We start from the raw sequence: 114,406 nt of genomic DNA, 5'->3' as shown, positions 1-114,406 counted from the left end.
AGCTCGTTGATGCGGTTGTGCAGCGTGACCATGTTCTGCTTGAGCGCCTGCTCCTGCACCAGGCGCGCCGCCTCGGGTTTGATACGGGCAACCAGCCTGAACTCGCTACCGTCTGGCGACTCAGTGGGCAGCAAGTCGGGAAACTGATCCTGGAAAACACCTTTGGCGGCCTCCAGCGTCGCCGTATCGCGCAGCCTGATCTCGATGGTCTGTCCAGCCCGGCTGATGCCGCTGTGTCTCACGTTTTTCTCGCGCAGGGCCAGACGGAGGTCACCTGCCAGCGACTCTGCTTTTTTGGTCAGAGCCGCCTGCATGTCCACCTGAAGCATGAAATGCACGCCGCCGCGCAAATCAAGCCCAAGGTACATGGGACGCGCATTCAGTGCCGTCAACCAGGCCGGGGAGCGCGACAGCAAGTTGAGCGCCACAATGTACGAAGGCGCAGCCGGATCAGTGATCAACACCTTTTCGATGGCGTCCTTGGCTTTGAGCTGGGTGTCGGTGTCACCAAATCTCGCCTTCACCGAGCTGCCTTCGAAGCTGACCAGCTCCGCCTTGATATTCGCGTCCTTGAGCGTCTGCTCAATGCGGGCGGCTGTTGCAGCATCAATCTTGACACTTGCCTTTGCGCTGGATACCTGCACTGCGGGCGACTCGCCGAAAAGATTGGGCAAGGTGTAAAGAGCCGCGACCAAGAGGGCGACAAGGATGACCGCGTACTTCCAGGCCGGGTAACGATTCATGAGCGTGCTGTTCCTGGGAAAGGGGGAAGGAGAGAAAGAAAATACCGGCCTGCGCCGGTCAGCAAAAAACGCCTGTGTGCCTGCTTATTTGATGCTGCCCTTGGGCAAAACCTGGACAATGGCACTGCGCTGCAACTGCACCTCGGTTCCGGTGGCGACTTCAAGGCTCAGGTAGGCGTCGCCCATCTTGGTCACTTTGCCCAGCAGGCCACCAGCGGTCACCACTTCGTCGCCCTTGGCGAGCGCATCAATCATCGCGCGGTGCTCTTTCTGCTTTTTCATTTGTGGGCGAATCATCACAAAGTACAACACGACAAACATCAGCACCAGCGGAAGCATGCTGGTCAGCGAAGACATCATGCCGCCTTCAGCGGCAGCGGCAGGGGCGGTTTGGGCAAACGCAGTAGAAATAAACACGGCAGACTCCACAATAAGAAATGGGCACCCCCTATCAGTTCCGGGGCACGGAGCCTTTGATTGTATGCGGGCACTGGCTCTGCGGGCTGGCCAGTTCCACGGACTGGCACACTCCCGACCCGGGCACGCCATCTGTGCCCATGCAACCAATGTGAGCAGGCACTCCGAAAGCGGTTTTACACGAAAATGGCGCCTGGAGAACCGTCACTCATGCCGCGATCTGCTGCACGGCAGAAACCGGCTGCCGAAAGGCCGTCAGCGCCTCAGACCATTGCTGCTGCGCCTGCTCAACATGGCGCGCCTTGACGTGGCCGTAACCCCTGATGAGTTCGGGGATGCGGGCGACTTCAACCGCAGCCGCGTGGTTGTCCGCGTCCAGCGTTTGCAATAACTCCTCAATGCTGGCCTGGTATTGCGTGATCAGCGCACGCTCCATGCGACGCTCTTCGGTCCGGCCAAACGGGTCCAATGCGGTTCCCCGCAAACCCTTGAGCCTGGCCAGCACCCTGAAGGCCGCAAGCATCCACGGACCGAATTTCTGCTTTTGCAGTTCGCCCTTGTCGTTGGTTTTGGCAATCATGGGCGGCGCGAGATGGTAGTTGAGCTTGAAATCTCCCTCAAACATCGCGCCCAGCTTCTCATGGAAGCCGCGGTCGGTGTGCAGGCGGGCGACCTCGTACTCGTCCTTGTAGGCCATCAACTTGAACAAATAGCGGGCCACGGCCTGGGTGAGCTGCGTCTTGCCCAGGGCCGCCTCGGCCTGCTGCACCCGGCCCACGAAAGTTTCGTAGCGCTTTGCATACGCCGCGTTCTGGTAATCCGTGAGAAAGGCCACGCGGCGCGCCACCAGTTCCGGCAAGCCCTGGCGCGGAGCTGGCATGGCGATCACCTGCGCGGAGCCCAGCAAGCGCTCCACCGACGCAGGGTCGTGGGCGGCGCGGCGCCCCCATTCGAAAGCCGTCTTGTTGTTATCCACCGCCACCGCGTTGAGTTCGATGGCGCGCATCAGCGAAGCGTATTCCAGCGGGATCCAGCCTTTTTGCCAGGCGTAACCCAGCATCATGGGGTTGGTGTAGATGCTGTCGCCCATCAGTTTGGTGGACGCCGCGTCGGCATTGAAGGCGCCGACACTGTCCACGCCCACCGCCTTGACAATTTCCGCAGCGCAGGCATCGGCCGGGTTCTGCCAGTTGGCGTTGTGCACAAACGCGGCGGTCGGCGTGCTGTAGGAGTTGAGCGCCACATGGGTACGGCCCTCGCGCATGCGCAGCACGGTCTCCTTGCCGGCGGCCACGATAGGGTCGCAGCCGATGATCAGGTCGGCCCCTGCCATGCCGACGCGGGTGGTGCGGATGTCGTCCTGCGTCGCACCGATGAGCACGTGGCTCCAGGTCGCACCGCCCTTTTGCGCCAGGCCGCCGGCGTCCTGCGTGACGATGCCCTTGCCCTCGATATGGCCGGCCATGCCCAGCAGCTGGCCGATGGTGATGACACCGGTGCCGCCGACGCCAGCCACCACAATGCCCCAGACCTTGCCGTCGACGCTTTCGGTGGCGGGAATGCGCGGCTCGGGCAGTGCGCCCATCTCAAAGGGCGAAGTTGCCTTGCCTTTGGCCTTTTTCTTGAGCTGGCCGCCTTCGACCGTCACAAAACTCGGGCAAAAGCCCTTGAGACAGGACATGTCCTTGTTGCAGGTGGACTGGTTGATCTGGCGTTTGCGGCCAAATTCGGTTTCCAGCGGCTCCACGCTCAGGCAGTTGGACTGCACGCCGCAGTCGCCGCAGCCTTCGCAGACCAACTCGTTGATGACCACGCGGCGCGCAGGGTCCACCATGGTGCCGCGCTTGCGGCGGCGGCGTTTTTCAGTCGCACAGGTCTGGTCGTAAATAATGACCGTCGTACCCCTGATCTCGCGGAATTGCCGCTGGATGGCATCGAGTTCGTCACGATGCTGCACGGCCACGCCGTCCACCAGCGCTACGCCCTCGTATTTCTCCGGCTCGTCGGTCACCACCACAATTTTTACGGCGCCTTCGGCGCGCATGGACTGGGCAATCTGCACCACCGAATGGCCTTCGGGGCGCTCGCCAACCTGCTGGCCACCTGTCATGGCTACCGCGTCGTTGTAGAGGATCTTGTAGGTGATGTTGACACCGGCGGCAATCGCCTGGCGCACCGCCAGCGAACCGCTGTGGAAATAGGTGCCGTCACCGAGGTTGGCAAAAATATGCTGGTCGGTGGTGAAAGGCTGCTGACCGACCCAGGGCACTCCCTCACCACCCATCTGGGTGAAGCCGGAGGTGCTGCGGTCCATCCACAGCGCCATGAAGTGGCAGCCGATACCGGCCATGGCGCGCGAGCCTTCGGGGACTTTGGTGCTGGTGTTGTGCGGGCAACCCGAGCAGAACCAGGGTTGGCGGTCCGCCTTGATTTCGAGCACCTGCAGCGAACGCTCCTTGGCTTCCAGGATCGCCAGCTGGGCTTCAATACGCGCCGTCATGTCGCTGTCCAGCCCCAGTTTGCGCACCCGCTGGGCGATCGCTTTGGCGATCAGTGAAGGTGAGAGGTCGGCATTGGCCCGCAGCAAGGTGTTGGCAGCCGGGTTCGGCATCGACCATTCGCCACCGCTGAAATCACCCTCAACCTCGTTGAACTTGCCGTAGATGTTGGGGCGCACGTCTGGCCGCCAGTTGTAGAGCTCTTCCTTGAGCTGGTATTCGATGACCTGACGCTTCTCCTCGACCACCAGGATCTCACGCAGGCCGGTCGCGAACTCGCGTGTGCCTTGCGCTTCCAGCGGCCAGACCACGCCGACCTTGTGCAGGCGGATGCCGAGCTGGCGGCAGGTGGCGTCGTCCAGCCCCAGATCGATCAGGGCCTGGCGCGTATCGTTGTAGGCCTTGCCACTGGCGATGATGCCGAAGCGGTCGTTCGCGCCTTCGATCACGTTGTAGTTGAGCCGGTTGGCGCGGATATAGGCCAGCGCGGCATACCATTTGTAGTCGAACAGACGCGCCTCCTGCTCCAGCGCGGCGTCCGGCCAGCGGATGTGCACACCGCCGGGTGGCATCTGGAAATCGGTCGGAAGTTTGATCTGTACGCGCTCCGGATCGATCATCGCGGTGGCACTGGACTCGACAATCTCCTGGATGGTCTTCATGCCGGCCCAGACGCCGGAGAAGCGGCTCATGGCAAACGCGTGCACGCCCAGGTCCAGGATCTCCTGCACATTCGCCGGAAAAAACACCGGCAGGCCGCATGCCTTGAAAATGTGGTCGCTCTGGTGCGCGGCGGTCGAGCTTTTGGCCACGTGGTCGTCGCCAGCCACCGCAATCACGCCGCCCCAAGGGGTGGTGCCTGCCATGTTGGCGTGTTTGAACACGTCCGAGCATCGGTCCACGCCCGGCCCCTTGCCGTACCAGATGCCGAACACGCCATCAAATTTGTTGGTACCGGGCGGCGAAAAGCCCAATTGCTGGGTGCCCCACAGTGCCGTAGCGGCCAGTTCCTCATTGACACCGGGCTGAAACACGATGTTCTGGGCCTTCAGATAGCTGGACGCCTTCCACAGTGCCTGGTCGTAACCGCCCAGCGGCGAGCCACGGTAGCCGCTGATAAATCCGGCGGTGTTTTTGCCCTGCAGGGCGTCGCGCTGCCGCTGCAGCATGGGCAGCTTGACGAGGGCCTGGACTCCGCTCATAAACGCCTGCCCAAAATCAAGCGAGTATTTGTCGTCCAAGGTCACCGTTTCGAGGGCCTTGCGGATGTGTTCAGGCAGGGGGGCGTTCATCTTGTCTCCAGTCGTGGGGCTGAAACCGCCCTGTGGGCGGGAAAAGAAGCTGGTCGCCCGGATAGGGAGCCGCCTCTATATATTGCCAAAGTGTAGGCGCGATGACCGGATAAGTCTTTGCTTTTTATGCCTTGTTTCTCTGTCTAAAAGAAAGATTCTTGCTCATAATAGCCAATTATGGAAACACTCGACAAGTTTGATATCGCCATTCTGAATGAATTGCAAACGGATGGGCGCCTCAGCAATGCCGAACTCAGCACCCGTGTCGGCCTGAGCGCCGCGCCCTGCTGGCGGCGCGTGCGGGCGCTGGAGGAAAGTGGCTTCATCAAAGGTTACCGGGCCGAGATAGACCGGCACAAGATCGGCCTGGGTGTGCTGGCTTTTGTGCGGCTGGACGCTGACCGCAACACCGGCGACGCGACCGGCGCGATGGAAGAAGCCATCCGCAAGCTGCCGGAAATCATTGCCTGTCACTACATCAGTGGCACTGGCACCTTTGAGCTGCAGGTGGTGGCGCGCGACCTGGACAGCTTCTCGCGTTTTGCGTTGAAAAGCCTGCTAAACCTGCCCAATGTGAAAGACATGCACACGAGTTTTTCACTCGGGGAAGTCAAGGCAAGCAGTGCGTTGCCACTGGGCCATCTCAAGAACCCAGCGAGTTGATGGGTCCATCTGCATCCAAAGCGGCCCTTTGCGTGTTTTTAGCAGCGTTTTAAGGCCTCAGCCCTTATGGGGTGGGCGCAGTTAGCTCCTGATTTAATAGCAATCCAGTCGGTAACAGGACGGCAACGATGCGAACCGAGCGCCCTCACCGGGGCCACAACACCCACAGCCGCAGCGGCTGATTCACGCGGCTGGCCAGCAGGCCGGCATCAAAGCCGGTGCCGGCAAAATAGTCGGCACGCACGGCCCCGACAATGGCGCTCCCCGTGTCCTGCGCGATCACCAGTTTCTGCAGGTCGGCCGCCGGCCCGCGCGACGCGAGCCAGACCGGCGTGCCGTAAGGAATACTCTGCCGGTCCACCGCGATCGAGCGGCCCGGCGTCAGAGGCACCCCCTGCGCACCGCGCGGTCCATAGGCAGCATCCCGGTCGCTAAGCGCTTCTTCGCGAAAGAAGATGTAGCGCGGATTGCTCCAGAGCAGCTGCGGCACCCGCTGCGGATTTTGCGCAGCCCAGGCCTTGGTCGATTCTGTCCACGGCGCATTAATGCGCCCCTGCCCCTGCTCGGCCAGCCACTGCACGATGCTGCGAAAGGGCTGCTCATTGGAGCCGGCAAAAGCCACCCTGACCGTGCGCTGGGCACCGTCGGCCTCGCTGATCGCCAGGCGGCCCGAGCCCTGGATGTGCAGCGACATCGCGTCAATCGGGTCGGCCAGCCAGGCGATCTCGCGGCCACGCAGCGCGGCCATGGCCTCGGGCAGGGTGTCGATCTCCTGGCGGGTGAACCACGGTTTGCGACTGGCCAGCCCGGCTGGCGGCTGGTACAGCGGTACCGCGTAGCCAGGCGCAGCCTGTCGGCTGGCCTTGAGCACGGGTTCGTAATAGCTGGTCAGCAAGCCTTCAGCCGCACCCTGCAACGACTCCACCCGGTAGGGCTGCAGGCGCGACACCATCCAGGCGCGTTGCTCGGGGGCCGACGCGATGCTCAAACGGCGCACATCGGTGCACAAAGGCGCAAACACCGGCCCTGGCCGCTCACAACTTTTGAGCCAGGCGTTCCACGCCTCAAAAAGGCTATCGCTCTCAAAGCCTGGCAAATCCGCCCACGACACAGGCACCCAGCGACTTTTACCCTGAAGCAGCACGCCCGGCAAACCCCCGCTGTCGCTGGACGCCGGCCGGGTGGACGCGGTGGACGGTGCGGTGGAGGGTAGAGGTGCTGACCCGGCTGGCGGGGGGGGCAAACGCGGTGCGGCGCAAGACACCAGGCCCAGCACACCGACAAACATCGCGGCACGGCAAAATACGGCCATGCTTTTACTTTTGCTTGAAGCCCTGGCGGCTTTACTCATACTGGTTTTCATTGTGTGGTGGACGATGTTCTCGGGCCGGAAAAACGGCGAGCTCAAAACGGATACCAAGCCCGGCGCTGAATCTTTCACGCCTGCCAAACCAGACGATTCTCCATAACGCTACAAATTACGTAGCAGGTTCGCCAGTTCCACCGCCGACTTTACCCGCATTTTGTCAAATACCCGGGCGCGGTGAACCTCCACCGTGCGGACGCTGATATCGAGCTGATCGGCAACCAGCTTGTTCGGCAAGCCCTCTACCACCAGCTTCATCACATCGCGCTCGCGCTCGGTCAGGCCGTCCAGGCGCGCCTGCAGGCCGGTGTGCTCGCTGCGCTGGGCCAGCGCCGAAGCCGACTGGGTCAGCGCCTGCTCGATGCGATCCACCAGCGCGTTGTCGGAAAAGGGCTTTTCACAAAAATCAAAAGCGCCGCGCTTGACCGCATCCACCGCCGTAGGCACGTCGGCATGGCCGGTCAGGAAAATAACCGGCAAGGTCGGCAGCAAGCCGCAGCTTATCAACTTCTCGAACATCACCAGGCCACTCATGCCGCCCATACGCACATCGAGCAGTGCGCAGGACGGCGACTCCACCCTGAACGCCCCGGAGATACGCGCATCGAAGGCTTCTGCGCTGTCAAAGGTCTCGCTGGTCAGCCGCCGCGAGCGCAGCAGCCAGGCCAGTGCATCGCGCACACTCGCATCGTCATCAACGATATAAACCGTGGCATTCTGGATCGGTTCCATCAAATCTCCTGGGCCGCAGGCGGCTGGTCTGTGGACCTTACCGACACCGGCAATGTGAATGTGAAAATCGTACCGTGCGGCTGCACCGCCTCAAACCCGAGAAACCCGCCGTGTTGCTCGATGACCGTACGGCACAAACTCAGGCCCAGGCCCATGCCTTCGGCCTTGGTGGTAAAAAATGGCGTGAAGAGCTGGCGCGCGACCTCCTCGGGAATCCCGTCTCCGTGGTCAATCACCGCAAACTCCACCCAACGGCTCACTGCATTGGAGGCGGCGGGACGTACGCGCAGAACAAGGAGTTTTTCGCCGCGCCGCGCCTTGTCCATCAGTTGCATCGCCTGCATGCCGTTACGCGCCAGGTTCAGCAACACCTGCTCGACCATGGTCCTGTCGCACAGCACCGGCTCGCAGTTGTCGTCGATCTCCATCTGCACCCGCACGGCAAGCTTGCGTGCCTGCAGGCTGACCAGTGGCATCACGGCGTCGAGCAAGGCGCGCGGCGCAATCGGCTCACGTACCTGATCGCGCCGGCGCACAAAGTCATGCACGCTTTTGATCACCTTGCCGGCACGTTCTGCCTGCTCGGCAATGCGGCGCATGGCCAGCTGCAGGTCTGCGCTGTGCCCGGGCGGCTGCGCGATGGCGTCAGCGCTTTGCAGCAAATTGAGCGAACCGGTGGCATAACTCGAAATAGCGGCCAACGGCTGGTTCAGCTCATGGCTGAGCAGCGAAGCCATCTCGCCCACGGTGGCGAGCCTGGCCGTGGCCTGCAATCGGTCCTGACTGGCGCGCGACAATTCCTCGATGCGGCGTTGTTCGCTGACATCGAGAATCGCGCTCATCCAGCCGGTCTGCTTGCCCACAGCGTTGATCAGCGGCGCCTCAATGATCAGCACCGGAAAGCGCGAGCCGTCGCGCCGCATGAACACCGATTCGAACCCCTCACGCGGCAAGTTCGCGCCTATCTCCAGCCGCCGTGACTGGCGCTGTTGGTATTCGGTGGCCTGTTCCGGCGGCCAGTAGGGCGGCAGTGCAGCGGGCTTGAGCAACTCGCTGGCGTCCAGCCCCACCATCTGGCAGAACGCCGGATTGACATAGGTCACCCGCCCCTGCAGATCCCGCGCCCGCATACCCGTCACCAGCGAGTCTTCCATCGCCTTGCGAAACGCCAGCGCATCGGCCAGGTCATGCTCGACTTTGAGCCGGCGCCGCATGTCGCGGCCCAGCAGCGCCAGCACCGCCGCCAGCGCCACCGTCATCGCAGTGACCAGCGCCGTCAGCAGGTTGGGAAACAGGGCCGGGGTGCCCAGCCGGCTCTCCAGCCGCAGCACCATGGTGTTGCCGGGCAAATCCAGCAGTTGCTGGGCAATGTAGGTGCGGCTGCCGCGTGCCGGGTTTCCAAACATGGCCAGCCGCGTGCCGTCGGCCTCGGTGAGCGCCAGGCCACGACCGCCGGCCAATTGCTTGCCAACCATCTCGGATAACACATCCGGCAGCGAATAAGTGGCCACCAGATAACCTGCCAACCGCCCGCCAACCTGCACCGGCAGACACATGTCCATGACCTCCAGCCCGAGACCGTCCGACTGTGGCAGAAAATAACTGATGGAATAGGCTGGCCCGCTGAATCGGCGTGCCGTGGCACAGGCAAAACTGATGTCGGTCTGCGCACTGTCCCGGCCCAGGCGCTCAAACACCGAACTGCGGTAAGGCGTTTCAGCCAGCGAGACGATCGCCAGAGCTGCATCACGCCACTCCACTCGTGCGATTTCCCGGTTTTCCCGAAGCAGCTCTGCGGCCGGGAAACGCCAGCCCTCCGGGCTCGGGCTGCCGGCCTGCAAGGCCTGCAGGCTCTGGACGTTGCGTGTCAGGCCAGTGCGAATGTCGGTTGCCATCTGGGTTGCGTCTTCTTCCAGCAGGCTTTGCACCAGACCCGCCTCGTAACGCCCGGCCAGCCAGACCAATGTGGAAAGGATTCCCAGCAACAGCGCCACCAGCAAGCCCCAGAGCACCCAGCGGCGGCTCCAGCGCCGGGGGGACGCCAAAAATGGCGCACCGCTTGTCGCCATTCGGTGCAGGCTCACAACACCCCGTGGTTCAAAGCCGGCAGTTGCCTGCGCCAGGCATTCAGGCGTCCACGCTCGACATCCGCCAGCACCAGCGCAGGCCCCTGGGCGTGTTGTGCCAGAACCTCGCCCCAGGGGTCCAGCACCAGGCTCTGCCCCCATGTACGGCGCCCGTTCTCATGGGTACCGCCCTGCGCTGCGGCCAGCACATAGGCCAGGTTTTCTATCGCTCGCGCGCGCAGCAAAACCTCCCAATGCGCCTGACCGGTGGTCCAGGTGAAGGCGCTGGGCACCAGCAGCAGGTCGGCTTTCATGCCCCGGTAAAGCTCGGGGAAACGCAGGTCGTAACAGACACTCAGGCCGACCCGGTACACCTGGCCATCGCTGGACGGCAGATCAAACGTCACTGGCGCGGCGCCGGCTTCAATCACGCGCGATTCGTCGTAGTGCTCCACGCCGTTGGCAAACCTGAAAAGGTGAATCTTGTCGTAACGCGCCACACATTGCCCTGACGGCGCATACACCAGCGCGCTGTTGTACACATGGCGGTCGTCGCTGGCGCGCAGCGGCACGGTGCCGCCCACAATCCACAACTGGAGCTGACGCGCACACTGCGCCAGAAAATCCTGCACCGGCCCGTTGCCAGGCACTTCTGCGATGTCCAGCTTGTCGGTATCCTTGTGGCCCATCTGGCAAAAATACTCCGGCAATACGGCCAGCTCGGCACCCGCCGCACTGGCCTGCTCCAGCAGCTTCCGGGCAGCATCCCGGTTGGCCTGCCACTGGGTACCCGAGATCATTTGCACGGCGGCGACTCGCATGTTGACCCTTATCTTCTGGCTTCTGCGCTGCTGCTGGCAGGGCTGTTGGGGGTGCCAGGGGCCGCTGGAAGCGCCCTGCGGTCCACCTTGGTGATTTTAGGGTTGGTCCAGGTGCCGTCAATGTGAAACTCCTGGGTCGCCGCCTGCGTCAGCGGCTGGCGCAAAAAGTACTGCGCCAGGAAAGTACCCAGGCCGATGGCCGGATTGATGACGGTGGCAATCAGCGAAGCCGTGCCGGCATTGATCTCTGGCACCACCACCACTTTGAGGTCCTGCGTTTCTTTGGCGATGTCGGCCGTGCCTTCCATCAGCACCGCCGCATTGACACCCTTCATCTGCAGGTTGTTGGTGAAGGCCAGCCCCTGCGTGATGTTGACATCGCCGCGCACAAAATCAAAAGAAAACCCTTCCGAAAACACGTCCCGAAAGTCAAGCGTGAGGCGCCTTGGCAGGGCCTGCAGGCTGAGCACGCCGAGTAGCTTGGCAATACCCGGGTCGGCCTTGAGAAACTGGCCCGAGGCCACATTGACGTTGAACTGGCCATTCAGGCTGGGGTAATCCAGACTCAAGGGCGAACCTATCCAGGCAATCTGGCCTTCAAGCTTGCCTTTGCCGCGCCGGATGACATCGCTCATGCCAAAACGCTTGAGAAGTTCGCCCGAATCGGCAATGTCCAGCTTGAAGTTCATCACCGTGCGCCTGCGCTCGGCCTGCCCTCTGGCGCCGCCAGCCACTGGCCCCTGTTGCGCATTCACCGCCACCCAGTTCCCTGTCGCGGTCAAGGTGGCCTCCGGCACGATGACGTTGAGCTTGTTGAGCCGCCATTCGCGCACGCCGCCGTCACGCGCCACGGTGGCGGCATTGCGGTTGATGGCCTCGATCTCCACCCGGCCGAGTTTTTTGCCGCGCAACTCGACATCCTCGACCACAATGTCCAGCGCCGGGATATTGGCCGGTTGTTCGTTGAGAATGGCCTCCACTTCGTTGGCACTGCTCTGCCCCAGGCTGAGGCGGGACAGGCGTGCATAGACCCGCCCCGCACTCGCGCCAGCGGGCTGGCCAAACTCAAGGTAGCCATTGAGCTCAGCGGCATCAATGTTTGCGCGCCAGTTCAGGCCATCGCGCGATCCGCCAACCACCACGCTGTTCAGCTTGCGCCCTCCGACCAGCAGCTCGCGCGCGCGGATGGCCATGATGGTGGGTAAATAGCTGAGCAGCGCGCTGGCCTGGCCCGGGCGCACAGCCGTGGTCGCCACGGGTGGCGCTGCGCTGCTGCTGTCGAGCACTTTTTCCCAGGCGTCGATATCGACCGTCGCCAGGTTGATGTTGGCAGCCACGCCGACGGCCGGCATGGGCGCAGTTTCTCCCGCTTCCAGGCCAATGGCCATGCTGCCCCGCAGGACCCGGGGCTCGGGCCCGGTGATATCGCGCACATAGGCCACAGACGCGAGGCGGCCCACCGTCAGCGACAACTGGTCCTGGGTGGGGGAGGCGCCCGCCACGGTCTCGCGTACCGCGATGTTGTCAAAACGCACCGGCAACACAGTGTCTGCGCTTTTGGTCAGCGGGGCTGGCAGGCTCAGGGCCATGCCTTGCAGGTTGCTGGCCAGACTCAGCTCGGTCGCGCCTCGGCGAAAGCCCAACGTGGCCGTGTAAGCCGCCGAGCCGTTGGCGTACGTGCCCAGCCGGGAGAGCATGCCCAATTCTTTGGCCTGGCGCAAACCTTCTCCAGTGAGGGTGCCCTGTGCCCGTATGACGACACTGGCATCGGGAAACTCCACGACGCCTGAGGCTGCGCGTGCCGGCCCCTGCGCAAGCGGGCGCATGCCGCCCTCCAGCCGGACATCGCCGCCCAGCATGCGCGCCTGACCGCCGGCAATCGCAAAACCGTTCTCGGTGAAGTTCACCACGCCTTTGAGCCGCGAAAGCTGCGGCGTGTCCGGCGTAAATTGCACGTCGTTGCCGGACAAAGTGACCGCCCCCTGGACCCGCGTTTTGTCCATGTCGCCCAAGGGCAAGGTCAGTTGCAGCTTGTAGTCGGCCACGCCGTTGGCCACTGCTTTGGCCAGCGCCTGACCCGTCAGGCCAGCCAGCGGCGATGAGTTGACAAAACCCAGCGCCTCCCCGAGGGAGCCCTTGATGTCCGCGCCGACCTGCACGGTGGCGCCATGCATCAAGTCCGGTACGCGCGCGTCTGCCTTGGTCAGGCGCAGCCCCGGAAACCCGGCCACCCGGCCGCTGGCCCCATTGACCTGTAACGACGCGCGGTCAAACACCAGCTCGCCGTCAAGTTCCGCCAGCGCTGGCCAGGCATTGCTTTCGCGCGGCTGCACCAGCTTGGGCACATAGGTAAAACCGACCTTGCTCACTTTCGCGGATACCCGAAACTCGCCTTTGGATGGATCGGAAAACGGCATGTCAAGCAGGTTTCCCTTGAGCTTGAACTTCACGTCGCTGAGCGAGCCCTGCGTCACCGCATCACGCACGTAATGCCGAACCCGGTCTGGCAGGATCAGCGGCAGGTAGCGGTGCACCCTGCTGCCATCGCCGCGGCTCAGCGTGCCCTGCAAGTCCAGAACACCAGGAAAACGTGTATCACGCGCTCCAGCGGCGGCCCCGCTGCCAGCCGCGGGCCCCGGATCGGCGGTGCGCCAGCTGGCCTGTGCGTTGCCCTGCGCGTCTGCATTGGCAAAGACCATGTTGCGTAGCTGCAAATCGATTTTGGGGCCAGCCAGCTTCCACTGCGCATCTGCCGAGAATTGGTCCAGCAGCAGGCGGGGGTCTTCAAAAATGCCGGGCAAGGCAATCTCCCCGTTGGCGATCTTCACCTTGGCCTGACCGCCCTGCTGGGTGAAGTCAAAGTCCAGCGTGGCGCCGCGCAGGCCGGGTCGGTCGCGGTGAGCGGGACTGGCCGATTGCGACGCCACTTCAAGCTGCGACACGCGGCCCCTGGCGGCATACGCCGAGGGTGCGTCCAGCGCGCCTTGCCACCTCGCATCGACCACTTCCACCATTCCTTTGGGCGCAACCCCGGCAATGATGGCATGTGCCGCGCCCCCCAGTGGCAGACGATCAGCGATCAGCGCGAGCGCCGCCAGGTCCAGCTTGTCGGCCTTGATCTCCCCCCGCGCCGGCAATTTTCCTTCTGCACCGACATACACCAAAGAAGCATTGCCGCCTGGCCAGTGCAGCCCGTCGCGCGTGCGAAATTGCAGGCCTTCTGTCGCCACATCAAAGCCGTTGGCAAACTGCCGCCCGGCCAGACGCCCGCTCAGCGCCTGCAGCGCCAGCGGCTGCAGGGCCTTGCCCAGTTGCGCATCCACCTGGTGTAGCGCCACGTCCGCCGTGCCACCCGTGACCAGTCCACCTTTCACATCTGCCCATGCGCGCAGCGCGCCGTTGCCGCTCGCCAGGCGAATGCCCAGGTGTTGCAGGCTGGCGTGGCGCTGAACCTCCAGCAGGTCTACCTGCGCGAACTCGGCATACAGCTGCCCGGCCCAGCTTTTCCAGTCCCCCGCGCTGCCGGACCACAAAGGCTCACGAAATACCCCGCGCAGGCTGAAACGTTCCCCCCAGCTCGCCGGCGGTGTGGCGTCCAGACGCAGCAGATGGCGGCGCCCCGGATTACGCATCGTGAAGTCCACGCCGGTCAGGGCCAGTGGCGGCATCTGGCGAAAATCGTCGGTCCAGCGCAGCGCGCCGCCTCGAATGACAAACTCGGTTTGCGAGAAGAACCAGTCGGCAAAAGCACTGTGGCCGTCGCTGTGCACCTGCGATACATCCAGTCCGGCGACAAGAATTTTCCCGTCCAGCGTGCGCCGGATATCGAGCTCGGGCCGGTCGATGTAAAGCTGCTCAAAGCCAAGACTCCACAAGGAAGACGGAGACACCGCCGCCAGCAGACGCGGCAGGCGCAAGGCTTCACGTCCCTGGCCATCCAGCAGGATCACATCGCTGAGTTCAAAGGAAGGAATCAGGCCGCCGGAGCGGGCCGCAATCGCGCCAATACGCACTGGTACCCCCAGCGCCTGACTGGCCAGAGTTTCCAGGCGCGGGCGAAACTCGCTGATTCGCGGCACAATCCAGCCGTGGAGCAGGCCCCAGGCCAGACCAAACAGCAGCCAGAATGCAAGCACCAGACCCAGCAGCCAGCGCGCAGCCAGCGCGGCAATTTTGAGGCGTGGGGAGGCAGGCGCAGGCAGGGGCAGTATCGATTGATCCATTGGCATGAGAATTATGACTGTCGGCGCCTTCGTCCGTTCAACGCAACACAGGGAAGTTTTTGTTAACTAATGTGCTTCCTGCCGTGGGCGCTGCACCGGCTTCCCCCGATTATTCGCGCTTTGTCCGGCGGATACGCCGGCGCTATGCCGCAGAGCTTGCGCTTTTGCCGACCGGTGCGCCTGTGCGCTCCTCCATGCAGACGTGTTTCGCCGCGTTGCAGGCGCAAGGGCTGGACACCGGCGCCGCGCTGCGTGTGCTGCGCCAGCTGGTGCTGGAGCGCCTGGTCGAGCTCGATTGCGGTCCGCCAACACAAGCGGCCACAACACCGGCTGCGTCCGACGCAAACACCGCACTGCGCATGATCACCTGCGCCATGACCGATCTGGCAGAGCTGTCGCTGGACATCGCGGTGCACGAATCCCGCAAGTCGCTGGATGCCCTGCACGGGGCGCCGCAGGCTTGCGAGCCGCCAGCCTTGCCGGGCCAGCGCGCGCAGCTGTGGGTCATCGGCATGGGCAAACTGGGTGCCAGGGAACTCAATGTATCCAGCGACATTGACCTGATTTACGTTTATGACCAGGACGGCCAGACCTGTGGCCGCAGCGATGGGCGGGGCGCGATTTCAAACCATGAATACTTCGCCCAACAGGTCAAGGCCATCTACAACCTGATCGGCGAAACCACCGAACACGGTTTTGTCTTCCGGGTCGACCTTGCGCTGCGTCCAAATGGCAACTCCGGGCCGGCGGCGGTCTCGCTGGGTGCGCTGGAGGACTATTTTCAGGTGCAAGGCCGCGAGTGGGAACGTTTTGCCTGGCTCAAAAGCCGGGTGGTGGCGCCGCGCGAGTGTATTGACAGCGGCTCGGCCCAGGACTTGCGCGCTTCGGTCCTGCCCTTTGTGTTCCGGCGTTACCTGGACTATGGCGTTTTCGATGCGCTGCGTGTGTTGCAGCGGCAGATCCGCGAACACGCGGCGAAACGTGCGGCAGGCCACCCCGAGCGGGCCAACGACGTGAAAATGTCGCGCGGCGGCATTCGCGAAATTGAGTTCACCGTGCAATTGCTGCAGGTGGTGCGCGGCGGGCAATTTCCGGAGCTGCGCACCCGCTCCACGCTGGCGGCACTGCAGCGTATCGCCAGCGCCGGCCTGATGGCACAGGACACTGCCCACGCCTTGGCCCGCGCCTACGTTTTCCTGCGCCACGTCGAACACCGCATCCAGTACCTGGACGACCAGCAAACCCATGTGCTGCCGACGCGCGACGACGACCTTGCCTGGGTGGCGCAAACCATGGGGTACAGCAGTTGCTGCCCGTTTCTGGGCGAGCTTGACACGCACCGCGAACTGGTAGCCCAGGAGTTTGACACCCTGCTGGGGAAAAAGTCCGATTGCAAGGGCTGCGGCAAAGGTGCGGTCACCGCTCCGCAGGAGATTGACGAACTGCTTGAAAAACTGTCTGACCGCTGGCCCGAGGGGTTTCGCGCCCGCATCGAGCTCTGGCGTGAGCACCCGCGCGTGCTTGGCCTGCGCGACGAAGCCCGCGCCCGGCTGACCCAGCTGGTGCAACGCACTGCGCAGTGGCTGCTGGAAGGCAAGGTGGGCGAAGAAGCGGCGCTGCGTGTGGTGGACTGGATCGAGCCGCTGCTGCGCCGCGAAAGTTACCTTGCGCTGCTGATCGAGCGCCCGGCTGTGCATGAACGCCTGCTGCGGCTGCTGGGCGCAGCCCGATGGCCGGCGCGTTACCTGTTGCAGCACCCCGGCGTCATCGATGAGCTGGCCAGCGATGCGATGCTGCATGAACGTTTTGATGCCCGCGCCTTCATGGAAGAGTTGCAGCAACGCCTGGCCGCACTGCGCCGCACCGGCGAAGACGACGAGGAAAGCTGCCTGAACCTGTTGCGCCGCGCGCACCATGCCGAAGTGTTCCGCACGCTGGCCCGCGATGTTGAAGGTGCGCTGACGGTCGAACAGGTCGCCGACGACCTCAGCGCCCTGGCCGAAGCGGTGCTTGCCGTGACCACAGACTGGTGCTGGCAGCACCTGAAAAACCGGCATCGCGAAATCCCGCTGTTTGCCATCATTGCGTACGGCAAGCTGGGCGGCAAGGAGCTCGGCTACGGCAGCGACCTGGACATTGTGTTTGTTTATGAAGACGAGGACGAGCGCGCGCCCGAAGTGTATGCCGGCTTCGTGCGCAAGCTGATCAACTGGCTGACCATCAAAACCGCCGAGGGGGACCTGTTCGAAATCGACACCGCCCTGCGGCCCAACGGAAACTCCGGGCTTCTGGTCACGCGTTTTGAAGCCTATGCCAACTACCAGCAACAGCGCGGCAGCAACACCGCCTGGACCTGGGAACACCAGGCCATCACCCGCGCGCGTTTTGTCCAGGGAAACCCGTCGCTTCGTGCGCGTTTCGACGCAGTCCGCCTGGCCGTGATCAGCGCAACGCGCGACATCCCCGCCCTGCGCCAGGAAATCGGCGCCATGCGCGAAAAAGTGCGTGCTGCCCACCCCGTCAAAGGGGAAAAGTCAGCTGGAAAGTTTGACGTCAAGCACAGCCCGGGTGGCATGGTGGACGCCGAATTTGCGGTTCAATTTCTCGTGCTGTCGCAAGCGCGCAACCACGCAGGGCTGGCCGCCAACGTTGGCAACATCGCCCTGCTGCAACACGCCGAAGCGGCCGGTTTGCTGCCCGCAGGCATGGGCCAGGCCGCCGCCGCCGCTTACCGCGAGCTGCGGCGGGTACAGCACCAGGCGCGTCTGAACGAGGAACCGACGCAGGTCACGCTGCCAGCGTTACAGCCCGAGCGCGACGCCATCCTGGCCCTGTGGCGTGCAGTGTTCGGCGCCTGAGCCCGCGAACCCTGACCGGTAGCAGCGCTGTGGCGCACCCGGTGATGCATCCGGCTTTTTGAAACACTTGTTTTAATTAAATCAATCGTTTGATTTATGTGCTCTAATGCGGCGCATGCCCGCCACCCCCTCTTTGCCCATCCCCCCTGCGCCCGGCGACCTGCGCAAGCAGCGCTCCGACGGCGTCGAAGCCAGGGGCCAACTGCTTCGCACCGCCCTGCGCCTGTTTTCCGAAAAAGGGTTTGCCAAGACTTCCACCCGTGAAATAGCCCTGGCAGCCGGGGCCAACATCGCGGCCATCAGCTACTACTTTGGCGACAAGGCCGGGCTTTATCGCGCCGTCTTCAACGAGTCACTGGGCCAGCCGTGTGACGACATTTCGCGCTACCAGCCGCTTCACCTGAGTCTGCGCGAAGCGCTGGCGGGTTTTCTGGGAGGCTTTGTGCAGCCGCTCAAACAGGGCGACCTGGCGCAGCAGTTCACCCGGCTGCATTTTCGCGAAATGCTGGAGCCAACCGGCCTGTGGGCCGGGCAGATTGAAAGCAGCATCAAACCCGCCCATGCCGCGCTGGTCGAGGTGTTGTGCCGCCATCTGGGTGTCACCAAAGCGGACGACGATGTGCAGCGGCTGGCTTTTTCAATCACCGGGCTGGCCATGCAGATGTTTGTCAGCCATGAAGTGATTGACGCGGTGCGGCCTCAGCTGATCGCCACGCCTAAAGCCATCGATTTGTGGACCAGCCGGCTGGTGGACTTTGCCGAGGCCATGGTGGCGGTGGAGCGCAACCGGCGGGAGTCTCTTGCCAATTTGAAAAAGACCAAGCCATGAAAGCTGTACGACTCATAGCCTGCGCCGCGCTGCCGCTGCTGCTGCCAGCCTGTGCACTGCAAACGCCACCCGCATGGGTGACTGCCACAAGCCCGTCCCAGTGGTTTGCGCCCTTGCCCGCGCCACAGCCGGTGGAAGGGCTGCCGCACAAGGGGACGCTGACCGACCTGACGCGCTGGTGGCAGCAGCAGGGCGACCCGCTGCTGGTGGAGTTGATCGCAGCGGCGCAGGCAGTCAGCCCGACGGTGGCCAGCGCGCGCGCGCGCATTGAGCAGGCGCGCGCCACCCGGGTGGCAGCTGGCGCCGCCCTGCTGCCCGCGCTCGATGCCTCGGCCAGCGTCAGCCGGGGCCGTTCGCAACAAAGCTTCGGACCGGGACCTGTGCCCATCAGCACCAGCAGCCAGGCGGGCCTGCAGGCCAGCTGGGAAATCGACCTGTTCGGCGGCAAGCTGGCGGGCCGCGATGCCGCCAGCGAACGCCTGGCCGGCGCCCAGGCCTTATGGCATGACGCGCGTGTTTCAGTCGCTGCCGAGGTGGCCACCCAGTACCAGAGCCTGCGCACCTGCCGCCAGCTGGAAGCCGTCACTGCGGCCGACGCCACCTCGCGCGGCGAGACCGCCCGCCTGTCGGGCCTGAGCACCGGCGCCGGTTTCACCGCACCGGCCACCGATGCGCTGGCACGCGCCAGCGCCGCAGAAGCCAGCAGCCGCGCCACGCAACAACGCGCGCTGTGCGAGCTCGATATCAAGGCGCTGGTCGCCCTGACCGGCCTGGCCGAGCCGGATATAAGGCAAAAAGTGGCTCTAGCCCATGCCCCACCTGCGCAAGTAGCTATGATTTATATAGCGTCTTTGCCTGCCGATACGCTGGCGCAACGCCCCGACGTGTTCAACGCCGCACGCGAGGTAGCCGCTGCCAGTGCCGAGGTCGGCAGCGCGCAGGCCGAACGTTACCCGCGCCTGAGCCTGAGCGGCTCGATAGGCAACACGCGGGTGCGCAGCGGCGGCGTCAGCAGCACGCTGGACACCTGGTCGATTGGCCCGCTGGCCTTGACGCTGCCGCTGTTTGACGGCGACCGCCGCGCCGCCCATGTGGACGCCGCCGTGGCACGTTATGAAGAAGCAGCGGCGCTGTACCGCGCCCGCGTGCGCCAGGCCGTGCGCGAGGTCGAGGAAGCGCTGGTCAACCTGCAAAGCACCGAAGCGCGCAGTGAGGATGCGCGCCTGGCCGCCGAAGGTTACCGCGCGGCCTTCACCGGCACCGAAGCGCGCTACAAAAGCGGTCTGGGCAGCCTGTTTGAACTCGAGGACGCACGCCGCACCCTGCTGGCCGCAGAAACCGGGCTGCTGTCGCTGCAGCGCGAACGCGCCAACGCCTGGGTAGCGCTTTACCGGGCCACGGGTGGCGGCTGGAGCGCCGCAGACAGCGGCCCCGCGTCAGCCACAGCCGCCCGCCCCTGAAACACGCCAGCCCTTGACCAGATCTGACTGACCACACCACCATCATGACCACCAGCAAGCCCAAACCCATCGTCCTCGTTTTGATCGCCGTTGCCGCAGCTGTGGCCGTGGCCATAGGCGTCATTTCAATGGGAAACGGCGACAAAACCCCGGCCACCAGCGCAGCCCCCAAACCGGCGCTGACGGTGGCAGTGGCGCAACCGACCCAGACCAGCCTGCCGGTCACACTCAATGCCAATGGCAACATCACCCCCTGGCAAGAGGCGGTGATTGGCTCCGAGTCCAACGGATTGCGCCTGACGCAGGTGCTGGTCAATGTCGGTGACACGGTCAAGGCCGGGCAGCTGCTGGCGCGCTTCTCCGGCGACCGCGTGTTGGCCGATGTGGCGCAGGCCAGAGCCAGCCTGGTCGAGGCGCAGGCCACCGCCCTCGACGCCGCCAGCAACGCGGCGCGCGCCCGCACCCTGCAAAACTCCGGCGCCTTGAGCACACAGCAGATCAACCAGTACACCACCGCCGAGCAGACCGCCCAGGCCCGCGTGGCCGCCGCGCAGGCGGTGCTTGATGCGCAGCAACTGCGCGGCAACAACACGCGGGTAGTCGCGCCCGACAGTGGCGTAATCTCCTCGCGCAGTGCCACGGTGGGCGCGGTGGTCGGCAGCGGGACCGAGCTGTTTCGGCTGATCCGCGGCGGCCGGCTGGAGTGGCGCGCCGAAGTCACCAGCAGTGAAATCACCCGCATCAAGCCAGGCGCCACCGTGCTGGTGACCGCCGCCAGCGGCGAAAAAGTCCGGGGCAGCGTGCGCATGGTGGCCCCTACAGTGGATCCGCTGACGCGCAACGCACTGGTCTATGTCGATCTTCCACGCAATACGGGGGTCAAGGCCGGCATGTATGCGCAGGGCGAGTTTGCGCTGGGCTCCATCAATGCGCTGACACTGCCGCAGCAGGCGCTGGTGCTGCGTGACGGCTTTACCTACGCCATGCGGATTGAGCCCGGCAACAAGGTGGTGCAGGTGAAACTGCAAACAGGCCGCCGTCTGGGTGACGCGGTGGAGATTGTTCAGGGCGCCAAACCGGGCGAACGTTATGTGGCGGTTGGCGCAGCCTTTCTGGCGGATGGCGACACCGTGCAGCTGGCGCCAGCCGTTGCGGCCACTGCGACATCTACAGAGGCAAATCCGGGACCAGCCCCTATCAGTCCTGCGCAAGCAGCTACTAAATAAATAGCAGATTGCCGGAGAAAAGCATGAACGTTTCCGCCTGGTGCATCCGCAACCCGATTCCCGCCATCATGTTTTTTGTCATGCTGTGTTTTGCCGGCGTGCTGAGCTACCAGGCGATGAAGGTGCAGAACTTTCCCGATCTGGATGTGCCGAACATCGTGATATCCGCAAGCCTGCCCGGCGCATCGCCGGCCCAGCTGGAAACCGATGTGGCGCGCAAGTTGGAGAACGCCATCGCCTCGCTGCAGGGTCTGAAAAACATCTACACCAAGGTGCAGGACGGTGCAGCCACCATCACGGCCGAGTTCCGCCTGGAAAAATCAACCCAGGAAGCGCTCGACGAAGTGCGCTCGGCGGTGCAGCAGGTGCGCGCCGACCTGCCCGCAGACGTGCGCGACCCCATCGTCAGCAAGATCAACCTGGCAGCGTCTCCGGTGCTGGCTTACACCATACGCAGCAAGGCGATGGACGATGAAGCCATGTCCTGGTTTGTCGATGACACCCTGACGCGCCGCCTGCTGGCCGTGCCCGGTGTGGGCGCGGTCACCCGCGTGGGCGGTGTCAGCCGTGAGGTGCGTATCGCGCTGGACCCGGCCAAAATGGCGGCGCTCGGCGTCAGCGCCGCGACCGTCTCGCGCCAGCTCAACCAGGTGCAACTCGACACCGCCGGTGGCCGCGCCGACGTCGGCACCGGCGAACAACCGGTGCGCACCCTGGCCACGGTGCAGTCTGCGACCGAGCTGGGGCTGATTGAGCTGGCTGTTGGCGATGGCCGCAAGGTGCGCCTGAACCAGGTGGCCGATGTGCAGGACACCGTGGCCGAACAGCGCTCTGCCGCGCTGCTCAATGGCGTGCCGGTGGTGGGTTTTGAAGTCGCGCGCAGCAAGGGCGCCAGTGAGGTCGAAGCCGGCCGGGGCGTGCGCGCCGCCTTGCAGGAGCTCAAGCTGAGCCGCCCCGATATCGAGCTGACCGAGGCCTTTGACTTTGTGACGCCGGTGGAAGACGAATACAGCGCCTCACTGACCCTGCTGATTGAAGGCGGCCTGCTGGCGGTGCTGGTGGTCTGGCTGTTTCTGCGCGACTGGCGCGCCACCTTTGTCTCTGCCGTGGCCTTGCCGCTGTCGGTGATTCCGGCGTTTATCGGCATGAATTACCTGGGCTTTTCCATCAATGTGGTGACCCTGCTGGCGCTCAGCCTGGTGATAGGCATTTTGGTGGACGATGCGATTGTCGAAGTGGAAAACATCGTGCGGCACCTTCGCATGGGCAAAACGCCCTACCAGGCGGCGATGGAAGCCGCCGATGAAATTGGCCTGGCGGTGATTGCCACCACCTTCACACTGATCGCGGTGTTTTTGCCCACCGCCTTCATGAGCGGCATTGCCGGCAAGTTTTTCAAACAGTTTGGCTGGACGGCGGCACTGGCGGTTTTTGCATCGCTGGTGGTGGCGCGCATGCTCACGCCGATGATGGCGGCCTACATCCTCAAGCCCATCGTCAACTACGTCGAGAAGGATGGTGCGGTGATGCGCTGGTACATGCGCGCCAGCCGCTGGTGCATCAAACACCGGTTTGTCACCGGGCTGGCGGCCGGCGCGTTTTTTGTCGGCTCCTTGATGCTGATTCCGCTGCTGCCCACCGGATTTATTCCGCCCGACGACAACTCCCAGACGCAGGTGTATCTGGAGCTGCCGCCCGGCACCCGGCTGGCCGAAACCACAGCCGCTGCCGAAATGGCGCGTGGCCTGATTGCGAAAGTGCCGAATGTGAAAAGTGTGTACACCACCATAGGCGGTGGCGCCGCCGGCAGTGACCCATTTGCGCCCGGCGGCGCGGCTGAAACCCGCAAGGCCACACTGACCATTTTGCTGACCGATCGTGGCGAACGCCCGCGCAAGCAGGGCATTGAAAACGACATCCGCAAGGCGATGGAAAGCCTGCCGGGGGTGCGCAGCAAAGTCGGCCTGGGCGGCTCTGGCGAAAAATACATTCTGGCACTGACCGGGGAAGACCCGTTGGCGCTGGCCGGTGCAGCCGCTGCCCTGGAAAAAGATCTGCGCACCATCCCCGGCCTGGGCTCGGTCGCCTCCAGCGCGTCGCTGGTACGACCCGAAGTGACGGTCAAGCCCGACTTTGCCCGCATGGCCGACCTCGGCGTCACCAGCGCCTCGATTGGCGAAACCCTGCGCATTGCCACGGTCGGTGACTACAACGCCGCCCTGCCCAAGATGAACCTGTCGCAGCGCCAGATACCCATCGTGGTGCGGCTGGCCGACAACGCCAAAACAGACCTGGCGACGCTGGAACGTTTGATGGTGCCCAGCACCCGGCCGGGCGGCCCGGTCATGCTGGGCCAGGTGGCCAGCATCACCATGGCCGGCGGCCCGGCGGTGATTGACCGCTTCAACCGCTCGCGCAACGTGCAGTTTGAAGTCGAGCTGTCGGGCCAGGCCCTCGGTGATGTGACGGCTGCGGTGCAGAAGTTGCCGGCCATCGTGAATCTGCCCGCAGGCGTGAAGCAGGTCGTGATTGGTGACGCCGAGGTGATGGGCGAGCTGTTTGCCAGCTTTGGCCTGGCCATGCTGACCGGCGTGTTGTGCATCTACATTGTGCTGGTGCTGCTGTTCAAGAACTTCCTGCACCCGGTGACCATCCTGGCCGCTTTACCCTTGTCTTTGGGCGGCGCCTTTGTCGGGCTGCTGATCGCGCAGAAGAGTTTTTCCATGCCCTCGCTGATTGGCCTGATCATGCTGATGGGTGTGGCCACCAAAAACTCCATCCTGTTGGTGGAATATGCGATTGAAGCGCGGCGCGGCCGCGCCGCCACCGACGGCCAGCCGGCCCAGCCACCGATGTCGCGGCTCGAGGCCCTGCTGGACGCTTGCCACAAACGCGCGCGGCCGATTGTCATGACCACCATTGCGATGGGCGCAGGCATGTTGCCGATTGCCCTGGGTTGGGGTTCGGCGGACAGCAGCTTTCGCTCACCGATGGCGGTGGCGGTGATTGGCGGGCTGATCACCTCCACCTTCCTGAGCCTGCTGGTCATTCCGGCGGTGTTCACCTATGTCGATGATTTTGAGCAGGGCTTCAAACGCATGGTGAACCGGCTGCGCGGGCGGCGCCTTGAAAATACAACTCAAATCAGCTCTTAGCCCTTATTTGGCGGGCGCAATGAGCTATTACTTTCATAGCAGAAGACCCTGTCCGCTTCAAGTGTCGTGGCGAATTTTCCTGACCAGGGCGCTTGTCGAGTAGCCATCGACAAAGGCAAGCGCCAGCGCCCTGCCGCCATAACTTTCCACCAGCGCGGTCTCGGCCAGTTTGCGCATGTCGTAGTCGCCGCCCTTGACCAGGATGTCGGGCCTGAGCTCGCTGATCAGGCCCAAGGGCGTGTCCTCGTCAAACCAGGTGACCAGACTGACCGACTCCAGTGCGGCCAGCAGCACGGCGCGGTCCTGTTCGTTGTTCAAGGGCCGGTCCGGCCCCTTTCCCAGGCGCCGGGCCGAGGCGTCTGTGTTCAGGCCGACCACCAGGCTGGCGCCCAGCGCGCGCGCAGCGGCCAGGTAGCTCACATGGCCGCGGTGCAACACGTCGAACACGCCGTTGGTAAACACCAGCGGGCGCGGCAAGGCGGCCAGGCGCTCGGCGACTTGCGCGCGGGCAGTGATTTTTTCAGTGAAATGCAAAAGAAGTGGCGCGCTGGACATCACGCCACTTTAACGGAACGAGGCAACCACCACCGCAGGGTGCCCGGCCAGCAGGCGGGTCGCGTCAAATGGAGGCAGGTACCGCCTTGGCCGCGATTGATGCCGCAATTTCCCGGCTCAACTCCTTGCGGTAGCGGTTGAGCTCCTGCACGGTCTTGAAGCTCTGGTTCATCAGCAGGCTCATGTTGTGCAAAATGCGTTCGACCACCTTGCCCTCCCAGACGGCGTCAAAGTTGATCTGCTTGTCCAGCCAGTGCTCCAGCCACTCAGGGTCGGGCAGGCGCGACTGGATGGTGTCGCGCGGAAACAAGCCCTTGTTCACATGCAGGTTGGTCGGGTGCAGCGCCTGCGCGGTGCGGCGCGCGCTGGCCATCAGCACACCCACTTTGGTGAATGCGGCCTTGGCATCGTTGCCAAAGTTGTTGATCGCGCGTTTCATGTAGCGCAGGTAGGCGCCGCCGTGGCGCGCCTCGTCCTGGCTGAGCTGGGTATAGATCTGCTTGATGACCGGCTCGGTGTGCCATTCGCTGGCGCGCCGGTACCAGTGGTTCAGACGGATCTCGCCGCAGAAGTGCAACATCAGTGTCTCCAGCGCTGGCGCAGGCTCAAACTCAAAGCGCACCTCGTGCAACTCCTTTTCAGTGGGTGCCAGCTCGGGGCGGAAGCGCCGCAGGTACTCCATCAGCACCAGCGAATGTTTTTGCTCTTCAAAAAACCAGATCGACATGAAGGCGGAAAAATCGCTGTCGTCCTTGTTGTCGCGCAAAAACATTTCGGTGGCTGGCAGGGCAGACCACTCGGTGATGGCATTCATCTTGATGGTCTGGGCCTGCTCATCGGTCAGCTTGGCCGCGTCGAAGCTGGCCCAGGGAATGTCCTTGTCCATATCCCATCGGACCGACTCCAGCTGTTTGAAAAGTTCTGGGTAAAGCATATGCATTCCTTACGCGGTACATACCGGATTAGATTCAGCGCGATTTTAGGGGCTGAATGTGACAGCCGTTGGATCGGCGATGTTTGGCCCCACTTCGGGACATTTCAAGCGCGTTCCCTCGGAGTTCACCGTCTTTGTGACTCTTCACAACTTGTACACCGTTCCAGCCGGCTTGAACAGCAGCCAAAGTCGGCACCTTGTGTGCGCTCACGCCTGCGCCAGACGCCACTGCTGCACTTGCTCCCGAATGGCGGCAAAGCCCGCCAACACACGCACGCCCGGCAAGACCCGCCGGCGCAGTACCGGGCAGGCGCCACCGACCCAGATCTCTGTGTCGGTCGGCAGCTGACGGCGCAAATCGGCAAGGCCCTGCGTCACGTCCTTGGCATGCAGGCTGGCGCTGAAACTCAGCGCCACGATCTGCCCGCCGTGCGCCCGTGCCGCGTTGGCGATCTCGGGTATCGGCGTCTGTACGCCCAGGGACAGGCAGTGGCAGCCTTCAAGCGCAAAAGTAGCTTCAGCCATCAACAGGCCCAGCCCGTGCGACTCCTGCGGAAAGGTGGTCAGCAGCACGCGCGGCGCGGCCGCGTCCGCCATGCCCAGGGCGCTGATGCCGTTGCGCAGCACTGTGGTCACCGCCTCGGTATAAAAATGCTCTTCAAATATTTCAATGCGGCCTTGTAGCCAGGCGTCGCCAATCAGGGTATTGAGCGGTGCCACCAGTGAGCCGACAAAATCCGCCAGGCCCAGTGCCTGCGCGGCGGCCGACAGGTTTTGTCGCAGGCCGGGCGCGTCGTGGCGTTTGACCAGGTCAAAACACTGCTGAACCTGCATGGACCAGTGGTCGGCCAGCGGCTCGCCGCTGCCTCGGCTCAGGGCCAGCAGTTCCGCATGCGCCAGCCCCACCACCTGCCCCGCGCGGTAGCCGCCGTCCAGCAGTCGTTTGAGAAGCCGCAGCCGCGCGACCTGCTCGGGTGGAAACAGGCGCTCACCATGGGCATCGCGCCCGGGCTGCGGGAAGTTGTAGCGCCGCTCCCAGACGCGCAGGGTGTCTTTGGACAGCCCGGTATCGCGCTCGACCGCCGCAATGGAAAACCCTTGCGCCGTGTCGGCAGACGTGGCACTCACTGCCGATCTCCGCAAGCCGTGTTTGATCTGGGGGAAATGAACATGTTTGAATTGAATCTGCCCAGCGCGGGACCGCGTATTCTGACGGGGGCAAGGCCTATTCAGCCACTTGTCGCCGCCTGGCGGAGTCTTGACATTATTGAACAGGGAGAAAAACCATGCCTCACACCACCGCATTCCGCGCCTGCCTGGCCTTCCTGTTGTCCCAGCTGGCGGGCGCCGGCTTGGCGCCCGCCTACGCGGCCACCGGCGCTGCCAGAACGGTTTCCGCCTGCGCGCCGCTGCTGCAACACAGCTTTTTGCGCCTGCAGGATGAAAAGCCGCAATCACTTTGCCAATACAGCGGCAAGGTAGTTGTGGTGGTGAATACCGCGAGTTTTTGCGGCTTCACGCCGCAATATGCCGGGCTGGAAGCGCTGCATGCCCGCTACAAGGACAGGGGGCTGGTAGTGCTCGGCTTTCCTTCCAACGACTTTGCGCAGGAGTCCGGCAGCAACCAGGACATCGCCGCTTTTTGCGAGAACACCTTTGGCGTGAAATTTCCGATGTTTGCCAAATCAAGTGTCGCGGGTAAAACCGCGAATCCGCTTTTCAAACAGCTGGCCGACCAGACCGGCAGCCCGCCGCGCTGGAACTTTCACAAGTATGTGGTGGCGCGCGACGGCCAGAGTGCCAGCAGCTTCAACACCGCTGTGGACCCCAAAGACCCCGCATTTTTGAGGGAGATTGAAAAGCAGCTGTTGGGCAAATAAATACTAATCGGTAATAATTTGACCACTAAGTAATTTTTAGAACACCTTCGACGTTCACCTGATCTACCCCGCCCGACAACCCCGCACTCCTCGAATGCCCGCCTTGCTTCTAACAAATCTTTACTGGCAGTCCCCTCGAAATAGCGGGAACTGCCTGGCACGGCGCGGGCTCCTACAGACGTTGGTGCCATACCCGGTTACGTTATCGATAACAGGCATCCACAACCACAGTTTTTTGTTGCGAAGACTTCCCGGCCCTTGCGGTCAGGATGCAATCCCGGGGCGGTTCTCCTCCTCCCTCCCTCCCTTGTTCGCTTCGGGGCGCTTCGCAGCATTTTTGTATTCGGGCCACTGAAATGGCCCAGCCTGAACGCCGTCCGCGTGTCGCCATCATTGGCTCAGGCATCTCGGGTCTGGCCGCCGCCCATGCGCTGCGCGGTCACGCCGAGATCACCCTGTTTGAAGCGGGTAGCTATTTTGGCGGCCACACCCACACGGTGGACATCACGCTGCCGACGCCGCAAGGCCCGCTGACCCATGGTGTTGACACCGGTTTTCTGGTCTTCAACGAACGCACCTACCCCGGCTTGATTGCACTGTTTGCAGAGCTGGGTGTAGCAACCGCGCGCTCGGACATGTCGTTTTCAGTCAAGATCCCCGGCGTGCGCCGGGGCGCTGCGCTGGAATGGAGTGGCTCCAGCCTGAACACTGTTTTTGCCCAGCGCAGCAACCTCCTGAGCTGGAAGTTTTTGCGCATGCTGCGCGACGTCGTGCGCTTCAACCGCGAGGCCACGGCCCTGGCCGAAAACGGCGCCGAGGCCGCGATGCTGCAGCCGCTGGGCGACTTTTTGCGCGCCGGCAGCTACAGCGCGGAGTTTCGGGACTGGTATTTCCTGCCCATGCTGGGCTGCATCTGGTCTTGCCCCACCGACCAGATGCTGGCGTTCCCGGTGGCAACGATGATCCGCTTTTGCCACAACCACGGCCTGATCCAGGTGGCCAACCGGCCTCAATGGTGGACAGTCACTGGCGGAGCCAGGCACTACGTCGAAAAAATTGTGGCCGGTATCGCCGACAAACGCCTGAACACAGCGGTCAAAAGCATACGCCGTGACGGCCTTGCGGCCAGCGGTGGCGTGACTGTGGTCACCGAAGGCCGCGAGGAACGCTTCGACAAGGTGGTGCTGGCAGCCCACTCCGACCAGTCGCTGGCCTTGCTGGAGCAAACCACTTTGGCCGAAAGCGCGGTGCTGGGCGCGATCAGTTACCAGCCCAACCGCGCGGTTTTACACACCGACACCTCGGTACTGCCCGCCAACAAGCTGGCCTGGGCCGCCTGGAACTACGAACGTGCGCTGGACCCGCAGCGGGAGTCCAGCCGGGTCTGCCTGCATTACCTGCTGAACATGTTGCAGCCCCTGCCTTTTGCCCAGCCGGTGCTGGTGTCGCTGAACCCGGCGCAGGAGATTGCGCCGCAGCACATCATGGGTGAGTTCGACTACGCCCACCCGGTGTTTGACGGCGCCGCCATCCGTGCGCAAAAAGAAGTCCCCGGCTTGCAAGGCCAGCAGCACAGCTATTTTTGCGGCGCCTGGACCGGTTACGGCTTTCATGAAGACGGCCTGAAGTCGGGCCTGGGCGTAGCCCGTCAACTGCTGCAGGATTTGGCCGGAGCCAAGACGTGAGCGCGCAAGCCATGCAAGCTTTGATCGGCTTCGGTGAAGTAAGGCATACACGGCTGAAGCCTGCGCTCAATGCTTTCAACTACCCCACCTATTTCCTCATGCTGCCGCTGCGCAGCATGCGCCAGCATGGCAGCGGCGCGCTGGCGCACAACCGCCGCGGCGCACTGAGCTTTTTTGATAGCGACCACGGCGATGGCGGCAACGATTGTCTGGTCTGGCTGGACACGCTGCTGGCGCGTGAAGGTATTACCGACGCGGGCGGTGAAGTCTGGCTGCACACCTATCCGCGGGTGCTGGGCTACACCTTCAAGCCGGTGAGCTTCTGGTATTGCCATACCGCGGCGGGCGCCCTGCGCGCGATTGTGGTCGAGGTCAACAACACCTTCGGCGAGCGCCATTGCTACTTGCTCGATGCGCCGCACTACGGTCAAGAGCTGCAGGCCGCCAAGGTGTTTCATGTCTCGCCTTTTTGCACCCTGGAAGGAAGCTACCGCTTTCGCTTCATGCGCAGCCAGCACGATGGTGTGGAGAAAACCGTGGCCCGTATTGACTACGACGATGCAACCGGCCCGTTGCTGCAAACCAGTGTCAGCGGCACCTTGCTGCCCTTGAGCCAGGCCACGCTGCGCAAAGCCCTGTGGCACTACCCGGCGATGACGCTGGGTGTGGTCGCCCGCATCCACTGGCAGGCCTTCAAGCTCTGGCGCAAACGCGTGCCTTTTGTCAGCAAACCCCAGCCACCCGAAATTTTTGTGAGCCGATGAACACTGCCACCAACTCCTCCGCTACCAGCGCCTCTTCCGCCACCGGTATGCCGTTGGCATTGCCACATGGCGCCCCGGCCGCAGCGCGCACAGCCTTCAAACTGCTGTCGCGCCTCAAATACGGCACACTGACCCTGCAACTGCCCGACGGCAGCATGCAGCGTTTTGGCTCGGGCGACGGCCCCACCGCCAGCATGCGACTGGTGAACTGGAACGTCTGCAGCGCCTCGTTGCGCTCGGGCGACATCGGTTTTGCCGAGAGTTTTATTGCTGGCGACTGGACCACGCCGCACCTGACCGAGCTGCTGCGCGTGCTGATCGTGAACCGCAAGGAAGTCGAAGACGTGATCTACGGCACCTGGCTGGGGCGCCTGGCGTACCGCGTCAAACACCTGCTGAACCGCAACACCAAGGCCAACAGCCAGAAAAACATCCACGCCCATTACGACCTGGGCAATGCTTTTTACGAGTTGTGGCTGGACGGCACGATGAACTATTCATCGGCGATTTTCGAAACGCCCCAAACCAGCATGAAAGACGCGCAAAACGCCAAGGTGCGCCGCGCCCTGCGCATGGCCGGCGTGCAGCCCGGCGACCGCGTGTTGGAGATCGGCTGCGGCTGGGGCGCGCTGGCCGAGATGGCGGCCAGCGAATTTGATGCATCCCTGGTGGGCGTCACGCTCAGCACCGAACAACTGGCCTGGGCGCAAAAGCGCATGGAACGGGTTGGCGCCGCAGACAAAGCAGATCTGCGTCTGCAGGACTACCGCGATATCGGCACGGTCAGCCAGGACGCACCGTTTGACGCGATCTGCTCGATTGAAATGATCGAAGCGGTGGGGCGCGAGTACTGGCCCACTTACTTTCAGGCGGTGGCTCGCCTGCTCAAACCCGGTGGCCGGGCTTGCGTGCAGAGCATCGTGATTGCCGACGAGTTGTTCGAGCGTTACGTCTCGTCCACCGACTTCATCCAGCAATACATCTTTCCCGGTGGCTGCCTGCCTTGCCCCAAAGAGTTCCGGGCCCAGGCCAGGGCCGCCGGGCTGGAGGTGGTGGACGAGTTTTCGTTTGGCCAGGACTATGCCCATACGCTGCGGCTATGGCGCGAGCAGTTCATGGCACAAGAGTCACGGGTGCTGCAACTCGGGTTTGACAAGAGGTTTATCCGCATATGGGAGTTCTATCTGGCATATTGCGAAGCCGCCTTTGCCCAGGCCAACACCGACGTGGTGCAGTACACGCTGCGCAAGCCTTGAGCGCCCGGCTGCTGCTGGCCCTGCTGCTGGGCGCGGGCATGATGCCTGCGGCAGTCGCGCAGGCGGTAGGCACCAGCTCGGTCAGCAGCGCAGCCGACAGCGGTGAGCAGCGCGCAGAGTTGCAGACGCTGTTGCCACAAGGCCGGCTGGTCGGCAGTGGGCGCCTGACCTTCTGGGGCTTTCAGGTGTATGACGCGCGGCTCTGGGCGCCGCCCGGTTTCAAACCTGAAAGTTTTGGCACGCAGACGCTGGCGCTGGAGTTGAGCTACCTGCGGGCCTTTGCCGCCAGCGACGTGGCCGAACGCTCGATCAGCGAAATGCGGCGCTCGGCGACCATCAGCGCCGAACAGGCCGACAAGTGGAAGGCCGCCCTGCGCCAGGTGCTGCCTGACGTCAACAAGGGCGACCGCGTCATGGGGGTGCACCGCCCCGGTGTGGGCGCGTCCTTCCTGATGAATGGCAAAGCGATCGGTGAAATCCGAGATGCCGAGTTTGCGCGGCTGTTTTTTGGCATCTGGCTGTCGCCCAAAACATCGGAACCGGCCCTGCGCAATGCGTTGCTGGCTGGAGCAGGCGCTTGACATCTGTCGCTGCCAGCGCTTTTGCGTCGCGCTTCGGCACGCGCAACGGCCTGGCCTACGGGCTGCTTGGCCTGCCGCTGGCCTTTGTGGCCCTGCCGCTGTACGTGATTTTGCCCAACCACTACGCGCGTGAGTTTGGCGTGCCGCTGGCCACACTGGGTGCGGTGCTGCTGGGTGCACGCCTGTTCGACGCGCTGATTGACCCGCTGCTGGGGCGGCTCAGCGACCGGCTGTTTGCGCAGTCTGCGCGCGCTGTGCTGGGTCTGGGCGCCGGCGCCGCTGTGCTGCTGGCACTGGGTTTTGCCTTGCTGTTTTTTCCGCAGGTCAGCGCGCCTTCAGCACTGGTCGTGTGGGCCAGCCTGATGCTGCTGGTCACCTACACCGGTTACAGTGCGCTCAGCGTGGCGCACCAGTCCTGGGGGGCGATGCTGGGCGGTGACGAGCGCCAGCGCAGCCGCATTGTGGCCTGGCGCGAAGGGCTGGGGCTGGTCGGGGTGGTGCTGGCCTCGATCACGCCGGTGCTGTTGGGTCTGCCGGCCACCACCGCCCTGTTTTTTGTGGCCTTGGGTCTGGGCTGGCTGGCCTGGAGCCGGGCCGACCGGCCAGTGGCCCGCCAGCGCGGGGCAGGTCATGCGGTCTCCATCTGGTTGCCGTTTCAGCAAAAAGGCTTTCGCCGCCTGCTGGCCGTTTTTCTGCTCAACGGTACCGCCAGTGCGGTGCCCGCGACGCTGGTACTGTTTTTCATCCAGGACCGGCTGCAGGCACCGCAAAGCATGGAGCCGCTTTTTCTGGCCAGCTATTTTGTCAGCGCTGCGCTGTCTATCCCGCTGTGGCTGGCGCTGGTCAAACGTTTCGGTCTGGCGCCCACCTGGCTGGTGGGCATGGGTCTGGCCATTGCCACCTTCGGCTGGGCCACACAAATCGGCGCCGGCCAGACGACGGCTTTTCTGGTGGTCTGCGCGCTGTCGGGCCTGGCGCTGGGCACTGATCTGGCCTTGCCTGGAGCCCTGCTGGCAGGCGTGATCCAGGCCAGCGGCCACTCGGGTCGTGCCGAGGGCGCCTACTTCGGCTGGTGGAATTTTGCGATCAAGCTCAATCTGGCGCTGGCCGCCGGTCTGGCGCTGCCACTGCTGGGCCTGTTTGGCTACGCGCCTGGCGCGCGTGACGCCCAGGCGCTCAATGCCCTGCTGGTGGCCTATTGCGTGCTGCCCTGCGTGCTCAAGCTGGCGGCGGCGGCCTGCCTGTACTTTCTTGTCATCAAACACCCGGAAGGGGTCAAGCCATGAACCATTTTTTTCGCAGGGGCAGCGCCACGCTGTTGTTGGCGCTGGGCCTGCTGGCCGGCTGTGCCAGCCCGCAAGTCAGCGACTACGCGGCTGAAAAACCGGTCCTCGACCTGCGCCAGTATTTCAAGGGCACGGTCGATGCCTATGGTGTGTTCACCGACCGTTCCGGTCGGGTGGTCAAGCGTTTTACTGTGGTCATGACCTGCAGCTGGCAAGGCCCGCCGGGGCAGGAGACCGGCGTGCTGGATGAAGTGTTCACTTACTCGGATGGCACGACAGACCGCCGGATCTGGACACTTAAACGTAGCCCTGATGGCCGCTACACCGGCACCGCCGCCGACGTGCTCGGGGAAGCCGCAGGGGAAGAAAATGGCAACGCCTTTCGCTGGGGCTACACCCTGAAGTTGCCAGTGGACGGAAAAATTGTGGAGGTGCAATTTGACGACTGGATGTACCTGATGAACGACAAAGTCATGCTCAACAAGGCGGTCATGAGCAAGTTTGGCATCCGGCTGGGCGAAGTGACCCTGACCTTCGTCAAACCTTGATCCACTGCAAACCACAAGCCAAATTGGCCTGCAGCCCTTACCGCATATGCGCAAGCAGCTATCATTTTTATAACAAATTGAACCATGACTTACAACCCTCCCCTGCGTGACTGGCACGGAAAAACCGTCTGGCTGGTGGGCGCCTCCAGCGGCATCGGCCAGGCCACCGCCCATGCGCTGCATACGCGCGGCGCCAGGGTGGTGGTATCGGCCCGCAATGCCACCGCGCTGGATGCTTTTGTGCACAGTCATACCGGCGCCGTCGCCCTCCCGCTGGACGCGGCCGATCCGGCTGCAGTGGCGGTCGCGGCGCAAACCGTGCTGGCCCAAGGGCCTGTCGACCTGATGCTGTATTGCGCTGGTTATTACCGCGAGATGCGCGCCACCGAGTTTGACCTGGCCGAGATGCTCAAGCACCAGCAGGTCAACTACACCGGCGCGCTGTACCTGCTGGATGCGCTGCTGCCCGCCATGCGCCAGCGTGGCGCGGGCCACATCAGCCTGGTGGGCAGCGTGGCAGGTTACCGGGGCCTGCCAAAAAGCCTGGCCTACGGGCCGACCAAGGCAGCGCTGATCAACCTGGCTGAAACCCTGTACCTGGACCTGCAGGCCAGCGGCGTGGGTGTGAGCCTGGTCAACCCGGGTTTTGTCGAGACACCGCTGACCGCACAGAACCAGTTCAGCATGCCGGCCCTGATCAGCCCTGCGCAGGCGGCAGAAGAAATATTGGCGGGCTGGGCCGACGGAGAGTTTGAAATCCATTTTCCGAAACGCTTCACCCGCTGGATGAAAACCCTGCGCGTACTGCCCTATGCGCTGTATTTTCCGGCCATCCGCAAATTCACCGGACTGTGAGCAGCCCCATGGAGCAAACGATTGATCGGCTGGTGCAGTATTTTGAAACCCTGAACCCCGCCCGCGTGGCGCGCATGGGCGAACTGTACGCGCCGCAGGTCTGGTTCAAGGATCCGTTCAACGAGGTGCAGGGCCTGGCGGCGGTGCAACACATCTTCAGCCACATGTACGTGGCGCTGGACCGGCCGCGCTTTGTGGTGACCGAGCGCATCGTTGAGGGTCAGCAGTGCTTTCTGACCTGGGACTTTGAGTTTTACTTCAGGGGCCGCCGCAATGCTGCGCTACAGACGATTCGCGGCACATCACACCTGAGGTTCAATGCCGCCGGTCAGGTGGTGTACCACCGTGACTACTGGGACGCGGCTGAAGAGTTGTATGAAAAACTGCCTTTGCTGGGCAGCCTGATGCGCTGGCTCAAGCGCAGGGTGGCCGGATAAGGCGCACGGTTTGCTACTTTTTTAATAGCTGTTTGCACCTGCCCGACAAGGGTTGCAGGCCATTTTACCCTCAAGAATCTCAGGAAGGCACGGTATCCACGAAGCTGGGCCGCTGCATCAGCTTTTCATACAGGCGCGCCAGATTGGGGTGCGGTGTGCGCCAGTCAATCTGCGCAAAACGAAAATCCAGGTAACCCAGCGCGCAGCCCGTCGCAACATCCGACAGGCTCAGGTGAATGCCGCTGCAAAAAGGCTTGTCGCCCAGCCCGGTGCTCATGGCCTGCACGGTGTCGTTTATTTTTTTCATCTGGCGGTCAATCCAGGCTTGGCTGCGCTGCTTGTCGGTGCGGCCGGACCAGGTCGCTTCGAGCCGCGCCAGAATGGCCGCATCCATGAGGCCATCGGCCAGCGCCTCCCAGGTTTTTACTTCGGCGCGCTCACGACCCTGCACCGGGATCAGTTTGCCCACGGGCGACAGGGTGTCGAGGTATTCCACAATGACACGCGAGTCAAAAACGGCTTCTTCCGACCCATTGGGGCCCTCCATGACCAGGCAAGGCACTTTGCCGAGCGGATTGGATTCGGCCATGGCGGTGCCGGCAGCCCAGACGTCTTCAATGACGAACTGGTAGTCGAGTTTTTTTTCCGCCATGACGACGCGCACCTTGCGCACGTATGGGCTGCCGTTGGATCCAATGAGTTTCATAGCTGTTTCTTTTATCGTGAGCCCTGGGAGCCTGGCGGACTTGGGAATCGCCGCTTGCAAATCGGACAGGCTGTAGGTCAAATGCATTCTATCGAGTAAGGCGGGGCGGCTGGCAAACGGCACAAAAAAGACAGGAAACCGCCGTCCGGCACGCCAGGGTAGCGTCAAGGTAGCGCCAGATGGCCCGCCTACAATGTCGCCCATGACCCCGTCCACCAGCTTCGCCATCACCGCCCTGTCCCCCCTGGATGGCCGTTACGCCACCCGTCTGGCCGCCTTGCGCCCCCTGATGTCAGAGCTCGGGTATATGCACCGCCGGGTGCAGGTGGAGGTGGTCTGGCTGATTGCACTGTCGGATGCAGGGTTTGCCGAGTTCAAGCCGCTAAGCCCGGGAGCACGCACCTATTTGCTGGGCTTAAGCAAACACTTCTCTGAAAGTGACGCCGCAGCCATCAAGGACATCGAAAAAACCACCAACCATGACGTCAAGGCGGTGGAATACTGGATCAAGTCCAAGTTTGACGCCCGGCCGGAGCTGATGGCCGCCGCCGAGTTTGTGCACTTCGCCTGTACCAGCGAAGACATCAACAACACCAGCCATGCGCTGCAGCTCAAAAGCAGCCGCGAGCAGGTGCTGCTACCGGCACTGGACAAGGTGATTGCCCAGCTGCGCGAGATGGCGCACCGCTACGCCGACGAGCCCATGCTGAGCCGCACGCATGGCCAAACCGCCAGCCCCACCACCGTTGGCAAGGAGATTGCCAATGTGGTGGCGCGGCTGGATGTGGCGCGCGAGCGTATCGCCAGCGTGAAAATCATGGCCAAAATGAACGGCGCGGTCGGCAACTACAACGCCCACCTCTCGGCCTGGCCTGATTTTGACTGGGAGGCGCTGAGCCGGCGCGTGATCGAGTCGCCCGAGCCACTGGGCCTGGGCCTGAGTTTCCAGCCCTACAGCATCCAGATCGAGCCGCACGACTACATGGCCGAGCTGTTTGACGCGGTGGCACGCACCAACACCATCCTGATTGACTTTGCGCGCGACGTCTGGGGGTATGTCAGCGTTGGTTACTTCAAGCAGCGCCTGAAGGCCGGTGAAATTGGTTCAAGCACCATGCCGCACAAGGTCAACCCGATTGATTTTGAAAACGCCGAGGGCAATCTGGGCCTGGCCAACGCGCTGCTGCGGCATATGAGCGAAAAACTGCCCATCAGCCGCTGGCAGCGTGACCTGACCGACAGCACCGTGCTGCGCAACATGGGCGTGGCTTTCGGCTACGCCGTGCTGGCCTACAGCTCGATGGGGGTGGGCCTGGGCAAGCTGGAGCTGAACCACGACGCACTGGCCGACGATCTGGATGCCGCCTGGGAAGTACTGGCCGAGCCTATCCAGACCGTGATGCGCCGTTATGGCGTGCAGGGCGCCTACGAAAAACTGAAAGAAGTCACGCGTGGCAAAACCGTGACGGCTGAGGCCTTACACGGATTGATTCGCTCACTGGAGATCCCGCAGGCCGAGAAAGACCGGCTGCTGGCCATGACGCCGGCCAGTTACACCGGCAAGGCCGCCGAACTCGCCAAAAGGGTTTAGGCAGGCGCCGGCATATCCGCGCTGCAGTTCCAGCACTGCTCAAAACCACCTTCCACGGTTTCGCCGCAAGCGCAAAGCCAGTGCCGCTGCGGCCGGTTTTGCAGACTGTGCAACAGCGCCTGTGCCTGCGGCTTTTCATGGTCGTGGGTCAGCCAGATTTCTGGCTGGCACTGGTCGGGCGGCAATTCACCCGCCACGCTGCCCAGAAAATAACGCTGCACCGTCGCAGAAAACCCGGCCTGTTGCAACACGTCGGCCCACAGCGCTGCAATGGCAATGTTGGGCGCGCGGGCGAGTCGGAGCATAAAACCAGTTTACTCCTGAATTGATAGCTGCCTGCGCATATCAGACATGGGCCAGAGGTCTAAAAGGCATGATGTTTCGGGCGCCACCGGGTTCAGGCTACTTCCGGCGGAGCATCCCGGTTTTCCAGCGCCCGGTCGGCATAACGGCCAAAGCGCCAGGCCGTCGCCTCCTGGGTGATGCGCCGCCAGGTCGCGCGTTTTTCGACCGGGCTCATCTCGGGCCACCGCTGCACCTCTTCAAAGCTGCGGCCACAGCCCTTGCACAGCTCGTCGCCCTGGCTGGTCGAGCATATGGCGATGCAGGGTGTGTCTGCTGTTGTGTCGTACCAGGTGCGCCACGCGGCCAGGGCCTTGGGTGGAAAACCGGCCTCGTCGGCCTCTTCCTCGTGGTAGAAAACCAGCAGGGCATAGACCTCGGCCAGTGCGCGCAGTTCGGGGGCCAGGGTGACGCCGTCCGGCGACGGTTTTTTCTCGCGCCAATAGTTGATGGCTGCTTCGATATCGGTGATGTGGATGCCAGGCATGGGGTAATGAGTAGGACAAAGGATGCGGTCACCTGCCAGCAATGCCTGCCGGCTCGACCGACAAGGAGGGGCCGGCACGTGCAATTATCGGCGAAGCAGCTGTTGGCCCGGCAACGCCGGGCGGTGCTATTCTTCAGGCCATGAAACTCATACTCAAATGGCTTCTCAGTGCGGCCGCCCTGCTGGCGGTGGCTTATTTGTACACCGGCGTCACGGTGACCAGCTTCACGTCTGCCCTGATTGCGGCAGCGGTGCTGGGCGCCTTGAACGCGGTGGTGCGGCCGGTGCTGGTGCTGCTGACCTTGCCGGTGACCCTGGTCACGCTCGGGCTGTTTCTGTTTGTCATCAACGCCCTGATGTTCTGGGCGGCGGCCAGCCTGCTCAGCGGCTTGCACGTCACAGGCTTTGTGGCCGCGCTGATTGGTTCGCTGATTTACTCGGTGCTACAGCTTGCGATCGAGTTTCTCCTGGAGCGCCTGCTCCCGAAGTAGCTGGTCGATCTCCCGGGCACGAGTGTCGATGATGGAGCCGTCAATGTAGTTGCTGGCTGCGGCGCCACTGGCGCGGTTGCTGCGCATGAAATCCTGCGCGGCCTTGAAGCGGTCGCGCGCCGCAGGGTAATCGAGCTGGGCCACGCGGCTTTCGGCATCGGCCCTGATGGCGCGCAAAGTCTGCCCCTGCTTGCCATACGCTTGCGCCAGCAATTGCCAGGCCAGGGCATCCCTGGGATGGTTGCTGACCCAGCCCTGCAAGGGGCTGGATGCCTCCTCAGCCCGTCCCGCCGCCAGATCGGCCCTGGCCTGCAGCAGCAGCGCAGCGCGCGCGCGGGTGTTTTTCAGCCGGGGCAAATCGGTGCTGTTGCCGGCCGCCAGTTCAATCTCCAGCGCCAGCGCTTGCGCCGTATCCGCAAGTTCGGCCTGCTGGCGGGTGGCGGCAGCCACAGTCAATCGGGCCGCCAGGCTGCGAGCCTGCGCATGGTCGCGCAGCCGGCTGGCCGCCAGCGCACCGCCGTACAAGGCGCCGGCATCCCTGGGCGTCCAGGCGCCAGAGGCCCCGGCCGTCACTGGCACGCGCTGGGCCTCAGCCAGCAGCGGGCGCAGACCGTCCACGCCGGGGTCACCCAACACGCGGGCACGCGCGGCCATCCAGGCATGCAGCACCCGCTCGCCGCTTGCATCCGGGGCAGTGGCGGGGGGCAAGGCGGGACCGGGCGCTTCCAGTTGCAGCCGGCCCTTGACTTCGGCGATGCGCTCGGTGGTCAAGGGGTGGCTGCGCAGGTAAGGAAAAGCACCGTTGTCATTGAGCCGCGCCGCCTGCTGCAACTTGTCAAACATGCCGGCAAAACCCTGTTTTTCAAAACCGGCGTCCAGCATGATGGCAAAACCGATGCGATCGGCCTCGCGCTCCATGTCGCGCGAAAAATTGAGCTGGTTTTGCATCGCCGCCGCCTGCCCGCCCACAATGGCCGCGTTGGCAGCGTCGGGGCTTTTGCTGGCGGCCAGCACGCCCAGCACCATGGCGGCGATGACCCACGGCATCTGATCGCTCTGCTTGGTCATCAGGCGCGAGATGTGGCGCTGCGTGACATGGCTGAGCTCATGCGCCAGCACCGAAGCCAGCTCATCGCGCGAGCTCACCACCGCCATCAACCCCATGTGTACGCCCAGGTAACCGCCGGGCAAGGCAAAGGCGTTGATGCTGCGATCACGGATCTGCATGACCTCCCAGGCAAAACGCTGCTCCAGCTCGGGTGCAAGCTCCCCCCGGGCGCGCGCCGCCGCCATCAGCGGCAACCAGATGCCCTGCAGGTAGTCGCCCAGCACCGGATCGTCCAGATAGTCCGGGTCGCGGTAAATGCTGGCCGCGATGCGGTCGCCCAGCCGCCTTTCTGCACTGACGGACAACTCGGAGGTGTCCCCCAGCGTAGGCAGGGCAGGTCCGGAACGGGCCGGCGCCTGTGCCGTGGATGAAGCGCAAAACGCTACAAAAATAATAGCTGCCAGCGCAACGCGGGTATGGGTCAACCGGCTTTTTTGCTGAAAACTTTTGGGGAAGATCGATGAAAGCAAACGAAGACCCTCGGCGCTGCAAAGATGAAATGGAAAGCCCGGCGCGCTTTAAGACGCCGCAGCAGTCCCGGACATACTCTTATGATGAGGGATGCTCGTAAAGGTTTCGTAACAGAATGACCATGACCTCACCACTGACGCATTTTGACGCACAGGGGCAAGCGCATATGGTGGATGTGGCGGCCAAACCCGCTACCCACCGCGTGGCCCTTGCGCAGGGCCGCATCACCATGCACCCGGCCACCCTGGCCATCATCCTGGCAGGCAGCGCAAAAAAAGGCGACGTGCTGGGTATCGCCCGGATTGCGGGCATCATGGCCGCCAAAAGGACCAGCGACCTGATTCCTTTGTGCCACCCACTGGCACTGACGCGTGTGGCAATTGAGTTCAAATCCGAAGCAACAGACACAAGCATTGTTTGCCAGGCGACCGTCGAAACCGTAGGCCCGACCGGCGTCGAGATGGAAGCCCTCACCGCTGTCCAGGTCGCATTGCTGACGATCTATGACATGTGCAAGGCTGCCGACCGCGGCATGACGATTACCGACGTGAAATTGCTGGAAAAGCATGGCGGCAAGTCGGGCAGCTACCGCGTCGCGGACTGAAGCGGCTCCATGGCTTTCACCTAGGCTGTAGCGGCCCCAGGCCAGTGGCGCTGCGCCACTTCTCATGCTCCTTCGGAAAGGCTGCGCGGTAACGCAGGAGGTGTTGCAAGGCTTCATCGTCGCGACCCAGCATCACCGCACTTTCAATCATTTTTTCGATCACGCGGGGCTCTGGCGAATAATGCAGCAGCAGCGCAGCGGTAGCGTAGGTCCACTGCGCGTTGTCACCGGTCAGGGGGATCGTGCTTAACTCGGCAAAACGCACCTGGTTTCGAAAAAGCCAGGACCCGCGAATTTTATTCAGGGTGTCCTCGCGGTAAGTTGCCGAGCGGGCAGCCGGGGCCAGGTAAATCTGGCTGACGCGGTGGTAGTCAAACGCAGCGTAACCCGCGCCCACTAAAAGTGCAGCAGCGAGGCCGGCCCGGGCCGAGCGGGCCAGGAGAGATCGGACTGTGGGTCCGGCTGCGCTCTCCAGCGACGGGCGCCACAACAGCAGCAGGCAAACCCCGGCCGCCATCTGGAACGGCCCGTACGACAGCGGGTACTCCAGCATGCTGTGCAGCAAAATGACCGCCAGCACGCCCCACGCCATCTGGCGCGCCGGATCGGTTTCGCGCCAGGGCTGCGTATGCACGAGCAGCCACACAAAAACAGCACCCACCAGCGCCGCCAATGGAATACCCAGCTCGACCGCAAGGTGCAAAGGCAGGTTGTGCGCGTTGTCCAGAATGTCGCAAAACCGGTCGCCTGGATAAAGCGTCATGTAGTGCGCGTAATCGAGCTCACCCCAGCCCCACCCCAGCCAGGGCTTTTCACTGATCAGTTGCAACACATTGGACCAGAGGGTCAACCTGCTGGAACAGATATCGTCCCCGGCACGCATGCGGGCGGCCATGCCGTGGCCCCACAGGTCAAAGCCAGCCAGCCAAGGGAGTCCAGGGGCAGCTACAGCGTACGCCAGAATGGCAGCCAGCAACACACCGCGTACGGCTTGTTGGCGCCACCCACCCCAAACCCAGAACAACACACACAGACCAAGCAACTGCAGCAATCCGGTCCGCGAAGACGATGCGGCGTTCCCGATCGCCAACAGGCCGGCCACAGCCCACACCACACCCGGTGGTCGCCCGGCGAGGCGGCCGCTTGCCCCTAGCCACACCAGGGCGACCAACGCGATGTTGGTCAGACTGGCGAAATGATTACGCTGGCGCAAATTGGCAAAGGCCTCACCCGGCAAAGTCTGGCTGACCCCCGGTTCGAGACCGCCAGCTGCCCCGAAATATTGCAACAGGCCAATGACGCTGCTGGCTGCGCCGGCAAACACCCAGGCCCAAGCCGCGGGGGCGGCCCAGCGCCCCACAGGAAATGCGCCGCTGGTCGCTTCGCCCGATGCCGGGCGCAGCGATCCCGTCAGGATCAGGCCCGCACTCGCGGCCAGCGCGACCAGCCAGGGCACAACGGCGGGTGAGGGGCCGGGCGCAAACGGATTCAGCCAAGGCAGCGCCAGGAGTGCAAAAGCAGCGGTGAACCGCGCTGGAGTAAAAAGTACAGACACTGGACGGGGACGCGCTGGGTGATACCCAGTTAAAAGAAACCCTCTACCGGCAGGTACGCAACGATGCGAGCCCCGGGGGCGGCTAGCAGCGCCACGCCACTGGCATGGCGCGAAGTCATTGGCAGGAAGCGCAGACTTTCTGACGCCACCCCATCGCCAGCGGCTGCGGCCTGGACCTGCCCAGCCAGCTCAGGGTATTTTTCAAGCAGCAGTTTGACGGGACGTGCCTTGGTAAAAACCGCTTCAGCAAAAGAGGCGTAACTGACCCAGCGCTCGGGTTGCATGGAGATATCGAGCCCTTGTATTCCCAAATCGAGGCCGCGCAACATCTCTTCCTGATTGACGGGTTTACGCGCGGCAAGCAAAGTCGGTCCGGTCCAGGGCAGTTGACGATATTCCGGAAGCGCTTTGTCCAGTTGCGAGGTCTCTATATCGGCGGCTGTCACCACCTGGAGCCGATCAACTTCAAACACCAGGTGCACGGGGCGGGCCATGGCGATGGTGTACATGCCGTAGCCGAAAGCCAACAGTTGCACCAGCGCAATCAAGCCAATGTCGCGCCGCAGCTCGGCACCCGGTTTGTCAGGGCTGGCCACCAGTGCGGTTAAAACCGGGCCCAACACAACGTCAATGCCCACCAGCATGGCGAACAAAGCCAGGCCTCCGGAAAACGTGGCGTACGGCGATGGATACCAAACCAGAAAAACCAGCAAGCTCGCCAGCAGTGCAATGCTGGCGCTTATAAGAAAATGCAGTCCTGAAGCACGAACGCGGAGACTCATTCAGTCACCCCCCCAAGAAAAAAACAGGGCTTGAGTTTGCCATGCGTGTGTGCAGGTCAACCAGAGCCCCAAAGCAAAAAGGCCGCAACAGCGGCCTTTTTGAAGGGTGTGAACCCTGACTATGTCAGCTTAGCGGCACTCAGCGGGCGCGTATTTGCCCAGCATGGTGGCGCCGTTGGTGGCACCGTTGATCGCAGTTTTGCCGGCGGTGTAGCAAGTCCACACGATTGCGCCAGTAGGTGGCGTACCAGCGGCCAGCACTGCGCCGTTCGCGGATGGCCACAGTTGAAGCAGATTGGATGCTGCGGGCACCAGTGCCGCTTGATATGCAACCGCAATCAGCCCGGTAGCCGTTGTACCGGTGATGGAAAGTACGTTTTTTGTCACGCCGGTTGCGGCATCCACCGGAACCTGCATCGCGCATGTGCCAGCGGCAGCGCAAGCCGTTGGTGCGGCGCCGGTACCTGTTGTCAAGCCAGCAAATAAGCCGCCCGAGGCATCAAGGGTAGCGTTGGACGCGTTGTCCGCAACGACCACTTTCATTGAACTGCCCAACACGATACCTTCCGTGACTTTCGCCCGGATCGTGTAGTCCTGATAGGCGGGCAAAGCCACCGCAGCCAAAATACCGATGATCGCGACAACAATCATCAACTCGATCAGGGTAAAACCCTTTTGCATGGAACGCTTCATGAAATACTCCTTGGTTGGAAAAAATGCCAGGTGTATCAGCACCTTCCGTGCCAGCCCCTGGGATGCAAAAAAAGTCCGGATTCGGCCTCTGAACCCCACGAAGCGCCGGGCAAATTGACCTTTCCTGTCAGCCCGGAGGCAGGAAGCGACAGTTTTGTCACTTGATGCAAACCGACCGAACCATTTTCAGATCGGTCAGCCCCATGAGCACCTTTTCCATCCCGTCCATCTTCAAGGTCCGCATGCCACTGTTGACGGCCGCAGAAAACAACTCTGCCACCCGGGCTCGTTCCTGAATCAGTTTTTTGGCGGCATCGTCGGCAATCATGAGCTCATGCAGGCCAATGCGCCCTTTGTAGCCGGTCTGGTTGCACTTGTCGCAACCCTTGGCGCGGTAAAGGGTGAGGTGACCGTCTTTGCCGTAATGGGTCATCCAGTCATCCAGCAGCTGTTGTGCTTCACCTCCTGGATCGGCCTTCCAGACTTCCGTGTTCCGCAGTTCTTCCGAATATTCCTTGACGAAGTCCTTGACTTCCTGGGCATTCGGTTGATACGCCTCTTTGCAGTCACACAGTTTCTTCGCCAGGCGCTGGGCCAATATGCCGAGCAGCGCATCGGCAAAGTTGAAGGGGTCCATGCCCATGTCCAGCAAGCGGGTGATCGATTCCGGCGCTGAATTGGTATGCAGGGTGGAAAACACCATGTGACCTGTGAGCGAAGCCTCTACCCCCATCGAAACCGTCTCTTTGTCACGCGACTCGCCCACCATGATGATGTCCGGGTCGGCGCGCAAAAAAGCCCGCATCACCAGTGCAAAGTCTATGCCGGCCTTTTTGTTGATCTGTACCTGGCGCAAACCCTTCTGCGTGATCTCCACCGGGTCTTCGGCGGTCCAGATTTTGGTGTCCGGCGTGTTCAAGAACTTCAGGATGGAGTGCAGCGTGGTGGTTTTGCCCGAGCCGGTGGGACCGCACACATAAAACAGTCCATAAGGTTTGGAAACCGTTTTCTCCAGACGCTCTTTGTTGTGCGCTGTCAGGCCCAGCTTCTCCAGCGGTATGGGTTCACCCGCCGCCAGGATACGCATGACCACGTCCTCCACACCGCCGGCTGACGGAATGGTGGCTACCCGCAACTCAATGTCGAGTGGCCCGTATTTCTTGAACTTGATCTTGCCGTCTTGCGGTTTGCGCTTTTCAGAAATGTCCAGGTCACACATGATCTTGAGCCGCGTCACCATGGCCTGACGAAACTGCGCTGGCACTTCAATATAGGGCTGCAAAGTGCCGTCGATGCGAAAGCGGATGCCGGTCTTGGCCTTGCCCGGCATGGGCTCAATGTGGATATCGGACACCTTCTGCTTGTACGCATCAATGATGACTTTGTTGACAAACTTGACCAGCTCGTTGTCCGCAGCGGCTGACTCCAGTGCCGAGTCGTCACTGGCATCGTTTTCAAGCGGCGAATCCATGTCGGCCAGTAGCTGGTCGATGGAGCCACCTTCGTTGCCCGCGCCAAAGAGCTGCGCCAGGGTTTCGTCAAACTCGGTTTGTGTGGTGACGCGATAGGCAAATTTCGTGTTTTTGGAAAACACCTGCGGCACCACCCTGGCGCCGCGCACGGCCTCTGGGTCCACACACATGATGACCAGCCCATCGGGTGTTTCTTCCAGCGGCATCCAGCTTTGCTGCTCAACGAAGTGGCGCTTGAGAAGGCCGTGCAGCATTTCAGAACGAATGCGTCCGGCATTGAAGCCCTCGTAGGGAACGCCAAAAAACTTGGCTAACGATGCACCAATTTGCGGGGGCCGAATCCGGTAGTCGGCCATCAAGAGGTGTTCTACCGACTGGCCTTCCTCCCGCGCCTTCTGGATGCACTGCTGCAGCTCGTCCTGAGACAGCACCCCTTCGGCGACCAGTCCGTCGTATTTGGTGGCCCGGCGTCGCTGGCCGTCCTCAGCCCTTTGCATGCGCTGTCGAATGGCAATACCCAGTGTTTTGCAGAGTTGCTGCGCGCCATCTTCCTCAAGCTTGGCAAAGGGTTGGTCACTACGGTTGTTGATGACCTGAAGAACACCATACAAGGTGTTGCCATCCATCACCGGCGCAACCAGCATTTGCTTGGTGCGGTAGCCTGAGCGCTTGTCCACCTCTTGCAGGAAACTCAGGTTGGGATGGATTTTCTTGAGCGCTTCCTCGTCATAGACATCGGCGATGTTCACCATGGCCTTCGACAGCGCCACATAACCCGCGATGCTTTGCGCACTGATGGGCAGCTTCAGATCGCGACTGGTGTTCAGGCCGGTTTTGACCTTGGAGACGATGGAGCTGCGGTCTTCATTGACCGCATACAGGGTCAACCTGTCCGCATTAAAGAGCTTGCAGATGTCCTGGCTGGCTTCCAGCATGATCTGGTCAATGTTTTCAGTCTCATGAATACGATTGGTCACCAGTTGCAGCTGGCGAAAATACAGAGCTTCAAAGGTCACGCCCCGCTCTTGCGGGGGCAGCATTTGCGAGTCAAAAAACTGGTCTTCGGGGTCGCGCTGGAGAACGGCACTCATAGTTCAAACTCCTGACCTGCGCGCAGCCAGCGTATGTCGTGGGTGACGTTGGGGCCGAAAGGCGCTGTCTGGTCGAAACGCTGTATTTCGGCCATGATCAAGTCGGTTTCTGCTGGCTTGGTGTGGGTGATGTAGATTGGGTAATTCCTGCCCTTGTCGATGCAGTCCAGCTCAATGGCAAGCGCATGTGGAGACAAATGCAGACTGCGCTTGGCCAGGTCACGCTCACGGTTGCTAAAGGCAGTTTCAATCACCAGCATGGCCACATTGAGCTGGTTGATCCTTGCCCAAAGCGCTGGATTACGCTCAGTGTCCCCGGTAAAGACCCAGTAGCCGGCTCCGGCAGCCACCGCATAACCGACCGCAGGCACGGTGTGAACCGCCGGCAATACCTCGACATACTTTCCTGCAAGCAAAAGAGTCTGGCCAATGGTCAGAGGGTGAAAGCTCACAAAAGGGGCTTCCGGCGTGGGGATTCTTGAAAAGTCCGGCCAGATGGTGTCGTTGAAAATATGCGTCTTCAGCGCATCGATGGTGCCCTGCAAGGCGTGAACCTGAATGGGGGAGGTTCGCTGCGAGGCAATCGCATCAGCCATCAAGGGCAATGCCGCGACGTGATCCAGATGGGAGTGGGTCAGCAAGACGTGATCAATGCCGCGCATCTCATCAAGCGTCAGGTCGCCCACGCCAGTCCCCGCGTCCACCAGTACATCGTGGTCGAGCAGGAACGACGTAGTCCGGCAACCCTTGGCAATCGCTCCTGAACAACCGAGTACACGGACTTTCATCGTTTTGGGGGCCTGATGTACGGGCAGGCTGTTATTTGGTTTCGAAGTTGGTCGCGCCGTCCCACTCTGGGTCGAACGGCAACACCCTCAGGGAGGCTACACGCTCAGCATACAGCCGGTAAAGGTACTTTTGCGCATTCATGCGCTGTAAATTGAGCAGGTGCACGTCGCAAGCATCCCAATCCTGGTCGCGGTAGGCCTTGAGCGCCAGGCCCCACTCCTTGAGTTCAGCGGCATACTCTTTGCCCGGCCGGCCTAATGCGGCCACAGGGCAAAAGATCGCCACGGCCTGGTCTTTTCCCTTGACCCGGACCTTGTCGAGCTCCTGCCATGCAAAGTCGGTGGAAAGTCGGCGGGTTGATTCGCTGACCACCGTATCAACGCCATAAGTTTTTGAAAGCCCCTCCAGGCGCGAGCCCAGATTGACCGCGTCGCCGATGACGGTATAGCTGCGCCGGATGTCAGACCCCATGTCGCCCACACACATGCTGCCGGTGTTGAGCCCGATCCCAATGCCAATCTCGGGCAGACCCTTGGCCCGGTGCTCTACATTGAGCTCGCGCACGGCCAACACCATCTCCAGCGAAGTCTTGACGGCCAAGCTGGCATGATCCGGCGTTTCTACAGGCGCGCCCCAAAAGGCCATGACGCAGTCACCCATGTATTTGTCGATCGTGCCACGATTGCCGCGGATCAGATCGGTCAGGCGGCTGAACACGCTGTTGAGCAGGGCCTGAAGCTGCGTGGGCTCCATGGTCTCTGACATCTTGGTGAAGCCGCGCATATCGCAGAACATCACCGTCAATTCCTTGGCCGACGCCTTCATCGTGTAACTGTCGGGGTCCTTGACCATTTCATCAACCAGTTCGGGCGGCACGTAGGTCCCGAACAGATTGGCCAGCTCCCGCTTGGAACGGCTCTCGACAAAGTAGCCGTAACTCATGTTCAGCGCAAACGCGGTGAACGCCATGACCAGGGCGGTGGCAAGCGGCAGCACCAGGCCGTAAACCGAGTAAAGCCAGAAATCAAGGCCAACCAGCGCCGCAATCACGCCCGCACTGGTCGCCACCGCCTTGGGCGCTGACAGCGCCGGCAACGCCAGGGCAAGGGTCAGCCCCGACAGAAAAAGAATGACCACTTCAAATCCAACCGCATAGTCCGGCTTGACAAACACCTTGCCATCGAGAAATCCGGAAATCATGTTCGCGTGGATCTCCACACCGGGATAAGCCTCTCCGACAGGCGTGACCCGCAGATCGAGCAAACCCGGCGCGGTGGTGCCCAACAGCAAAATTTTGTCCTTCAATTGACCCGGTGCCACCCGTTTGGCCAGTACATCGGACGCCGACACATATCTGAAAGAGCCTCCGTTGGGTCCGCCCGGTCCCCGAAATGGCACCAGGGTTGTCACCCGTTGGTCCACAGGAAGAGCCATTGTCTTGTTGCCCTGCTTGAGCAAAATGCTCTCCAGGCCCTGATAGTTGCGAGACAGGAATTTTTCCTGCGGGAAACCTGGCTCTACGCTTGGCAACCCCGTCAGCAGGCGAAACATGGCCAGCGACAAAGACTCGTAATACTTGTCCTTGTATTCCGCAATCACGGGGATGGAGCGGACGACGCCGTCGCCCTCCACTATCGGGTTGGTATGGCCCGCCAGGGCAGCCACGCCGGCCAGCGGCTCGATATTGGAGCCATAACCACTGTAGCTGACGAACCGGATAGGTCGTCCGCGCAACGCCTCCTGTTGCATGACCGGGGCAGGCAGGACACCACTGACGAGTCCTCCGCTGTCACTGGTGAAGTAATAACCCAGCACCACGGGCTGCTTTTCCAGGGACTTGGCAAAAATCGCGTCGTAGTCCAGCGACCCCTGCAATTGCGCCAGTCTCTCGCTGAAACCGGGCTGGTCACGCAGTTCATTCCTGGCGAGTTGAAGCAGTCGCTTCAGCCCCGAACTCTCGTCCGGCTCGGGGAAAAATACATCAAAACCCAGCAGTGCGGCTTTTTGCTGCTCCAGCAGCTCCTGCACCAGTGCGGCCAGCTTGTCGCGCCCCCAGGGCCAGCGACCGACTTCAGCAAGGCTTTTTTCGTCGATATCGACGATGACGATACGCTCGTCCAGCGTCCGCGGCATTGTGGCGCGCAGCCGCGCGTCATACAGGATGTCGTCGAGGCGCTGCAAAACGTCGAGGCGCACGACACCACCAGCATGCAGCAGGGCGAAAACAAGCGGGATCAGTGTGACGGCAATGCGAGGCCAGTGCCGGAAAAAGAGTCGCATAAGGCCTCTTGAAGTGCCGCGCTTGCAGTGTACTTTCCGGGCCGGGACGGGAGGACCTGCCGGTCAGCGCTGTACGAATTGCATTTGTGTGCCTGCAAGCTCCAGCAAATCACCGTTTTTCAGGGAGACCGGCTCCACACCTATCGGCGTGCCGTTCAGTGTCGGTTTGTTGCTGCCTTCCACATGCGCCACCACAAAACCCTGGGGCCGCTTGGTAATGGCAGCGACTGCCACCCCGGGCTTGCCAATGGTGGTGACCACCTTGACCAGCGCGACCTCCCGACCAGCCGCCGCGCCCGACATGACCTTGATCGCCGCTGAGCCGCCAGCACCCGTAGCAGGCGTCGGGGTGCCCGCAGCTGTGGCTCCACCGGCAGGGGCCACCAAGCCGGCGGAGCCGGCCTTGATGATCATGGTTTTTTCGAAGCCAGGACTTGCCGCCTCGTTCACGTACTTGATCTTGTACTTGCCAATCTCCACGGTATCGCCGTTGCTGAGCTGCTGTTTTTTGACCGCTTTGCCGTTCAGGTACGTGCCATTGGTACTGTTCAAGTCCTCTACAAAGACCTCGTTACCAGACATCTGCAAGACAGCGTGTTCTCCGCTGACGGCGAGGTTGTCAATCACTATGTCGTTGTAAGGCCTGCGTCCCAAAGACGTGCGGTCCTTGGTCAGCTGGATCTCCTTGATCACGACACCGTCAATCGAGACGATCATTTTCGGCATGGCCGACTCCTGTCTAGTTTTAATGGGGCACGCGATCCGGCTACTTCCCCAACATCCTCGATAGTAGCCCGCGTTTGACCGAAGCCTCACCGGCTTGGGCCAGCAACACCGAAATATTGTCCCGGCCGCCGCCCTCGTTGGCGGCAATCACGAGCTCCCTGGCGGTCTGATCGAGTGATCTTGCGCCCAATAGAATAGCCGCAATCGCCTCGTCGCTGATCATGTCCGACAAGCCGTCGGAGCACATCAGGTAAATATCGCCCAGCTCCACGCGGTGTTCGTTGACTTCCAGCAACACTGCATCCTCCACACCCAGGGCCCGCGTCACCAGGTTTTTGTTCAGTGAGGTCAGGGCCTGCTCCGGCGTAATCAGCCCCGCGTCAAGCTGCTCTTGCAACAGGGAGTGGTCCTTCGTGATCTGCTGTAGCTGTCCTGCCCGCCAGCGGTAACAGCGCGAATCCCCGATATGGCCCAGCATCAGGCGCGTATTCTGGAAGACACCGACCACCAGCGTTGTTCCCATGCCTGAATACTGAGGGTTGGAGTTGGCAGCGTTAAAAATGGAATGGTTGGCGTTTTCCACGCAGATCTCCATGGCACGCCGGACCTCCTTGCTGTTGGCATTTCTACCCGCCTGCGACAGCCAGCGCCCAAGCTCCGATTTGATGAAGGCTGTGGCCATGCCGCTGGCGATCTCGCCTGCGTTGTAGCCGCCCATTCCGTCGGCCAGTATGCAAAGCCGCGTGGCGGCATCAAACGTCACCGAGTCTTCATTGTTGTCGCGCGCCAATCCAGGATCAGTCTGGGTGCAAATCTCGTAAATCATCGTATTGTTCTTATGCCTTCGAATCTGTTGGGGCCTGGGCGGCTATTGTTTTTTCAAATGAAGCCTGCCCGGTCGTGGAAAATGCCACCGTCTTTTCAGTGTCTGCAACCGGCGCACCAGGCGCCGGAGTGCTTACATTGGCAGCCACCGGGCTTGCGGCCAATGCTGCAACCATATCGCGCAGGTCCTTCGCGAACTGGTCACCATCCTGATACCGCGTCTCGGGTTTTTTGCCAATGGACAAGGCCACGATTTCAGCCAGCCGGACCGGCAGCTCGGACCGGATGACACGGATATCCGGCCCGGTTTCGTTGGCAATCTTGTACATCAACTCGGCCATGGAATCGCCCCGGAAAGGCAGTACGCCCGCCAGCATCTGGAACAGCATTACACCCAGCGAATACAGATCCGAGCGCCCATCCACTTTTTTGCCGGCAATCTGCTCGGGCGACATGAAACTCGGCGTACCCAGTACCAGACCCGTTTTGGTTTTACTCGAATCGGTGATGCGCGCGATGCCGAAATCGGTGACCTTGACCGTGTCACTGTCAGGGTCGTACATGATATTGGCGGGTTTGATGTCCCGATGCACTACGTTTTGCTTGTGGGCGTACGCCAGTGCTTCGGCCACCCGCGCCACGATCGACAGCACCTTGGGAATGGGCAGCAAGTGGCCGTCTTTGGTCACATCGGCCAGGTCCTTGCCCTTGAGAAACTCCATGGCGATGTAGGCCAGGTCGTGCTCCTCGCCGGCATCAAAAATCGTCACGATGTTCTGGTGCTGCAGGCGCCCCGCCGTTTCGGCTTCCCGGAAGAATCGCTCACGGGCATCCGTCAGCTCATCGCCCTCAAACTCCTGACTGAGGGCCATGGTCTTGATCGCCACCACCCGTCCAATCTTCGGGTCTTTGCCCAGATACACCACGCCCATCGCACCCTTGCCAAGCTCCTTTTCAACCTGATAACGACCGAGCATCGGCTTTTCAACCCCGCCGCCATCGAGCAGCATGGTCCCGCCAGGATGCGCGCCGCCACCGCCCAAAATGACGGTTTCAGACAGGTTTTTGGCGCGGTTGAGTCTGGATTGAAGGTCTTTGTGGTTCTTGTTGTATGTGGCCATGTATTCATACACGGCCTGGGCCTTGTTGAACTGCCGCTTGCGCTCGAAATCGAGTGCCAGGTTGTTCATGTTGTCCATCAACGCATCGGTAAACGGTACGCGGCGGAACCGGTCAAAGGCCATGTCCAGCTGGCCCTGGCCCTGTAAGGCCAAGCCCATCATGCGGTTTGTTTCAGCCGACTCTTCATCAGATTTGAGTTTGCCGGCCTCGGTCATCAGGAAACGCTTGGTGGTCAGCGCCAGATGCCCGATCACCAGCAGCGCCGCCGGAAATACCAGCTTGAGCCAGGTCGCCGCTGCCGACAACAAGCCGAACTCAAGCACCAGCAGCAACACGAACAGCATCAGCGTCACACCCGCCGCCTTGCCGGCAGACAGGCGCGGCAGGCCGACGATCAGATACGCGGCCACCACCAGCAAAACAAGCAGCATGGCCCAGATACCCCAGGCGGGCTGAACGATGAAGTGCTCGCTCAGAATGCTTGATGTAATGTGGGCAATAGTCTCAGCCGGCGAAAGTCCGGCACCGGCCGGCGTCGGGAACTGGGTACCAACACCGGCAGCTGTCGCGCCGATGATCACAATCTTGTCGGTGTACTTGCTGGCCGGGATCTTTCCGGTCAACACGTCGTAAAAAGAGTCCACCGCGAAGGCGGGCTTGCCATCGCGGCCCTTGTAGAACTGCGGCAGCATCAGCGCGGCCTCGTCGGTGGCGATACGCAGCTTGCCGATCTGGACCGACTCACCGCCGTTAAGCCGGACATCAGCGACCGACAGGTTCAGGCTTTTGATCGCCGCCAGCAGCCCCATGGAGGGCACTGCCTTGCCGTAGTAATTGATCAGCAGGGGCTCCTGGCGTACCGCGCCATCGACATCGGTCAGTTGGTTCAGATGTCCGACGCCCGCGGCGCTGCTGCCAATGATCTCGATGGGCTGTTGCCCGCGAACGGCTGGCAGGGAAAAGCCGCGAGGCTCATCAACCGCGCTTTTAAGGGCGAATGCCGGCAGGGGGTTGTCTGCCTTGCCCTGCGGCTCACCCAGCACAAACACCGACGGAACCAGCACATTGCCGGCCTTGGTCATGCTGGTCGCCAGCTTGGCGTCAGTATCCAGGGCTACCTCGGCGTCTTCAATCACCTTGCCGAGTTGCTCATTGAGCCCGCCCGGGGAAACCGCGGGGTCAACTGTCTGGCCCAGAGTTTCCTTGATCTTGCGAATGAACACCAGTCCGCGGTCGGTTTGCGGCTCAAAAAAGAAAGCGGTGTGCGCAATCGTTTTGGCTTTGGCGGTAGCCAGCTTGTCGATCAGCTGGGCGTGCACGTCGCGGGGCCAGGGCCAGCGACCTATGTTGGCAATGCTTTGGTCGTCAATCGCAATAATCGCAATGCGGTCAGAGGGCTGACGGGAGGTGCTGGTGCTGGCAAAGTCGTAATAACGGCGCTCCAGGGTGGCAAAAAAATCGCTGGCACTGTGCAAGACCAGCACCGCCAGCACCACAAGAACGCCAACAAACCAGTCGGCCCGCCAGAATTGCCTGCGCTTACTTGATGATGTGGCCACGTCCCGCCCTTTGTCCTGGTTTGCTAGCTGTCCGTCTGCATGCCGACTCTTCTTTTGTACTCAATTGGCACCCACCGACGTCACCGGCCAGTTACAAATCCTCGATTGTGGACATTAACAGACAGCTTCAAGGCGGACAAGGGACTTTTGCACAAAGCCCGGCCACTCAGACCGGGTCAGCCGGTTTTTGGCGCGCCTGCATCAATTTGCCCGCCGCCAATACCAGCAACGCGCCGACCGCGGCCGCCGCATACCCCCAAAACGCCGATGCCGGCACATAGGCCTTGATCGCAGGGTCGGTGTAAGCCATCTGACCAGCAATCCAGCCCAATAACATGGCGCCCAGGGTGATGATGACTGGAAAACGCCCCATCAGCTTGAGAACCATCGTACTGCCCCAGACGATGATGGGAATACTGACCAGAAGACCGAAAATAACCAGCGCCAACTGGTGATCCTGGTGGGCGCCCTGCGCCGCGCCGGCAATCGCCAACACGTTGTCCACGCTCATCACCAGATCGGCGATGATGACCGTTTTGACGGCGCCCCAGAGCTTGTCGCTGGAGCTGATGTTGTGCGCATCTTCGCCTTCAGGCTGCAACAGCTTGATACCGATCCACAGCAGCAAAACGGCGCCCACGATCTTGAGGTAAGGCACGGCCAGCAGGGCAAGTGCAAAAGCAATCAGGATCACGCGCAGCACGATCGCGCCCATGGTGCCGTAAATAATGCCCTGGGTTCGCTGCTTGGGAGGCAGGTTTCGGCAGGCCAGGGCAATCACTACCGCGTTGTCGCCACCCAGCAGGATGTCGATCATGATGATCTGACCCACCGCAAGCCAGAAGCTCGCCGTCATGAACTCTTCCATGGAAACCTCTCGAGAGAAATGAAAAAGACCGATTGTCAGCGATGGCAATCGGCCTGTCTGTTGTGGCTAACCGCAATACGCCTCTATTTCAAAGCAGTGCTTTCAGCAATTTGGCCATTTCAGAGGGATTGCGCGTCACCGTAAAGCCGCATTCTTCCATGATGGCGAGTTTGGCATCGGCCGTGTCGGCGCCACCGGAGATCAGCGCACCGGCATGGCCCATGCGTTTGCCGGCCGGGGCGGTCACGCCGGCGATGAAGCCAACAATCGGTTTTTTCATGTTGGCCTTGCACCAGATGGCTGCTTCGGCTTCATCCGGACCGCCGATTTCGCCAATCATGATGACGGCGTCTGTGTCCGGGTCGTCATTGAAGGCGCGCATCACGTCGATATGCTTCAGGCCGTTGATCGGGTCGCCGCCAATACCCACGGCGCTGGATTGGCCGAGGCCAATTTCTGTCAGCTGCGCCACGGCTTCGTAGGTCAGCGTGCCGGAGCGGCTGACCACGCCAATGCGACCCTTGCGATGGATGTGACCGGGCATGATGCCGATCTTGATTTCTTCCGGCGTGATCAGACCGGGGCAGTTGGGGCCCAGCAGCAGGGTGCGTTTGCCGCCCGCGGCTTCCTTGGCCTTCATGCGGTTGCGCACTTCCAGCATGTCGCGCACCGGGATGCCTTCGGTGATGCAAATCGCCAGATCGAGGTTGGCTTCCACGGCTTCCCAAATAGCGGCCGCAGCGCCTGCGGGCGGCACGTAGATCACCGACACCGTGGCGCCGGTGGCCTTGGCAGCCTCGGTCACGTTGGCAAAAATCGGAATGCCTTCAAAGTCTTCACCGGCTTTTTTCGGGTTCACCCCGGCGACGAAACATTCCTTGCCATTGGCATAGTCGCGGCACATGCGGGTATGGAACTGGCCGGTCTTGCCGGTGATGCCCTGCGTGATGACTTTGGTGTTTTTGTTGATGTAGATGGACATGTTCTTGGCTCCGGGCTTATTTGACGGCGGCGACGATTTTGGTCGCGGCTTCGGCCATCGTGTCTGCGGCGATGATGGGCAGGCCAGACTCGGCCAGCATCTTCTTGCCCAGGTCCTCGTTGGTGCCCTTCATGCGCACCACCAGCGGAACCGACAGGTTCACGGCCTTGCAGGCGGTGATCACGCCGTCGGCGATGGTGTCGCACTTCATGATGCCGCCGAAGATGTTGACCAGAATGCCTTTGACATCCGGGTTTTTCAGCATGATTTTGAAGGCTTCGGTAACTTTTTCCGCCGTAGCGCCGCCACCTACGTCCAGGAAGTTGGCCGGCTCGCCGCCGAACAGCTTGATGGTGTCCATGGTGGCCATGGCCAGACCGGCGCCGTTGACCAGGCAGCCAATGTTGCCGTCCAGGCTGATGTAGGCCAGGTCAAACTTGCTGGCCTCGACTTCGGCCGGGTCTTCCTCGTCCAGGTCGCGGTAAGCGACGATTTCAGGGTGGCGGAACAGAGCGTTCGGGTCGAAGTTGAACTTCGCGTCCAGCGCCTTGATGTTGCCGTTGCCTTCGAGGATCAGCGGGTTGATCTCGGCCAGGCTGCAGTCGGTTTCCATGTAGCACTTGTAGAGCTTTTGCAGCACATCCACGGCCTGAGCCGTGGAGCCAGGCGGCACGGTCATGCCATCGGCCAGCTCTTTGGCTTGGGCATCGGTCAGGCCCAGCGCCGGGTCGACAAACACCTTGATGATTTTTTCGGGCGTGGCGTGCGCCACTTCCTCGATGTCCATGCCGCCTTCGGAAGACGCCATGAAAGCCACCTTCTGCGTGGCACGGTCGGTCACGGCCGACACGTAGTACTCTTTCTTGATGTCGGCACCGTCTTCGATCAGCAGACGGCGGACTTTTTGCCCGGCTGCGTCGGTCTGGTGTGTGATCAGCTGCATGCCGAGGATTTCACCGGCGAGCTTTTTGACTTCTTCAATGCTGCGCGCCAGCTTGACGCCGCCACCCTTGCCACGGCCGCCCGCGTGGATTTGCGCCTTGACCACCCAGACCGGACCGCCCAGTTTCTGGGCAGCTTCCACAGCTTCCTGCACGGTGAAGGCGGGAATGCCGCGCGGCGTAGGGACACCAAAGTTGCGCAAGATTTCCGTGCCTTGGTATTCGTGAATTTTCATGAAAATTACTTCCAGGAGTCGGTAAAAAGGGGCGTTCACCGGGACGTGATGTCTATCTGCCACATTTCGCAGAATTCACCAAAATGTAACGCCTTCGATCACTGCAGGCAGCAGCGCAGAACTGTATCATGTTGCGATGCACAATTATTGTGCGCGCCCGACACCTTCGTAATTAGCAATTTCCACAGGAAGAAGCCTCCATGGTCAAGGTTTTTATCGACGGCGAAGCGGGAACCACGGGTCTGCAGATCCGGGAACGCCTGCAAGCCATGCCCGCCATTGAGCTGGTCAGCATCGCGCCCGAGCTGCGCAAGGATGCTGCCGCCAAGCGCGCCTTGATGGGCACGGTCGACCTGGTGGTGCTCTGCCTGCACGATGACGCGGCACGCGAATCGGTCGCCATGATTGATGACTTGGCCCGCGTCAGCGGCAACAAGGGTCCGAAAATCATCGACGCCTCGACAGCCCACCGCACGGCGCCAGGCTGGGTGTTCGGTTTCCCTGAGCTGACCCCCAGCCAGCGTGACGCTGTCGCGGGTGCCGATCGAGTCGCCAACCCGGGTTGTTATTCCACTGGTGCGATTGCGCTGATCCACCCGCTGGTCGATGCCGGCCTGTTGCCCAAGGACTATCCACTGGCGATTCCGGCAGTTAGCGGTTACTCCGGTGGCGGGCGCAGCATGATCGAGGACTATGAAGCCGGCAAAGCGCCGCTGTTCCAGATCTATGGCCTGAATCTCACCCACAAACACCTGCCGGAGATCATGAAATACACCGGCCTGACACGCCGACCGGTGTTCACGCCTTCGGTGGGCAACTTCAAGCAGGGCATGCTGGTTCAATTGCCGCTGCACCTGGACCTGTTGCCGGGGCGGCCGACGGCGGCGCAGTTGGAGGAAGTTTTGAGTCGTCACTACGCTGGCAGCCCCTGGGTCACGGTGGAGGCGGTCGGCGAGAGCACCTCTATCGATGCCTTGGGCCTGAACGACACCAACAAAATGGAACTGCGGGTGTTTGGCAACGAAGAGTTCCGCCACGCCGTGCTGATTGCCCGGCTGGACAACCTCGGCAAGGGCGCGTCTGGTGCAGCGGTACAGAACCTCGAGTTGATGCTGGGGCTATAAATGGCCCCCACGGGCGCTCACTGCGTGTAGCTCCCGAGGCCTTGCAGGCCGCGGCTCGCGAGACGCTTCGCCTCTGTCGCCTGTCCAAAGCTGCTCAAGCAGCTTTGGAGCCGCAGGCTCCAGCCCCTCGGGGCGCTGCGCCTGCGGGCCGGCGAAGCCGGACCCGCGGCCCCTGCTGAAAGGAAAAGGGCCGCCCCCTCAGTCCTCGTCGGCCTGCGACACCACACGGCGGATCGCGTCCGCCCCGAAACCCCGCGCCGCCAGGAAACGCATCTGCTTGCTGCGCGCTGCCGCGTCCGCTGCCGACGCGCCGAATTTTTTGCGCCAGACTTCGCGCGCGCGCTCGACCTCGCTGGCTTTCAGGCTGTTGATCGCCTCCAACACCGCTTCGGGCGCCAGGCCCTTGCCCTGCAGTTCGTGGCGGATGCGCGACGCGCCCAGCTTGGCTTGCCGGCGATTGACCACGGACTCAATCACCCGCGCTTCGCTGATGAAGTCTTTGGCCTGTAGCTCGTCCAGCACTTGCCCCAGTTGCTCGGGCGATTCGGCATGGGCGGCAAGCTTGCGCTCCAGCTCTGCGCGCGAATGTTCGCGCTGAGCGAGGTAGCGCAAAGCCCGTCCTTTCAGGGACAGGCCGAAGCCTGGGGCGGCTGGTTTGGCTGGGTTCATGCTGGAACTTTGCGCTTGGTAGCTATCGCTTTGATAGCTGTTTACGCTTGTCCGCCAAGGGCTGGAGGCTGATTTGATGCCAAGCCTGCTTCAAGCCAGGGCTTTGGGGGCTTTTTCAGCTTTCTCTGCCTTTTCAGCCTTTTCAGCCTTTTCAGCTTTCTCCGGCTTGCCGCCCACCGCATCCTGGATCAGCGGGATGCCCAGCGACTCGCGCACCTTGTTTTCGATCTCAATGGCGAGTTCCGGGTTTTCCTTCAGGAATTCACGCGAGTTGTCGCGGCCCTGGCCAATCTTTTCGCCGTTGAAGGCGTACCAGGCACCGGCTTTCTCGACGATGTGGCCGGCCACACCGAGGTCCAGAACCTCACCCAGGCGGCTGATGCCCTCGCCGTAAAGAATGTCGAACTCCGCCATCTTGAACGGTGAGGCGACCTTGTTCTTGACCACCTTGACCCGGGTTTCGTTGCCGACCACCTCTTCGCCCTTCTTGATCGAGCCGATGCGTCGAATATCCAGCCGCACCGAGGCGTAAAACTTCAGCGCATTGCCGCCGGTGGTGGTTTCGGGGCTGCCGAACATCACGCCGATCTTCATGCGGATCTGGTTGATGAAAATCACCATGCAGTTGGCCTTCTTGATGTGGGCGGTCAGCTTGCGCAGTGCCTGGCTCATCAGGCGGGCCTGCAGGCCGGGCAACGAGTCGCCCATTTCACCTTCGAGCTCGGCCTTGGGTGTCAGTGCCGCCACAGAGTCGATGACGATCAAATCGACCGCACCGGAGCGGGTCAGGGAATCCACAATCTCCAGCGCCTGCTCGCCGGTGTCGGGCTGGCTGATCAAGAGGTCTTGCAGATTCACGCCGAGCTTTTGCGCGTACTGGATGTCCAGCGCGTGTTCGGCATCGACAAAAGCGCAGGTGCCGCCGAGTTTCTGCATTTCGGCAATCACCTGCAGGGTCAGCGTGGTTTTGCCGGACGACTCCGGGCCGTAAATTTCAACCACCCGGCCGCGCGGCAAGCCACCGACACCGAGCGCGATGTCCAGGCCCAGTGAGCCGGTGGAGACAACCTGGATGTCCTCGATCACCTCGCCGGCCCCCAGTTTCATGATGGTGCCTTTGCCGAACTGCTTTTCAATCTGGGCCAGCGCGGCCTGCAGGGCTTTGGCTTTTTCGGTGTTGAGGGCGGGATTGGTCTTGTTGGGCATGTCCATGGAAAGCTCCTTGAGGTTGGAAGTTTTTTGCTTGTTCCGGCTCTGCTTTTAACCACAGCGCTGGATGCATGACCAGTACTTTATGGGCGCCATTGAAATAAGTAAACCCTATTTATGGTCAGTTTGCCTGACCAATTAGCTGTATCATTTTTGGCATGGATTCCAGCCCTGCTACAGCCCCCGGCGCTCCACTTGCCGACGAAGAAAACTGGCGCCTGACACACCTGGGTCGTCTGCTGGGCCACGCTTTGCGACGTTTTGACGAACGCGTGCTGGTACTGATGGCCCGCAATGTGGACGTGCCGCTGACGCTGTCGAATCTGGCCGCGCGTGGGCAGGTAGGCGCAGCGCACATTCACATCACACGCCACCTGGCCGTCAGCGGCTCGCGCCTGACCGACCTGGCGCAGAGCGCCGGCATGAGCAAACAGGCCATGGCCGACCTGGTGGACCAATGCGAAGCCTGGGGCCTGGTCACACGCGAGCCCGATCCGTACGACAAACGCGCGCGGGTCGTGATGTTCACCGCTTCCGGCCTGCACTGGCTGCAGGCCTTTCGCACCGCGGTCAGCCAGGCCGAAGCCGAGTTCCGCCAGGCCGTCGGCACCGAGGTGGCGACCGTGGTGGCACTTGGGCTGGAGGCGTATGCAGGGTAAACATGCCCCACGCTCGCTCACTGCGTGGAGCTCCCGCACCTTGCAGGCCGCCGCCACAGGTTTTGCTCCTGGTGCTTGGCCAAACTCGCTCAAACAGGGTCGACGTCGCAGGCACTGCCTGGTAAGGCTGAAGAAAGACATGGGCCTCGCGCGTCACACGCAGCGAAAAGCGGGGGGCGCCGGGCTAGTAAGCAATCCAGGAGGGATAAAAGCCTAGAATTTGGAAAACAGGCCGCAGAGCCGTTTCACCTTGCACGCTCCGCCGGACCGACCAAGGACTCTCATCAGGAGACAAGCATGCGTATTTTGATCGCCGAAGATGACCAGGTTCTGGCTGACGGCCTGCTGCGCACACTGCGTGCTTCCGGGGCGGCGGCCGACCACGTGGCCAGCGGCACCGAGGCCGATGCCGCACTGATGACCAACACCGAGTTCGACCTGCTGATCCTGGACCTGGGCCTGCCGCGCATGCATGGTCTGGAGGTGCTCAAGCGTTTGCGCGCCCGCGGCTCGGCCATGCCGGTGCTGATCCTCACGGCTGCGGACAGCGTGGAAGAACGCGTCAAGGGCCTGGATTACGGCGCCGACGACTACATGGCCAAACCATTTTCGTTGCAGGAGCTCGAAGCGCGCGTGCGGGCCCTGATCCGCCGCGGCATGGGCGGCGCCAGCAGCACCATCAAACACGGCCCCCTGGTCTACGACCAGGCCGGACGTGTGGCGACGATAGACGGCCTGATGGTTGAGCTGTCTGCACGGGAACTCGGTTTGCTCGAAGTATTGCTGCAGCGCGCCGGCCGCCTGGTCAGCAAGGACCAGCTGGTCGAGCGCCTGTGTGAGTGGGGCGAAGAGGTCAGCAATAACGCCATCGAAGTCTATATCCACCGGCTGCGCAAAAAAATCGAAAAAGGCCCGGTGCGGATTGCGACGGTACGGGGTCTGGGTTACTGCCTTGAAAAAATCCCTGGGTGATGTTGCCCCCACGGTCGCTCACTTCGTGTAGCTCCCTGCCCCCCAAGGGGGCCACTGCGCCTGCGGCCCGGCAAAGCCGGTTCCGCGGCCCCTGCTTGAATGAAAACAAGGCGCCTGCGCTTTTCGAGCTGTGGCATTAAGACTCTTCCAGCGCGAGCGCCGCAGCCTCTTCGGGGAAATCCTCGACTGGATGCTCACGCCGCTGCTGCTGCTGTGGCCGATCAGCCTGGCGCTGACCTGGCTGGTGGCGCAGAACATTGCCGGCAAACCCTTTGACCGCGCGCTTGAATACAACGTGCAGGCGCTCAGCAAGCTGATCGTGGTCAAAAACAAGCAGGTGCAGTTCAACCTGACCGCGCCAGCGCGCGAGATCCTGCGTGCCGACGACACCGACCTGGTGTTCTACCAGGTGCTGGGCACACGCGGCGAACTCATCAGCGGCGAGCATGACCTGCCACTGCCGCCTAATGAGGACCGCTCCCCCCATGGCGAGGTCCAGCTGCGCGAGGACGTCGTGCAGGGCCAGGACGTGCGCATAGCCCACACCTGGATCAATGTGGATGTCCCAAACGGTCAACCAGTGCTTGTGCAGGTGGCCGAAACACTGGAAAAACGCAAAACGCTGGCCACTGAAATCGTCAAGGGCGTGATGGTGCCGCAGTTTGTCACGCTGCCGCTGGCGGTGCTGCTGGTCTGGCTGGCGCTGGTGCGCGGGATCAAGCCGCTGGACCAGCTGGAAAAACGCATTCGCGCGCGCAAGTCCGACGACATGAGCCCGCTGGACGAAACCATCGTGCCTGAGGAAGTCGCGCCGCTGGTGTCCTCCATCAACGACCTGCTGGGACGGCTCAAGGTCTTGCTGACCACCCAGAAACGCTTTCTGGCCGACGCCGCACACCAGCTCAAAACGCCGCTGGCCGGGCTGCGCATGCAGGCCGACCTGGCGCAGCGCGAAACCGATGCCGACGAGCTGAAAAAATCGCTCAAACACATAGGCCGCGCCAGCATTCGTGCTACCCACACTGTCAACCAGCTGCTGGCACTGGCGCGGGCCGAGGCCACTGGCCGCAGCCTGGCCAAGCAGCGACTGGACCTGGTGCAGGTCCTGTCCGAGGCGATTCAGGATTCGGTGCCGCGTGCACTGGAAAAACACATCGACCTGGGCTACGACGGCCCACCCCCCGGCGAGCCCGCCAGCATGCTGGAGGCCAATCCGACCCTGCTCAAGGAACTGGTGCGCAACCTGCTGGACAACGCGCTGAACTACACGCCGGACAGCGGGCAGGTGACCGTGCGGCTGCTGACCGATCGCTTCAGCGGGGTGATTGTGTTGCTGGTCGAAGACTCGGGACCGGGTATTGCCGCGGCTGAACGCGAACTGGTGTTTCAGCCTTTTTACCGCGCCCTCGGTACCAATGTCGATGGCTCCGGTCTGGGGCTGGCCATCGTGCACGAAATTGCGCGCCAGCATGGCGCTACGGTCTCGGTCGACGACGCGCTGCCCGGACACACGCCGCCTGGAACCCGTGTGGCCGTTCGCTTCATGGGGTTTGCCGAGCTGGCTCAGGAATAATTGCGGCCGTATCACTACACTGAAACCCTGCCCCTCCCGACGAACCGATAACCCGCCACTGAACCCGCGATGCGCAAAACCACAGACATGAACAGCAGCCGGCGCCACATGCGCACCCGTCTGAAAATTGGCCTGTCGGCCTGCTTTTCCCACGCCGACCCGGCACGTTCGCTGTTCACGGGCAAAACCCTGCAGTATGTTGAGCAGACGGTAGCGCACTGGATCATGTCCTCCGGTGCCATGGTGGTCATGGTGCCCTGCCCGACCGGCGAAACGCAGCGCGGCGACGTGAACTTCGACGACTACGCCGAGTGGCTGGACGGCCTGGTGTTGCACGGCGGCGCCGATGTCTGGCCCGGCAGTTACGGCGAAGACCCGCTGGAGGAACGCTGGTCAGGCGACCGTGTCCGCGACGACTACGACAAGGCGCTGGTCGCCTCTTTCGAAAAAGCCGGCAAGCCGGTCTTCGGCATCTGCCGGGGGCTGCAACTGCTCAATGTGGCCTATGGCGGCACCCTGTACCAGGATATCTCCACCCAGGTGCCTGACTCTTTTGTTCACCGCGACGCGGTGAGCTACGACCAGAACTTTCACAGCGTGGAGATCGTGCAGGGCTCACAGTTGTCGCGGCTGTATCCCGGCGTGGAGCGGGTGCGTGTCAACAGCATCCACCATCAGGGTATCAAGGCCCTGGCGCCCGAGTTCGAGGCCGAGGCCTTCAGTGTGCCGGACGGCATTGTGGAAGCGATACGCCGCAAAGACCCGGCCAAAAGTTATATCGCGGCACTGCAATGGCACCCCGAATTTCACAAGCCAGGCTCGGACACGATTGACGACGCGGCGGTGCTGGAAGACTTTCTGGCGGCGGTGGCGGCCACAAAAAAACGGCTGTCAGCCTGAACTGTCGTCGGCTATAAAAAAAACGGTGTTTTGCCCATACCGGGCTTGCGCAAACAGCTATAAAAACCGTAGCAATCTGCATCAACCCCACGGTCAGCCCTTATCGGCTGCGCCAGTAGCTGGCATGGCCAGCGTGAAGTAAATCGTAGTTCCCTGCCCGGGCAGCGCCTGCGCCCAGACCCGCCCGCCATGGCGCATGACAATGCGCTGCACCGTGCTCAGGCCCGCGCCAATGCCCGGAAAGTCCGAGGACACATGCATGCGCTGAAAAATGCCAAACAGCTTGTCGGCGTGCGCCATGTCAAAGCCTGCGCCGTTGTCGCGAAAAAAGTAGACCGTCTCGCCATCAGGCCCGGGCTGGCTGCCAACGGCGATCTGCGCATCGGCGGTTTTGGAGCTGAACTTCCAGGCGTTGCCGGCCAGATGTTCGACCAGTTGCCTGAGCAGGGCCGGATCACCGCGCACCCGCAACGCCGGCTGGATGCTGAGCTGCACCTGGCGCTCAGGCTCGGCCTGCTGCAGCGTTGCAAATACCTCTGCGGCCAGCGCCCCCAGATCCACCGCCTGCGGCGCCATGGGCGCACGCAACAGGCGCGACACCGCCAGCAGGGCAGCGATCAGTTCATTGATATTGCCCACGCCCAAGCGTATGCGCTGCAGGTAGTGCGTGCTGCGTTCCGCATTACCCTTGGTCACCGCGCCTTCCAGCAGGCGGCTGAAGCCGTCGATGGTGCTCAGCGGTGCGCGCAGGTCGTGTGAGACCGAGTACGAAAAGTTTTCCAGCTCTTTGTTGGCCGCCACCACCTCGGCACTGCGCTGGTTCAGCTCGTCCTCCAGCAAACTGGTGATGCGCAGGATTTCCTGCTCGGCGCCGGCGGGGTCAATGCCCTCACGTATTTGCTCCAGCAACGCCGCCATGGCGGGTACGGCGCTGATTTTTGGAGAGTCGGCAGAGGCGGTCATGTGGGAGTGGGCGTCTGCAAACCCCGCCTGAAGGTATGGCGGGCTGCCATGAGTCTCGATGTCATCGTTGTGCTTTCCTCGCAAAGAGTCTATGCATCACTATGCACTGCACCATGCGGGCCCGTCAACCCGCCGCCGCCCGGACCAGCCGGTCCCGCACACCGTCCCATGCGGTATCGGCCGGCGGGTGTTCCACCCAGATCAGCTTGACGCCTTGCGCATCAAAGCCGCGCAGCACCGCAAACAGCTGCTGCGCGGTGGCTGGCGCGTCGGCGGGCATGCGCCGGTACAACACCTGCGTGGATTTGATGCGCACGATGGTGCGCGCATACACCGCAATGTGTGCGGCCTCAGGGCCCAGCAGGTCAAGTGCAGTCTGTATCGCAGTGGCGTCCATCAGCCGCACCCTGGCATCGGGTGCGTAGTGTGATTCCAGGGTACCGGAGGCACGCGGGGCCCCGGCGCCGGTGAACTCCTCGTTGCTCAGCACCGCCTCGCCGCAGGCCGCTTCGAGCTGCGCGCGGGTCAGCACGCCAGGTCGCAGCAGCACCGGGCGGCTGCGGGTGCAGTCCACGATGCTGGACTCGATACCGACCTCGCAAGGCCCGCCGTCCAGCACCAGCAGGCCGTCGCCAAACTCCTGGGCCACATGTTGTGCAGTCGTCGGACTGACGCGACCAAAGCGGTTGGCGCTGGGCGCTGCTACACCTGTGGCGCAGGCCGCCAGCAAGGCGTGCGCCAGCGGGTGCGCGGGGCAGCGCAGGCCAATCGAGTTCTGGCCGCCAGCGGCCGCAGCTGCGACGCCAGGCTTGCGCGGCAGGATCACGGTCAGAGGCCCGGGCCACAGCGTTTTCATCAGCCGCTCGGCAAACGGCGGAACGTCGACAGCGTAATCGCTGACCTGTGCCGGCTCGGCGACATGCACGATCAGCGGGTGGTCGCTGGGCCGGCCTTTGGCCACAAAGATACCGGCAACCGCGCTGTCACTGGACGCATCGGCGCCCAGGCCGTACACGGTTTCGGTGGCAAAGCCGACCAGGCCGCCAGAGCGGATCACCCGCGCGGCCTCGGCAATCGCCGCCGGATCGCTGCCATCGCGAATCATCGCAGCGCGTCCAGCCCCGGCAGTCCCAGAACCTGTGCAGCCTGGCGCGCCACCGCCTGCACAGACGCCACATCGGCCCCTGTGATGGTGAGATGGCCCATCTTGCGGCCGGGGCGCGCTTCGAGCTTGCCGTACAGGTGCAAATGGGTGCCGGGCAGGGCCAGCACGGTTTGCCAGTCGGGCGTGCGCGCCTGGCCCGCGGCGTCCAGCCACACATCGCCCAGCAGGTTGAGCATGATGGCCGGCGAATGCTGGCGCGGCACCGGCAGCGGCAATCCCGCCATGGCGTGCACCTGCAGGTCAAACTGCGAGACGTCGCAGGCGTCCATCGTGTAGTGGCCGCTGTTGTGGGGGCGTGGCGCCATTTCGTTGACGACCAGTGCGCCGTCGGCACTGCCGTCGTCTATCACAAAAAACTCGACACACAGCACACCCACATAGCGGATGTGATTTGCTATTGATTCAGTAGCTGCCCGCGCCCGTTGCGCAAGGGCTGGAGGCATATTTGACGCATAAGCCGCGGTGAATGCAAGAATGCCGTCCACATGCACGTTGTACTGCGGCGCAAAACCCACCACCTCACCGCCCCAGCCGCGCGCGACGATGACCGAACACTCGGCCTTCAGCGGCAGCAGTTTTTCCAGCACGCAGGGCACGCCCTTCAAATCAGCCCACGCCACCGCCAGCTCGGCCATGTTGGCAATACGCACCTGGCCCTTGCCGTCGTAACCCATACGTGCGGTTTTCAAAATGCCGGGCAGCAGATCGGTCGGCACGGCGCGCAGCTGTTCTGCCGTGGTGATGACCGCATAGGGCGCGCAGCTCACGCCCGCCACACCGGCGCTGGCGCTGAAGTGGGCTTTTTCCTCGATGCGGTTTTGCGCAATGGCCACCGCCGCTGCGCCAGGCGCCACCGGCCGCTGCGCTGCCAGCGCCTGTAACGCGTCCGCCGGGACGTTTTCAAATTCGGTGGTGACGGCGGCGCAGATGGACGCCAGTTGCGCCAGACCTGCTGCGTCGCTGTAACCGGTCTGGATATGGTGGTGGCTGACGCGGCCAGCCGGGCTGTCTGCGTCGGGATCCAGCACCGCCGTGAAATAACCGAGGCGCTGCGCAGCATGCACAAACATGCGGCCCAGCTGGCCGCCGCCCATCACACCCAGGGTGGCGGGCTGGCCCGAGGCGTCAACACCGCCAGGGAAAATCGGCGAAAAATTCATGCCGGCGGCAGCGTCATGGCGCGCGCCGCTGCGGTTTGTTCGGCGCGGAAGGCCTGCAGTTTGTCGGCCAGGGTTTTGTCATGGGTGGCCAGCATGGCCACGGCAAACAACGCGGCATTGGCGGCCCCGGCGTTGCCAATGGCAAAGGTGGCCACCGGCACGCCCTTGGGCATTTGCACAATGCTGTGCAGCGAATCAACACCCTGCAGGTGGTTGCTGGCCACCGGCACGCCCAGAATGGGCACGGCGGTTTTGGCGGCCAGCATGCCCGGCAGGTGGGCAGCGCCGCCGGCGCCGGCAATGATGGCCCGCAATCCGCGCCCCGCAGCCTGTTCAGCATAGGCAAACAGCTCGTCGGGCATGCGGTGGGCCGAGACCACCCGCGCCTCATGCGCCACGCCGAACTGCTGGAGAATCTGCACGGCATGCTGCATGGTGGTCCAGTCGCTGCTGGAGCCCATCACCACGCCCACAAGCGGCGCCTTCTGATCTTGGGTTGTTGTCATGTTTGCCTTCCGGGCCGGCTGTGCCGTCAATCGTTCGGTGTCAGCGGTGATTTTACGGGCTGCTCAAGGCGGTGACGCTGCCCGCCCCGGCCGCCGCGTGCTATCGTGCCAGCGCAGCGCGCTCTGCGCCTGTTGAAAATTGCCTCACCCACCCCTATTTGTCCAGCACCATGATCGACGTCACCATTGCCAATTTTGAAGAGGAAGTCATAACGGCTTCCATGACCATCCCCGTGCTGATTGATTTCTGGGCGCCCTGGTGTGGACCCTGTAAATCACTCGGGCCCATCCTCGAGAAAGTTGAAGTGGCTTACGGCGGGCGCTTCAAACTGGTCAAGATCGATTCAGACCAGGAGCAGCAACTGGGCGCCGCTTTTGGCATCAAGAGCATTCCGACCTGCATCCTGATGGTCAACGGCCAGCCGGTCGATGGTTTCCAGGGTGCGCTGCCCGAAGGCAAGGTCAAGGAATTCCTCGACAAACACCTGCCGCCAGCCGAAGAACTGCCGCCGCCTGAAGAGGCCAAGCCGGAGCCCGAAGACACCAGCCCCGCCGCCGTGCTGGAAAAACTCAAGGCTGCCGTCGCCAACGACCCGTCCAACGACGGCGCGCTGTTCGACTATGTGCGGCGGCTGCTGCAACACGGCCAGCTCGACCATGCGAAGGCGGCGTTTGCGCCCGCGTTGCCGAAAGTGCCTCTGGTACGCAAGTTCGAAGCCTTGCAACACTGGTTCAATGCTATTGAATCAGGAGCTGGTCACGCAGATGTAGCGGCGGCTAAAGCCGGATTTGATGCCAAACTTCTGACCAACAAGCGTGATTTCGAAACGCGTTACGCCCTGGCGCAGTTGCACATGAGCCAACTACAGTGGGTGGCAGCGATGGACGAGTTGCTGGAGATATTGATGCGCGACAAGTCGTGGAACGAGGAGCTGGCGCGCAAGACCTTTGTGTCCATCCTCGAAATCATCGAGCCACCCAAAGTCAAGGTCGCTGACGGGCAGATTCCGCCGAATGATCCTGTCGTGGCTACTTACCGGCGGCGGTTGAGCAGTGTTGTATTGAGCTGACGACCTGCTTTGTCATCTCGGGCCTGATCCCCCATGGCACGATGGTTAAGCCTAGACGGCGCATGTTGTGCCCCGGAGCGGCGGATCATTTCAGGTCGCTTTGCTCGCGTCGCGGGCGGAAGGTTTCGCGCGGGGTATGGACGCCGGATGACCGCAGCAGCGAATGTCCCCCGGCGCCGGGAGGGCGCCTCCTCCTTTATTTCGCCACTGCGGCCATCCGGCATCCCTGTCCCGGGGACGGGCCGTGGTTTTCGACACCTCGGCAGCCACGGCAGTGACTGATCGGGGCGGTTGGGCACTCTGCGCAGCGAAATAAAGGAGGAGGCCCTTCCCGGGCCGGGGGACATTCGCTGCGCAGAGTGCCCTGCCGGCCCGATCCCGCCAGCGCGTCTCGTCGGCGGCATCATGCCGTCGAGGCTTAACCTGGTGCCATGGGGGCTCAAGCCCCGGATGACAGCCCCTCAGGCAGCTTCCTTGTAAAAGAATCCGCGCTGAATCCCGCGCGGCGCCAAAGGCTTGACGGCGTCATGAATCGCGCCAATGTGCTCCGGCGTCGTGCCGCAGCAGCCACCCACGATGTTGACCAGCCCTTCAGCCGCAAACTCGCGCACAAGCCGGGAGGTCACGTCCGGCGTTTCGTCAAAGCCGGTGTCGCTCATCGGGTTGGGCAGGCCGGCGTTGGGGTAGCAGCTGATGAAGGTGTCGCCCGCCACGCGCGCCAGCTCCTGGATGTAGGGGCGCATCAGCGCCGCGCCGAGCGCGCAGTTCAGCCCCACGGCCAGCGGCTGCGCGTGGCGAATGCTGTGCCAGAAGGCGGTGACGGTCTGGCCGCTCAGGATGCGGCCCGAGGCGTCGGTCACGGTGCCGCTGATGATCAGCGGCAGCCGCTCGCCACTGTTGTCGAAATACTCGTCAATCGCAAACAGCGCGGCCTTGGCGTTGAGCGTGTCAAAAATCGTCTCGACCAGCAGCACGTCGGCGCCGCCCCTGACCAGGGCTTCGGTCTGCTCGTAATAGGCCTTGCGCAGCTCCTCAAAACTCGTGTTGCGCGCGCCGGGGTCGTTGACATCGGGGCTGATGCTGGCGGTTTTGGGCGTGGGGCCCAGGGCGCCCACAACAAACCTCGGTTTGTCGGGCGTCGAAAATTTGTCGCACGCGGCGCGCGCGATACGGGCGGATTCGTAATTCATCTCGATGGCCAGCTCGGCCATGTCGTAGTCGGCCTGGGCCACGGTGGTCGCGCCGAAGGTGTTGGTCTCAATCATGTCGGCGCCGGCGGCCAGATACCCCTCGTGGATGTCCTGAATCACATCGGGGCGCGTCAGGCTCAGAAGCTCGTTGTTGCCCTTGACGTCCTTGTGGAAATCCTTGAAACGCTCGCCGCGGTACTGCACCTCGTTCAGTTTGAAACGCTGGATCATGGTGCCCATCGCGCCGTCAAGAATGGCGATGCGCTGTTCAAGTACGGCTGGGAGCGCCGCTCCGCGGGTGTAGATGGCTTGCTTCATGCATGCATTTTAGGGGGGCCGGCTTTTGCCTGCCAAAATCCTGCTGATTTCCCTCGACAATAGCCCTAGCCATGAAACACCTTCAACCCAAAGCAGCCTGGGACTACCTGCAGCAGCACCCCGACGCGCTGTTTGTCGACGTGCGCATGGAAATCGAGTCGCTGTACGTGGGGCGCCCGCCCGGCGTGGTCAATGTTCCCTGGTATGAATACCCGGACCTGATGCCCGATGCGCAAAAGTTTGCCGAGGCGGTCACCCGCGAGGCCAGCGGCAAGGACCAGCCGGTGCTGCTGATCTGCCGCTCGGGCAAGCGAACGCTGGATGCCGGCCAGGCGCTGGAAGCGGCAGGTTTTTCCGAGGTGATCAACGTGGTGCACGGTTTTGAAGGTGATCTTGACGAGCAGTTCCAGCGCTCCACCCTGAGTGGCTGGCGTTTTGACGGCCTGCCCTGGGAACAGATGTAGCCGGCTTCCCAAGCAAAATCGGGCTCCAGCCCATACCCAGCTTGCGCAAGCAGCTATTGATTCAATAGCAACACGTTCTCGCCCTGACCCCATTCCACTTTGCCGCACACCTCGACCCACCCCACCCCGCTGGACATTCTGGGCCAGGTTTTCGGCTATTCGGACTTCCGCGGCCCACAGCAGGCCATCGTCGAGCATGTGGTCGCCGGCGGCGACGCGCTGGTGCTGATGCCCACCGGCGGTGGCAAGTCGCTGTGTTACCAGATCCCCGCGATCGCGCGGCAAAACGCCGGACACGGCGTGACGGTGGTGATCTCGCCACTGATTGCGCTGATGCACGACCAGGTCGGTGCGCTGCACGAAGCCGGTGTATCTGCCGCCTTCCTGAACTCAACCCAGACCCAGGAAGAAAGCAGTGCACTTGAAAAGCAGTTGCTGCGCAACGAGCTGACCCTGCTGTACGCCGCGCCCGAGCGCATCAACACGCCGCGCATGAAGGGCCTGCTCGGCTCGCTGCACGAGCGCGGCCTGCTGAGCCTGTTCGCGATTGACGAGGCGCATTGCGTGAGCCAGTGGGGCCACGACTTCCGGCCCGAGTACCGGTCTTTAAGCCTGTTGCACGAAACCTTTCCCGATGTGCCGCGTATCGCGCTGACGGCGACCGCCGATGCGCTGACACGTCAGGACATGGTCGAGCGGCTCAAGCTGGAAGATGCGCGCGAATTTGTCAGCAGCTTCGACCGGCCCAACATCCGCTACACCATCGTCGAAAAGACCGACGCCACACGCCAGCTGCTGCGTTTCATCGAAAGCGAACACGCGGGCGAGGCCGGCATTGTCTATTGCCAATCGAGGAAACGCGTGGAAGAAGTCGCCGGCATGCTGGAAGACGCCGGCCTGAATGCCATGGCCTACCACGCGGGCCTGGACAGCGCGCTGCGCCAGCAGCGACAGGACCGCTTCCTGCGTGAAGAAGGCATGGTGATGGTTGCAACTATCGCCTTCGGCATGGGCATCGACAAGCCCGATGTGCGTTTTGTCGCGCACCTGGACATGCCGAAAAACATCGAGGGCTACTACCAGGAAACCGGCCGCGCCGGCCGCGACGGCCTGCCGGCCAATGCCTGGATGACTTACGGCCTGCAGGACGTGGTCAACCAGCGCCGCATGATAGACACCAGCGAGGCGGCTAGCGAGGAGTTCAAGCAGGTGATGCGCGGCAAGCTCGACGCGCTTTTGAGTCTGGCCGAAGACACGCGCTGCCGGCGCGTCGCCCTGCTGCATTACTTCGGCGAAGGCAGCCAGCCCTGCGGCAACTGCGACAACTGTTTGTCGCCGCCCAAAGTCTGGGACGCGACCGAAGCGGCGCGCAAGATGCTCAGTTGCATCTACCGTGTGCAGCAGGCCAGCGGCATCAGCTTCGGCGCCGGTCACTTGATGGACATCCTGCGCGGCAAGGCCACCGAAAAGGTGCTGCAGCACAGCCACGACAAGCTCAGCACCTTCGGCATCGGTGTCGACCTGACGGAAGTGCAGTGGCGCGGCGTGCTGCGCCAGCTGATCGCCAAGGGCATGGTGCGGGTTGATCCCGACGCCTTCAACACCCTGCAACTACTGCCCGACGCGCGCCAGGTGCTCAAGGGCGAGGTCAGCGTGCACTTGCGCGAGCAGGCCGCAGGCGGAGCGGGCGAACGGCGCAAAAAAAGCACCAAGACTTCCGTCAAAGGCATGGCAGAAGCTTCACTCAACGCCGGTGCGCTGGAACGCCTGGCCCGGCTCAAGGCCTGGCGCGCTGAAGTGGCGCGCGAGCACAACCTGCCGGCCTTTGTGATTTTTCACGACGCCACATTGCGTGCCATTGCCGAGCGCGCGCCGCAGACCCTGACCGACCTGGAAGGCATCAGCGGCATTGGCAGCAAAAAGCTGCAGGCCTATGGCAATGAGGTCTTGCGGGTGTGCCAAACCACCTGAGCGAAACGGGTACCCCGGGCCACTGCTGCACAATACGCGCGTGTCGTCAGTTGTCCAAGCCCTCACCCTCCGGCATACCGCCCTGGCGCGCGGTGCACGGGCGTTTGCTGGCGCCCTTGTTTTGCAGACGCTGCTGTTGGCCGGCCCCGCCTGGGGCGTCGACGCCCTGACCCTGGGCCGCGACAACGGCCCGGTGGCCCTGACACAGGCGCTGGAATTCTGGGTGGATGCTGGCGGCAAAACCCCGGTGGGAAAAGTCGAAGCCGACGCCAGGCAGTTGCCTTTTGCCGCCATCGTCGCCGATACAAAATACCAGCTGGACGACGCGGCACTCTGGCTGCGCTTTGACGCCACGGTGCAGGACCCCCGAGTGCACTGGAAACTGGAGCTGCCGATGTCCGGCGTGGACAAAATCGCGCTGTATCACCGCGACAGTCTGGGCCGCTGGGTGGTGCAGCAAGCCGGCGACAGCCTGCCCATCAGCGCATGGCCACAGCCTGCCCGTTATCCGATTTTCTCCCTGAGCCATGAAGTCGGGCCCAGCGTGCGTTACTACCTGCGGGTCGAGCACGCGCGCATTCCTTTTTCGGCCCTGCCCCGGGTGCTGAGCGCCGAGCGGGTGACCAGCTCGCGCCAGCTGGAGCACCTGTTCCTGGGCGCCTATTTCGGACTGGCACTGCTGGTGACCGTCCTGGCACTGATCAACGCAGTGGCCTACCGCGACCGTGGTTTTGCAACTTACGCGGCTTACCTCGGCACCTTTGCCGGCTCCCAGGCCGCCTTCAAAGGCCTGGGCGGCCTGTACCTGTGGCCCGAGCTGCCACAGTTCAACAACATCGCGATTGTCCTGCTGCCGCTGCTCGCCGCCGCAGCCGCGCTGTGGTTTGTGCGTACCGTGACCACGCCCGGGCGTTTCTTCCGGGCACTGGACTGGCTGATCCTGGCCTTGATGGGGCTGATACCGGTGGTCGGCCTGCTCGATGCCTCCTTCCCGACGCCCGAAAGTTTTGCGCTCATCAACATTCTGGTCAGCGCCGGCTTGGTGACGCTCCTGATGGTGGTGGGGGTCTCGCTGGTGGAAGGCGACCGCCACGCACGCTGGATAGCGCTGGGATTTTTGCCCATCATTGTCGCCACCCTGTTCCCTCTGCTGCGCAATTTCGGCCTGATGGCCTCAGGCTTTCTGACCCAGAACGCGTTGATTCTGGGCTCGGCCGTCGAAGCTCCGATTCTTTTTTATGGCCTGCTGCGCCGCGTCACCCGGCGCGTAGAACCCTCTGCCCGGGCCAGCAGCTTGCGCACCACCGATCCGCTGACCGGTCTGCTCACCACCCGGCCGCTGCTGGGCAAGCTGCGCCAGGCGCTGAGCACTGCCGAGCGTTACCAGCAGCCCTGCGCGCTGATGGTCATCGACCTGAGCAACCAGGCCAGCCTGCAACTCAAACATGGGCGCGAAACCGGCGACCGGGCCATGGTGCTGGCCGCCGCGCGCATTCAGGCGGTGGCCAAGCAGACCGACACGGTGGCACGCATCGGCGACAGCCACTTTGCCTTGTTGCTGGAAGGCCCCATGACCAGTGACTCGGTGAACCGGCTGGCCACCAAAATCCTGGCGAGCGGCCTGCGAACCACGACTGAATTGCCTGATGCAGATCCGCTGCTGTTCCACATCGCCATCGGTTACCTCGCCGGGCCGGTACGCCTGGCGCCCGAGCGGGCGCAGGCCTGTCTGGACAGCATGATGCAGGCGGTCAAGGAGATGAACGATGGTTCGCGCAAGGCGATACGCCTGATCCAGCTCTGACTTGCAGCATCAAAATGGCCTCTGGCCCTTGTGTGCATTGCGTAAACAGCTATTCAATAGACAGCGATTCGGAATAGCCCGTTCCTACTGAATAAACCCCATGCCCCGTGCCTCCCGCACTTCGGGCTTGATACGGTGCTCGGCCTCGAGCTGGCTCAAAAATTCTTCCGCCGTGAATTCCGCCGCCAGGATATCGGCCTGCCGCCTGACTGCGGCAAAGTCACCGGGGCACAACTGCGCCAGTTTGGCCAGACGCAGGCTGAGGCCGGCATCCAGCAGGCCGGCGTTGCCAGACAGCGCTTCGGTGACAAACATCTTTTCCCGCTGCGCGCCGGTCAGGGGCATGAATTTGATCTTGAAGGTAAAGCGCCGCAAGGCCGCCTGGTCCAGACTTTCCAGCAGATTCGTGGTGCAGACAAAAATGCCGTTGAAACGCTCCATGCCCTGCAGCATTTCATTGACCTCGGTCACCTCGTAGGTACGTTGTGCGCCGCGCCTGTCCTGCAAAAAACTGTCGGCTTCGTCGAGCAGCAACACGGCTTTCTCAGCTTCGGCTTCGGCAAACATCGCCGCCATGTTCTGCTCGGTCTCGCCCACGTATTTGCTCATCAGGTCGCTCGCCTGCTTGATCAGCAGCGGGCGCTCCAGCGCCTTGGCCAGGTGCTCGGCCAGCGCCGTCTTGCCGGTGCCCGGCGCACCGTAAAAACACAGGGTGCCATGGCCACGGGCCTTGAGCGCAGCAACGATGCGCGGCACCTCGAAGCGCGACTCGACGTTGAGCATGGCCAGGTCGTAAGTGGTGACGCTGCGGCGCCCGGCGGCGTCGGCCTTGTTGCCCAGCGCCAGATCGGCGTTTTTAAGTTGCCGCTCGATCAGAGATTCGGTCAACGCGGCCTGGCCACCCGACAGGATGGGAGCCATGCCCAAGCCATCGGCCTCAAAGCCCGGGGTGCTGGCGAGTTTGGCAAAACGTACCGCCGTGCGAATCTGCGCCGGTGTCAGACCCTTGCGCCCGGTGAGTTTGGCCACAAAAGCCTCGCTGACGGGTACGCCCTCCAGTGTCTTGCGCACCAGCGCTTCACGCGCGCCAGGCGGCGGGGATTTGAGTTCCAGGTGGTAGGCAAAGCGGCGCCGGAAGGCCGGATCAATCTGCTCGATGCGGTTGGTGACCCACAGGGTGGGCACGGTGTTGGACTCGAGAATCTGGTTGACCCAGGCTTTGCCGTTGACGGAACCGGTGGCCGGCGCCGCCATCTGGTCCGAACGCGCCAGCAGTTGCGCGGCCTCGCTGGAAATCGCCGGAAACACGTCTTCAACCTCGTCAAACAGCAGGGCGGCATGGGCGCTGCCTTTCAGAAATACCTGGGCAATCTGCAGCGAGCGGTAGCGGTCGCGCCCGCTCAGGGAGTTGCCGTCGCGGTCAGCGTACTCGACCTCGAACAGATCAAGCCCCGCGGCCTGGGCCACCACCTTGGCCAGTTCGGTCTTGCCGGTGCCGGGCGGCCCGTACAGCAGCACATTGACACCGAGCTCCTTGCCCTGCACCGCGTTGCGCAGCAGGGCCACCAGCACCTGCACATCGTCACAGGCAAAGGCAAAATCGGTCAGCCCCAGGCTGCTGCGGTCCACCGGACGGGTGAACACCGCCATCAACTCGTTCTGGTCGCGGTACTCGCGCATCAGGACCGGCGGCAGTTTTTCACTGACCTTCATCAGGTCGGCCAGGTCGGTGATGTTGTGCTCGGAAATGAGGTTTTCAACCATGCCGATACGTTCCAGCCGAGAGCCGGCGCGCAAGGCTTCGGCCACCTCGCTGGCCTTGACGCCAGCGACCTCGGCAATCGCGGCGTAGGCCTCGGGCGCGTTGCTGACCTTGAACTCGACCAGCAAGGAGCGCAAGTCGCGCTGGTAGCGCGCCAGCGTGCCGTAAAGCAGCAGCGCGCGTTCGGCCTGATTGAGCTGCAGCAAATTGGCCAGCGCGGCAATATTCTTTTCAACCAGCGTGGACTGCTTTTTCAGCGCCTGGGTCAACCAGTCGCCGGTGGCGCCCAAGACCGACAGCAGGTCTTTGGGCTGATCCTTGGCGTGTTCGTCGAGGTAAAAAAACAGGGTGCCCTCTTCGTAAGGGCCGCGCCAGGCGCCATGGCGGTTCATGAACTCGGTATCACTCAGCGCCTCGTGGCCGCGCCAGAATTCGTTGTCACGGCAGCGCCGGCCAAGAAATTCCCGCAGGCGCTGCAGCGCGGGCAAGGGCCACACCAGGTGCCGGCCCGACAGCGACAGCAGGCTGTTGAGGTCACGCCGCACATTGAATTTGGCGCCTTGCCGGGCAGCCAGGGTCAGCACAAAATGCGAACACATCAGGTCCAGCACCGGCGCCTCTTCAAGGCCCGGCGACAGCAGCAACTGCCCCTGCTTATCCGCACCCGAACGCTTGCTCATTGAAGGACCTCCGGTCTGGAAGACAACAACCCTTTGCACGTGCCCCTGAAACCCTGTTGGACTTCTGGTGTGCACACACCTCACCATAACGCAGGTTTATGCTTGATGGAAGACGCTAATCCTGAGTACCCGTGTGAATTGCGCCACAAATCCGCGCCACAATCGCCACTTCGCCGAGAGGAACCCATGAACGCGCACACCCCACAACTGCCCGCCTCCCGCCAGGAGGCCCCATGCTTGCGTTGACTGATATTCAGGCCGCCGCCCAGAGGCTGCAAGGGCAGTTGCTGGATACACCTTGCGTGGCCTCCAAAACCCTGTCGCAAATCACCGGGGCAGAGGTTTTTCTGAAGTTTGAAAACCTGCAGTACACCGCCTCCTTCAAGGAGCGCGGCGCGTGCAACAAGCTGGCGCGGTTGTCTGCCGAGGAGGGCCGGCGCGGCGTGGTCGCCATGAGCGCCGGCAACCATGCCCAGGGCGTGGCCTACCATGCGCAGCGTCTGGGCCTGCGCGCGGTGATTGTGATGCCGCGTTTTACGCCCGGCGTGAAAATCGAACGCACACGCGGCTTTGGCGCCGAGGTGGTTCTGCACGGTGACACCCTGGACGAGTCGCGCAGCCACGCGCTTGAGCTGGTCGAACGAGAAGGCCTGGTGTTTATCCACCCTTATGACGACGAAGCCATTGTGGCCGGCCAGGGTACGGTCGGGCTTGAAATGCTGCGAGCCGTGCCCGAGTTGGACACGCTGATCGTTGCGATTGGCGGCGGCGGCCTGATCGCCGGCATGGCTACTGCGGCCAAGGCGATCAAGCCTGGCATTGAAATCATTGGCGTGCAGACCTCGCGCTTTCCGGCCATGGTCAACGCCATCAAGGGTACACACCACCCGCAGGGCAGCAGCACAATTGCCGAAGGCATTGCGGTCGGCACACCGGGGCTGATCCCGCTGGCCATCATCAAACGTCTGGTCGATGACCTGGTGCTGGTGGATGAAGGCGACATCGAGCAGGCCATGGTCATGCTGCTGGAAATCGAAAAAACCCTGGTCGAGGGCGCGGGCGCTGCTGGCCTGGCCGCACTGCTGAAATACCCGGAGCGCTTCAAAGGCAAAAAAGTCGGTCTGGTGCTGTGTGGTGGCAACATCGATCCGCTGCTGCTGGCGGCCATCATCGAGCGCGGCATGGTGCGCGCCGGCCGGCTGGCACGCATCCGCGTCAGCGCACGCGACGTGCCGGGCTCGCTGGCCAGAATCACGGCCACCGTGGCCGATGCCGGCGCCAACATCGACGAAGTCCATCACCAGCGCGCCTTCACCATGCTGGCTGCGCAGAATGTGGACATCGAGCTGGTCATCCAGACCCGGGGCCGCGAGCACATTGGACAGGTGCTGGCCGTGCTGCAGGCCGCCGGTTTTGAAGCGATGGAGCAACACTGATGATGACAATTCAAGCCTTGCAGGCGGCCCTGCCGGAATATTTTGCGCCGTGGGTACAGGCACTTGGCCTGCAGGTGGACGCCTTTGACAGCCAGAGCGTGACCCTGCGCCTGCCGCAAAATGCCGACCTCTCTCGCACCGGCGGCATGCTCTGCGGCCAGGCCATGATGGCGGCGGCCGACACCGCGATGGTGTTGGCACTGATCAATCATTTTGGCGAATTCAGGCCTTGCACCACGGTGCAGATGAGCAGCAGCTTCCTCAAACCCCTGTCGGGTCAGGGTGCGCTGCTCAAGGCCCACGTGATCCGCGCCGGCAAGTCGCTGGCCTTTGGCGAGATCGACATGCTGGGCGCCGACGACGGCAAAAGTGTCAGCCGCTTCACGACCACCTACGCGCTGCTGTGAGGTTTGCCGGGGACCGGTACTGCAACCCGAAAATATCGAAACATGAAAGCGAGTCTTCGCACCCTTGGCGGCGTTGCAACCCTTGCGAAGGCGCACAGCCTTCGCTGCGGCTTGCGCCTTGCCCTGGGCACGAACCCTTCACTTTCATTTAGTTCCGCTACTTTCGGGTTGCAGTACTAGTCAAGAAGGTAAAATCGCGGCTTACTCCCCGTTTGCAGGAACCGCCATGTCTAGCCCAGCCGATCACACCACAAATGCCGCACACAGCAGCCCCACGCCCGCCCAGGAACAGGACATCGTCGAAGCGATTGTTCCGCTGATGCCGCTGGTGCTGCCGGCCGCTGGCGGTGTGTTGATGTTTTTGCTGGCTTTTATTGCCATCTACATGGCTTGAGGCGATTCGATTCGCATGGCCTGGCAGCCATAGTGGCACTCACGACGCCTTAGTTCCGGTAACCTCCGGTGCGCCAGCGGGGCGGCTGACCATGAGGATGCCCACAATAAAGGCTATCAGGTGACCCTCCGGAAACGTCCGGAAATGGCCGCTGAACAGGCTGGTGGCACACCAAGCAAGCACGCACCCAGCCGCCATTTTTCCGTAGATGCTGCCACTCTGAAGGCACGACCGCAGGATGGCAAAAATCAGCGCGAGGAATGTCAGCAAGCCAATCACACCGTTTTCCGCGAGGATAAAAAGGTATTGACTGTGCGGGTCATCGGCCGGTCTGCTTTGCCATCCGCTGTATTTTTCCGCCGCTATGGCACTGTAGCGCTGCTTGAATCCTCCCGTGCCCAGGCCCAGCACCGGATTTTCCCGGATCAGTTCCAGCGTCACCCCGTACAGCAGCACTCTCTTTCCGAGCGACGTTTCCCGGCCGGCAGTGGCGAACTCGCGCGCCTCGGTCACGCCCTGCATCACATGCCGGTGCACGGTGGGCAAGGTATAAAACGAAAATACAGCCAGGCAAGCTGCCGAAATTAGCCCAACCACCACACCCCGAAATCCCCGTCGCATTGCAAAGGCACAAACCGTCAGGACCAGGAACACCACATAGCCGCTTCTTCCGTTCGTCAAGGTGGCGATGTTGATGGCAAAAGCCGCAGCCAGTACACGCAAGGCCCAGACAGCCGCAGGTTTTTGCTGCAGTAAAGAAAACCAGAGCGCGAGAAATGCGCAAAGGGCAAACACCATGCCCTGCGTGACATTGGACCGCAGGAGAAACTGGTTCTCGGAAATCACGCGGCTTACCCAGCGGGGGTCTTGTTGCGAAAACAGCTTCAGCCAGGCTTGAAGCGGAATCATTCCGAGCGCGGATGAAGCGACCAGCGCCAGGGTTGACACCGCCAGAAACGCGATCAAGAACCGCCGTTTTGGCGCGGCGTCTGAAAAGATCAGGACAAGCGGCAGGATGTAGACCATCTTTCGCTCACTGAAAATGTTCTTCAGGGCGTACCGCATGGGCGCATCGGTGTAGCTCAAACCGACAACTTGCCAGGCGATATACAGGCCCATCGTCACAGCGACCGCCAGCGGAAAGTTGCCGGTGTCCAGGTGACGCCGCTGCCCAGGCGCCAGAAGACAAAGAAACAACACGACAAACGCCAGAAATCCCAAGTTCCCCAGCGCGGTGGAGAACAGGTTGGCACAGACCGCAAAGATGGCGGCATTCTGCGTCCACCGGAGCAATCGGGATGGCGCCACCAGAGGCTCGTGGGCGGCGAGCATCACCGGCGGCTTTTCCGCAAACCTGTGGACCGGCTCCCGCGCCTACTCATGCAACCGCCGCCGCCAGAGCTTTTTCCAGCGAAATTGCAGGGCCTGGAACCACAGCGGATGCGACTTGTCCAGCGTGGAGGAAAACATTCCGTTGTGGCTACCTTGCTCCACCACGGGAGGTTCCAGCCAGAACATCGGCGTGGCCAGTGTCCGGTCAATATGCTCAAACGTATGGTCGATCGGCAGCGTGATGCCATTGGTATCAATCCAGTCCAGCCGCCTTTTGGCAGTGGCCAGTGAAACAATGTAGGAGTCGGCAAACTTGCCCTGATTGCGCGGGTAAAGCCATTGGCCAGCGCGAATCTGCTGATGCGGTACGTAGTAATGCCCGCCGCAGCCCAGAAAGGTCACGTGCGGGTCGCCCAGCGCCAGCTCCTCACGCATCAGGCCCTGGAGCGCCGGCAAAAACGCCTTTGAAAGAATCACGTCATCTTCCAGAATCAGCGCGCGGGCGATGTTTCTTTGCACCATCAGTTGATGCGCCTGCCAGTGTTTCAGGGCACACGACTGCTGCGCCGGTGAAAGACCATCGCCGCGGAACAGCCGCTGGCGCAGGGCTTCCGGGATGGCAGGAATGTCGAAGTCGAGCACAAATTCAAAGGGCAGGCCCAGCGCCTGCATCTGTGCCTCAATAAACGCCCGCCTTTCGACATACGGGGTGGCGTGGATGACAAAAATCGCATCCAGCCCCGGTGGCAAAGCCTGGCTGGGAAGCGGCGCGGCTGACGATTCAAGGGGCATGGGAACTCTGGAAGTGGGCAGGGCTGGCAGGTGCGACAGGACCTGCGACTCTGAATTCTAGATGACACGCCGACACGCGCCTGGGCCCGCTCCGGCCTGGATGGCAGCGGCCAAACAACAATTGCCGCCCCGTCACGTCAAAGGCGGATTCTTTTCGTTACATAAATCGAGGCCCATGCTAACCTTTTGCCTACAAGTCTGCAGACAAGCAAGGGTTCACGATGCGCAAAGCTGGCGGATGGGGTTCACTGCTGTGCATGGCCTGCACACTGGCTGCGGCCGCGCCCGCCGATGAGGTCAAGGCCTTGCTGGAACAAGGCAAGGATCGGCAAGCTTACGAGCTCGGCAAGGCGGCGACCGAGGCGCTGGGCACGCCATTGTTTGATTTTTACTTCGGAATTGCCGCACTCAATGGCGGCGTCCCCGGCGAAGGGGTGCTGGCGCTGGAGCGTTATCTGCTCCAGTTTCCCGAGAACCGGTCCGCGCAGTTCCAGCTGGCGCGCGGCTATTTCATTCTGGGTGAAGACCAGCGCGCGCGCGAGGAGTTCTCTGCCCTGGCACCAGGGGCCACCGGTGCCGAGCTGGACAATATCACCCAGTTTCTCGATGCGATCCGCGCCCGCGAGTCGCGTTACAAGCCCACCTCCAGCGCCTTTGTGGAACTCGGCGTCGGTTACGACAGCAACATCAACAGCGGCATCCGCAGCGGCCAAGTGGCTGGCCTGCCACCGGGTTTTATCGTCGCGCCGGGCCAGTCCTCCGAGCGCCAGGCCGACGCGTTCAACAGCGTACTGGCGGGGGTGCAGGGGGCCTACCCGTTTGCACCGGGTATGTCGCTGTATGGCGGCGCCATGCTGATGGCGCGCTCCCATGGTCGCAACCAAAGCGACGTGTTCGATCAGCAGCTGCTGGCGCTACAAGGTGGCGTTTCCGTGCTCGAAGGCCGCAACCTGTACAGACTGGGTGTCGATTTGCTCAAGCTGGGTGTGGACGGGCAGAAGTACCTGTCGCTCAATACCCTGGTGGGTGAGTGGCAATACCAGAACGACCAGTACAACCGCTTTGCGCTGTCGATGCAACATTCCCGGCAGAGCTATCAGAACATCAACAGCTTTCTTGACATCAATAAAACACTGGCCGTCAGCTCCGGCGCCGATATCCGGGACAGCAGCCTGACCAGTATCACCGGCGCCTGGACACACACGCTGGCGCACCGCTGGAACCCGGTTTTTACGACCAGTGTGAATGCAGGCAGTGAAAGAAACCGCAAAAACCGGCCAGATCTGTCCCGCGATCTTTGGGGTGTCCGGCTCGCGGTCACTGCGCAACCATTGCCAAAATGGACGCTGGGCAGTGGCCTGAGTTACCAGGGCAGCCGTTATGCGAGCGACTTTGCCGTCGGCATCCCGGCCCGGCACGACCAGTACTACGCGCTTGATCTTTCGGCTGCTTATGTCTTTGACCGAAACTGGTCTTTACGCGGCGAGTACCAACATGTCGAGCAGCAGGCCAACATCGGATTTTTTGACTACACACGCCGATCATTGGCACTGAAGCTGCGTTACGACTTCAAATAACTGGAGCCCCCATGAAAACCGCCCTGATGGTTGCTTTTCTGTTGCTGCTTGGACAGGGCGCCGCCCGGGCCCAGCCTGCGGGCCGGGTCCTGGCGCTGGCCGGAGAGGCCAGCTTGTCGCGCGCCGGACAGCAGTTGCCGCTGCGGGCGGGTGTCCTGGTGGAAAGTGGCGACGTGCTTGCGGTTGGGGAGCGCAGCGCCTTGCAGGTGCGGTTTACCGACGAGTCGGTGGTTGCCCTGCGGGCCAACAGCCAGTTCCGGATAGAAGACTACCGTTTTGACAAGAACGCTGAGCAAGACCGCTCCGTCATGGGTTTGCTCAAAGGCGGCATGCGCACCATCACCGGACTGATAGGCAAGGCTAACCAGAAAAACTACCTGGTTCGCACCGCCACCTCGACCATAGGCATACGCGGCACCCATTTCACCGTGGTGTCCTGCAGCAACGATTGCCGCAATACCGATGGCACGCCAGGTCCGAACGGCACCTTTGGCGGCGTGACCGATGGTCGCATCACCGTCTCCAACAGCAGCGGCCAGCACGAGTTCGGGCAACAGGATTATTTTCATGTGCCGAGCGCCGATGCGGTGCCGGTGCGGCTTCTTGCGCCGCCCGCGATTCTGAGTGACCGCAGCTCAGGCGCACGCGGGCGCAGCGCGGCGGCGGCCCCGGCTCCCGGATCTGGCAGCACGGCGGCAGGCGGGGAAACCGTGGCCGAAAGCAACTCAAGCACCCAGACCTCCACATCGCCCCAGCTGACGGTGCAAACGGCGCCGGTCACGCAATTGCTGGCACCACTGACCAGCGTTGCGGCCAATGAGCAGCCCAGTGTCTCCAGCGGGGGCAACAACAACCAGATCACCGTCGTCGAAACACGAATGGGCGACGTGAACAAGATCGAAGCCAACGCCAGAAATTACCGCGTGCTGGAACTTCGCAGCGAGGTCTCCGAGGTCAGCGGCATCCTCTTCAATGATTCAGCCTCTCTGGCCGCCGCTTTCCGGTCGATTGGCCGACCCGTAGGCGCCAGTGTGGCCGCTGGGGCTTACTGGATGTACGAGGCGCCAAGCGCCGGCTCCAACACCCGCCTGGGCTCGCACCACGCCTGGGGCGACACACCCCGGATCCAGTTGCCGGGCGCAGGCACCGCGCAATACAACTACGTGGGCGGTACCTCCCCTACCGACAACTATGGCCGGGTTGGCAGCTTCAGCGGCAGCAACCTGCTGATGGACTTCGGCGCCCGGCAAATCAAAACCGCCAGCGCGATGACCATGAGTTTTGGCACCAACGCGCTGCAGAGCACCGCCACCGTCTACGTGATTCCGGCCAATACCACCTGGCAAGTCGGCGGCGGTCCGCACACGCTGGCCGGCACCACCTGCACCACCGGTTGCACCGGCACTACCACTGGCTCCATCAATGGCCGATTTGTGGGCGCGGCATTGCAGGGCTATACCGCAGCCATCACGGTCGGCAACACCCAGCTGACGACTTCCAAGCCGAATGTGGCCGGTAACGTGGCGGCGTTTGCCAAACAGTAATCGCCGGTACCTTAAAGGCTCTGGTTCTGCCGGACTGGCATGACATGCACCGCCTGCGGCGGTATATGCAGATCCAGCACTGCCCCCGCCGCAGCCCCCAGCTGGCGCAGCGCAGCGCTGGACAGGTTCAGCGTCACGCGCTGGCCGGGCAAGGCCAGCGGTACCAGCGTGCAAAGGCTGATTTCACCCAATGGCAACACCTCCGAGAGGGTGCAGCGCAGGGTGTTGCCCGCAAGGCCATCACCTGCCGCCATGGCGATATCCACCAGCTCACCGTTCACCACCCACGAGACCGCGACGCCATCGTCCAGGCGCCCCTTGTCGGGCACCTGTAGCTGCACCGGCGCGCGCTGAGCAGCCTGGGGAGCAGCAACCGCGTCGTGCCAGACCAGTCGGCCAAAACCGGCAGGGTCCTGCGGCTGGTTCTTGAAAAACTGTCCACTGAAATGATTCTGGATACCCACCAGTTCGGCCACGCGTGCATTGCGCGGACTTGCAAAGACGCGCGCCGGGCTGCCTACCTGCAGTGACTCGCCAGCGTCCAGAATCACGACCCGGTCGGCCAGGCGCCGCGCCTCGTTCAGGTCATGTGTCACCAGCACCATCGGGATGGCCACCCGCTGGCGCAGCGCCGCCAGCTCGTGGTACAGGGTCTGGCGCGTGGGCGCATCCACCGCAGAAAACGGCTCGTCCAGCAGCAGCACCTGCGGCTCACGAGCCAACGCGCGGGCCAGGGCCACACGTTGCTGCTGTCCACCCGAGAGCTGCGCTGGCCGGCGTTGTTGCAGCCCGGTCAGCCCCATGCGTTCAAACAAGGCATCCAATGCGCCTGTCGCCCTTTCGGAGCTTGCGGCAATAGCTACGTTTTCGATAGCGGTCAGGTGCGGAAACAAGGCGTAATTCTGAAACACCAGGCCGACACGGCGGCGCTGCGGTGGCAGCCAGCGGCCCTGCGCGCTGTCAAACCAGAGCGCATCGCCCCCCGCGTCGCTGATGCTGACCCGCCCACGCAGGCCCGGGCTTTTGAGCAGCCCGGCCAGCGCACGCAGCACGCTGGTCTTGCCGCTGCCCGACGGACCTACCAGGCACAGCAACTCGCCGGGCTGACAATCAAACTCGGCGTTCAGCCGGATCGGGCCATCGCTGTGAAGAGACACACGCAACATGGGTTCAGCGCCTTAGCGCTCCTGCAAGGGCCGCGCCCTGCCGGCTGCAAACACCAGCACCAGCGCCGCCAGCGAACACAGCACCAGCACCAGCGCCATCACATGCGCCCCGGCCAGATCAAAGGCCTGCACCCGGTCATAAATGGCAATCGACAGGGTCCGGGTTTCGCCCGCGATGCTGCCGCCTACCATCAACACCACGCCAAACTCACCCAGGGTGTGGGCCATGGTCAGCGCGACCCCGGCCAGAAGCCCTGGCCAGACCAGGGGCAGCTCTATCTTCCAGAAAGCCCGCCAGGGGCTCAGACCACAGACCCAGGCGGCTTCCCGCAGGCTGACAGGAATGGCAGCAAAGGCGCGCTGCAAGGGTTGCACCATGAAAGGCAGGTTCACCAGCAGGCTGGCCAACAGCAAGCCCTCAAAACTGAACACCAGGCGGAGATTGAAACTGCGGGCCAGCCAGGCACCCACGGGTGAGCCTTGTCCCAGCGTGGACAGCAGGTAGAAGCCGACCACAGTGGGTGGCAGCAGCAAGGGAAGCATCAGCAGCGCCTCCACCACCGGCCGCCCGCGCCAGGCCGTGGTGGCCAGCCAACGCGCCAGCCACAGGCCAAGGGGCAGCAACAAGGCCGCCGTGCACAGCGCCAGCACAAAGGAAACGCGGGCCGCCTGCCAGTCCATGTTCAGCGCACCCACCGGGCGGCAGGGCGCGCACACGCCCGCCCCAGCCCGGAGGCGAGGCGCTCAACGGTCGGTAGGGCAAGTGGACTTTCAGCGGTCATCTTCTTCATGGGGTTTTCTTCGGCCCGGAAACTGGGCAACAAAAGCCAGGGGGACGGCTCAGACTGTACCGCGAAGCCCCGCGCCGGGGCGCACTGCGACGCGGACTGGATGGCAGAAGCCATTTTATGGAGCCAATTCGGCCTTTAGCCTTTATGCAGCCTGCACAAGCAGCTATTGATTCAGGAGCGTTTTATCGCTTCAGCGAAATCCGTACCGCGCCAGCACAGCCTTGGCATCCGGCGATTGCAGAAAATCATGGAAGGCCCTCGCGCCAGGGCCGGCATTTTTGAGCAGCACCATGCGCTGCCGGACAGGCCCGTGTAGCGCATCGGAGATCAGCACAAAACGCGTGCGCGCCGCCACCTCTGGCGCCAGCGCCAGCGACAGCGCGGTGATGCCCGCCTCTGCCGCGCCGGTGCTGACAAACTGCGTGGTCTGCGCAATGTTGTCGCCCAGCACCAGCCGTCCTTGCAGCCCGGGCCAGAGGGCCTGCATCTGCAAGACCTGCACCGCCGCCTTGCCGTAAGGCGCGAGCTCAGGGTTGGCAATGGCAAATTTACGCACCTCGGACAACCCGGCCTTGAGCCCGCTCAGCCCGGGGTCCAGCACCAGACGCGAACCACTCGGCACCAGCAGCACCAGGCGGCCCGTGGCGTAGACCACGCCCCGGTCCTGCGTCAGCCCGGCATCGGCCAGGCGAAAAACAAAGTCTTCATCGGCCGATAAAAACAGCTCTGCCGGCAGCCCTTGCTGGATCTGCCGGACCAGCGTCGCCGACGAGCCCAGTGTCAGGCTGACGCGGGCTCTGTGCCCACGCTCGAACAGCGGCACCAGCTCGGTGAGTGCCGACTGCATATTGGCGGCCGCCGCGACCAGCACGGGTTTCGGCGAGGTATAGGCCTGGGCCAGAACCGGGCCAGCCAGCGCCAGAAGCAGCGAGACAGCAACCAGCCTGAAGCGGCGTTTTGCGCCCATCATCTGCATACCCATGATCCAACCCGCCATCTGAAAACTTCATTATTGCGGCATTCGACCTATGCACGTCACGACTGCCTGAACCGCGAAATGGGCTATGCATAACCTTATGCAGGTTATGCATGGACTTTGCCTGTAACCAGCCGGTAACCGACAGCGATCTTCATAAAATGGACCTACTGGCCGACCCGTGGAAGCCGAAAAAACAATCCATCCACTGTTTTTTCTGGCGCAGCGCCGCAGCATATCCCGGCTGTGGCCCCGCCCGCCGCCCGGGGTTTGTCTGATGTCAGTTGGTGCCCCGCTTTCGAGCCGTTGCGGCTGGACGCCGGGCCGCAAGCAGCGCCATTTCGACAGATGTCTCGATGCCACAGCCATTGCCGCACTGCGCTGCCTGCCATCCGACATTTATCGAAATCACGCTTTTTAACTTTGGAGCCTTTCGATGAACCACCCCGCGATGCAAGGATTGAACCTCAATGCACCGAGCTACGTCAGGAATGCCCGGCTGATTGCCTGGGTGGCCGACATGGCCGCCCTGTGCAAACCCGACACCGTCTACTGGTGCGATGGCAGCGAAGCCGAATACCAGCGCCTGTGCCAGCAACTCGTCGATGCAGGTACCTTCACCAAACTCAATGAGGCCAAACGGCCCAACAGTTTTCTGGCACAGAGCGACCCAACCGATGTGGCGCGCGTCGAAGACCGTACCTATATCTGCTCGGCCAATAAGGAAGATGCAGGCCCGACCAACAACTGGATGGACCCCGCACAGATGCGCGCCACGCTGGCGCCGCTGTTTGATGGTTGCATGCAGGGCCGCACCATGTATGTGGTGCCTTTCAGCATGGGCCCGCTGGGGTCGCCCATCGCCCACATCGGCATCGAGTTGTCGGACAGCCCCTATGTGGCGGTCAACATGAAAATCATGACACGCATGGGCAAGCCGGTGTTTGACGTGCTTGGCGTCAACGGCGAGTTTGTGCCCTGCGTGCATACCGTGGGCGCGCCGCTGGCCGCCGGCGAGAAAGACGTGAAGTGGCCTTGCAACAAGACCAAATACATCGTGCATTACCCCGAAACGCGCGAGATCTGGTCTTACGGCTCCGGTTATGGCGGCAACGCGTTGCTGGGCAAAAAGTGTTTTGCGCTGCGCATCGCCTCCAACATGGGGCGGGACGAAGGCTGGCTCGCCGAGCACATGCTCATTCTGGGTGTCACCAACCCACAGGGTAAAAAATACCATGTGGCAGCGGCCTTTCCCTCGGCCTGCGGAAAAACCAATTTTTCCATGCTGGTCCCGCCGGCCGGTTTTGACGGCTGGAAGGTCACCACCATTGGTGACGACATCGCGTGGATCAAACCCGGCTCTGACGGCAAGCTTTACGCAATCAACCCCGAAGCCGGTTATTTTGGCGTGGCCCCTGGCACCAACTTCCACACCAATCCGAACTGCATGGCCAGCCTGGACAAAAACGTCATCTTCACCAACGTGGCGCTGACCGACGATGGCGATGTGTGGTGGGAGGGCATGGAAAAGGACAGCGGCAGCCTGCCGGCGCACCTGATCGACTGGCAGGGCAAGGACTGGACGCCGCAGATCGCCAAGGATACCGGCGCCAAAGCGGCCCACCCGAACGCCCGCTTCACGGTGGCCGCCATCAACAACCCGGCGCTCGACAGCGCCTGGGACGATCCCAAAGGAGTGGCGATTGACGCCTTTATCTTCGGCGGCCGGCGCTCCACCACTGTGCCGCTGGTGACCGAAGCGCGCAACTGGGTCGAAGGTGTGTACATGGCCGCCACCATGGGGTCCGAGACCACGGCCGCCGCCACCGGCCAGGCTGGTGTGGTGCGTCGTGACCCGTTCGCCATGCTGCCTTTTGCCGGCTACAACATGAGCGACTACTTCCAGCACTGGCTGAATATGGGCAAAAAGCTCGCCGCCACAGGCGCTGCCCTGCCCAAAATCTACACCACCAACTGGTTCCGCAAGGGCGCAGACGGCAAATTTGTCTGGCCCGGTTATGGCGAGAACATGCGCGTGCTCAAGTGGATGATCGACCGCATTGAAGGCACCGGCAAGGGCTCTGAGCACCTTACCGGCGTGAGCCCGGCTTACGAAGACCTGAACTGGACCGGGCTGGACTTCAGTGCCGAACAGTTCAACACCGTCACCAGCATCGACAAGGCCGCCTGGGTCAAAGAGCTGGAGTTGCATGCCGAGCTGTTCAAACAACTCGAACACCACCTGCCTAAAGAGCTGGGGGAGACAAAAGCCGCGATTGAGCGCCGCCTGGCTGCCTGACCGGCAAGAAGAAGCAGGAAGAGTTTCGTTGTGGCGCATGATCTGCGCCACGCCGGACCCGTACCCGGCAAGCCGCTGGAATGAAAAAAGCCACCTGACCCGGTGGCTTTTTTGCTTGATGCGACAGGCGGCTGTTCAGATGCGGTAGCTGGGGTATTGGCGCAGCACACGCCCCAGGTCCCATTTGATGCGGGAGGCGGGTTTCTGCGACGACGTCGGCACAGTGGGGCTGGCAGCTTCTAGCGCGTCAGTGACGTTTTCACGGCGTGCGATGGCCACTTGCAGATCGGCCATGACACGCGGGTCCGCCCTGGCGGCTTCCCAGAGCCGCACATCGGCCCTGGCCTGAGCGATTGCATTTGACCAGGCGTTCAAGCTTTGCACCGCACGGGCCGCAAGGCGGCGGGCTACACCGGCAAACAGGGCCAAAGCGGCGAAGGCGATCGCCCAAAGCGCAATCCAGATCACCAGCAAATGGCCTTCGGCGACACTGTCCATCACCTGATAGGCCACCACCGTGGCTGCGGCCACCATGGCCGCCAGCAGCAGGGTCGCCAGGCCGCGGGCGCCAGAGACTTGCTTCTTCAGGTGCCCGGCAGCCGCCAGTGCTGACTCGACGCGCACAACGCCAGGATGTTCGGCGGGATATTTGACATTGACAAAGCTGGTCATGGTGGTTCCCCTGATTGAGTGCCGCCACCGATATTGGCTGGGCACAGGGGAATATTAGGGTTAATACTCATGTTTCTCTACTTTATCTTTATGATGATGGTTATTCACTATAGTGATGTATTAACACGACCTTTACTCGATGAGAGCCCCCAACTTCCGTACCCTGGACCTCAATCTGTTGCGGGTGTTCGACGAAGTCATGGCCGAACGCAGCCTGACCCGCGCCGCACGCAACCTGTCGCTGACCCAACCTGCTGTCAGCAACGCGCTGCGGCGCCTGCGCGAAACGCTGGGGGACGAGCTGGTTCAACGCAGCGGCCAGGGCATGGCGCCCACGCCGCGCGCCCTGGCGATCTGGCCGTCCGTGCGCGAGGCCCTGGCGCAGCTGCAGGCATCGCTGTCGCCCAGCGAGTTTGTCGCTGCCACCGCCAATACCGCCTTTGTGCTTGCCATGGCCGACGCGACCGCGGCGGAACTGATGCCGGGCCTGGTTGACACCCTGGAACGGGAAGCGCCCGGCGTGTCCATCCGCGTGATCCCGCTGACCACGCGCGACCCACGGCGCCTGCTGGATGAAGAAAGCTGCGATCTGGCGGTGGGCTATTTCCCCTCGGTGCTGGCCGACCTCACCGCGCAGGCACAAAGTGGCGGGCCCGGTGCCTTCGAGCACCAGCGGCTTTACGACGGGCAATACGTCTGCGTGATGCGCACCGGGCACCCGCTGGCCAGCGGGCCGCTGACGCTCAACCGCTTCTGCGCTGCGCGGCACATGCTGGTGAGTTTTTCCGGCCGGCCCTACGGCTTTATCGACGAGGCACTGGCCTCGTTGGGGCGCGAACGCCGGGTGGTGCTGACAGTGAACCAGTTTTTCACCGCTGGCCGGGTGGTGGCCAATTCCAATTTGCTGACGGTTCTGCCGCAACACTTTGCGCGCGTGACAGGTATCGCCGATCAATTGGTGCTGCGGCCACTGCCTTTCGATGTGTCGCCGGTGCATGTAGATGCGCTGTGGCACCGCCGCTCGCAGCAACGCAGCGCACATGCCTGGTTGCGCCAGGCGGTGGTGCGGGCGGCTGACAAGGCCTTCTCCAGCTGAGCATCCCGCACCCGACCGGGGAAGCGGCGTTTCCACATTGCCGTTACGGTGGCACCAAGGCATGCTATTTGCATCTGGCGGCAGACCCCCACCACGAAAGCCCAACATGCCCATCCGCCACCTGACCTCCCCCCTGCCTGTTCGCCGCCGCGGCGTACTGAAAACGCTGGCCGCTGGCGCTGCCTCCATGGCCTTGCCGGCTCTGGCGGCCTGGCCGGACAAACCGATACGGATCGTGGTGACCTTTCCAGCGGGCGGCGCCAGCGACATTGTGGCCAGGGTCATGGCCGAACAGCTTGGGAAAAAACTGCGACAGGCGGTGGTGGTCGACAACCGGCCAGGCGCCGGCGGCAGTGTGGGTGGCCTGCTGGTCGCACAGGCGCCCGCCGACGGCTACACGCTGATGCTGAGCAACTCCACACCGATTTCCATCGGTCCTTTCGCACTCGAGAAGCAGCCCTACGACCCGGTCGAAAGCTTCACCCACATTGCGCTGATCGGCAACGCGCCTTGCGTGGTGATGGCCAACCCGGCCGCACCCATCAAAACCATGCCTGACCTGGAGTCACAGGCGCGCAAACTGGGGCGGCTCGACTTTGGCTCGGGTGGCCCAGCGTCGATTGGGCACATTTACGGCGAACTCATGAAAAAGAACACAGGTGTGAACCTGGTGCACATCCCCTACCGGGGCGGCGCGCCCATGACGACGGATCTGATTGCCGGCGTGATCCCTGTGGGCATTGACGTCCTGACGGCGTATGTGCCCTACTTCAAAAGCGGGCAGCTGGTCCCGCTGGCTGTCACGTCGGCCAGCCGCTCAGCGCTGGTGCCCGAGGTGCCCAGCGTGCTGGAGTTTGGCTACCGCAAGCTGGTGCTGGAGAACTTTTTTGGCCTGAGCGGTCCTGCCAAAATGCCGCCTGAGGTGGTGGCACGACTTAACGCAGCCTGCAACGACATCCTGGCGGGCAGCGACATCAGGAAACGCATGCTCGATCTCGGCATCACGACCAGCCCGACCAGCCCCGCCACATTTGCCGGGTTTGTCAAGGAACAGGTCGCAGTGCTGGCACCGGCCGTCAAAGGGGCGGGCGTGAAACTTTAGCGATCCGCCACGTCTGCCGACAGATCAGCGCACCACTTTGAGGTAGGCACGCGCCGCACGGCGCAATTCCTGGGCACGCCGCGGGTTGCGCCCGGCAATTGACTCGGCACGCTCCAGCAGGTTGTGCGCCACGCCGTGCACCGGCGCCACACGCCGCAAGCTGGGAAGAAAACGGAAGACCTGGCTCAAAAGTTGATACATGGAAGATCGCCTGTCCGGCGTCCAAAGTTGCAATACCTCCAGATTAAGGGTTTTCCCTAGGGTTACAAGCCCAATCCAGCTCTTTTGCCATGCGCAAGCCGCATAGTTTGGCGACCAGCGGGCATGAGCCCGCGACGATACCTCCCTCGGAAGGCCATAAAGTCTTCCTGCACAATCGCCCAGTGAACATCCAGCTCCTGTCCGACCTGCACCTTGAATCGAACCCGCATTTTGTGGCCCGCCCACTCCCCGGCGCCGACCTGCTGGTGCTGGCCGGCGACATCGGCTCCTACCAGTCCGGCTCCTTGCTGGCCGATCTGCTGCACGACAGCGACTTCGGGCTTGCGCGATTTTCACCGCTGCCGGTCACGCAAGGTGGAGCGGGCTGGCCCACCCCGGTGCTTTTTGTGCCCGGCAACCATGAATACGACGCGCAGGATTTTGCCGCTACCTATGCGCGCCTGCGCCAGGTCTGCCAGCGACTGGGGCTGATCTGGCTGGAGAGCGAGGTGCTGGAAATCGCCGGTGTGCGTTTTGTCGGCAGCACGCTGTGGACAGACTTTGACGCGCTGGCGCCCGACCCCGACGCAGACCCCGCCCTGGCGCTGTCCGGGCAGTTGAAGGCCAGGGAAAAGGCCTTTCGCGCCGCCAACTTTTACCTGCGCAAAAACCATGCACTGGATAACGGCGAGCCCATGCTGGCCGAGGCGGTTCGCAGGCTGGGCCTAAAGAGCCAGGCCTGGCTGCGCCTGGCCCTGGCCACGCCATTCGCCGGCCCGACGGTGGTGGTAACGCACTTTGCGCCCAGCCTGCTCAGCGCCGACCCTCGCTACGGGCGGGCGCCGGGCACAGCGGGTTTCTGCAACGCACTCGATGACCTGCTGGTGCAGGCACAGCTCTGGCTGCATGGCCACCTGCATTGCCCCAGCGACTATGTGCAAAACGGCTGCCGGGTGGTGGCCAATCCGCTGGGTTATGCGCGCAAGGGAGAGCAGGATGGCTTTCGGCCCGAATTGCTTATCAATATCGGGCCCTAGCCCTTATGGGTCATGCGAAAATAGCTATCATATTGGTAGCAACCCATGTCACGGCCCTGGCCGCCCGGTCGACACCTTGGGCAGAAGCCGGTGGTAGACAAACAATCAGGGCGCAGCGCAGCGCCACCGAAATGGTTACGCCTTGTAATTGAAGCCTGCGCACAGGCAGCCAAGGCAAGGCAAGCGGGCCGCTACCGGTCCTGTCTGGCGTTCAGGCCATCAAAGCAGGTGCGTATCACCAGCTCAACGATCTCTTCATCGCTGTACAAGCCGCTGGCCCGCAAAAACTCGAGTACCGAGTCGCAGGCCCTAGCGTACAGGGTGTACAGCACCACAATGGGCGGCAGGCTGGGGTCCAGCGAGCCGGCCTTTTGCGCGCGCTCTATCCAGGCACCGATCTGGTCGCTGATGCGCACCAGACCATCCAGGTACGCTTTGTTGTTGACCAGCGTGGTGCGCAGGCTGGAGTTCTGGTGCGGCAGCGACGGCATCTCGCCGGCCAGCTGCAGGTTCAGCATCCAGCGCACCATGGCCTTGAGTTGTTGCAGCGGTTCCGCATCTGCGGGCAGCCCGGCCAGAAAGGCCTGCGCCAGCTCGACTACCCGCACCATGGCCGCGGCGGCCAGGTCTTCCTTGCTGGGGAAATGTTTGTAAAGACTGGCCTTGGCAATGCCGACATCAGCGGCCACCTCGTCCACGGTCATCAGGTCAAAGCCCTTTTCTGCGAGCAGCCGATTGACCGCCCGCACAATCGCGTCCTCCCGCGCCGCAAGCATTTGCGCCTTGAACGAAACCTTGGCCGGGCGCTCAGTCGCCTGCTCGGCGCTCGCCTTTGTGCGGGAAGTGATGGTGGTACTCATGCGCTCATTTTAGCCAATCACGTCAAAATGCAAAGCCTTTGAGTTATTTTTGACCATAAAGTCAGAATATTACCAAACAGTAATAAACAGTTTGTTCCTAAATAGCGCCGTCCTGTTTTCGCAGGCAGGTATCTTGCACAAAGAGATTTCTGGTTTCGCTGCTATTTCGCTTCTGTATCGCTTTTAGGAGCTCTGTATGATCACACCCTGGCCCGCCATCGCGGCATGGCTGCTGGCTGTCTCCACGGCGGTGGCGCTTGCGACAGCGGCGCCCAGCGATACCAGCGTGATGGGCCGGCTACCCTCTTTCATGGCGCGAACCCTGAACCACCAAGCCATCACTGTACCCGGCGGATTGCCCGCAGAACGTACGCTTGCACTGATCACGTTTCGCAGCACCCAGCGTGCGCATATTGAAGGCTGGATCCAGGGCCTGAACCTGCGGGCCGACCCGTCGATCGCCTGGATGCGCATGCCCATCCTCCATGACCCCGGCAACCCCGACGCTCGCGGGGCGATCGAAACCAGGCTTTTGCGCCACTACCCTGAAGGCGCTGAGCGCGACCGACTGCTGCCGGTGTTCACCGACCGGCAGCGTTTTGTCCGCTCGGCTGGCCTGGACGGGACCGACCAGGTGTACGCGGTGGTCATCAACCGGGACGGCGAGGTGCTGGCCAGGGCGGCAGGCGCTTTTGATGCGGACAAGGCCATGAGCCTTCGCGAGACGCTGCTAAAACGCGGGTTTTATTGACCCACTTCGATCACCGCCCCATCACCCCTCCTCGCTGGGCGCGTTACCGAGCGTGAAATAAAAGATGGCACCATGGCCTGGCTCGGAGGTCGCCCAGACCTTGCCGCCGTGGCGCGTGATGATGCGGTGGACCGTAGCCAGCCCGACGCCGGTTCCGCTGAACTCTGACACCGTGTGCAGGCGCTGGAATGCGCCAAACAGCTTGTCCGCATAGGTCATGTCGAACCCGGCGCCGTTGTCCCGCACGGCGTACACGTCATCGCCGTCAATGGCACTTTCGCGCCGGAACGAAATCAGCGTCTGCGGCTGCTTGCCGCTGAACTTCCAGGCGTTGCCGAGCAGATTGGCAAGCACCTGCTGCAACAGGCGCGCATCGCCGTGGGCCTGCAGCCCGGGCTGGATATCGAGCAACACCTCGCGCGCGGGTTCACGCTCGCGCAGCGCGGCGAAGATGGCCTCTGCCATCGCGCTCAAGTCCACCTGGTCCCAGCGCAGGCTGGTGCGAGAGACCTGGGCCAGCGACAGCAGGGCATCAATCAACTCACCCATCTGCGCCACCCCGGCACGTATGCGCGACAGGTAATGTCGGCTGCGCTCAGCTTCAACGCCTTTGCCGAGGTCGCGGCTGAGCAGGTTGCTGAAGCCATCGACCGCACTGAGCGGCGTGCGCAGATCGTGGGAGACGGAGTACGAAAAGGCCTCCAGCTGCTTGTTGGCAAATTCCAGCTGCCCGGTGCGCTGCTGTACCCGGTCTTCCAGGCTGGCGTTGAGGCGCAGTATTTCTTCCTGCGCGCGCTTTCGCTCCAGGCGTGCACGCACACTGCCGATGCCAAATGCCAGGTTGTCGGCCATGTCCTGCAACAGCTTGACCTCTTCCGCAGAGAACCGATCCACCTCCGAGCCATACATCCCCAACAGACCGAAGGTGTGCGCGCCATCGCGCAGCGGCAACATCAATGCGCTGCGGTAGCCGCGCTCCAGCGCCTGGGCGTGCCAGCTGAAATGCGCATCAGGCTGACTGATGTCGCTGCGCTGCTGCGGCTGGCCGCTGCGGATGGCTTCACCGGCGGGCCCGCGCCCAATTTCTTCACTGTCATGCCAGCTGAGCTTGATACTTGCGAGGTAGCCATCATCATGCCCGGCGCGCGCCATGGGCACAATGCTGCCGGCCTCGTCGTTGAGCGCAAAACCCACCCAGGCCATGCGGTAGCCGCCCAGTTCAACCGCCAGCCGACAAACCTCATTGAGCAATGCCGTTTCATCGTCCATGCGGATAACGGTTTCGTTGCATTGGCTGAGCATTTTCAGCGCGCGGTGGGTGCGCGCCAGTTCCAGGTCCGCCAGCTTGCGATCGGTGATGTCACGCGCAGTGCCCACCACACGCTGCACCAGGCCAGCAGAGTTGGTCACCGGATAGGCATGGTCCCGAATCCAGCGCACGGCGCCGTCCGGACGAATGATGCGGTATTCCAGGTGCGTGCTGACGCCCCTGGCGTGCGCCTGCGCACCCTGAGCTTGCTGGGCCTGATCGTCCGGGTGGATACCCCGCCCAAAAGAATCGGGCTGGCCATCCAGGCTGTCGACGCTACGGCCCCACAACTCTTCATAAGCGGGGCTGACGTACAAAAACCGGCCACTGGCGAAGTCGCGGTTGTAAAACACCGTCTCGACGTTCTGGGCAAGCTCGCGAAACCGCGCCTCGCTGACCAGCAAGGCCTGCCCGGCACGGGCACTTTCGATGGCAATACGCGCCAGCCTGACTGCGGACTCCACCAGTGTGTGATCGCGGGCTTGCGGCTCATACGGCGCGTGGTGGTAAATCGCAAAGGTGGCCAGCACCGTGCCGCTGGTCGAGAGCACCGGTGTGGACCAGCAGGCATGCAGGTCAAAATCACGCGCCAACGCCACATAGTTGCGCATCAGCGGGTCGCGCTCAATATCGCTGACAATGACCGCTTTTTTTCGTGCGGCTGCGGTGCCGCAGGCGCCTGCTCCCTCGGCGATTTCCAGGCCATCGATATGGCGGTTGAATTCTGCGGGCAGGCTGGGTGCCGCGCCATGACGCAGCTGCCCACCCTCGGACAACATGATGGCGCACAGGCTGCCCGGGGCCCGCGCTTCTATCAACCGCACGATGGCCTCCAGCGATTCGTGCAGTGGCACGCCGCCAGCCATCAGCTCCAGCACCTGCTCCTGGTCGCGGGTGAAGTCCTTGGTCATCTGACGCTCGGTGATGTCGGTGAATACGGCCAAGGCCCCTACCAGGGTGCCGGTCTCATCGTGCAGTGGCCGGACGTTGTGCCGAAGCACCCTGTCATCGTGGTAAGGCAGGCGCAACACCATGTCGAGACCGTCCACACTTTCGCCGCGCAAGGCGCGGCTCAGCGGCCTGTCCTGCGGCTGACACTCCTGCCCTTCGTCCAGCGCCAGCATCTGGTGGCCCTGGCGCCATTGCGTCAGTGTCATGCCGGCCTGGTGGTCCGCAAACATCTTTCTGGCCGCCGCATTGAAGAGCAGAAAGCGGTCCTGTAGATCAATCGCAATCACACCTTCGCTCATGCTGTTGATGATCAGATCCAGCATGGAGCGCTCTTTGCCAACCTCCAGCAGCGTATGGTCCAGCGCGCGCTGGCGCATCTGAAGGGATTCGGCCATGGCGTTGAAGGTGCTGGCAAGATGACCCAGTTCGCCCCGGTCCACCGAGCCGATGGCCACCCGCGCGGCCAGGTTGCCACGCGCCAGCTCACGGGCCTCGCGCAATATGGCGGCCGCCGGATTGACAAGCATGCGCTGACCCACGAACCAGGCGACGACAAGGCCAGCCAGAGCGGCGGCCAGCAGGACGGCCACCTGAAGCGCGGCGTCGGTCGGCGTGACCGCGCGTGCCTGCCTGTCCACGAAGGCCCACGCCAGCAAGCCGAGCAGGGGCAGCATGGCAATCAGGATCAGCGCCACCAAACGAGAACGAAGCCCCCAAGAACTCAGCATGTCATAACCCCCTGTGCCTCTCCTTTTTTGGTCAGCCCACCAGCGACTGGCCCCATCTGGTCCCTGACACCCACGCCGCAGGTGACATCGTAGCCTTTTGCCTGGCCCAGGGCGAATCAGGCAGCACTTGGCCTTGCGGTGACTGCCTCCTTCGGACTTCGAGAGCAGACCTTCCTACAGGGCGCGACTTCATGCACTGACAGACCAAAAGACGGGGATGCGGCATCGTGCAGACAGGAACACCGTCACCCAAAGGAGAAAACACATGAGCAATTCCAGCCCGTCGCGGCCCGCCAGCGGTGAAGCGGCTCACCACACGCAGGCTGTAGAACCAGGCAGCAGCGAGGGCATGTCAACCAGGGCGCCGACCACAGGACGGTCGCGACCGGGGCAAAACGTGACCCCACAAGACGCGTCGGATGAAAGCGGTCTGGCTTTGCCCCACGAGCGCGACCAGACCAGCGCCATGACCGACGCGCAACCGGATCCGCAAGTGCGGCAAGCAGCACGCGATCTGAAACGAAATTTGCAGGACACAGGCAAAGACGCGGCCATGGACCGGACCTACCAGAAGCTCAAGGGGCCGTGACGCTGGCCCATCGGGCTGCAATTTGCTATGCTATTGATAGCTGTTTGCGCACACCCCATAAGGGCTACAGTCCGATTTCGCTTGATACTCGGGCCACAGCGGCTGTCAGGGCACCCGCGGGCCGGGCAAAGCGGGGCCCATGCGCTCGCTCATCCACCGCAGCAAGTCCAGCCACATCTGGCGCATCTCCGCATCCAGCGGTGTGCGCGTGGAATTCGGCAGCTCGATGGTGACCACTGGCACGCCTTTGTGCACCCCGCCGTAGTTGCCCAAAGAACCGGGGAATATGCCGACCTGGTCCAGATAGAGGCGGCCCAGCTTGGACGGCGGCACAGAGGGTCCGTCAAAATCCAGCACGCCGTACGGCGCGTGGATGCTGACAATCAGGTGCGGCTTGAAGCGCTGCATCTCGCCGTGCAAAAAAGCCGACTCGGGCTCTGACAGCGGTTTCGGCCCGGGCCAGCGGCGCGGGTCTTTGCGGGTGCGTTTTTCCCAGTACACCTTGGCGTCGCGCTCCCAGTTGGGTGTTGGAAAATTGCGGTTCAGGTCGACCCCGTTGGCGTTGACACGGCGCGGCGGCGTGGACAGCAGGCCGTCAGGGTTGAGCGCTGGCACAAAGCGCCAATGCACTGCCTGCGACCAGGGCGTCGCCATCTGTTCGGCCAGCTGGATCCAGTGCAGGGCTACCGATGCCGAGGACAGCTCATCGCCATGTATGGCGCCGAGCACCAGCACACGCAAGCGGACATCGTCGGGCTGGATGTCGCGCATCCAGAGAGGCTGGCCCTTGACGGAGCGGGCGGTCGTGGCTTCGAGCCTGGCCGCCTCGCACAGGCTGCGTTTGACGTTGGGCAGCTTGCGCACGAATTCGTCGCAAGGCGCTGCCGCATGGGCTGGCAAAACAAACAAGGCAGACAGCAGCAGCGTGAGTGTCCTGTGCCGCAAATAAGGTGATGAAATGAAATTGACCATTCGGCTGTCAGGCAAGGCGGGAGGAGGCGACATAGCCGTAGCTATGGCAACGACGAACAACGCCGCATGGCGGCTGAATGGGCGATTTCATATCGCCTTTATTTGCGGGACAGGACACTGGACAACAGGAAGTACGCATGGCCGAATTTTAGCGGCCACCGCACCGTCAGCGGCCAGCACGGGCGAGACCCGGAGTGCGGGCTGCTTCAGGTAAATTACAGCCATGTCCCCTCCCGTATCCCCCCGCCAGGCTGGCCGCCCGAGTTTTTCAGGCCGCGAATTTCGCGCATCGCTGGCCATGTTCGCCACCGGGGTCACGATTGTGACGGCGCGCGCCGCCAGCGGTGAGTTGATCGGGCTGACCGCCAACTCCTTCAACTCCGTGTCGCTGGAGCCGCCGCTGGTGCTCTGGAGCCTGGCGCGCGCGGCCGGCTCTCTGCCCGCGCTGAGCACCGGTTCGCACTACGCGATCAACATCCTGGCGGCCGACCAGAAGGAGCTGGCGGAGCGTTTTGCCGCCAGACGCGAAGGCCGTTGGGCCGACGTTGCCTGGACCGAAGGTGTGGGCGGCGCCCCCTTGCTGACGGGCGCTGCTGCCGTCTTCGAATGTTTCAACCGCAGCCGCTATGAAGAAGGCGACCATGTGATTTTTGTCGGCGAAGTGGAGCGCTGCAGCCACCGCGCGGGCGCCGCGCCGCTGCTGTTTCACGGCGGCCGGTTTTACACCGAGCACCCCTTGTGATGCCGGACACGCAAGCTGAGCACCAGCACGCCCCACCATGATCCCACGCAAAAATCACCTCGACACCCTGTCCATCGCCCTGCTCCTCGCCTGCTGCCTGTTCTGGGGCTTTCAGCAGGTGCTGGTCAAGGCCACGCTGGTGGAAGTGCCGCCGGCCTTCCAGGCGTCCATCCGTTTTGCCGGTGCCACCGTGCTGCTGCTGTTGTGGTGCGTCTGGCGCGGCGTCAAATTGTTTGGCGCCGACGGCTCTTTGCGTGCGGGGCTGCTGGCGGGCAGCCTGTTCGCCGCCGAGTTTGCCTGCCTGTATGTGGGCCTGCAGTACACCAGTGCCTCGCGGCTCACGGTGTTTCTCTACACCTCACCGTTCTGGGTGGCGGCCCTGTTGCCGATCTGGGTGAAGTCTGAAACGCTGAGGCCCGTGCAATGGCTGGGTCTGGCCTGTGCGTTTGCGGCGGTGGCTTTTGCGCTGCGCGAAGGCTTCAGCGCTGGCGCGGCATCGACCTGGCTCGGCGACGTGATGGCGTTGACGGCCGGCATGTTGTGGGGCCTGACCACCGTGGTCATCCGCGCGTCCTCGCTGGCCAAAGTGTCCGCAGAAAAGCTGCTTTTTTACCAGGTGGCCGTCAGCACGGTAACCCTGCCGCTGCTGTCGCTGGCACTCGGCGAACAGTGGGTGGGGTCCTTCAGCCCGTTTGCCGTCACATCCTTGGTGTTGCAGACGGTGGTGGGCGCATTTGCCAGCTACCTGGCGTGGATGTGGATGCTGGGCCGGTATCCGGCGACCAAAATTTCTGTCTTTGTGTTTTTGACGCCGCTGTTTGCGCTGCTGTTCGGCGCGCTGTGGCTCCATGAAGCGGCCACCCCCAGCCTGCTGGCGGCGCTGGCGCTGGTGGCGGCGGGCATCGTGCTGGTCAACCGCAAGCCCGCGACCTGAGTCGCCCCTTGCGGCGGTGGCTTATTGCGAAGCGGTGATGCCGCCATCCAGGTACAACACCTGACCGGTGACAAAAGCCGCTGCCGGTGCTGCAAAAAACACCGCTGCGCCCGCCACGTCCTGGGGATCCGCAACGCGTCCCAGCGGAATGCGGTCCAGCACCTGCTTGCGGGTGTCCGGGTTTTCCAGCCAGTGGCGCGCCATGTCGGTTTGGACCACCGTAGGCGCAATGCCGTTGACGGTGATGCCATGGACAGCCAGTTCACTGGCGTGTTGGCGAATCATCATCACCAGCCCGCCCTTGCTGCTGCAATAGGCCGAATAGCCGCGTCCGCGCAGGCCAAGCTGGGCACGCACCGACAGCAGATGCACCTGGGCACCACCGCGACCGCCCTCGATCTGCTTTTTGGCTGCAGCCTGGGCCAGGAACATCGCCGCCTTGAGGTTGACCTGAAGCACCTCGTCATAAACCTCCTCGGTGACCTCCAGCAAGGCCTGCTCGCGCTGCATGCCCACGCAGTTGACAAGGATGTCCAGGCCACCGAAGTGCCGGGCCACCGCGTCCACCGATTCCTGGATGTGTGGCACCGAGTGCGCGTCCATGGCCAGGCCCAGCGCATCATGGCCGGCGGCCCGCAAGGCAGCGGCAACCGCCTGCGCCTTGCCCTCGTCGCGCCCGGACACCGCCACGCGCGCCCCGGCCAGGGCCAGCGCCCAGGCGATCGCCTCGCCGATACCGCCATAACCGCCGGGAACATAAGCAGTTTTACCGCGCAGGTCAAAAAGCCCGGACAGTGCCGAAGTGAAATCGATGCGCGGGGTGATGCTCATGGGTGTTCTGTAAAACGTTGCTAGCAAAGGCGGGAAGTCAGTCAAGGCGGCCTGGAGGCCTTCAGTCCATCAACAGTCCACCGTTCAGGTCAATGATCTCACCGGTGATGAACCCCGACAGCGGAGAGGCCAGAAAACGCACCACATGCGCAAACTCTTCGGGCTCGCAAAAGCGTCCCACCGGAATATCGCGCAGCAACTTCTGGCGCTGCTCTTCGTTGAGCTGCTCGGTGATCATCGGCGTCCGCACGTAGGCAGGCGCGATGGCATTGGCCGTCACACCAAATGCCGCAAGTTCGCGCGCCAGTGAAAATGTCAATGCGCTCATGGCGCCCTTGGACACCGAGTAAGCGGTGCCCGCCGTCAACCCTCCGGTTTTGGCCGCGAGCGAGCTGGTGTTGATGATGCGGCCAAAGCGCCTGGCCTTCATGGCCGGTACCACCTGCTGGGCCAGGAAAAACGCGCCGTCAAGGTTGGCGCCCATGACCCGTCGCCATTCACCCGCATCGGTCGCTTCGACCTTGTTGTTGGAGAGAATGCCGGCGTTGTTCACCAGGATGTCCACCGGGCCCAGCGCTCCCACAATCAGCGCATGGCCCTCCAGCACGTTGCCGGCATCACCGATGTCGAAGGAAAAGGGCAAGGCAGACGGGCCCAGCTCCGCAGCCAGCGCACGGTTGCGCTCGTGGTTCACATCAACCATCGCCACCTTGCACCCGTCCTCCAGCAACACGCGTACCGCCGCCAGACCCATGGTGCCAGCTGCACCGGTGACCAGCGCGACTTTATCTTGGAGCGGTTTCATCAATTAACTTTCTACAGTCATGCGAATATTCAAGTCCAGTAACAGCGCGGAACCGGCTTTGCCGGGCCGCAGCTGTTGCCCCCCAGGGGGGCCCATCTAGGCATCCAGCACACTTTTCTTGCCAAACAAACCGCGCGAACGGAAGGTCACCACCGCGATGAACAACAAATACATGGACATCAGCGACCACTCGGAAGCATAAGAGCCGGTCATGCCAACCACCATACCCACCATCAAGCCGGCAATCACCGCCCCCCAGAGCGAACCCACCCCGCCGAGCACAATGATCAGGAAGGCCGGCACCACCGCATCCACCCCCACATGCGGCCGGATGCCCCAGATGGGAGCCATCACCACACCGGCAATCGCTGCCAGCGCCACACCCAGGCCAAACACAAAGAGGCGCAGGCGCGACAGATTGATGCCCAGTGCGCGCACCATTTCGCTGTCGTGTGCGCCAGCCTTGATGATGGCACCGTAAGGCGTTTTTTGCAGAAACAGCCACAACAGCAAAATCATCAGTATGGCAAAACCGCTGGCGAAGAACCGGTACTTTGAGTACACCAGATCGCCCAGAAGAAAGGCGCCCGAAATGGCCTGCGGCAAGGCCAGTTGCTTCTCGGACGAGCCCCAGATCACGCGTATGCCCTCTTCAATCACCAGCGCAGCACCGAAAGTCAGCAGCAAGCCATAAAGCGGGTCACGGCCATACGTGCGACGCATGCACAGCTCCAGCAGCATGCCGAACAGGCCGACAAAGATGGGCGCCAGAATCAGCGCAATCAGGTAACGGGTTTCGATCGGAAAGGCCATGTACCAGGCCTGCAGGCCCGGAAACATGCCAAGCTGCGGCGCCACCATGAACAGCGCGAAATACATGCCGAGCGCAAAGAGCGAACCATGCGCCAGATTGATGGTCTCCATGACCCCCACAATCAGCATGAAGCCAAGCGCAATGAGCGCGAACAGCAGACCCAGCGAAACGCCGTTGACGAGATGGGGAAGAATTTGAAAAATGAAATCCATGGAAGTCTTTGCGTTGGAAGGGTTGGTTTCGCGGGGCTTGATTACGGCTCGTAAGTGGGCGTCTGGGCATACGATTCCAGCTTGCATTGCTGCATGGCGTCCTTGTCTTCCACCTCGTCCGGCCGCATCCGCCCGAGGATGCGAAAGATGTCGTCTTCCTGCTTGGGGAAGGAGTTGTACGAGGCCATGTAAATGTTCTGCTGCAACTGGTGCGTCACAGGGTTCATGTAGGCGTCTTCATGCTGCATGCGCCGAATGGCCGGAACCTTGAGATTTTCCAGTTCGCGGATGATTTTCAGGTTGTTGGTGGATCCAACCCGTTCAATGGCGCTGAACAGTTCGTGGGTTGCCACGTACCCGTTGTAAAACACGTTGCCCGGCACCTTGATGCGGTAGCCGGGGTTGGCGCGCTGGTACCGGACAACAAATTCCTTGACGCCTGGCAAGGTCAGGCCCCAATACCAGGTCGTACCGAATATGCCGAACATGGCCTCCCGGCCCAGGCCGTACACGTCAGGCCAGTCCTGCTGGTTGTTGATCCAGCCAAAGCTGCGGTCCAGCCCGGCTTTGCGCACCTGCTCACGCAGCGCCTTGAGATCATCGCCGCCGACCGCGGTAGCAATCACGCCGGGGTTGAGTTGCTGGATTTTCTTGAGCTGGGCTGAGAAGTCGCGCGTATTTTGCGGTACCAGCAATTCTTCGACAATGCGCCCGCCGTTGCTTTCGACAATGCTGCGTATGCCCTTGGCCGTGTTGTGGCCCCACAGGTAGTCGCTGGTCAGCAACAACCAGTTGCGGCCAAAACCCGTCATGGCACCTTTGACTACCGAGGTTGAAAAGTTGGTGCCGTTGCCGTCCCAGACAAACTTCACACGGTGACAGTCTTTGCCGGCCTCCGTCGGTGAACTGGAATTGGTGTTGAAATAGATGCAGCCGGACTTCTGGGCCACTTTGGAAATGGCATTGGCTGCGCCGGAGTGCACGCCGCCCATCAGGAAGCCAACTTCCTTGCCGCTCAACATCTCGGTAGCGACCGCCGCTGCCTTGACCGCATCACCGCCGGTGTCGGCGTGCACGGTTTCAATGCGGCGTCCGAGCACGCCACCGCGCTCATTGGCCTCGGCGATCGCCATCAGAATGCCGCGCCGCTCGTCCTGTCCGCTGGCACCGTATTGACCGGTGTCATCGGTGGTCAGTCCGATCAGCAAGGGCTTCTTGCCATTCGCCTGCGCCCAGGCACGATGCACCGACCATGGGCCAAAACAGCCCAGGACGGCGGCACCGGTACCCTGAATCAGTTTTCGTCTCTGCCGCTGGGCGAGCGTCGGGATGGCTGCGCCCTGCAGCGCTCCCGCGCCGCTGTTGTGGTCGGTGCTCATGGTGGTGCCTACACGTCGTAAGTCGGAGTAGCTTCGTAGCTCTCCAGCTTGCAGGCGTTCTGGGCGTCCTTGTCCTGCACATCCTTGGGATCGCTCTGGGTCACGATCCTGAAGATGTCGTCCTTCTCGGCCGGCGCCTCGTTGTAAGTGGCCATGTAAATGGTCTGCTGGCACTGGTGGGTCACCGGGTCCATCCATGCGTCAAAGTGCTGCAGGCGGTCCACCGCGCTCATCTTGCGGCCTTCCAGCTTTTTGATGACGGCGATGTTGTTGGTGGTGCCGGCTTCTTCGGCACAACGCAACAGCTCGCGCGTCGCCATGTAGCCGTTGTGATAGACGTTGCCGGGCACACGGATCGCCATGCCCGGAAATTGCTTCTGGTAGGCCGCCACAAACTCTTTCACACCCGGCAGGTTGAGTTTCCAGTACCAGGTCGTCCCAAACACGCCAAAGATCGACTCAGGGCCAAGGCCATACACATCAGGCCAGTCCTGCTGGTTGTTGATCCACGCCATGCTCTGGTTCATCTTGAGCTGTACCACCTGCTGGCGCAGTGCCTTGATGTCATCACCGCCCACAGCGGTGGCGACAACGTGTGGTTTGAGCTGCTGCAACTTGAGCAGGTAGGAAGCGAAATCACGGGTGTTCTGCGGCACCAGCAACTCTTCGACGATGCGGCCGCCATTGGCCTCGACGATCGCGCGCGTGGCCTTGGATGTGGTGTGGCCCCACACGTAGTCGTTGGTCAGCAACACCCAGTTGCGGCCGTTGGCCTTGATCGCATTTTTGACAATGGCGTTGGAAAAGTTGGTGCCGTTGCCGTCCCAGACGAACTTGGTACGGTGGCAGTCCTTGCCGGCCTCTGTGGGCGAGCTGGAGTTGGTATTGAGAAAAATGGTGCCGTACTTCTGGGCAACCTGCGAGATGGCGTTGGAAACACCGGAATGGACCGCCCCGATCAGGAAGGACGCCTCATTGCGCGTGATCATGCGCTCCGCGGCGCGGGAACCGGTGGCAGGCGTGGTTTCGGTGTCGATGTGAATCGCCTCAATACGCCGGCCCAGCACACCGCCCTTGTCATTGAATTCCTTGATCGCCATCATGGCGCCAAGACGCTCCATCGTGCCGGAGGCGCCATACTGCCCGGATGCATCCATGGTCAGGCCAATGGTCAGCGGCTTTTTCTGACCGGTTTGGGCCCACACATGGTTATGCTTCCAGGGGCCCATGAACGGTGCGGCGCCATACAGCCCCGCGCCGACCAGCGCCAGGCTTGAATTTTTGAGCATCTTGCGCCTGGACGCCGATGCCGCGTCCTGGGTTGGGCCAGATGGTGTTTCATTCTTGATATCGCTCATGCTTGTCTCCTTCAATGGTTGGTGGATTTAACGGGGAATGATCTTGACGTCGTTCAATTTTTCCTGGGCTTCAAAAAGGGATGCAATCAGCTTGTCGCCAAAACCGGCGTTGACTGCCTGTACAAAACTCTGGTGTGCCGCCTCGCCCATGAAGCTGGAGACCGGCAGCATTTCGGCAAGGTGGGTGTAATAGCGCAGGTCTTTCTGAGCGTTGGCGATGCCAAACTTGAATCCAGTGACATCACCCTCCTGGAGGGTTTTTGTCGTCATCATCTGGAAAATTCCGCAATTGACACCGCCTGCCGAGATGACTTCATAAAGACGGTTCAGGCTCAGCCCGCTTTTGGCGGCGACGGCAAATGCCTCTGCAATGGACGCGGCAAAACTCATGGCCATCATGTTGTTGACGAGCTTGAGCACATGGCCATGGCCGGGCGGTCCCACATGGAAGATGTTTTCGCAAAAGGCCTTGAGCACAGGCTCCAGGGTCTTGAAGTCTTCCGGGCTGGCCCCGACCATGGTGTTCAGGCGCCCCTCCTCAGCCTCTTTCGGGGTACGGGCCAACGGCGCATCGACCAGCCGAATGCCCCTGGCGGCGAGGTCCGCGCGGATTTTTGCACTGGAAGCAGGCTCTGCAGTCGACGTGTCAACCACGATCAGTCCCTCACGACCGGCACTGAGCAAACCATTGTTGCCATAGACAATTTCTTCGACTTGCGGCGATCCGGTGACGCAGATAAAAACAATGTCCGAGGACTGGGCGCATTGCGCGTTGGTGCTGGCTTCCTGTGCGCCGGCTGCAATCAGGTCGGCCAGGTTGTCGCGGTTGCGGTTGACCTTGAAAGTCAGCGCATAACCCTTGGCCAGCAGGTTTTTAGCCATGCCGTGCCCCATCATGCCGATACCGATAAATCCGATTTTTGGTGTCATGCTTTTTACCTTTGCGTTGTTAGTTGGCCAGCGCCTCAGTGGCCCCGCTTCGTGCTTCATCCCACAGCTTGATCAGCCGCAAGTACCGTTGCGCCACATCCCTGACCACATCGGCGTCGCTCATCTGGCCGCCAAACCAGGCGGTCGCAGCCTCTGCGAAGATGGATCGGCCGACGGCAAACCCGCGGCATATCGGGTGCGGCGCAGCGACCCTGAAACTCTGCTCCAGCTCGTCCTCACTGGCCTCCAGTCCCAGAACCAGCACGCCACGGCAATGCGGGTCGTAGCGCTCAATCACCTCGGCAATGGCCGCCCATTCGGCGGCAGAAGCTGCCGGTGGCAGCTTCCACCAGTCAGGGAAGATGCCGGCTGCGTAGATCTGCGCCAGGGCTTCGGGCACGGTGGTTTCGTCGCTCTGCATGTCGTTGGGTGGAATCACTTCCACGAGGAACTCATGAAAGGTCTCCACGCTGGCCCGTTGCAACTCTGACAGGCGTGAAAGCTGGGTCTCGCGCAACGCGGTGGGGTCGTGCGGGTGGTAACTCACCAGGCACTTGGCCACATGTTCCCCGGGCCAGGCGCGCATGGCCAGCCCAAGGTGGGCGCCGGCTTCAAATCGCAGAGGGCGGGACCCTGGCAGCTCGACCGGCCGGGCAATCCACCAGCCTTTGCCGGTCATCGCTGGAAACACGTCTTCCCCGAAGCGCCCGTCGACGATGATGCCCACGCCCGGCCGGCGCCCAGCTCCCTGGCGCGCGCCCTCGGCAATCAGGGCCTTGAACAGGTTGATCCGCTCATTGCCGACGCCGTGTCGGGCGGCAATGTCTTCAAGCTGAACCCGGTGATCAAATGCGAGGATGACCAGCTCCTCCCAACGGCGTGTGCGCGTGCTGACGCGATGCAGGTGCTCCAGCTGTGCGTCCTCGCGCAGGCGGCGCGTCGTGGACCCGTGCAGCAGAAAGTACTGCAACTCCTCCCAGCTGGCCATGGCAGGTGCACAACCGTGGCGCGACACCACCAGGGCGCCACAGGCGTTGGCATAGGCGCAGCAACGGGCGAGGGGTTCGTCCCTGATCCACCCGCGCAAAAATCCGGCCATGAAAGCATCACCGGCGCCAAGCACGTTGTACACATCGACGGGAAAACCGGGACCCTTCAACCCTTTTTCAAGATCGTCCGGAATGGGCCCGTCAAACACCACGCAGCCCATGGGGCCACGCTTGACCACCAACGTCGCCACCGTCAATTCACGGAGGCGGCGCAATGCAGCCAGCGTATCCGTGCTGCCGCCTGCGATATGGATTTCTTCTTCCGTACCGACCACCAGGTCACACTGACCGATGACTGTCTGCAGGTGCGCACTGACCTCGGGCGAGGGCACAAATCGCTGCTCACCCATGCCGGGACTGGCAAGGCCCCACAACACGGGTCGGTAGTCGATGTCCAGTACCACGCGTGTGCCGGCCGCACGGGCCAGCGTCATCGCCTTGCAGCAGCTGGCATAGGTATGCGGCTGGGAAAGGTGGGTACCCGACAGCAGCAGCGCCGTGCTGGAGGCGATGAAGTCTGCGTCAAAATCCTCCTGACTGATGGCCATGTCGGCGCAGTTGTCGCGGTAAAAAATCAGGGGAAATGTATCGCGGTCCTGGATGCCCAGGAACACAAGCGCTGTCAGGCGTTTCGGGTCGGTGGCAACATGGCTCACATCCACACCCTCGGCCATCAGCGTTTCACGTACGAAACGCCCATGGTGTTCGTCGCCAACGCGCGTCAGCATGGCCGCCTTCAGACCCAGCCGCGACGAGCCGACCGCTGTATTGGCCGGAGAGCCGCCCAGGTACTTGGTAAAGGTCAGCATATCCTCCAGCCGCCCGCCAATCTGCTCCCCATAGAGGTCTACAGCGGCCCGACCCATGCAAATCAGATCAAAAGCGCGTTTCATCGGGTCTCCTTGCGACGCGGCGCGGCACGCACCGGTTTGTCCGCCGATTGCTCGGCCAGGTGGTGCCCGGTACTGACCACAAGAGCCTGCGCAAGACAAAGCGGTGCTACCAACGAGCGGAAAGGTTTGGAAGAGTCATCGGCCAGCTCCAGGCAGACCCTGGCCGATGCCTTCAGCGGTGACAGCGGCCCGTCCGTGATGGCGATCACCGACGCTCCACAGCGGCTTGCGGTGGCGGCGGCCTCTATGACTTCGGGCGAGTAGTTTCGAAAGCTCGCGGCGATCATCACGTCGCCGGGGGCGATCGAACGCAAACTCTCCCGCAGCATGCCGCCAGCGCCATCGAGCAGATGGGTTTTAAGCTCAAGCTGGCTCAGCGCATAGGCCAGATAACCCGCCACAGGAAAAGCCCGCCGCTGCGCCAGGACATGAATGCGCGGCGCGACGGCGATCAGCTTGACAGCTGCCTTCATGTCCAGTTGCGAGACCTTCTCCTCCAGGTGCCCCAGCTCCGCGACAGATTCGGTCACCAGCTGGTGCAAAACGCTTGATGGGGCACGCGCGCCCCGCACCTGCTTGCGCCGCATTTGTTCAATGCGCTCCCGGTAGGTGTCTGAACGCTCAAGCAGATGCCCACGAAAGACCTGCTGCATTTCGGAGAATCCGCCGTAGCCCAAGGCATTGGCAAAACGGATCATGGCCGAGGGCTGCACCTCGGTGGCCTCGGCCACGGTCGCCACCGTGCCCAGCGCCATATCATGAGGCTGCTCCAGCGCAAACCGCGCGATGCGTTGCAGTTGTTTGGACATACCCGGGTAGGCCCGGCTTATCACGTCTTTCAACTCATCGTAAGTTGTCACAGATTCCATAAATACTCCGCGCTGCCTTGGAAATGTGCGCCGGAAAAGATCTCTGGCGCGACACGTAAATAGAACAAATATTCTTGCATTTTCAAATATTAGAACGTATATTCTGTTTTGTCCAGCTTTTTTTATTTATTCCTTCAGAGACAACTTCATGCAACTCGCCTCAGGCCGCGCGCCCCTCTTTCCACCGCCAATGCTGATCACATTGGCGATCCTGCTGTCCACGCCGCTCTGGGTCACACATGTGGGCCTGTATCAATACCTGGCCCTCGAAATCATGATCTGGATTTTGTTTGCGATGGGCTACAACCTGCTGCTCGGTTTCACCGGTCTGCCGTCCTTCGGACATGGCGCTTTTTTTGGGGTAGGGGCCTACGCTTTCGGTTTGCTGCAACTACGGGTCTGGCCGAACTTGTGGTTCGATCTGCTGGGCGCTGTGCTGGTCGCTACAGCCGTGGGAGCGCTGGTCGCGCTTTTTATTTCACACCGGCGTGGCATTTACTACGCGCTGCTGACCATCGCTTTTGGCCAGGTGTTCTGGTTTGTTGCCAACAAGTGGCATACCGTCACCGGTGGCGAAGACGGACTGCTCAACATCAAGCGCCTTCCGGCCGACTTCGGTTTTGTATCCTTTAGCCTGGCCAGCAACGACGCCCTGTTTTTCTTTGGTCTGGCCGTATTCGCGATTGTGCTGTTCGGCCTCTGGCGCCTGATCCACTCGCCGCTCGGGCGCATTTTCAGCGCCATCAAGCAAAACGAAACCCGCGCTGCGTTTGTCGGCTACAACGTCTGGCTTTACAAGTGGCTGGCTTTCACGCTTTCCACCGCTGTGGCTGGCCTGGCTGGCGCCCTGTTTGCCATGGCCCAGCAGTCGGCTTACCCGAACGTCATGAGCCTTCACAATTCGGGATTCGTCGTGATGATGGTATTGATAGGCGGCGGCCTGGTGAGCTTCTGGGGGCCGCTGATTGGCGCCGTCTTTTTCATCCTGGCCCGCGATTTGCTGGGCGCTTACACCGAGACCTGGTTGCTTTGGTACGGTCTGATTTTCATGGCCATGGTTCTCTACAAACCAGAAGGTGTTGCAGGTGCGTGGCAGGCCTGGCGGGCCAGGGTAAAGCCAGCGCCCGCGCCTGTCGCAGTTCCCGCAGGAGGTGCGCTGTGAAGCTGTTTGAAGCCACTGGCCTTTCCAAACGTTTCGGTGCCCAGGTAGTGCTGCAGGATATTTCACTGGGCTTTGAGGAAGGTCAACTGGCCGGCATCATGGGACCCAATGGCGCCGGAAAAACCACCTGCTTCAACGTACTGACGGGTCGCTACAAACCCGACCGTGGAACGGTCACTTTCGCCGGCCAGGACATCACCGGCCTGTCGCCGCGCGAGATCGCCCGCAAAGGTGTCTCGCGGTCTTTTCAGATCATGAATCTTTTTGACAGCTACACCGCGCTCGACAACGTGCTGGTCGCCACACCCCATGTACGCAAGCAGGGTTTCAACCCCTGGCGCGACCTGGGGGCGGACAGCACCGCACAGGATCTGGCGGCCGCCGTGCTGGAGCGGGTAGGCCTCAAGGGCAAGGAACGCATATTGGCCAGCAGCCTGTCCTACGGTGAACGCCGCGCACTCGAAATAGGCGTTGCACTTGCCGCCGAGCCACGCATGCTGTTTCTGGATGAGCCGACCGCAGGCCTCGGTGCAGAGGGCACCGCACGGCTCGCCGGGCTGGTGAGGGAACTGAAACGGCAGCTGACCATCGTCATTATTGAGCACGACATGAATTTTCTTTTCAGTCTGGCCGACCAGATTTCCGTCATTCATTGGGGTCAGGTCATCACCCAGGGCACACCTGCCGAGCTGCGGCAAAACGAGTGGGTGCGCCGCTCCAACCTGGGAGCCATGGCATGAACGCGGTCCTCAAACCATCTCCGCAAGCCGAAATGCTTTCGGTCGATCACATCGACACTTTTTACGGCGAGACGCAGGTGTTGTTCGACGTTTCCCTCCAGGTCGGTGCTGGCGAGGTCGTTGCCTTGCTCGGGCCCAATGGCGCTGGAAAAACCACCACCCTGCGCTCTATTTTGGGGCTGACGCAGGCGAACAAGGGGGCCATCCGTTTTGATGGGCAGGACATCACACACGCTCCGACGCACGAAATTGCCCAGGCCGGTATGGGCTGGGTGCCGGACGACCGGCGTATTTTCCCGACGCTGACGGTGGCCCGCAATCTGGCGATTGCGCGCAAGAATACGCGCTTTCGCAAATGGAGTCAGAAAGAGTGCTTCGAGATCTTCAGTGCGATGGAGTACCTGATGCACCGCGAATGCGAAAACCTCTCCGGTGGCGAAATGCAGATGGTGGCCATCTCGCGCGCACTGCTTGGTTCGCCCGGGCTGGTGCTGTTTGACGAGCCGAGTCAGGGTCTGGCACCCAAGGTGGTTCAGGACGTGATGAAAACCATCACCCGCCTGAAGACCGAGGGCATTGCGGTGCTGGTCGTCGAGCAAAACGTACAAAGCGCGCTGCAGGTTGCCGACCGGGTTTATGTGATGGACCACGGCAAGATTGTTCACGACGGTCCCGCAGCCGATTTGCGCAATGACGCGGCCCTGCGCTTACATTTATTGGGAGTTTAGTCCGTATGAGTCACCCTCTATTGCGCGTTGAAAACGTCGCGAAACGTTATCAGCGCGGTATTTTTCGCAAGACCACGACCTTTTCGCTGACTGCCGATTTCGAGGTCAACAAGCCTTGTGTGATCGGCGTCATGGGGCCCAACGGTTCAGGCAAGACCACGCTGTTTGAACTGATCACCGGAAGCAACCTGCCGACAGGGGGACGTGTTCTCGTCAATGGTCAGGATATTCATGCGGTGCGCACCACGGAGCGCGACCGTCTTGCGGTTCATTACCACCAGTCCTACCAGGTGCGCTCTTTCCAGAAGAGCAAGCCCGACTTCATGCTGGAGCATGCTGCGGTCAACTCGCCACTGGTGCACTTGTTTGACGAACCCCAGTTCAATACGCAGGACGGCTATATCGGGTTCATGCTGGATTTTTTCAGCAAACTCAAAAGCCAGGGGCGCATAGTGTTCCTGTGCCTGCATCCCAACGAGCCTTATCACATCGACATTCTGCGCAAAAGCTGTGAGCGCTTTATTTTTGTGCAAAAAGGTGTGGTGACGCAGGCACCAGACTTCAACAGCCTGGCGGCTGACCCGAGGGTGCGCGCCTATCTGGGTGCACTGGCACCAACCCTGGAATCAAGCCGGGAAGCGCCCGGCCCACAGCTTCAGCCTGCCTGATCTTCTGCTCTTGTGCCGCCACGCCCTCTGTGGCCTGGCTACGCGCCACGTCTATTCAACAAAGAAACCGCATGACCGCAACCCTTCCCGTTCTCACGCATATTGCGCCCGCCCTCCTGGGACACTGGACAGCGGGCAAACACGCCCCTGGCCTGTCCAGCCGCAGCCAGCCCGTCTTCAACCCTGCCAGCGGAGCAGTGACAGGCCGCGTGGCCCTGGCCAACGCCGCTGAAGTCGATGCTGCAGTTGCCGCAGGGGTTGCCGCCTTCCCCGCCTGGGCCGACACCCCACCGATTCGCC

The 114,406-nt window shown here is 62.3% G+C and carries 99 protein-coding genes (1 of these 99 cut by a window edge); 46 read left to right on the top strand and 53 right to left on the bottom strand.

Annotation, left to right across the window (positions count from 1 at the left end; all coding sequences use genetic code 11):
- From secD to Q8L50_RS08810, 3 genes are all read right to left on the bottom strand, one after another.
- On the bottom strand, nt 1-743 hold the 5' end (the start) of the coding sequence (gene secD / locus Q8L50_RS08820; protein ID WP_305348292.1) for a protein translocase subunit SecD. Its footprint begins 1,168 nt before the window's first position; 743 of the gene's 1,911 nt are visible here — the first part of the coding sequence; it begins with the start codon at nt 741-743; the stop codon falls past the left edge of the window.
- Between the two features lie 84 nt (nt 744-827).
- A complete protein-coding gene (gene yajC, locus Q8L50_RS08815; protein ID WP_305348291.1) occupies nt 828-1,160 on the bottom strand; it encodes a preprotein translocase subunit YajC in 333 nt (110 codons plus the stop codon).
- A gap of 208 nt (nt 1,161-1,368) precedes the next feature.
- Nucleotides 1,369-4,950: an indolepyruvate ferredoxin oxidoreductase family protein gene (locus tag Q8L50_RS08810; RefSeq protein ID WP_305348290.1), complete on the bottom strand. Its 3,582-nt coding sequence runs from the start codon at nt 4,948-4,950 to the stop codon at nt 1,369-1,371.
- Nucleotides 4,951-5,127: 177 nt separating this feature from the next.
- Here Q8L50_RS08810 and Q8L50_RS08805 point away from each other — a divergent pair, with 177 nt between their 5' ends.
- Nucleotides 5,128-5,613, top strand: coding sequence for an Lrp/AsnC family transcriptional regulator (locus tag Q8L50_RS08805; protein WP_305348289.1), 486 nt, complete (start codon nt 5,128-5,130; stop codon nt 5,611-5,613).
- A gap of 145 nt (nt 5,614-5,758) precedes the next feature.
- Here Q8L50_RS08805 and Q8L50_RS08800 read toward each other — a convergent pair whose 3' ends face one another.
- Complete coding sequence (locus tag Q8L50_RS08800; RefSeq protein ID WP_370869770.1) at nt 5,759-6,925, bottom strand: murein transglycosylase A; 1,167 nt, start codon at nt 6,923-6,925, stop codon at nt 5,759-5,761.
- On the opposite strand from Q8L50_RS08800, the gene Q8L50_RS08795 reads away from it, so the two are divergent.
- Entirely contained in the window at nt 6,924-7,082 is a 159-nt protein-coding gene (locus Q8L50_RS08795; RefSeq protein ID WP_305348287.1) for a hypothetical protein, read from the top strand. The genes Q8L50_RS08800 and Q8L50_RS08795 overlap by 2 nt on opposite strands.
- Before the next feature lie 2 nt (nt 7,083-7,084).
- On the opposite strand, the gene Q8L50_RS08790 is transcribed toward Q8L50_RS08795, so the two are convergent.
- The 4 genes from Q8L50_RS08790 to Q8L50_RS08775 are packed head-to-tail and all read right to left on the bottom strand — an operon-like array spanning nt 7,085 to nt 14,827.
- Nucleotides 7,085-7,711: a response regulator transcription factor gene (locus Q8L50_RS08790; RefSeq protein WP_305348286.1), complete on the bottom strand. Its 627-nt coding sequence runs from the start codon at nt 7,709-7,711 to the stop codon at nt 7,085-7,087.
- The gene (locus Q8L50_RS08785; RefSeq protein ID WP_305348285.1) at nt 7,711-9,756 is read right to left on the bottom strand and encodes a nitrogen regulation protein NR(II); all 2,046 of its coding nucleotides are present in this window, start codon (nt 9,754-9,756) and stop codon (nt 7,711-7,713) included. The genes Q8L50_RS08790 and Q8L50_RS08785 overlap by 1 nt, the downstream gene beginning before the upstream one ends.
- Nucleotides 9,757-9,791: 35 nt before the next feature.
- Nucleotides 9,792-10,598: a carbon-nitrogen hydrolase family protein gene (locus tag Q8L50_RS08780; RefSeq protein WP_305348284.1), complete on the bottom strand. Its 807-nt coding sequence runs from the start codon at nt 10,596-10,598 to the stop codon at nt 9,792-9,794.
- Between the two features lie 8 nt (nt 10,599-10,606).
- On the bottom strand, nt 10,607-14,827 hold the full coding sequence (locus Q8L50_RS08775; RefSeq protein ID WP_370869769.1) for a YhdP family protein: 4,221 nt from the start codon (nt 14,825-14,827) through the stop codon (nt 10,607-10,609).
- Nucleotides 14,828-14,892: 65 nt separating this feature from the next.
- Between Q8L50_RS08775 and glnE the strand changes: the two genes are divergently transcribed.
- The 5 genes from glnE to Q8L50_RS08750 all read left to right on the top strand — a co-directional run bounded on the left by glnE (nt 14,893) and on the right by Q8L50_RS08750 (nt 24,349).
- Entirely contained in the window at nt 14,893-17,679 is a 2,787-nt protein-coding gene (glnE, locus tag Q8L50_RS08770; protein WP_305348315.1) for a bifunctional [glutamate--ammonia ligase]-adenylyl-L-tyrosine phosphorylase/[glutamate--ammonia-ligase] adenylyltransferase, read from the top strand.
- 115 nt (nt 17,680-17,794) lie between these two features.
- Nucleotides 17,795-18,508, top strand: a complete 714-nt coding sequence (locus Q8L50_RS08765; RefSeq protein ID WP_305348283.1) for a CerR family C-terminal domain-containing protein — start codon at nt 17,795-17,797, stop codon at nt 18,506-18,508.
- Nucleotides 18,505-19,968 (top strand): efflux transporter outer membrane subunit, encoded by a 1,464-nt coding sequence (locus tag Q8L50_RS08760; RefSeq protein ID WP_305348282.1) that lies wholly within the window; start codon nt 18,505-18,507, stop codon nt 19,966-19,968. Before Q8L50_RS08765 ends, Q8L50_RS08760 begins: the two co-directional genes overlap by 4 nt.
- Nucleotides 19,969-20,012: 44 nt before the next feature.
- Entirely contained in the window at nt 20,013-21,194 is a 1,182-nt protein-coding gene (locus Q8L50_RS08755) for an efflux RND transporter periplasmic adaptor subunit (protein ID WP_305348281.1), read from the top strand.
- A gap of 23 nt (nt 21,195-21,217) precedes the next feature.
- Entirely contained in the window at nt 21,218-24,349 is a 3,132-nt protein-coding gene (locus tag Q8L50_RS08750) for an efflux RND transporter permease subunit (RefSeq protein ID WP_305348280.1), read from the top strand.
- Between the two features lie 57 nt (nt 24,350-24,406).
- On the opposite strand, the gene rfaE2 is transcribed toward Q8L50_RS08750, so the two are convergent.
- The 3 genes from rfaE2 to Q8L50_RS08735 form a co-directional block, all read right to left on the bottom strand.
- The gene (rfaE2, locus tag Q8L50_RS08745) at nt 24,407-24,904 is read right to left on the bottom strand and encodes a D-glycero-beta-D-manno-heptose 1-phosphate adenylyltransferase (protein WP_305348279.1); all 498 of its coding nucleotides are present in this window, start codon (nt 24,902-24,904) and stop codon (nt 24,407-24,409) included.
- A gap of 64 nt (nt 24,905-24,968) precedes the next feature.
- Complete coding sequence (locus tag Q8L50_RS08740) at nt 24,969-25,838, bottom strand: ferritin-like domain-containing protein (RefSeq protein WP_305348278.1); 870 nt, start codon at nt 25,836-25,838, stop codon at nt 24,969-24,971.
- Nucleotides 25,839-26,045: 207 nt separating this feature from the next.
- Nucleotides 26,046-26,966 carry a MerR family transcriptional regulator gene (locus Q8L50_RS08735; protein ID WP_305348277.1) on the bottom strand — a complete coding sequence of 307 codons (921 nt, stop codon included), beginning with the start codon at nt 26,964-26,966 and terminating at the stop codon, nt 26,046-26,048.
- Between the two features lie 158 nt (nt 26,967-27,124).
- Here Q8L50_RS08735 and Q8L50_RS08730 point away from each other — a divergent pair, with 158 nt between their 5' ends.
- From Q8L50_RS08730 to Q8L50_RS08690, 9 genes are all read left to right on the top strand, one after another.
- Nucleotides 27,125-27,718, top strand: a complete 594-nt coding sequence (locus Q8L50_RS08730) for a glutathione peroxidase (RefSeq protein WP_305348276.1) — start codon at nt 27,125-27,127, stop codon at nt 27,716-27,718.
- 356 nt (nt 27,719-28,074) lie between these two features.
- The gene (locus Q8L50_RS08725) at nt 28,075-29,403 is read left to right on the top strand and encodes an NAD(P)/FAD-dependent oxidoreductase (RefSeq protein ID WP_305348275.1); all 1,329 of its coding nucleotides are present in this window, start codon (nt 28,075-28,077) and stop codon (nt 29,401-29,403) included.
- An 11-nt stretch (nt 29,404-29,414) separates the two neighbouring features.
- On the top strand, nt 29,415-30,167 hold the full coding sequence (locus Q8L50_RS08720; RefSeq protein ID WP_305348314.1) for a DUF1365 domain-containing protein: 753 nt from the start codon (nt 29,415-29,417) through the stop codon (nt 30,165-30,167).
- A 47-nt stretch (nt 30,168-30,214) separates the two neighbouring features.
- Nucleotides 30,215-31,423 (top strand): cyclopropane-fatty-acyl-phospholipid synthase family protein, encoded by a 1,209-nt coding sequence (locus tag Q8L50_RS08715; RefSeq protein WP_305348313.1) that lies wholly within the window; start codon nt 30,215-30,217, stop codon nt 31,421-31,423.
- Complete coding sequence (locus tag Q8L50_RS08710; protein WP_305348274.1) at nt 31,420-32,004, top strand: chalcone isomerase family protein; 585 nt, start codon at nt 31,420-31,422, stop codon at nt 32,002-32,004. The genes Q8L50_RS08715 and Q8L50_RS08710 overlap by 4 nt, the downstream gene beginning before the upstream one ends.
- Nucleotides 32,001-33,290 (top strand): MFS transporter, encoded by a 1,290-nt coding sequence (locus Q8L50_RS08705; RefSeq protein ID WP_305348273.1) that lies wholly within the window; start codon nt 32,001-32,003, stop codon nt 33,288-33,290. Before Q8L50_RS08710 ends, Q8L50_RS08705 begins: the two co-directional genes overlap by 4 nt.
- Nucleotides 33,287-33,838, top strand: a complete 552-nt coding sequence (locus Q8L50_RS08700) for a DUF3833 domain-containing protein (RefSeq protein WP_305348272.1) — start codon at nt 33,287-33,289, stop codon at nt 33,836-33,838. The genes Q8L50_RS08705 and Q8L50_RS08700 overlap by 4 nt, the downstream gene beginning before the upstream one ends.
- Nucleotides 33,839-33,922: 84 nt before the next feature.
- Nucleotides 33,923-34,693, top strand: a complete 771-nt coding sequence (locus Q8L50_RS08695) for an SDR family oxidoreductase (protein WP_305348271.1) — start codon at nt 33,923-33,925, stop codon at nt 34,691-34,693.
- Between the two features lie 8 nt (nt 34,694-34,701).
- Nucleotides 34,702-35,130 (top strand): nuclear transport factor 2 family protein, encoded by a 429-nt coding sequence (locus tag Q8L50_RS08690; protein ID WP_305348270.1) that lies wholly within the window; start codon nt 34,702-34,704, stop codon nt 35,128-35,130.
- 79 nt (nt 35,131-35,209) lie between these two features.
- Here Q8L50_RS08690 and Q8L50_RS08685 read toward each other — a convergent pair whose 3' ends face one another.
- Nucleotides 35,210-35,836, bottom strand: coding sequence for a glutathione S-transferase N-terminal domain-containing protein (locus Q8L50_RS08685; RefSeq protein ID WP_305348269.1), 627 nt, complete (start codon nt 35,834-35,836; stop codon nt 35,210-35,212).
- Nucleotides 35,837-36,038: 202 nt separating this feature from the next.
- Between Q8L50_RS08685 and purB the strand changes: the two genes are divergently transcribed.
- On the top strand, nt 36,039-37,427 hold the full coding sequence (purB, locus tag Q8L50_RS08680; protein WP_305348268.1) for an adenylosuccinate lyase: 1,389 nt from the start codon (nt 36,039-36,041) through the stop codon (nt 37,425-37,427).
- On the opposite strand, the gene Q8L50_RS08675 is transcribed toward purB, so the two are convergent.
- The gene (locus Q8L50_RS08675; protein WP_305348267.1) at nt 37,424-37,732 is read right to left on the bottom strand and encodes a DUF2007 domain-containing protein; all 309 of its coding nucleotides are present in this window, start codon (nt 37,730-37,732) and stop codon (nt 37,424-37,426) included. The genes purB and Q8L50_RS08675 overlap by 4 nt on opposite strands.
- Before the next feature lie 92 nt (nt 37,733-37,824).
- Nucleotides 37,825-38,256 (bottom strand): DUF3717 domain-containing protein, encoded by a 432-nt coding sequence (locus Q8L50_RS08670; protein WP_305348266.1) that lies wholly within the window; start codon nt 38,254-38,256, stop codon nt 37,825-37,827.
- Between the two features lie 140 nt (nt 38,257-38,396).
- Here Q8L50_RS08670 and Q8L50_RS08665 point away from each other — a divergent pair, with 140 nt between their 5' ends.
- Nucleotides 38,397-38,747: a phage holin family protein gene (locus Q8L50_RS08665; protein ID WP_305348265.1), complete on the top strand. Its 351-nt coding sequence runs from the start codon at nt 38,397-38,399 to the stop codon at nt 38,745-38,747.
- Here the strand turns inward: Q8L50_RS08665 and Q8L50_RS08660 are convergent.
- Nucleotides 38,700-40,280, bottom strand: a complete 1,581-nt coding sequence (locus Q8L50_RS08660; protein WP_305348264.1) for a M48 family metalloprotease — start codon at nt 40,278-40,280, stop codon at nt 38,700-38,702. The two genes, Q8L50_RS08665 and Q8L50_RS08660, sit on opposite strands and share 48 nt — an antisense overlap.
- Before the next feature lie 161 nt (nt 40,281-40,441).
- Between Q8L50_RS08660 and moaC the strand changes: the two genes are divergently transcribed.
- Nucleotides 40,442-40,930: a cyclic pyranopterin monophosphate synthase MoaC gene (moaC, locus tag Q8L50_RS08655; protein WP_305348263.1), complete on the top strand. Its 489-nt coding sequence runs from the start codon at nt 40,442-40,444 to the stop codon at nt 40,928-40,930.
- Between the two features lie 16 nt (nt 40,931-40,946).
- Here moaC and Q8L50_RS08650 read toward each other — a convergent pair whose 3' ends face one another.
- The 12 genes from Q8L50_RS08650 to sucC all read right to left on the bottom strand — a co-directional run bounded on the left by Q8L50_RS08650 (nt 40,947) and on the right by sucC (nt 56,851).
- Nucleotides 40,947-42,386, bottom strand: a complete 1,440-nt coding sequence (locus Q8L50_RS08650; RefSeq protein ID WP_305348262.1) for a Wzy polymerase domain-containing protein — start codon at nt 42,384-42,386, stop codon at nt 40,947-40,949.
- A gap of 128 nt (nt 42,387-42,514) precedes the next feature.
- Nucleotides 42,515-43,267 carry a TfpX/TfpZ family type IV pilin accessory protein gene (gene tfpZ, locus Q8L50_RS08645; RefSeq protein ID WP_305348261.1) on the bottom strand — a complete coding sequence of 251 codons (753 nt, stop codon included), beginning with the start codon at nt 43,265-43,267 and terminating at the stop codon, nt 42,515-42,517.
- A 129-nt stretch (nt 43,268-43,396) separates the two neighbouring features.
- Nucleotides 43,397-43,960: a pilin gene (locus Q8L50_RS08640; protein ID WP_305348260.1), complete on the bottom strand. Its 564-nt coding sequence runs from the start codon at nt 43,958-43,960 to the stop codon at nt 43,397-43,399.
- Nucleotides 43,961-44,117: 157 nt separating this feature from the next.
- Nucleotides 44,118-46,523 (bottom strand): GspE/PulE family protein, encoded by a 2,406-nt coding sequence (locus Q8L50_RS08635; protein WP_305348259.1) that lies wholly within the window; start codon nt 46,521-46,523, stop codon nt 44,118-44,120.
- A complete protein-coding gene (locus Q8L50_RS08630) occupies nt 46,520-47,311 on the bottom strand; it encodes an MBL fold metallo-hydrolase (RefSeq protein ID WP_305348258.1) in 792 nt (263 codons plus the stop codon). Before Q8L50_RS08630 ends, Q8L50_RS08635 begins: the two co-directional genes overlap by 4 nt.
- 31 nt (nt 47,312-47,342) lie before the next feature.
- Nucleotides 47,343-49,592: a CHASE2 domain-containing protein gene (locus Q8L50_RS08625; RefSeq protein WP_305348257.1), complete on the bottom strand. Its 2,250-nt coding sequence runs from the start codon at nt 49,590-49,592 to the stop codon at nt 47,343-47,345.
- A gap of 63 nt (nt 49,593-49,655) precedes the next feature.
- A complete protein-coding gene (locus tag Q8L50_RS08620) occupies nt 49,656-50,318 on the bottom strand; it encodes an FHA domain-containing protein (RefSeq protein ID WP_305348256.1) in 663 nt (220 codons plus the stop codon).
- 40 nt (nt 50,319-50,358) lie between these two features.
- Nucleotides 50,359-51,144 carry a Stp1/IreP family PP2C-type Ser/Thr phosphatase gene (locus tag Q8L50_RS08615; RefSeq protein WP_305348255.1) on the bottom strand — a complete coding sequence of 262 codons (786 nt, stop codon included), beginning with the start codon at nt 51,142-51,144 and terminating at the stop codon, nt 50,359-50,361.
- A 10-nt stretch (nt 51,145-51,154) separates the two neighbouring features.
- Nucleotides 51,155-53,824, bottom strand: a complete 2,670-nt coding sequence (locus Q8L50_RS08610) for a CHASE2 domain-containing serine/threonine-protein kinase (protein ID WP_305348254.1) — start codon at nt 53,822-53,824, stop codon at nt 51,155-51,157.
- Between the two features lie 166 nt (nt 53,825-53,990).
- Nucleotides 53,991-54,692 carry a TerC family protein gene (locus Q8L50_RS08605; RefSeq protein ID WP_305348253.1) on the bottom strand — a complete coding sequence of 234 codons (702 nt, stop codon included), beginning with the start codon at nt 54,690-54,692 and terminating at the stop codon, nt 53,991-53,993.
- An 88-nt stretch (nt 54,693-54,780) separates the two neighbouring features.
- Complete coding sequence (sucD, locus tag Q8L50_RS08600) at nt 54,781-55,674, bottom strand: succinate--CoA ligase subunit alpha (RefSeq protein WP_305348252.1); 894 nt, start codon at nt 55,672-55,674, stop codon at nt 54,781-54,783.
- Between the two features lie 16 nt (nt 55,675-55,690).
- Nucleotides 55,691-56,851 carry an ADP-forming succinate--CoA ligase subunit beta gene (gene sucC / locus Q8L50_RS08595; protein ID WP_305348251.1) on the bottom strand — a complete coding sequence of 387 codons (1,161 nt, stop codon included), beginning with the start codon at nt 56,849-56,851 and terminating at the stop codon, nt 55,691-55,693.
- Nucleotides 56,852-57,051: 200 nt separating this feature from the next.
- Between sucC and argC the strand changes: the two genes are divergently transcribed.
- Nucleotides 57,052-57,975, top strand: a complete 924-nt coding sequence (gene argC / locus Q8L50_RS08590) for an N-acetyl-gamma-glutamyl-phosphate reductase (RefSeq protein ID WP_305348250.1) — start codon at nt 57,052-57,054, stop codon at nt 57,973-57,975.
- Between the two features lie 198 nt (nt 57,976-58,173).
- On the opposite strand, the gene recX is transcribed toward argC, so the two are convergent.
- Both recX and recA read right to left on the bottom strand, forming a co-directional pair.
- Entirely contained in the window at nt 58,174-58,644 is a 471-nt protein-coding gene (recX, locus tag Q8L50_RS08585) for a recombination regulator RecX (RefSeq protein ID WP_305348249.1), read from the bottom strand.
- A 90-nt stretch (nt 58,645-58,734) separates the two neighbouring features.
- Entirely contained in the window at nt 58,735-59,856 is a 1,122-nt protein-coding gene (recA, locus tag Q8L50_RS08580; protein ID WP_305348248.1) for a recombinase RecA, read from the bottom strand.
- Between the two features lie 155 nt (nt 59,857-60,011).
- Between recA and Q8L50_RS08575 the strand changes: the two genes are divergently transcribed.
- The 4 genes from Q8L50_RS08575 to Q8L50_RS08560 all read left to right on the top strand — a co-directional run bounded on the left by Q8L50_RS08575 (nt 60,012) and on the right by Q8L50_RS08560 (nt 63,957).
- Nucleotides 60,012-60,512, top strand: a complete 501-nt coding sequence (locus Q8L50_RS08575) for a MarR family winged helix-turn-helix transcriptional regulator (RefSeq protein ID WP_305348247.1) — start codon at nt 60,012-60,014, stop codon at nt 60,510-60,512.
- A gap of 297 nt (nt 60,513-60,809) precedes the next feature.
- The gene (locus Q8L50_RS08570; protein ID WP_305348246.1) at nt 60,810-61,484 is read left to right on the top strand and encodes a response regulator transcription factor; all 675 of its coding nucleotides are present in this window, start codon (nt 60,810-60,812) and stop codon (nt 61,482-61,484) included.
- Between the two features lie 190 nt (nt 61,485-61,674).
- Entirely contained in the window at nt 61,675-63,057 is a 1,383-nt protein-coding gene (locus Q8L50_RS08565; RefSeq protein ID WP_305348312.1) for a sensor histidine kinase, read from the top strand.
- 87 nt (nt 63,058-63,144) lie between these two features.
- Nucleotides 63,145-63,957 (top strand): gamma-glutamyl-gamma-aminobutyrate hydrolase family protein, encoded by an 813-nt coding sequence (locus Q8L50_RS08560; protein ID WP_305348245.1) that lies wholly within the window; start codon nt 63,145-63,147, stop codon nt 63,955-63,957.
- A 93-nt stretch (nt 63,958-64,050) separates the two neighbouring features.
- Here the strand turns inward: Q8L50_RS08560 and Q8L50_RS08555 are convergent, their stop codons facing one another.
- The 4 genes from Q8L50_RS08555 to purE all read right to left on the bottom strand — a co-directional run bounded on the left by Q8L50_RS08555 (nt 64,051) and on the right by purE (nt 67,751).
- Nucleotides 64,051-64,920 (bottom strand): ATP-binding protein, encoded by an 870-nt coding sequence (locus Q8L50_RS08555; RefSeq protein WP_305348244.1) that lies wholly within the window; start codon nt 64,918-64,920, stop codon nt 64,051-64,053.
- A 124-nt stretch (nt 64,921-65,044) separates the two neighbouring features.
- Nucleotides 65,045-66,025, bottom strand: coding sequence for an L-threonylcarbamoyladenylate synthase (locus Q8L50_RS08550; protein WP_305348243.1), 981 nt, complete (start codon nt 66,023-66,025; stop codon nt 65,045-65,047).
- Nucleotides 66,022-67,245, bottom strand: coding sequence for a 5-(carboxyamino)imidazole ribonucleotide synthase (locus Q8L50_RS08545; protein ID WP_305348242.1), 1,224 nt, complete (start codon nt 67,243-67,245; stop codon nt 66,022-66,024). The genes Q8L50_RS08550 and Q8L50_RS08545 overlap by 4 nt, the downstream gene beginning before the upstream one ends.
- Nucleotides 67,242-67,751 carry a 5-(carboxyamino)imidazole ribonucleotide mutase gene (purE, locus tag Q8L50_RS08540; protein ID WP_305348241.1) on the bottom strand — a complete coding sequence of 170 codons (510 nt, stop codon included), beginning with the start codon at nt 67,749-67,751 and terminating at the stop codon, nt 67,242-67,244. The genes Q8L50_RS08545 and purE overlap by 4 nt, the downstream gene beginning before the upstream one ends.
- Nucleotides 67,752-67,921: 170 nt before the next feature.
- On the opposite strand from purE, the gene trxA reads away from it, so the two are divergent.
- Nucleotides 67,922-68,821 carry a thioredoxin gene (gene trxA, locus Q8L50_RS08535; protein WP_305348240.1) on the top strand — a complete coding sequence of 300 codons (900 nt, stop codon included), beginning with the start codon at nt 67,922-67,924 and terminating at the stop codon, nt 68,819-68,821.
- 461 nt (nt 68,822-69,282) lie between these two features.
- Here the strand turns inward: trxA and Q8L50_RS08530 are convergent, their stop codons facing one another.
- A complete protein-coding gene (locus Q8L50_RS08530; RefSeq protein WP_305348239.1) occupies nt 69,283-70,329 on the bottom strand; it encodes a homocysteine S-methyltransferase family protein in 1,047 nt (348 codons plus the stop codon).
- A gap of 71 nt (nt 70,330-70,400) precedes the next feature.
- Between Q8L50_RS08530 and Q8L50_RS08525 the strand changes: the two genes are divergently transcribed.
- From Q8L50_RS08525 to Q8L50_RS08515, 3 genes are all read left to right on the top strand, one after another.
- Nucleotides 70,401-70,793 carry a rhodanese-like domain-containing protein gene (locus Q8L50_RS08525; protein ID WP_305348238.1) on the top strand — a complete coding sequence of 131 codons (393 nt, stop codon included), beginning with the start codon at nt 70,401-70,403 and terminating at the stop codon, nt 70,791-70,793.
- 99 nt (nt 70,794-70,892) lie between these two features.
- Nucleotides 70,893-72,764, top strand: a complete 1,872-nt coding sequence (gene recQ, locus Q8L50_RS08520) for a DNA helicase RecQ (protein WP_305348237.1) — start codon at nt 70,893-70,895, stop codon at nt 72,762-72,764.
- Nucleotides 72,765-72,804: 40 nt separating this feature from the next.
- Nucleotides 72,805-74,568, top strand: coding sequence for a diguanylate cyclase (locus Q8L50_RS08515; protein WP_305348236.1), 1,764 nt, complete (start codon nt 72,805-72,807; stop codon nt 74,566-74,568).
- An 84-nt stretch (nt 74,569-74,652) separates the two neighbouring features.
- Here Q8L50_RS08515 and Q8L50_RS08510 read toward each other — a convergent pair whose 3' ends face one another.
- On the bottom strand, nt 74,653-77,010 hold the full coding sequence (locus Q8L50_RS08510; RefSeq protein ID WP_305348235.1) for an ATP-binding protein: 2,358 nt from the start codon (nt 77,008-77,010) through the stop codon (nt 74,653-74,655).
- A gap of 233 nt (nt 77,011-77,243) precedes the next feature.
- On the opposite strand from Q8L50_RS08510, the gene Q8L50_RS08505 reads away from it, so the two are divergent.
- The 3 genes from Q8L50_RS08505 (at nt 77,244) to Q8L50_RS08495 (ending at nt 79,247) form a co-directional block, all read left to right on the top strand.
- Nucleotides 77,244-78,446: a threonine ammonia-lyase gene (locus Q8L50_RS08505; protein WP_305348234.1), complete on the top strand. Its 1,203-nt coding sequence runs from the start codon at nt 77,244-77,246 to the stop codon at nt 78,444-78,446.
- Nucleotides 78,446-78,853, top strand: a complete 408-nt coding sequence (locus tag Q8L50_RS08500) for a PaaI family thioesterase (protein ID WP_305348233.1) — start codon at nt 78,446-78,448, stop codon at nt 78,851-78,853. Before Q8L50_RS08505 ends, Q8L50_RS08500 begins: the two co-directional genes overlap by 1 nt.
- Nucleotides 78,854-79,079: 226 nt before the next feature.
- On the top strand, nt 79,080-79,247 hold the full coding sequence (locus tag Q8L50_RS08495) for a hypothetical protein (protein ID WP_305348232.1): 168 nt from the start codon (nt 79,080-79,082) through the stop codon (nt 79,245-79,247).
- Nucleotides 79,248-79,286: 39 nt separating this feature from the next.
- Here the strand turns inward: Q8L50_RS08495 and Q8L50_RS08490 are convergent, their stop codons facing one another.
- Together Q8L50_RS08490 and Q8L50_RS08485 are read right to left on the bottom strand one after the other, a co-directional pair.
- Nucleotides 79,287-80,579, bottom strand: coding sequence for an O-antigen ligase (locus Q8L50_RS08490; RefSeq protein ID WP_305348311.1), 1,293 nt, complete (start codon nt 80,577-80,579; stop codon nt 79,287-79,289).
- A gap of 42 nt (nt 80,580-80,621) precedes the next feature.
- On the bottom strand, nt 80,622-81,371 hold the full coding sequence (locus tag Q8L50_RS08485) for a glycosyltransferase family 25 protein (RefSeq protein ID WP_305348231.1): 750 nt from the start codon (nt 81,369-81,371) through the stop codon (nt 80,622-80,624).
- 221 nt (nt 81,372-81,592) lie between these two features.
- Here Q8L50_RS08485 and Q8L50_RS08480 point away from each other — a divergent pair, with 221 nt between their 5' ends.
- Together Q8L50_RS08480 and Q8L50_RS08475 are read left to right on the top strand one after the other, a co-directional pair.
- Entirely contained in the window at nt 81,593-82,948 is a 1,356-nt protein-coding gene (locus Q8L50_RS08480) for a hypothetical protein (protein WP_305348230.1), read from the top strand.
- 11 nt (nt 82,949-82,959) lie between these two features.
- Nucleotides 82,960-84,492 (top strand): FecR family protein, encoded by a 1,533-nt coding sequence (locus Q8L50_RS08475; protein ID WP_305348229.1) that lies wholly within the window; start codon nt 82,960-82,962, stop codon nt 84,490-84,492.
- Between the two features lie 11 nt (nt 84,493-84,503).
- Here the strand turns inward: Q8L50_RS08475 and Q8L50_RS08470 are convergent, their stop codons facing one another.
- The 3 genes from Q8L50_RS08470 to modA form a co-directional block, all read right to left on the bottom strand.
- On the bottom strand, nt 84,504-85,658 hold the full coding sequence (locus Q8L50_RS08470; RefSeq protein ID WP_305348228.1) for an ABC transporter ATP-binding protein: 1,155 nt from the start codon (nt 85,656-85,658) through the stop codon (nt 84,504-84,506).
- Between the two features lie 12 nt (nt 85,659-85,670).
- Nucleotides 85,671-86,375 carry a molybdate ABC transporter permease subunit gene (modB, locus tag Q8L50_RS08465; RefSeq protein WP_370869768.1) on the bottom strand — a complete coding sequence of 235 codons (705 nt, stop codon included), beginning with the start codon at nt 86,373-86,375 and terminating at the stop codon, nt 85,671-85,673.
- Nucleotides 86,376-86,639: 264 nt separating this feature from the next.
- Nucleotides 86,640-87,446 carry a molybdate ABC transporter substrate-binding protein gene (gene modA / locus Q8L50_RS08460; RefSeq protein ID WP_305348227.1) on the bottom strand — a complete coding sequence of 269 codons (807 nt, stop codon included), beginning with the start codon at nt 87,444-87,446 and terminating at the stop codon, nt 86,640-86,642.
- A 415-nt stretch (nt 87,447-87,861) separates the two neighbouring features.
- Between modA and Q8L50_RS08455 the strand changes: the two genes are divergently transcribed.
- Nucleotides 87,862-89,724 carry a phosphoenolpyruvate carboxykinase (GTP) gene (locus Q8L50_RS08455; RefSeq protein ID WP_305348226.1) on the top strand — a complete coding sequence of 621 codons (1,863 nt, stop codon included), beginning with the start codon at nt 87,862-87,864 and terminating at the stop codon, nt 89,722-89,724.
- Between the two features lie 135 nt (nt 89,725-89,859).
- Here Q8L50_RS08455 and Q8L50_RS08450 read toward each other — a convergent pair whose 3' ends face one another.
- Nucleotides 89,860-90,396 carry a hypothetical protein gene (locus Q8L50_RS08450; protein ID WP_305348225.1) on the bottom strand — a complete coding sequence of 179 codons (537 nt, stop codon included), beginning with the start codon at nt 90,394-90,396 and terminating at the stop codon, nt 89,860-89,862.
- Nucleotides 90,397-90,535: 139 nt separating this feature from the next.
- On the opposite strand from Q8L50_RS08450, the gene Q8L50_RS08445 reads away from it, so the two are divergent.
- Together Q8L50_RS08445 and Q8L50_RS08440 are read left to right on the top strand one after the other, a co-directional pair.
- A complete protein-coding gene (locus Q8L50_RS08445) occupies nt 90,536-91,492 on the top strand; it encodes a LysR family transcriptional regulator (RefSeq protein WP_305348224.1) in 957 nt (318 codons plus the stop codon).
- A gap of 106 nt (nt 91,493-91,598) precedes the next feature.
- Nucleotides 91,599-92,594: a tripartite tricarboxylate transporter substrate binding protein gene (locus Q8L50_RS08440; RefSeq protein ID WP_305348223.1), complete on the top strand. Its 996-nt coding sequence runs from the start codon at nt 91,599-91,601 to the stop codon at nt 92,592-92,594.
- Nucleotides 92,595-92,618: 24 nt separating this feature from the next.
- Here the strand turns inward: Q8L50_RS08440 and Q8L50_RS08435 are convergent, their stop codons facing one another.
- The gene (locus Q8L50_RS08435) at nt 92,619-92,795 is read right to left on the bottom strand and encodes a hypothetical protein (protein ID WP_305348222.1); all 177 of its coding nucleotides are present in this window, start codon (nt 92,793-92,795) and stop codon (nt 92,619-92,621) included.
- 182 nt (nt 92,796-92,977) lie between these two features.
- On the opposite strand from Q8L50_RS08435, the gene Q8L50_RS08430 reads away from it, so the two are divergent.
- Nucleotides 92,978-93,832 carry a metallophosphoesterase gene (locus Q8L50_RS08430; RefSeq protein WP_305348221.1) on the top strand — a complete coding sequence of 285 codons (855 nt, stop codon included), beginning with the start codon at nt 92,978-92,980 and terminating at the stop codon, nt 93,830-93,832.
- Nucleotides 93,833-94,023: 191 nt separating this feature from the next.
- On the opposite strand, the gene Q8L50_RS08425 is transcribed toward Q8L50_RS08430, so the two are convergent.
- Nucleotides 94,024-94,692, bottom strand: a complete 669-nt coding sequence (locus Q8L50_RS08425) for a TetR/AcrR family transcriptional regulator (RefSeq protein WP_370869767.1) — start codon at nt 94,690-94,692, stop codon at nt 94,024-94,026.
- Nucleotides 94,693-94,888: 196 nt separating this feature from the next.
- On the opposite strand from Q8L50_RS08425, the gene Q8L50_RS08420 reads away from it, so the two are divergent.
- Nucleotides 94,889-95,443, top strand: a complete 555-nt coding sequence (locus tag Q8L50_RS08420; RefSeq protein ID WP_305348220.1) for a hypothetical protein — start codon at nt 94,889-94,891, stop codon at nt 95,441-95,443.
- 21 nt (nt 95,444-95,464) lie between these two features.
- Here the strand turns inward: Q8L50_RS08420 and Q8L50_RS08415 are convergent, their stop codons facing one another.
- Complete coding sequence (locus Q8L50_RS08415) at nt 95,465-98,431, bottom strand: GAF domain-containing protein (RefSeq protein ID WP_305348219.1); 2,967 nt, start codon at nt 98,429-98,431, stop codon at nt 95,465-95,467.
- A 265-nt stretch (nt 98,432-98,696) separates the two neighbouring features.
- Between Q8L50_RS08415 and Q8L50_RS08410 the strand changes: the two genes are divergently transcribed.
- Nucleotides 98,697-99,020, top strand: a complete 324-nt coding sequence (locus Q8L50_RS08410; protein ID WP_305348218.1) for a hypothetical protein — start codon at nt 98,697-98,699, stop codon at nt 99,018-99,020.
- 105 nt (nt 99,021-99,125) lie between these two features.
- On the opposite strand, the gene Q8L50_RS08405 is transcribed toward Q8L50_RS08410, so the two are convergent.
- The gene (locus Q8L50_RS08405) at nt 99,126-99,992 is read right to left on the bottom strand and encodes a M14 family zinc carboxypeptidase (protein WP_305348217.1); all 867 of its coding nucleotides are present in this window, start codon (nt 99,990-99,992) and stop codon (nt 99,126-99,128) included.
- Between the two features lie 223 nt (nt 99,993-100,215).
- Between Q8L50_RS08405 and Q8L50_RS08400 the strand changes: the two genes are divergently transcribed.
- Nucleotides 100,216-100,734 (top strand): flavin reductase family protein, encoded by a 519-nt coding sequence (locus Q8L50_RS08400; RefSeq protein ID WP_305348216.1) that lies wholly within the window; start codon nt 100,216-100,218, stop codon nt 100,732-100,734.
- Nucleotides 100,735-100,771: 37 nt separating this feature from the next.
- Nucleotides 100,772-101,668 (top strand): DMT family transporter, encoded by an 897-nt coding sequence (locus Q8L50_RS08395; RefSeq protein WP_305348215.1) that lies wholly within the window; start codon nt 100,772-100,774, stop codon nt 101,666-101,668.
- Between the two features lie 21 nt (nt 101,669-101,689).
- Here the strand turns inward: Q8L50_RS08395 and Q8L50_RS08390 are convergent, their stop codons facing one another.
- The 8 genes from Q8L50_RS08390 to Q8L50_RS08355 form a co-directional block, all read right to left on the bottom strand.
- A complete protein-coding gene (locus Q8L50_RS08390) occupies nt 101,690-102,499 on the bottom strand; it encodes an SDR family NAD(P)-dependent oxidoreductase (protein ID WP_305348214.1) in 810 nt (269 codons plus the stop codon).
- A 61-nt stretch (nt 102,500-102,560) separates the two neighbouring features.
- Nucleotides 102,561-103,304, bottom strand: coding sequence for an SDR family NAD(P)-dependent oxidoreductase (locus tag Q8L50_RS08385; protein WP_305348213.1), 744 nt, complete (start codon nt 103,302-103,304; stop codon nt 102,561-102,563).
- Nucleotides 103,305-103,400: 96 nt separating this feature from the next.
- Nucleotides 103,401-104,330 carry a branched-chain amino acid ABC transporter permease gene (locus Q8L50_RS08380; protein WP_305348212.1) on the bottom strand — a complete coding sequence of 310 codons (930 nt, stop codon included), beginning with the start codon at nt 104,328-104,330 and terminating at the stop codon, nt 103,401-103,403.
- Between the two features lie 41 nt (nt 104,331-104,371).
- Nucleotides 104,372-105,709 carry an ABC transporter substrate-binding protein gene (locus tag Q8L50_RS08375; RefSeq protein ID WP_305348211.1) on the bottom strand — a complete coding sequence of 446 codons (1,338 nt, stop codon included), beginning with the start codon at nt 105,707-105,709 and terminating at the stop codon, nt 104,372-104,374.
- A gap of 8 nt (nt 105,710-105,717) precedes the next feature.
- Nucleotides 105,718-107,067, bottom strand: coding sequence for an ABC transporter substrate-binding protein (locus tag Q8L50_RS08370; RefSeq protein WP_305348210.1), 1,350 nt, complete (start codon nt 107,065-107,067; stop codon nt 105,718-105,720).
- A 27-nt stretch (nt 107,068-107,094) separates the two neighbouring features.
- Nucleotides 107,095-107,997 carry an NAD(P)-dependent oxidoreductase gene (locus tag Q8L50_RS08365; protein ID WP_305348209.1) on the bottom strand — a complete coding sequence of 301 codons (903 nt, stop codon included), beginning with the start codon at nt 107,995-107,997 and terminating at the stop codon, nt 107,095-107,097.
- A gap of 19 nt (nt 107,998-108,016) precedes the next feature.
- Nucleotides 108,017-109,939, bottom strand: coding sequence for a 5-dehydro-2-deoxygluconokinase (gene iolC / locus Q8L50_RS08360; protein WP_305348208.1), 1,923 nt, complete (start codon nt 109,937-109,939; stop codon nt 108,017-108,019).
- The gene (locus tag Q8L50_RS08355; RefSeq protein ID WP_305348207.1) at nt 109,936-110,808 is read right to left on the bottom strand and encodes a MurR/RpiR family transcriptional regulator; all 873 of its coding nucleotides are present in this window, start codon (nt 110,806-110,808) and stop codon (nt 109,936-109,938) included. Before Q8L50_RS08355 ends, iolC begins: the two co-directional genes overlap by 4 nt.
- 148 nt (nt 110,809-110,956) lie before the next feature.
- Between Q8L50_RS08355 and Q8L50_RS08350 the strand changes: the two genes are divergently transcribed.
- The 5 genes from Q8L50_RS08350 to Q8L50_RS08330 form a co-directional block, all read left to right on the top strand.
- Entirely contained in the window at nt 110,957-111,970 is a 1,014-nt protein-coding gene (locus Q8L50_RS08350; RefSeq protein WP_305348206.1) for a branched-chain amino acid ABC transporter permease, read from the top strand.
- Nucleotides 111,967-112,710 (top strand): ABC transporter ATP-binding protein, encoded by a 744-nt coding sequence (locus Q8L50_RS08345; protein WP_305348205.1) that lies wholly within the window; start codon nt 111,967-111,969, stop codon nt 112,708-112,710. The genes Q8L50_RS08350 and Q8L50_RS08345 overlap by 4 nt, the downstream gene beginning before the upstream one ends.
- Complete coding sequence (locus Q8L50_RS08340) at nt 112,707-113,438, top strand: ABC transporter ATP-binding protein (protein ID WP_305348204.1); 732 nt, start codon at nt 112,707-112,709, stop codon at nt 113,436-113,438. The genes Q8L50_RS08345 and Q8L50_RS08340 overlap by 4 nt, the downstream gene beginning before the upstream one ends.
- 5 nt (nt 113,439-113,443) lie before the next feature.
- The gene (locus Q8L50_RS08335) at nt 113,444-114,106 is read left to right on the top strand and encodes an ATP-binding cassette domain-containing protein (RefSeq protein ID WP_305348203.1); all 663 of its coding nucleotides are present in this window, start codon (nt 113,444-113,446) and stop codon (nt 114,104-114,106) included.
- A 71-nt stretch (nt 114,107-114,177) separates the two neighbouring features.
- Nucleotides 114,178-114,406 (top strand): aldehyde dehydrogenase family protein (locus tag Q8L50_RS08330; protein ID WP_305348202.1); only part of this gene is annotated, 229 nt, incomplete at its 3' end.

It is taken from the genome of Polaromonas sp., assembly GCF_030680935.1.
Lineage (GTDB): Bacteria > Pseudomonadota > Gammaproteobacteria > Burkholderiales > Burkholderiaceae_C > Polaromonas.
Note: the sequence above shows the minus strand (reverse complement) of the source record. Positions and strands in the feature narration are given on the sequence as shown.

What these genes read in the sequence shown, in the direction of transcription:
- Q8L50_RS08800 (WP_370869770.1), bottom strand. Translation starts at nt 6,925, where the DNA reads ATGGCCGTATTTTGCCGTGCCGCGATGTTTGTCGGTGTGCTGGGCCTG.
- Q8L50_RS08635 (WP_305348259.1), bottom strand. Translation starts at nt 46,523, where the DNA reads ATGAGTGCCGTTCTCCAGCGCGACCCCGAAGACCAGTTTTTTGACTCG.
- Q8L50_RS08470 (WP_305348228.1), bottom strand. Translation starts at nt 85,658, where the DNA reads ATGTTGCGTGTGTCTCTTCACAGCGATGGCCCGATCCGGCTGAACGCC.
- Q8L50_RS08665 (WP_305348265.1), top strand. Translation starts at nt 38,397, where the DNA reads ATGAAACTCATACTCAAATGGCTTCTCAGTGCGGCCGCCCTGCTGGCG.
- Q8L50_RS08420 (WP_305348220.1), top strand. Translation starts at nt 94,889, where the DNA reads ATGATCACACCCTGGCCCGCCATCGCGGCATGGCTGCTGGCTGTCTCC.
- Q8L50_RS08365 (WP_305348209.1), bottom strand. Translation starts at nt 107,997, where the DNA reads ATGACACCAAAAATCGGATTTATCGGTATCGGCATGATGGGGCACGGC.
- Q8L50_RS08615 (WP_305348255.1), bottom strand. Translation starts at nt 51,144, where the DNA reads ATGATTTACGAGATTTGCACCCAGACTGATCCTGGATTGGCGCGCGAC.
- Q8L50_RS08455 (WP_305348226.1), top strand. Translation starts at nt 87,862, where the DNA reads ATGAACCACCCCGCGATGCAAGGATTGAACCTCAATGCACCGAGCTAC.
- Q8L50_RS08640 (WP_305348260.1), bottom strand. Translation starts at nt 43,960, where the DNA reads ATGAAGCGTTCCATGCAAAAGGGTTTTACCCTGATCGAGTTGATGATT.
- Q8L50_RS08755 (WP_305348281.1), top strand. Translation starts at nt 20,013, where the DNA reads ATGACCACCAGCAAGCCCAAACCCATCGTCCTCGTTTTGATCGCCGTT.
- Q8L50_RS08740 (WP_305348278.1), bottom strand. Translation starts at nt 25,838, where the DNA reads ATGCTTTACCCAGAACTTTTCAAACAGCTGGAGTCGGTCCGATGGGAT.
- Q8L50_RS08380 (WP_305348212.1), bottom strand. Translation starts at nt 104,330, where the DNA reads ATGGATTTCATTTTTCAAATTCTTCCCCATCTCGTCAACGGCGTTTCG.
- Q8L50_RS08730 (WP_305348276.1), top strand. Translation starts at nt 27,125, where the DNA reads ATGCCTCACACCACCGCATTCCGCGCCTGCCTGGCCTTCCTGTTGTCC.
- trxA (WP_305348240.1), top strand. Translation starts at nt 67,922, where the DNA reads ATGATCGACGTCACCATTGCCAATTTTGAAGAGGAAGTCATAACGGCT.
- Q8L50_RS08775 (WP_370869769.1), bottom strand. Translation starts at nt 14,827, where the DNA reads ATGCCAATGGATCAATCGATACTGCCCCTGCCTGCGCCTGCCTCCCCA.
- Q8L50_RS08715 (WP_305348313.1), top strand. Translation starts at nt 30,215, where the DNA reads ATGCCGTTGGCATTGCCACATGGCGCCCCGGCCGCAGCGCGCACAGCC.
- Q8L50_RS08340 (WP_305348204.1), top strand. Translation starts at nt 112,707, where the DNA reads ATGAACGCGGTCCTCAAACCATCTCCGCAAGCCGAAATGCTTTCGGTC.
- Q8L50_RS08390 (WP_305348214.1), bottom strand. Translation starts at nt 102,499, where the DNA reads ATGAGCATCACCCCGCGCATCGATTTCACTTCGGCACTGTCCGGGCTT.
- Q8L50_RS08425 (WP_370869767.1), bottom strand. Translation starts at nt 94,692, where the DNA reads ATGAGTACCACCATCACTTCCCGCACAAAGGCGAGCGCCGAGCAGGCG.
- Q8L50_RS08445 (WP_305348224.1), top strand. Translation starts at nt 90,536, where the DNA reads ATGAGAGCCCCCAACTTCCGTACCCTGGACCTCAATCTGTTGCGGGTG.
- Q8L50_RS08495 (WP_305348232.1), top strand. Translation starts at nt 79,080, where the DNA reads ATGTCTAGCCCAGCCGATCACACCACAAATGCCGCACACAGCAGCCCC.
- Q8L50_RS08625 (WP_305348257.1), bottom strand. Translation starts at nt 49,592, where the DNA reads ATGCGACTCTTTTTCCGGCACTGGCCTCGCATTGCCGTCACACTGATC.
- Q8L50_RS08415 (WP_305348219.1), bottom strand. Translation starts at nt 98,431, where the DNA reads ATGCTGAGTTCTTGGGGGCTTCGTTCTCGTTTGGTGGCGCTGATCCTG.
- Q8L50_RS08400 (WP_305348216.1), top strand. Translation starts at nt 100,216, where the DNA reads ATGTCCCCTCCCGTATCCCCCCGCCAGGCTGGCCGCCCGAGTTTTTCA.
- Q8L50_RS08750 (WP_305348280.1), top strand. Translation starts at nt 21,218, where the DNA reads ATGAACGTTTCCGCCTGGTGCATCCGCAACCCGATTCCCGCCATCATG.
- Q8L50_RS08575 (WP_305348247.1), top strand. Translation starts at nt 60,012, where the DNA reads ATGGATTCCAGCCCTGCTACAGCCCCCGGCGCTCCACTTGCCGACGAA.
- Q8L50_RS08765 (WP_305348283.1), top strand. Translation starts at nt 17,795, where the DNA reads ATGCCCGCCACCCCCTCTTTGCCCATCCCCCCTGCGCCCGGCGACCTG.
- sucD (WP_305348252.1), bottom strand. Translation starts at nt 55,674, where the DNA reads ATGTCCATCTACATCAACAAAAACACCAAAGTCATCACGCAGGGCATC.
- Q8L50_RS08405 (WP_305348217.1), bottom strand. Translation starts at nt 99,992, where the DNA reads ATGGTCAATTTCATTTCATCACCTTATTTGCGGCACAGGACACTCACG.
- Q8L50_RS08760 (WP_305348282.1), top strand. Translation starts at nt 18,505, where the DNA reads ATGAAAGCTGTACGACTCATAGCCTGCGCCGCGCTGCCGCTGCTGCTG.
- Q8L50_RS08685 (WP_305348269.1), bottom strand. Translation starts at nt 35,836, where the DNA reads ATGAAACTCATTGGATCCAACGGCAGCCCATACGTGCGCAAGGTGCGC.
- Q8L50_RS08395 (WP_305348215.1), top strand. Translation starts at nt 100,772, where the DNA reads ATGATCCCACGCAAAAATCACCTCGACACCCTGTCCATCGCCCTGCTC.
- moaC (WP_305348263.1), top strand. Translation starts at nt 40,442, where the DNA reads ATGACCATGACCTCACCACTGACGCATTTTGACGCACAGGGGCAAGCG.
- Q8L50_RS08435 (WP_305348222.1), bottom strand. Translation starts at nt 92,795, where the DNA reads ATGTATCAACTTTTGAGCCAGGTCTTCCGTTTTCTTCCCAGCTTGCGG.
- Q8L50_RS08565 (WP_305348312.1), top strand. Translation starts at nt 61,675, where the DNA reads ATGCTCACGCCGCTGCTGCTGCTGTGGCCGATCAGCCTGGCGCTGACC.
- Q8L50_RS08490 (WP_305348311.1), bottom strand. Translation starts at nt 80,579, where the DNA reads ATGCTCGCCGCCCACGAGCCTCTGGTGGCGCCATCCCGATTGCTCCGG.
- Q8L50_RS08720 (WP_305348314.1), top strand. Translation starts at nt 29,415, where the DNA reads ATGCAAGCTTTGATCGGCTTCGGTGAAGTAAGGCATACACGGCTGAAG.
- tfpZ (WP_305348261.1), bottom strand. Translation starts at nt 43,267, where the DNA reads ATGAGTCTCCGCGTTCGTGCTTCAGGACTGCATTTTCTTATAAGCGCC.
- Q8L50_RS08525 (WP_305348238.1), top strand. Translation starts at nt 70,401, where the DNA reads ATGAAACACCTTCAACCCAAAGCAGCCTGGGACTACCTGCAGCAGCAC.
- Q8L50_RS08510 (WP_305348235.1), bottom strand. Translation starts at nt 77,010, where the DNA reads ATGAGCAAGCGTTCGGGTGCGGATAAGCAGGGGCAGTTGCTGCTGTCG.
- Q8L50_RS08780 (WP_305348284.1), bottom strand. Translation starts at nt 10,598, where the DNA reads ATGCGAGTCGCCGCCGTGCAAATGATCTCGGGTACCCAGTGGCAGGCC.
- Q8L50_RS08480 (WP_305348230.1), top strand. Translation starts at nt 81,593, where the DNA reads ATGCGCAAAGCTGGCGGATGGGGTTCACTGCTGTGCATGGCCTGCACA.
- Q8L50_RS08725 (WP_305348275.1), top strand. Translation starts at nt 28,075, where the DNA reads ATGGCCCAGCCTGAACGCCGTCCGCGTGTCGCCATCATTGGCTCAGGC.
- Q8L50_RS08795 (WP_305348287.1), top strand. Translation starts at nt 6,924, where the DNA reads ATGCTTTTACTTTTGCTTGAAGCCCTGGCGGCTTTACTCATACTGGTT.
- Q8L50_RS08475 (WP_305348229.1), top strand. Translation starts at nt 82,960, where the DNA reads ATGAAAACCGCCCTGATGGTTGCTTTTCTGTTGCTGCTTGGACAGGGC.
- Q8L50_RS08370 (WP_305348210.1), bottom strand. Translation starts at nt 107,067, where the DNA reads ATGAGCGATATCAAGAATGAAACACCATCTGGCCCAACCCAGGACGCG.
- Q8L50_RS08675 (WP_305348267.1), bottom strand. Translation starts at nt 37,732, where the DNA reads ATGCTCCGACTCGCCCGCGCGCCCAACATTGCCATTGCAGCGCTGTGG.
- Q8L50_RS08485 (WP_305348231.1), bottom strand. Translation starts at nt 81,371, where the DNA reads ATGCCCCTTGAATCGTCAGCCGCGCCGCTTCCCAGCCAGGCTTTGCCA.
- argC (WP_305348250.1), top strand. Translation starts at nt 57,052, where the DNA reads ATGGTCAAGGTTTTTATCGACGGCGAAGCGGGAACCACGGGTCTGCAG.
- purB (WP_305348268.1), top strand. Translation starts at nt 36,039, where the DNA reads ATGACCCCGTCCACCAGCTTCGCCATCACCGCCCTGTCCCCCCTGGAT.
- Q8L50_RS08555 (WP_305348244.1), bottom strand. Translation starts at nt 64,920, where the DNA reads ATGACCGCCTCTGCCGACTCTCCAAAAATCAGCGCCGTACCCGCCATG.
- purE (WP_305348241.1), bottom strand. Translation starts at nt 67,751, where the DNA reads ATGACAACAACCCAAGATCAGAAGGCGCCGCTTGTGGGCGTGGTGATG.
- Q8L50_RS08810 (WP_305348290.1), bottom strand. Translation starts at nt 4,950, where the DNA reads ATGAACGCCCCCCTGCCTGAACACATCCGCAAGGCCCTCGAAACGGTG.
- Q8L50_RS08560 (WP_305348245.1), top strand. Translation starts at nt 63,145, where the DNA reads ATGAACAGCAGCCGGCGCCACATGCGCACCCGTCTGAAAATTGGCCTG.
- Q8L50_RS08355 (WP_305348207.1), bottom strand. Translation starts at nt 110,808, where the DNA reads ATGGAATCTGTGACAACTTACGATGAGTTGAAAGACGTGATAAGCCGG.
- rfaE2 (WP_305348279.1), bottom strand. Translation starts at nt 24,904, where the DNA reads ATGTCCAGCGCGCCACTTCTTTTGCATTTCACTGAAAAAATCACTGCC.
- Q8L50_RS08335 (WP_305348203.1), top strand. Translation starts at nt 113,444, where the DNA reads ATGAGTCACCCTCTATTGCGCGTTGAAAACGTCGCGAAACGTTATCAG.
- Q8L50_RS08375 (WP_305348211.1), bottom strand. Translation starts at nt 105,709, where the DNA reads ATGAGCACCGACCACAACAGCGGCGCGGGAGCGCTGCAGGGCGCAGCC.
- Q8L50_RS08410 (WP_305348218.1), top strand. Translation starts at nt 98,697, where the DNA reads ATGAGCAATTCCAGCCCGTCGCGGCCCGCCAGCGGTGAAGCGGCTCAC.
- Q8L50_RS08805 (WP_305348289.1), top strand. Translation starts at nt 5,128, where the DNA reads ATGGAAACACTCGACAAGTTTGATATCGCCATTCTGAATGAATTGCAA.
- Q8L50_RS08700 (WP_305348272.1), top strand. Translation starts at nt 33,287, where the DNA reads ATGAACCATTTTTTTCGCAGGGGCAGCGCCACGCTGTTGTTGGCGCTG.
- Q8L50_RS08670 (WP_305348266.1), bottom strand. Translation starts at nt 38,256, where the DNA reads ATGCCTGGCATCCACATCACCGATATCGAAGCAGCCATCAACTATTGG.
- Q8L50_RS08790 (WP_305348286.1), bottom strand. Translation starts at nt 7,711, where the DNA reads ATGGAACCGATCCAGAATGCCACGGTTTATATCGTTGATGACGATGCG.
- recX (WP_305348249.1), bottom strand. Translation starts at nt 58,644, where the DNA reads ATGAACCCAGCCAAACCAGCCGCCCCAGGCTTCGGCCTGTCCCTGAAA.
- Q8L50_RS08505 (WP_305348234.1), top strand. Translation starts at nt 77,244, where the DNA reads ATGCTTGCGTTGACTGATATTCAGGCCGCCGCCCAGAGGCTGCAAGGG.
- Q8L50_RS08500 (WP_305348233.1), top strand. Translation starts at nt 78,446, where the DNA reads ATGATGACAATTCAAGCCTTGCAGGCGGCCCTGCCGGAATATTTTGCG.
- Q8L50_RS08545 (WP_305348242.1), bottom strand. Translation starts at nt 67,245, where the DNA reads ATGAATTTTTCGCCGATTTTCCCTGGCGGTGTTGACGCCTCGGGCCAG.
- Q8L50_RS08695 (WP_305348271.1), top strand. Translation starts at nt 33,923, where the DNA reads ATGACTTACAACCCTCCCCTGCGTGACTGGCACGGAAAAACCGTCTGG.
- iolC (WP_305348208.1), bottom strand. Translation starts at nt 109,939, where the DNA reads ATGAAACGCGCTTTTGATCTGATTTGCATGGGTCGGGCCGCTGTAGAC.
- Q8L50_RS08550 (WP_305348243.1), bottom strand. Translation starts at nt 66,025, where the DNA reads ATGATTCGCGATGGCAGCGATCCGGCGGCGATTGCCGAGGCCGCGCGG.
- recA (WP_305348248.1), bottom strand. Translation starts at nt 59,856, where the DNA reads ATGGACATGCCCAACAAGACCAATCCCGCCCTCAACACCGAAAAAGCC.
- Q8L50_RS08440 (WP_305348223.1), top strand. Translation starts at nt 91,599, where the DNA reads ATGCCCATCCGCCACCTGACCTCCCCCCTGCCTGTTCGCCGCCGCGGC.
- Q8L50_RS08450 (WP_305348225.1), bottom strand. Translation starts at nt 90,396, where the DNA reads ATGACCAGCTTTGTCAATGTCAAATATCCCGCCGAACATCCTGGCGTT.
- Q8L50_RS08350 (WP_305348206.1), top strand. Translation starts at nt 110,957, where the DNA reads ATGCAACTCGCCTCAGGCCGCGCGCCCCTCTTTCCACCGCCAATGCTG.
- Q8L50_RS08605 (WP_305348253.1), bottom strand. Translation starts at nt 54,692, where the DNA reads ATGGAAGAGTTCATGACGGCGAGCTTCTGGCTTGCGGTGGGTCAGATC.
- Q8L50_RS08570 (WP_305348246.1), top strand. Translation starts at nt 60,810, where the DNA reads ATGCGTATTTTGATCGCCGAAGATGACCAGGTTCTGGCTGACGGCCTG.
- Q8L50_RS08690 (WP_305348270.1), top strand. Translation starts at nt 34,702, where the DNA reads ATGGAGCAAACGATTGATCGGCTGGTGCAGTATTTTGAAACCCTGAAC.
- Q8L50_RS08630 (WP_305348258.1), bottom strand. Translation starts at nt 47,311, where the DNA reads ATGAAAGTCCGTGTACTCGGTTGTTCAGGAGCGATTGCCAAGGGTTGC.
- Q8L50_RS08385 (WP_305348213.1), bottom strand. Translation starts at nt 103,304, where the DNA reads ATGAAACCGCTCCAAGATAAAGTCGCGCTGGTCACCGGTGCAGCTGGC.
- modA (WP_305348227.1), bottom strand. Translation starts at nt 87,446, where the DNA reads ATGGCGGGTTGGATCATGGGTATGCAGATGATGGGCGCAAAACGCCGC.
- Q8L50_RS08620 (WP_305348256.1), bottom strand. Translation starts at nt 50,318, where the DNA reads ATGCCGAAAATGATCGTCTCGATTGACGGTGTCGTGATCAAGGAGATC.
- Q8L50_RS08530 (WP_305348239.1), bottom strand. Translation starts at nt 70,329, where the DNA reads ATGAAGCAAGCCATCTACACCCGCGGAGCGGCGCTCCCAGCCGTACTT.
- sucC (WP_305348251.1), bottom strand. Translation starts at nt 56,851, where the DNA reads ATGAAAATTCACGAATACCAAGGCACGGAAATCTTGCGCAACTTTGGT.